Source organism: Arenicella sp. 4NH20-0111, assembly GCF_040366405.1.
Classification (GTDB): Bacteria; Pseudomonadota; Gammaproteobacteria; order Arenicellales; family Arenicellaceae; genus Arenicella.
This window is the reverse complement of sequence record NZ_BAABWF010000001.1, coordinates 692,057-807,399: the sequence shown is the minus strand read 5'-3', so window position 1 is coordinate 807,399 and position 115,343 is coordinate 692,057. Positions and strand designations below refer to the sequence as shown.

General features: G+C 45.6%; 107 protein-coding genes and 1 tRNA gene (1 of these 108 cut by a window edge). 55 read left to right on the top strand and 53 right to left on the bottom strand.

Going from position 1 to position 115,343, the window contains the following annotated elements:
- Positions 1-200: 200 nt before the first annotated feature.
- Positions 201-1,625 carry a sodium:solute symporter family transporter gene (locus ABWW54_RS03460; protein ID WP_353410141.1) on the bottom strand — a complete coding sequence of 475 codons (1,425 nt, stop codon included), beginning with the start codon at positions 1,623-1,625 and terminating at the stop codon, positions 201-203.
- Positions 1,626-1,687: 62 nt separating this feature from the next.
- On the opposite strand from ABWW54_RS03460, the gene ABWW54_RS03455 reads away from it, so the two are divergent.
- The 6 genes from ABWW54_RS03455 to ABWW54_RS03430 all read left to right on the top strand — a co-directional run bounded on the left by ABWW54_RS03455 (position 1,688) and on the right by ABWW54_RS03430 (position 6,390).
- Positions 1,688-2,497, top strand: coding sequence for an SDR family NAD(P)-dependent oxidoreductase (locus ABWW54_RS03455; protein WP_353410139.1), 810 nt, complete (start codon positions 1,688-1,690; stop codon positions 2,495-2,497).
- 91 nt (positions 2,498-2,588) lie between these two features.
- Entirely contained in the window at positions 2,589-3,224 is a 636-nt protein-coding gene (locus ABWW54_RS03450; protein WP_353410386.1) for a TetR/AcrR family transcriptional regulator, read from the top strand.
- A gap of 117 nt (positions 3,225-3,341) precedes the next feature.
- A complete protein-coding gene (locus tag ABWW54_RS03445) occupies positions 3,342-3,695 on the top strand; it encodes a hypothetical protein (RefSeq protein WP_353410137.1) in 354 nt (117 codons plus the stop codon).
- A 106-nt stretch (positions 3,696-3,801) separates the two neighbouring features.
- Positions 3,802-4,311 (top strand): DUF1993 family protein, encoded by a 510-nt coding sequence (locus ABWW54_RS03440; RefSeq protein WP_353410135.1) that lies wholly within the window; start codon positions 3,802-3,804, stop codon positions 4,309-4,311.
- Positions 4,312-4,406: 95 nt separating this feature from the next.
- Positions 4,407-5,324 carry a DUF4350 domain-containing protein gene (locus ABWW54_RS03435; RefSeq protein WP_353410134.1) on the top strand — a complete coding sequence of 306 codons (918 nt, stop codon included), beginning with the start codon at positions 4,407-4,409 and terminating at the stop codon, positions 5,322-5,324.
- A gap of 142 nt (positions 5,325-5,466) precedes the next feature.
- Positions 5,467-6,390: a dienelactone hydrolase family protein gene (locus tag ABWW54_RS03430; RefSeq protein WP_353410131.1), complete on the top strand. Its 924-nt coding sequence runs from the start codon at positions 5,467-5,469 to the stop codon at positions 6,388-6,390.
- Positions 6,391-6,414: 24 nt separating this feature from the next.
- Here the strand turns inward: ABWW54_RS03430 and ABWW54_RS03425 are convergent, their stop codons facing one another.
- Positions 6,415-8,121 (bottom strand): DUF3592 domain-containing protein, encoded by a 1,707-nt coding sequence (locus ABWW54_RS03425; RefSeq protein WP_353410128.1) that lies wholly within the window; start codon positions 8,119-8,121, stop codon positions 6,415-6,417.
- A gap of 161 nt (positions 8,122-8,282) precedes the next feature.
- Here ABWW54_RS03425 and ABWW54_RS03420 point away from each other — a divergent pair, with 161 nt between their 5' ends.
- The gene (locus tag ABWW54_RS03420) at positions 8,283-9,071 is read left to right on the top strand and encodes an SDR family oxidoreductase (protein WP_353410126.1); all 789 of its coding nucleotides are present in this window, start codon (positions 8,283-8,285) and stop codon (positions 9,069-9,071) included.
- 33 nt (positions 9,072-9,104) lie between these two features.
- Here ABWW54_RS03420 and ABWW54_RS03415 read toward each other — a convergent pair whose 3' ends face one another.
- The gene (locus tag ABWW54_RS03415; protein WP_353410124.1) at positions 9,105-9,635 is read right to left on the bottom strand and encodes a DUF4252 domain-containing protein; all 531 of its coding nucleotides are present in this window, start codon (positions 9,633-9,635) and stop codon (positions 9,105-9,107) included.
- 559 nt (positions 9,636-10,194) lie between these two features.
- The gene (locus tag ABWW54_RS03410; protein WP_353410122.1) at positions 10,195-10,545 is read right to left on the bottom strand and encodes a DUF4870 family protein; all 351 of its coding nucleotides are present in this window, start codon (positions 10,543-10,545) and stop codon (positions 10,195-10,197) included.
- 195 nt (positions 10,546-10,740) lie between these two features.
- Here ABWW54_RS03410 and ABWW54_RS03405 point away from each other — a divergent pair, with 195 nt between their 5' ends.
- Both ABWW54_RS03405 and ABWW54_RS03400 read left to right on the top strand, forming a co-directional pair.
- Entirely contained in the window at positions 10,741-11,286 is a 546-nt protein-coding gene (locus tag ABWW54_RS03405) for a SixA phosphatase family protein (protein ID WP_353410120.1), read from the top strand.
- Between the two features lie 29 nt (positions 11,287-11,315).
- Positions 11,316-11,813: a hypothetical protein gene (locus ABWW54_RS03400; RefSeq protein ID WP_353410118.1), complete on the top strand. Its 498-nt coding sequence runs from the start codon at positions 11,316-11,318 to the stop codon at positions 11,811-11,813.
- A gap of 93 nt (positions 11,814-11,906) precedes the next feature.
- Here the strand turns inward: ABWW54_RS03400 and ABWW54_RS03395 are convergent, their stop codons facing one another.
- On the bottom strand, positions 11,907-12,329 hold the full coding sequence (locus ABWW54_RS03395) for a hypothetical protein (protein ID WP_353410116.1): 423 nt from the start codon (positions 12,327-12,329) through the stop codon (positions 11,907-11,909).
- Positions 12,330-12,551: 222 nt separating this feature from the next.
- On the opposite strand from ABWW54_RS03395, the gene ABWW54_RS03390 reads away from it, so the two are divergent.
- A complete protein-coding gene (locus ABWW54_RS03390) occupies positions 12,552-14,510 on the top strand; it encodes a S9 family peptidase (RefSeq protein WP_353410114.1) in 1,959 nt (652 codons plus the stop codon).
- Positions 14,511-14,613: 103 nt separating this feature from the next.
- Here the strand turns inward: ABWW54_RS03390 and ABWW54_RS03385 are convergent, their stop codons facing one another.
- Positions 14,614-18,129, bottom strand: coding sequence for a hypothetical protein (locus ABWW54_RS03385; protein WP_353410112.1), 3,516 nt, complete (start codon positions 18,127-18,129; stop codon positions 14,614-14,616).
- Positions 18,130-18,311: 182 nt separating this feature from the next.
- Here ABWW54_RS03385 and ABWW54_RS03380 point away from each other — a divergent pair, with 182 nt between their 5' ends.
- Positions 18,312-18,884 carry a hypothetical protein gene (locus ABWW54_RS03380; protein ID WP_353410110.1) on the top strand — a complete coding sequence of 191 codons (573 nt, stop codon included), beginning with the start codon at positions 18,312-18,314 and terminating at the stop codon, positions 18,882-18,884.
- 106 nt (positions 18,885-18,990) lie between these two features.
- On the opposite strand, the gene ABWW54_RS03375 is transcribed toward ABWW54_RS03380, so the two are convergent.
- Positions 18,991-20,868, bottom strand: a complete 1,878-nt coding sequence (locus tag ABWW54_RS03375; RefSeq protein ID WP_353410108.1) for an alkaline phosphatase D family protein — start codon at positions 20,866-20,868, stop codon at positions 18,991-18,993.
- Between the two features lie 213 nt (positions 20,869-21,081).
- On the opposite strand from ABWW54_RS03375, the gene ABWW54_RS03370 reads away from it, so the two are divergent.
- The 4 genes from ABWW54_RS03370 to ABWW54_RS03355 are packed head-to-tail and all read left to right on the top strand — an operon-like array spanning position 21,082 to position 23,253.
- Positions 21,082-21,582, top strand: coding sequence for an RNA polymerase sigma factor (locus tag ABWW54_RS03370; RefSeq protein WP_353410106.1), 501 nt, complete (start codon positions 21,082-21,084; stop codon positions 21,580-21,582).
- A complete protein-coding gene (locus ABWW54_RS03365; RefSeq protein ID WP_353410104.1) occupies positions 21,579-22,127 on the top strand; it encodes a hypothetical protein in 549 nt (182 codons plus the stop codon). Before ABWW54_RS03370 ends, ABWW54_RS03365 begins: the two co-directional genes overlap by 4 nt.
- Before the next feature lie 33 nt (positions 22,128-22,160).
- Positions 22,161-22,688, top strand: a complete 528-nt coding sequence (locus ABWW54_RS03360; protein WP_353410102.1) for a DUF4252 domain-containing protein — start codon at positions 22,161-22,163, stop codon at positions 22,686-22,688.
- A gap of 16 nt (positions 22,689-22,704) precedes the next feature.
- Entirely contained in the window at positions 22,705-23,253 is a 549-nt protein-coding gene (locus tag ABWW54_RS03355; RefSeq protein ID WP_353410100.1) for a DUF4252 domain-containing protein, read from the top strand.
- A 39-nt stretch (positions 23,254-23,292) separates the two neighbouring features.
- Here the strand turns inward: ABWW54_RS03355 and ABWW54_RS03350 are convergent, their stop codons facing one another.
- Positions 23,293-24,369: a CNNM domain-containing protein gene (locus tag ABWW54_RS03350; protein WP_353410098.1), complete on the bottom strand. Its 1,077-nt coding sequence runs from the start codon at positions 24,367-24,369 to the stop codon at positions 23,293-23,295.
- 449 nt (positions 24,370-24,818) lie between these two features.
- On the opposite strand from ABWW54_RS03350, the gene ABWW54_RS03345 reads away from it, so the two are divergent.
- The 3 genes from ABWW54_RS03345 (at position 24,819) to rdgC (ending at position 29,085) form a co-directional block, all read left to right on the top strand.
- Positions 24,819-26,255 (top strand): energy transducer TonB, encoded by a 1,437-nt coding sequence (locus ABWW54_RS03345; RefSeq protein ID WP_353410096.1) that lies wholly within the window; start codon positions 24,819-24,821, stop codon positions 26,253-26,255.
- Positions 26,256-26,378: 123 nt separating this feature from the next.
- Positions 26,379-27,881 (top strand): choice-of-anchor Q domain-containing protein, encoded by a 1,503-nt coding sequence (locus ABWW54_RS03340; protein ID WP_353410094.1) that lies wholly within the window; start codon positions 26,379-26,381, stop codon positions 27,879-27,881.
- Between the two features lie 298 nt (positions 27,882-28,179).
- Positions 28,180-29,085, top strand: a complete 906-nt coding sequence (rdgC, locus tag ABWW54_RS03335; protein WP_353410092.1) for a recombination-associated protein RdgC — start codon at positions 28,180-28,182, stop codon at positions 29,083-29,085.
- An 83-nt stretch (positions 29,086-29,168) separates the two neighbouring features.
- Here rdgC and ABWW54_RS03330 read toward each other — a convergent pair whose 3' ends face one another.
- A complete protein-coding gene (locus ABWW54_RS03330) occupies positions 29,169-30,521 on the bottom strand; it encodes a M24 family metallopeptidase (protein WP_502907749.1) in 1,353 nt (450 codons plus the stop codon).
- A 214-nt stretch (positions 30,522-30,735) separates the two neighbouring features.
- Here ABWW54_RS03330 and ABWW54_RS03325 point away from each other — a divergent pair, with 214 nt between their 5' ends.
- From ABWW54_RS03325 to ABWW54_RS03305, 5 genes are all read left to right on the top strand, one after another.
- Complete coding sequence (locus ABWW54_RS03325; protein WP_353410090.1) at positions 30,736-31,848, top strand: serine hydrolase domain-containing protein; 1,113 nt, start codon at positions 30,736-30,738, stop codon at positions 31,846-31,848.
- 162 nt (positions 31,849-32,010) lie between these two features.
- Entirely contained in the window at positions 32,011-32,898 is an 888-nt protein-coding gene (locus tag ABWW54_RS03320) for an EamA family transporter (protein ID WP_353410088.1), read from the top strand.
- A 118-nt stretch (positions 32,899-33,016) separates the two neighbouring features.
- A complete protein-coding gene (locus ABWW54_RS03315; protein WP_353410085.1) occupies positions 33,017-34,918 on the top strand; it encodes an acetyl-CoA hydrolase/transferase C-terminal domain-containing protein in 1,902 nt (633 codons plus the stop codon).
- Between the two features lie 2 nt (positions 34,919-34,920).
- Positions 34,921-35,595 carry a glutathione S-transferase family protein gene (locus ABWW54_RS03310; RefSeq protein ID WP_353410083.1) on the top strand — a complete coding sequence of 225 codons (675 nt, stop codon included), beginning with the start codon at positions 34,921-34,923 and terminating at the stop codon, positions 35,593-35,595.
- A gap of 22 nt (positions 35,596-35,617) precedes the next feature.
- Positions 35,618-36,328 carry a cytochrome b/b6 domain-containing protein gene (locus tag ABWW54_RS03305; RefSeq protein WP_353410081.1) on the top strand — a complete coding sequence of 237 codons (711 nt, stop codon included), beginning with the start codon at positions 35,618-35,620 and terminating at the stop codon, positions 36,326-36,328.
- A 60-nt stretch (positions 36,329-36,388) separates the two neighbouring features.
- Here ABWW54_RS03305 and ABWW54_RS03300 read toward each other — a convergent pair whose 3' ends face one another.
- Positions 36,389-36,838: a c-type cytochrome gene (locus ABWW54_RS03300; RefSeq protein ID WP_353410079.1), complete on the bottom strand. Its 450-nt coding sequence runs from the start codon at positions 36,836-36,838 to the stop codon at positions 36,389-36,391.
- A 253-nt stretch (positions 36,839-37,091) separates the two neighbouring features.
- On the opposite strand from ABWW54_RS03300, the gene ABWW54_RS03295 reads away from it, so the two are divergent.
- The 3 genes from ABWW54_RS03295 to ABWW54_RS03285 all read left to right on the top strand — a co-directional run bounded on the left by ABWW54_RS03295 (position 37,092) and on the right by ABWW54_RS03285 (position 41,024).
- Entirely contained in the window at positions 37,092-38,996 is a 1,905-nt protein-coding gene (locus ABWW54_RS03295) for a LodA/GoxA family CTQ-dependent oxidase (RefSeq protein WP_353410077.1), read from the top strand.
- A gap of 11 nt (positions 38,997-39,007) precedes the next feature.
- The gene (locus ABWW54_RS03290) at positions 39,008-40,156 is read left to right on the top strand and encodes a tryptophan 7-halogenase (RefSeq protein WP_353410075.1); all 1,149 of its coding nucleotides are present in this window, start codon (positions 39,008-39,010) and stop codon (positions 40,154-40,156) included.
- Positions 40,157-40,343: 187 nt separating this feature from the next.
- On the top strand, positions 40,344-41,024 hold the full coding sequence (locus ABWW54_RS03285; RefSeq protein ID WP_353410073.1) for a spermidine synthase family protein: 681 nt from the start codon (positions 40,344-40,346) through the stop codon (positions 41,022-41,024).
- Positions 41,025-41,127: 103 nt separating this feature from the next.
- Here the strand turns inward: ABWW54_RS03285 and ABWW54_RS03280 are convergent, their stop codons facing one another.
- Genes ABWW54_RS03280 through ABWW54_RS03270 form a run of 3 tightly spaced genes read right to left on the bottom strand, consistent with a single transcriptional unit; the run spans position 41,128 to position 43,936 of the window.
- Positions 41,128-41,538: a hypothetical protein gene (locus tag ABWW54_RS03280; RefSeq protein ID WP_353410071.1), complete on the bottom strand. Its 411-nt coding sequence runs from the start codon at positions 41,536-41,538 to the stop codon at positions 41,128-41,130.
- An 11-nt stretch (positions 41,539-41,549) separates the two neighbouring features.
- On the bottom strand, positions 41,550-43,403 hold the full coding sequence (locus tag ABWW54_RS03275) for a radical SAM protein (RefSeq protein ID WP_353410069.1): 1,854 nt from the start codon (positions 43,401-43,403) through the stop codon (positions 41,550-41,552).
- The gene (locus tag ABWW54_RS03270; RefSeq protein WP_353410067.1) at positions 43,400-43,936 is read right to left on the bottom strand and encodes a hypothetical protein; all 537 of its coding nucleotides are present in this window, start codon (positions 43,934-43,936) and stop codon (positions 43,400-43,402) included. Before ABWW54_RS03270 ends, ABWW54_RS03275 begins: the two co-directional genes overlap by 4 nt.
- Before the next feature lie 289 nt (positions 43,937-44,225).
- On the opposite strand from ABWW54_RS03270, the gene ABWW54_RS03265 reads away from it, so the two are divergent.
- A complete protein-coding gene (locus ABWW54_RS03265) occupies positions 44,226-45,548 on the top strand; it encodes an aminotransferase class V-fold PLP-dependent enzyme (protein ID WP_353410065.1) in 1,323 nt (440 codons plus the stop codon).
- A gap of 97 nt (positions 45,549-45,645) precedes the next feature.
- Here ABWW54_RS03265 and ABWW54_RS03260 read toward each other — a convergent pair whose 3' ends face one another.
- The gene (locus tag ABWW54_RS03260) at positions 45,646-46,257 is read right to left on the bottom strand and encodes a glutathione S-transferase family protein (protein ID WP_353410063.1); all 612 of its coding nucleotides are present in this window, start codon (positions 46,255-46,257) and stop codon (positions 45,646-45,648) included.
- Positions 46,258-46,321: 64 nt separating this feature from the next.
- Positions 46,322-47,371: an NAD(P)H-dependent flavin oxidoreductase gene (locus tag ABWW54_RS03255; RefSeq protein ID WP_353410061.1), complete on the bottom strand. Its 1,050-nt coding sequence runs from the start codon at positions 47,369-47,371 to the stop codon at positions 46,322-46,324.
- 150 nt (positions 47,372-47,521) lie between these two features.
- Here ABWW54_RS03255 and ABWW54_RS03250 point away from each other — a divergent pair, with 150 nt between their 5' ends.
- The 3 genes from ABWW54_RS03250 to ABWW54_RS03240 all read left to right on the top strand — a co-directional run bounded on the left by ABWW54_RS03250 (position 47,522) and on the right by ABWW54_RS03240 (position 51,809).
- Entirely contained in the window at positions 47,522-47,866 is a 345-nt protein-coding gene (locus ABWW54_RS03250; protein WP_353410059.1) for a winged helix-turn-helix transcriptional regulator, read from the top strand.
- A 63-nt stretch (positions 47,867-47,929) separates the two neighbouring features.
- On the top strand, positions 47,930-50,467 hold the full coding sequence (locus tag ABWW54_RS03245; protein ID WP_353410057.1) for a cation:proton antiporter: 2,538 nt from the start codon (positions 47,930-47,932) through the stop codon (positions 50,465-50,467).
- A 79-nt stretch (positions 50,468-50,546) separates the two neighbouring features.
- Positions 50,547-51,809 (top strand): alpha/beta hydrolase family protein, encoded by a 1,263-nt coding sequence (locus ABWW54_RS03240; RefSeq protein WP_353410056.1) that lies wholly within the window; start codon positions 50,547-50,549, stop codon positions 51,807-51,809.
- Here ABWW54_RS03240 and ABWW54_RS03235 read toward each other — a convergent pair.
- From ABWW54_RS03235 to ABWW54_RS03220, 4 genes are all read right to left on the bottom strand, one after another.
- Entirely contained in the window at positions 51,721-52,971 is a 1,251-nt protein-coding gene (locus ABWW54_RS03235) for a HEAT repeat domain-containing protein (RefSeq protein WP_353410054.1), read from the bottom strand. The two genes, ABWW54_RS03240 and ABWW54_RS03235, sit on opposite strands and share 89 nt — an antisense overlap.
- 4 nt (positions 52,972-52,975) lie before the next feature.
- Positions 52,976-54,172 (bottom strand): HEAT repeat domain-containing protein, encoded by a 1,197-nt coding sequence (locus tag ABWW54_RS03230; protein WP_353410052.1) that lies wholly within the window; start codon positions 54,170-54,172, stop codon positions 52,976-52,978.
- A gap of 124 nt (positions 54,173-54,296) precedes the next feature.
- Positions 54,297-55,142 carry an anti-sigma factor gene (locus ABWW54_RS03225; RefSeq protein ID WP_353410050.1) on the bottom strand — a complete coding sequence of 282 codons (846 nt, stop codon included), beginning with the start codon at positions 55,140-55,142 and terminating at the stop codon, positions 54,297-54,299.
- Positions 55,126-55,698: an RNA polymerase sigma factor gene (locus ABWW54_RS03220; RefSeq protein WP_353410048.1), complete on the bottom strand. Its 573-nt coding sequence runs from the start codon at positions 55,696-55,698 to the stop codon at positions 55,126-55,128. Before ABWW54_RS03220 ends, ABWW54_RS03225 begins: the two co-directional genes overlap by 17 nt.
- A 169-nt stretch (positions 55,699-55,867) precedes the next feature.
- Between ABWW54_RS03220 and ABWW54_RS03215 the strand changes: the two genes are divergently transcribed.
- Together ABWW54_RS03215 and ABWW54_RS03210 are read left to right on the top strand one after the other, a co-directional pair.
- Positions 55,868-57,376, top strand: a complete 1,509-nt coding sequence (locus tag ABWW54_RS03215; protein WP_353410046.1) for a WS/DGAT/MGAT family O-acyltransferase — start codon at positions 55,868-55,870, stop codon at positions 57,374-57,376.
- Positions 57,377-57,476: 100 nt separating this feature from the next.
- Positions 57,477-58,196: an RluA family pseudouridine synthase gene (locus ABWW54_RS03210; RefSeq protein ID WP_353410044.1), complete on the top strand. Its 720-nt coding sequence runs from the start codon at positions 57,477-57,479 to the stop codon at positions 58,194-58,196.
- Between the two features lie 73 nt (positions 58,197-58,269).
- On the opposite strand, the gene ABWW54_RS03205 is transcribed toward ABWW54_RS03210, so the two are convergent.
- Positions 58,270-58,704: a tellurite resistance TerB family protein gene (locus ABWW54_RS03205; RefSeq protein WP_353410042.1), complete on the bottom strand. Its 435-nt coding sequence runs from the start codon at positions 58,702-58,704 to the stop codon at positions 58,270-58,272.
- A gap of 191 nt (positions 58,705-58,895) precedes the next feature.
- Between ABWW54_RS03205 and ABWW54_RS03200 the strand changes: the two genes are divergently transcribed.
- The 3 genes from ABWW54_RS03200 (at position 58,896) to ABWW54_RS03190 (ending at position 61,429) form a co-directional block, all read left to right on the top strand.
- Positions 58,896-59,408 carry a TIGR00645 family protein gene (locus ABWW54_RS03200; RefSeq protein ID WP_353410040.1) on the top strand — a complete coding sequence of 171 codons (513 nt, stop codon included), beginning with the start codon at positions 58,896-58,898 and terminating at the stop codon, positions 59,406-59,408.
- Between the two features lie 98 nt (positions 59,409-59,506).
- The gene (locus tag ABWW54_RS03195; RefSeq protein ID WP_353410038.1) at positions 59,507-60,241 is read left to right on the top strand and encodes an SDR family NAD(P)-dependent oxidoreductase; all 735 of its coding nucleotides are present in this window, start codon (positions 59,507-59,509) and stop codon (positions 60,239-60,241) included.
- 120 nt (positions 60,242-60,361) lie between these two features.
- A complete protein-coding gene (locus ABWW54_RS03190; RefSeq protein ID WP_353410036.1) occupies positions 60,362-61,429 on the top strand; it encodes an alpha/beta hydrolase in 1,068 nt (355 codons plus the stop codon).
- A 77-nt stretch (positions 61,430-61,506) separates the two neighbouring features.
- On the opposite strand, the gene ABWW54_RS03185 is transcribed toward ABWW54_RS03190, so the two are convergent.
- Together ABWW54_RS03185 and ABWW54_RS03180 are read right to left on the bottom strand one after the other, a co-directional pair.
- Positions 61,507-62,589, bottom strand: coding sequence for a glycoside hydrolase family 5 protein (locus ABWW54_RS03185; protein WP_353410034.1), 1,083 nt, complete (start codon positions 62,587-62,589; stop codon positions 61,507-61,509).
- A 222-nt stretch (positions 62,590-62,811) separates the two neighbouring features.
- A complete protein-coding gene (locus tag ABWW54_RS03180; protein WP_353410032.1) occupies positions 62,812-63,354 on the bottom strand; it encodes a RebB family R body protein in 543 nt (180 codons plus the stop codon).
- A gap of 340 nt (positions 63,355-63,694) precedes the next feature.
- Between ABWW54_RS03180 and ABWW54_RS03175 the strand changes: the two genes are divergently transcribed.
- From ABWW54_RS03175 to ABWW54_RS03160, 4 genes are all read left to right on the top strand, one after another.
- Entirely contained in the window at positions 63,695-64,450 is a 756-nt protein-coding gene (locus tag ABWW54_RS03175) for a HEAT repeat domain-containing protein (protein WP_353410030.1), read from the top strand.
- Positions 64,447-66,111, top strand: a complete 1,665-nt coding sequence (locus ABWW54_RS03170; RefSeq protein ID WP_353410028.1) for a tetratricopeptide repeat protein — start codon at positions 64,447-64,449, stop codon at positions 66,109-66,111. Before ABWW54_RS03175 ends, ABWW54_RS03170 begins: the two co-directional genes overlap by 4 nt.
- A 97-nt stretch (positions 66,112-66,208) precedes the next feature.
- Positions 66,209-67,417, top strand: a complete 1,209-nt coding sequence (locus tag ABWW54_RS03165) for a dipeptidase (protein ID WP_502907748.1) — start codon at positions 66,209-66,211, stop codon at positions 67,415-67,417.
- Positions 67,418-67,463: 46 nt separating this feature from the next.
- Positions 67,464-68,123: a DUF1294 domain-containing protein gene (locus ABWW54_RS03160; protein ID WP_353410026.1), complete on the top strand. Its 660-nt coding sequence runs from the start codon at positions 67,464-67,466 to the stop codon at positions 68,121-68,123.
- A gap of 5 nt (positions 68,124-68,128) precedes the next feature.
- Here ABWW54_RS03160 and ABWW54_RS03155 read toward each other — a convergent pair whose 3' ends face one another.
- Positions 68,129-68,653 carry an SRPBCC family protein gene (locus ABWW54_RS03155; RefSeq protein ID WP_353410024.1) on the bottom strand — a complete coding sequence of 175 codons (525 nt, stop codon included), beginning with the start codon at positions 68,651-68,653 and terminating at the stop codon, positions 68,129-68,131.
- A 153-nt stretch (positions 68,654-68,806) separates the two neighbouring features.
- Between ABWW54_RS03155 and ABWW54_RS03150 the strand changes: the two genes are divergently transcribed.
- Both ABWW54_RS03150 and ABWW54_RS03145 read left to right on the top strand, forming a co-directional pair.
- On the top strand, positions 68,807-69,862 hold the full coding sequence (locus ABWW54_RS03150) for a cytochrome-c peroxidase (RefSeq protein WP_353410022.1): 1,056 nt from the start codon (positions 68,807-68,809) through the stop codon (positions 69,860-69,862).
- Positions 69,859-71,991 carry a DAHL domain-containing protein gene (locus tag ABWW54_RS03145; protein ID WP_353410020.1) on the top strand — a complete coding sequence of 711 codons (2,133 nt, stop codon included), beginning with the start codon at positions 69,859-69,861 and terminating at the stop codon, positions 71,989-71,991. The genes ABWW54_RS03150 and ABWW54_RS03145 overlap by 4 nt, the downstream gene beginning before the upstream one ends.
- Before the next feature lie 70 nt (positions 71,992-72,061).
- On the opposite strand, the gene ABWW54_RS03140 is transcribed toward ABWW54_RS03145, so the two are convergent.
- The 3 genes from ABWW54_RS03140 to ABWW54_RS03130 form a co-directional block, all read right to left on the bottom strand.
- Positions 72,062-72,967 carry a sterol desaturase family protein gene (locus ABWW54_RS03140; RefSeq protein WP_353410018.1) on the bottom strand — a complete coding sequence of 302 codons (906 nt, stop codon included), beginning with the start codon at positions 72,965-72,967 and terminating at the stop codon, positions 72,062-72,064.
- A complete protein-coding gene (locus ABWW54_RS03135; RefSeq protein WP_353410016.1) occupies positions 72,960-73,508 on the bottom strand; it encodes a TetR/AcrR family transcriptional regulator in 549 nt (182 codons plus the stop codon). The genes ABWW54_RS03140 and ABWW54_RS03135 overlap by 8 nt, the downstream gene beginning before the upstream one ends.
- 76 nt (positions 73,509-73,584) lie before the next feature.
- Positions 73,585-74,223, bottom strand: coding sequence for a hypothetical protein (locus tag ABWW54_RS03130; protein WP_353410014.1), 639 nt, complete (start codon positions 74,221-74,223; stop codon positions 73,585-73,587).
- A gap of 340 nt (positions 74,224-74,563) precedes the next feature.
- Between ABWW54_RS03130 and ABWW54_RS03125 the strand changes: the two genes are divergently transcribed.
- Positions 74,564-74,640 (top strand) — tRNA-Met (locus ABWW54_RS03125).
- 160 nt (positions 74,641-74,800) lie between these two features.
- Here ABWW54_RS03125 and ABWW54_RS03120 read toward each other — a convergent pair.
- Complete coding sequence (locus ABWW54_RS03120) at positions 74,801-75,064, bottom strand: hypothetical protein (RefSeq protein WP_353410012.1); 264 nt, start codon at positions 75,062-75,064, stop codon at positions 74,801-74,803.
- Positions 75,065-75,475: 411 nt separating this feature from the next.
- Here ABWW54_RS03120 and ABWW54_RS03115 point away from each other — a divergent pair, with 411 nt between their 5' ends.
- The 3 genes from ABWW54_RS03115 to ABWW54_RS03105 all read left to right on the top strand — a co-directional run bounded on the left by ABWW54_RS03115 (position 75,476) and on the right by ABWW54_RS03105 (position 77,990).
- Positions 75,476-76,489 (top strand): winged helix-turn-helix domain-containing protein, encoded by a 1,014-nt coding sequence (locus ABWW54_RS03115; protein ID WP_353410010.1) that lies wholly within the window; start codon positions 75,476-75,478, stop codon positions 76,487-76,489.
- Between the two features lie 101 nt (positions 76,490-76,590).
- Positions 76,591-77,337 (top strand): DsbC family protein, encoded by a 747-nt coding sequence (locus tag ABWW54_RS03110; RefSeq protein WP_353410008.1) that lies wholly within the window; start codon positions 76,591-76,593, stop codon positions 77,335-77,337.
- 17 nt (positions 77,338-77,354) lie between these two features.
- Entirely contained in the window at positions 77,355-77,990 is a 636-nt protein-coding gene (locus tag ABWW54_RS03105) for a thiol:disulfide interchange protein DsbA/DsbL (RefSeq protein ID WP_353410006.1), read from the top strand.
- A gap of 50 nt (positions 77,991-78,040) precedes the next feature.
- On the opposite strand, the gene ABWW54_RS03100 is transcribed toward ABWW54_RS03105, so the two are convergent.
- The 3 genes from ABWW54_RS03100 to ABWW54_RS03090 all read right to left on the bottom strand — a co-directional run bounded on the left by ABWW54_RS03100 (position 78,041) and on the right by ABWW54_RS03090 (position 80,245).
- Entirely contained in the window at positions 78,041-78,760 is a 720-nt protein-coding gene (locus tag ABWW54_RS03100) for a class I SAM-dependent methyltransferase (RefSeq protein WP_353410004.1), read from the bottom strand.
- A gap of 2 nt (positions 78,761-78,762) precedes the next feature.
- Positions 78,763-79,461, bottom strand: coding sequence for an esterase/lipase family protein (locus ABWW54_RS03095; protein ID WP_353410002.1), 699 nt, complete (start codon positions 79,459-79,461; stop codon positions 78,763-78,765).
- 292 nt (positions 79,462-79,753) lie between these two features.
- Positions 79,754-80,245 (bottom strand): hypothetical protein, encoded by a 492-nt coding sequence (locus ABWW54_RS03090; RefSeq protein WP_353410000.1) that lies wholly within the window; start codon positions 80,243-80,245, stop codon positions 79,754-79,756.
- 317 nt (positions 80,246-80,562) lie between these two features.
- On the opposite strand from ABWW54_RS03090, the gene ABWW54_RS03085 reads away from it, so the two are divergent.
- Positions 80,563-81,939: a response regulator gene (locus tag ABWW54_RS03085; protein WP_353409998.1), complete on the top strand. Its 1,377-nt coding sequence runs from the start codon at positions 80,563-80,565 to the stop codon at positions 81,937-81,939.
- Between the two features lie 119 nt (positions 81,940-82,058).
- Positions 82,059-82,793 carry a CPBP family intramembrane glutamic endopeptidase gene (locus tag ABWW54_RS03080; protein ID WP_353409996.1) on the top strand — a complete coding sequence of 245 codons (735 nt, stop codon included), beginning with the start codon at positions 82,059-82,061 and terminating at the stop codon, positions 82,791-82,793.
- 169 nt (positions 82,794-82,962) lie between these two features.
- Here the strand turns inward: ABWW54_RS03080 and ABWW54_RS03075 are convergent, their stop codons facing one another.
- The 6 genes from ABWW54_RS03075 to ABWW54_RS03050 form a co-directional block, all read right to left on the bottom strand.
- On the bottom strand, positions 82,963-84,243 hold the full coding sequence (locus ABWW54_RS03075) for a metallophosphoesterase (protein ID WP_353409994.1): 1,281 nt from the start codon (positions 84,241-84,243) through the stop codon (positions 82,963-82,965).
- 4 nt (positions 84,244-84,247) lie between these two features.
- Positions 84,248-85,441 carry a cupin domain-containing protein gene (locus ABWW54_RS03070; RefSeq protein ID WP_353409992.1) on the bottom strand — a complete coding sequence of 398 codons (1,194 nt, stop codon included), beginning with the start codon at positions 85,439-85,441 and terminating at the stop codon, positions 84,248-84,250.
- Complete coding sequence (locus tag ABWW54_RS03065; protein ID WP_353409990.1) at positions 85,422-86,573, bottom strand: protein kinase domain-containing protein; 1,152 nt, start codon at positions 86,571-86,573, stop codon at positions 85,422-85,424. Before ABWW54_RS03065 ends, ABWW54_RS03070 begins: the two co-directional genes overlap by 20 nt.
- 2 nt (positions 86,574-86,575) lie before the next feature.
- Positions 86,576-89,044, bottom strand: a complete 2,469-nt coding sequence (locus ABWW54_RS03060; RefSeq protein ID WP_353409988.1) for an ABC transporter transmembrane domain-containing protein — start codon at positions 89,042-89,044, stop codon at positions 86,576-86,578.
- Positions 89,045-89,047: 3 nt separating this feature from the next.
- Positions 89,048-90,286, bottom strand: coding sequence for an HlyD family secretion protein (locus ABWW54_RS03055; RefSeq protein WP_353409986.1), 1,239 nt, complete (start codon positions 90,284-90,286; stop codon positions 89,048-89,050).
- A gap of 108 nt (positions 90,287-90,394) precedes the next feature.
- Entirely contained in the window at positions 90,395-90,553 is a 159-nt protein-coding gene (locus tag ABWW54_RS03050; RefSeq protein ID WP_353409984.1) for a hypothetical protein, read from the bottom strand.
- 546 nt (positions 90,554-91,099) lie between these two features.
- On the opposite strand from ABWW54_RS03050, the gene ABWW54_RS03045 reads away from it, so the two are divergent.
- A complete protein-coding gene (locus ABWW54_RS03045; RefSeq protein WP_353409982.1) occupies positions 91,100-91,555 on the top strand; it encodes a YaiI/YqxD family protein in 456 nt (151 codons plus the stop codon).
- Positions 91,556-91,570: 15 nt separating this feature from the next.
- On the opposite strand, the gene ABWW54_RS03040 is transcribed toward ABWW54_RS03045, so the two are convergent.
- Positions 91,571-92,215 carry a hypothetical protein gene (locus ABWW54_RS03040; protein WP_353409980.1) on the bottom strand — a complete coding sequence of 215 codons (645 nt, stop codon included), beginning with the start codon at positions 92,213-92,215 and terminating at the stop codon, positions 91,571-91,573.
- Positions 92,216-92,361: 146 nt separating this feature from the next.
- Here ABWW54_RS03040 and ABWW54_RS03035 point away from each other — a divergent pair, with 146 nt between their 5' ends.
- Positions 92,362-93,273 (top strand): bile acid:sodium symporter family protein, encoded by a 912-nt coding sequence (locus tag ABWW54_RS03035; RefSeq protein WP_353409978.1) that lies wholly within the window; start codon positions 92,362-92,364, stop codon positions 93,271-93,273.
- 176 nt (positions 93,274-93,449) lie between these two features.
- Positions 93,450-94,442, top strand: coding sequence for a YeiH family protein (locus ABWW54_RS03030; protein WP_353409976.1), 993 nt, complete (start codon positions 93,450-93,452; stop codon positions 94,440-94,442).
- A gap of 25 nt (positions 94,443-94,467) precedes the next feature.
- On the opposite strand, the gene ABWW54_RS03025 is transcribed toward ABWW54_RS03030, so the two are convergent.
- Positions 94,468-95,133, bottom strand: a complete 666-nt coding sequence (locus tag ABWW54_RS03025; RefSeq protein ID WP_353409974.1) for an SDR family oxidoreductase — start codon at positions 95,131-95,133, stop codon at positions 94,468-94,470.
- A gap of 33 nt (positions 95,134-95,166) precedes the next feature.
- Positions 95,167-96,357: a multidrug effflux MFS transporter gene (locus ABWW54_RS03020; RefSeq protein WP_353409972.1), complete on the bottom strand. Its 1,191-nt coding sequence runs from the start codon at positions 96,355-96,357 to the stop codon at positions 95,167-95,169.
- A 226-nt stretch (positions 96,358-96,583) separates the two neighbouring features.
- On the opposite strand from ABWW54_RS03020, the gene ABWW54_RS03015 reads away from it, so the two are divergent.
- Positions 96,584-97,066, top strand: a complete 483-nt coding sequence (locus tag ABWW54_RS03015; RefSeq protein WP_353409970.1) for a DUF4920 domain-containing protein — start codon at positions 96,584-96,586, stop codon at positions 97,064-97,066.
- Here ABWW54_RS03015 and ABWW54_RS03010 read toward each other — a convergent pair.
- Complete coding sequence (locus tag ABWW54_RS03010) at positions 97,063-97,983, bottom strand: M14 family metallopeptidase (protein ID WP_353409968.1); 921 nt, start codon at positions 97,981-97,983, stop codon at positions 97,063-97,065. The two genes, ABWW54_RS03015 and ABWW54_RS03010, sit on opposite strands and share 4 nt — an antisense overlap.
- 242 nt (positions 97,984-98,225) lie before the next feature.
- Between ABWW54_RS03010 and ABWW54_RS03005 the strand changes: the two genes are divergently transcribed.
- Complete coding sequence (locus tag ABWW54_RS03005; RefSeq protein WP_353409966.1) at positions 98,226-99,200, top strand: alpha/beta hydrolase; 975 nt, start codon at positions 98,226-98,228, stop codon at positions 99,198-99,200.
- Between the two features lie 46 nt (positions 99,201-99,246).
- Here ABWW54_RS03005 and ABWW54_RS03000 read toward each other — a convergent pair whose 3' ends face one another.
- From ABWW54_RS03000 to ABWW54_RS02980, 5 genes are all read right to left on the bottom strand, one after another.
- Positions 99,247-99,669: an MAPEG family protein gene (locus ABWW54_RS03000; RefSeq protein ID WP_353409964.1), complete on the bottom strand. Its 423-nt coding sequence runs from the start codon at positions 99,667-99,669 to the stop codon at positions 99,247-99,249.
- A gap of 73 nt (positions 99,670-99,742) precedes the next feature.
- Positions 99,743-100,114: a DUF1304 domain-containing protein gene (locus tag ABWW54_RS02995; protein WP_353409962.1), complete on the bottom strand. Its 372-nt coding sequence runs from the start codon at positions 100,112-100,114 to the stop codon at positions 99,743-99,745.
- Between the two features lie 139 nt (positions 100,115-100,253).
- A complete protein-coding gene (locus tag ABWW54_RS02990; protein WP_353409960.1) occupies positions 100,254-101,390 on the bottom strand; it encodes an epoxide hydrolase family protein in 1,137 nt (378 codons plus the stop codon).
- A gap of 71 nt (positions 101,391-101,461) precedes the next feature.
- The gene (locus tag ABWW54_RS02985) at positions 101,462-102,142 is read right to left on the bottom strand and encodes a crotonase/enoyl-CoA hydratase family protein (protein WP_353409958.1); all 681 of its coding nucleotides are present in this window, start codon (positions 102,140-102,142) and stop codon (positions 101,462-101,464) included.
- Positions 102,143-102,161: 19 nt separating this feature from the next.
- Positions 102,162-103,139: an NAD(P)H-dependent flavin oxidoreductase gene (locus tag ABWW54_RS02980; protein WP_353409956.1), complete on the bottom strand. Its 978-nt coding sequence runs from the start codon at positions 103,137-103,139 to the stop codon at positions 102,162-102,164.
- A gap of 311 nt (positions 103,140-103,450) precedes the next feature.
- Between ABWW54_RS02980 and ABWW54_RS02975 the strand changes: the two genes are divergently transcribed.
- Positions 103,451-105,436 (top strand): toll/interleukin-1 receptor domain-containing protein, encoded by a 1,986-nt coding sequence (locus ABWW54_RS02975; protein WP_353409954.1) that lies wholly within the window; start codon positions 103,451-103,453, stop codon positions 105,434-105,436.
- A gap of 30 nt (positions 105,437-105,466) precedes the next feature.
- Here the strand turns inward: ABWW54_RS02975 and ABWW54_RS02970 are convergent, their stop codons facing one another.
- Positions 105,467-106,807 carry an NAD(P)/FAD-dependent oxidoreductase gene (locus ABWW54_RS02970; protein ID WP_353409952.1) on the bottom strand — a complete coding sequence of 447 codons (1,341 nt, stop codon included), beginning with the start codon at positions 106,805-106,807 and terminating at the stop codon, positions 105,467-105,469.
- A gap of 200 nt (positions 106,808-107,007) precedes the next feature.
- On the opposite strand from ABWW54_RS02970, the gene ABWW54_RS02965 reads away from it, so the two are divergent.
- Positions 107,008-107,355, top strand: a complete 348-nt coding sequence (locus ABWW54_RS02965) for a DUF4870 family protein (protein WP_353409950.1) — start codon at positions 107,008-107,010, stop codon at positions 107,353-107,355.
- A gap of 104 nt (positions 107,356-107,459) precedes the next feature.
- Here ABWW54_RS02965 and ABWW54_RS02960 read toward each other — a convergent pair whose 3' ends face one another.
- From ABWW54_RS02960 to ABWW54_RS02930, 7 genes are all read right to left on the bottom strand, one after another.
- Entirely contained in the window at positions 107,460-108,389 is a 930-nt protein-coding gene (locus ABWW54_RS02960) for an acyl-CoA desaturase (protein ID WP_353409948.1), read from the bottom strand.
- Complete coding sequence (locus ABWW54_RS02955) at positions 108,379-109,296, bottom strand: NAD-dependent epimerase/dehydratase family protein (RefSeq protein WP_353409946.1); 918 nt, start codon at positions 109,294-109,296, stop codon at positions 108,379-108,381. The genes ABWW54_RS02960 and ABWW54_RS02955 overlap by 11 nt, the downstream gene beginning before the upstream one ends.
- Positions 109,297-109,570: 274 nt before the next feature.
- Positions 109,571-110,158 (bottom strand): outer membrane beta-barrel protein, encoded by a 588-nt coding sequence (locus ABWW54_RS02950; protein WP_353409944.1) that lies wholly within the window; start codon positions 110,156-110,158, stop codon positions 109,571-109,573.
- A 266-nt stretch (positions 110,159-110,424) separates the two neighbouring features.
- Positions 110,425-111,006 (bottom strand): thymidine kinase, encoded by a 582-nt coding sequence (locus ABWW54_RS02945; RefSeq protein ID WP_353409942.1) that lies wholly within the window; start codon positions 111,004-111,006, stop codon positions 110,425-110,427.
- Positions 111,007-111,987: a nucleoside hydrolase gene (locus tag ABWW54_RS02940; protein WP_353409940.1), complete on the bottom strand. Its 981-nt coding sequence runs from the start codon at positions 111,985-111,987 to the stop codon at positions 111,007-111,009. It abuts the gene before it with no gap.
- Positions 111,980-112,873: a ribokinase gene (locus tag ABWW54_RS02935; RefSeq protein ID WP_353409938.1), complete on the bottom strand. Its 894-nt coding sequence runs from the start codon at positions 112,871-112,873 to the stop codon at positions 111,980-111,982. The genes ABWW54_RS02940 and ABWW54_RS02935 overlap by 8 nt, the downstream gene beginning before the upstream one ends.
- Before the next feature lie 11 nt (positions 112,874-112,884).
- The gene (locus ABWW54_RS02930; protein ID WP_353409936.1) at positions 112,885-113,805 is read right to left on the bottom strand and encodes an isopenicillin N synthase family dioxygenase; all 921 of its coding nucleotides are present in this window, start codon (positions 113,803-113,805) and stop codon (positions 112,885-112,887) included.
- Between the two features lie 151 nt (positions 113,806-113,956).
- On the opposite strand from ABWW54_RS02930, the gene ABWW54_RS02925 reads away from it, so the two are divergent.
- Positions 113,957-115,343, top strand: the 5' portion of a protein-coding gene (locus ABWW54_RS02925; protein WP_353409933.1) for a TIR domain-containing protein. The gene runs 503 nt beyond the window's last position; only the first 1,387 of its 1,890 coding nucleotides appear in the window; the start codon lies at positions 113,957-113,959; the stop codon falls past the right edge of the window.

Here is a 115,343-nt window from a genome sequence, read left to right as displayed (position 1 = left end):
TTTTCAACGATCGTTGAAATTAGATTACTCAACAGTTGTTGAAATGTCAACATGAGTCACACTGTGTTTTTATCTAATTGTTTTTAAAGTGAAATTACCAAGCCTTTTTCTATCAAGGCAGTACGCACCCGGCCTGCGACAAAGAAAATCGACTCCTGATGAGACCTAAAATTACGTAGCGTAGACCGTCATCCGAGTTCTTAGCGCCGTACTCGTACACTCATTAGATACACGCCAATTAACGTCATGGAAACAAAGACAGCAATGGTGGCAGAGACCGCTGGATTAGCAACACCCCCCACCAAGTTGAGAATCAAATGCACTGTTAGGCCCAAAAAGGCCGCCAAAAACACCAACCCTTTTGGAATAGCGCCCTGATACAAGACACCAAACAAGATAGGCGCCGCTGACGCCGCGGCCAATCCATAAACGCCTTTTTGCGCAAACAGTCCGATCAACGCAGGCGGATTCCAAGCCAAGGCTAAGGCCACCAACCCAACCGCAACCAATAGCACCCTAGACCACATCAGCGCACTGGGCAACTTGCCTACAATCGGCGTCACAATATCGTTGATGACCATCGCTGATAGCGACACTAGAATGCCATCTAGAGTACTCATCCCCGCTGCCAGCAGCGTCAAAAAGATAAAGGTAAGAACGTATTGCCCAACCGCGCTGGACCCAAACTCAAACAGAAGGTATTCCCGCACCACAACGTCTTGTGATTCTATTTCCAACCCGGCAAAGCGAGCATAGAACCCGATAGCAAGCATTAAACTAAAACAAAACCCAACAACCACCGTAGTGGCAATAAACTTCTTAATGTCGTGTTCGCCGCGTAAGTACAGCACTTTGGTTAAAATATGCGGCTGCAACATGAGCGCGAAGGTAATTACGAATCCGCTGATAAATACGGCGAAGAAATTGTAATAGAGCCGACTGTCTGGATTAACCATCGCCGCGTAGTTTTCACCCACGGACGATAAAGCTTGTAGAAAACCACCATCGACGTACTTAAACCCCTGCACAAACAAGAAGACCGAGATAAATAGCATCATCACACCTTGAAGTGTGTTGGTGTAGGCGTGTGCGTAGGTGCCCCCCATTAGCACATAGGAAAACACGAACACCAGTATCACTAACAGAGACTGCTTTTGATCTAAAGGAAATAATCCCGTCATCAACAAGCTGCAACCCACTAAAATTAGCACCACGAAGGTGATCGACAACAAGTTGATGAATGCAAAGAAAAGACTGAGTTCACGGCTTTGGTAACGATGGTATATCCATTCAGGTATGGTCAACGCCTGATGTTGTTCACCCAGCTTTAGAAAACCTCGAGTAAGGACAATGAAGGCCGCCAATATGCCAAACGACGCTGAAATACCATAATGCAGAAAAGCCGATAAACCATCCACATACACAAACCCTGGGTTAATCACAAACGTTGCCGTGGATGCGATTGATGCGGCAAGCGTGAACCCAATTACGTATGGGCTCATGTCTTTATTACCAATCGCAAACCCCTTAATGTCTTGAGTCCGGCGCATCCCAACCCAAGATAGCCACAAAACTAGAATAGCGTAGGCGAACGTCACCGTGTACTTGAAAATTTCCGGCGTCATAGATCACTCCAAATAGATGCTCTTGCTGCGTAGGCCTGCACTATATTCAACATATGTTGAAAATGCAATCCGAGTTAGGCATCATCCGCAAAACACACAATACAAACACAGGATTGAGCTTCATCATGAATATAGAAAATAAAGTGGTCGTCGTTACCGGCGCCGCTCAAGGGCTGGGTTTTGCCATGGCAAAGAAACTCTCTGACATTGGCGCTAAAATCGCCATTATCGATCTAGATCAAGGCACCGCAACCGAGGCAGCGTCAAGGCTAGAAAATGCCATTGGTTACGGTGCCGACATAGCCGATGAAGATCAAGTTAACGCTGTATTTGAGAAAATTAGTCATGATTTTGGGCGCATTGACGTACTGGTCAATAACGCTGGCATCTTACAAGACGGCTTGATGGTTTCTCAACGAGAAGAAACAATCAAAAAGCTGCCCCTCACTCAATTCAAGTCAGTGTTGGATGTCAACTTAACCGGCACGTTTATTTGCGGGCAAGCCGCCGCAACTCATATGATCAACCAACACAGTGAGGGCGTCATCGTGAATGTATCCAGCATCAGTCGAGCAGGTAACTTTGGCCAATCAAGCTACAGTGCCAGCAAGGCGGCGGTGGTCGCGCTCACGACAACATGGGCTAAAGAGCTGGCTCCGTTTTCAATTCGATCAGCGGCAATCGCCCCTGGGTTTATTGAAACAGATATGACGGCAAAAATGCCATCTCGCGTTCTAGAGAAGATTACTCAAAAAATTCCGAGTAAACGTATGGGAAGCCCCGACGAAATCGCCTTGGGCCTAAAATTCATTCTGGAAAATGATTACTTTAATGGCCGAGTGCTGGAAATCGACGGTGGAATGCGTCTATAGATAATTCTTAGCTTTAAGCAAAATTGACGGTCCCAAGATGGATTCCTATAATGAAATTCAACTAGCCATCACAATCTTTGAGATAACGGGAATGTCGCAAAAAGCGAATAAAAGCGAACGAATACTAGATGCTGCCGAAGCGCTCTTTGCAGTGCATGGTTACGATGGCGTAACCATGCGCAAAATTGCCAGTGAAGCGAACGTAGACGTCGCCCTAGCCAACTACCACTTTGGTCGTAAAATGGACGTCTTCAATGCGGTCTTTGAGCGTCGTTCCGACAAGCTGAACAATGCCCGATTGGAAGCATTAAGGCGCTGCCAAGATCTAGCTGGACCAAGCGGCCCTAGTGTAGAAAAAATCATCGAAGCGTTTTTGCGCCCCCTCGAAATTGCTCAAGAAAACACTGATCCCGGCTGGAAAAACTATTTAGCCCTAATAGCCTACGTCAATAATTCCCCTGTTTGGGGTGAGAAAATGATGTCCTCATTGTTTGACGAACTCGTTCAAGAGTACATCGAAGCACTGAAAAAGGCGTTGCCCAATGCCAAAGATGAAGACATTTATTGGTGCTATCAAAACTTGTCTGGCGCGTTAACGCTCACGTTTGCACAAACCGGCCGGATCGATAAGTTGTCAAAGGGTAAGTGTCGCTCCGACGATTTCCACACGGCGTATGACAACATGATCCCCTTCATCGCGGCTGGGTTTAATAAGGTCTGCGGCTAAGCGGCTAATTTTTAGCTTTAGCCTCTCAAAGCGTGCTTGTCAGAGTGCCGTATGCTCACCTAACTTTTTACGCCCTCATGTATCTTTGGCACTGCTAGAGATACAAAGCTGATGGAAATGAAAAGATTGCAACTAGAGCACGTTGATCGATTGAGTCGAGGTAAACGTTCGGGAATAAACGCAGGGTCACGTTCAGTGGGTCATTATTTGCGTCCGTTCGAACGTGCGACATATCAAAGAGCCCTCTCTAAGGGCTACCTGGATATCACGGACAAGAACCGCGCTAATCTATGGCATGTATGGGAAAAGGCCTGCATCGCCCTTAATATCGATTTCTTAGTGCTGGTTAAGGACCCCATATCGAGCATGGGAACGATATATCGGTCTAATAAGGTCGAGGCTAACGTGGAGTTAACGCAAGCAAAACAATTAATCAAATCGATGGTAAAACAGTCGAACTACGCCAATTAGAGTGCCATAAACCTAAAATATTTTGCTTGGAAGTTCGCGAAATCGCCTTATTAAGCCAATACAACATTGTGAAAAATGCCACTCTCGGCATGTGAAGGAAACGACCATGACAATTGCAGTATCTGACGTATTTAGCGGCTTGATAACACAACAACTGGCAGCTCTAATATCCATATTGGGGAAAGCAAATGACTACGCCAAAGAAAACAATCTAACCGACAAAGACCTGTTAGCCACACGCTTGCACGAAGACATGCATCCTTTGTCTTGGCAAATACAAACCTCAGTCGAGTTAATACAACGAGGCATCAGTCGACTCACGAACCAAGAGCCAGTCAATCTCGTATTGGATGAGCCGAGTTTCGACAAACTTATCTTGAGAATTCAATCGATAAAAAATGAACTCAGCAACCTAAACTCAACCGCGCTGAACGAATCCGCCGATGTCGTGTTTGAAATACCCGTGGGCCCAGACGCCAGTTTGCCTTTGAAAGGCAAAGACTACGTGCTGAAATTTATGTTACCTAACGTGTACTTCCATTTAACCACCACGTACGATTTATTGAGAATGAAGGGCGTTCCCGTTGGCAAACGCGATTTTATGGGGCCATTCTGATACGGTAAACTCCACCATACAATTCTACGCCGTTGTTTACTATGAAAGTCGCGCCACGTTTCTTAGCAATTAGTTTACTTAGCACGCTTTGTCTCATGGCAAGCAGTGCGACGGCTTTTGCCGCTTCAGTGCTATACGTGCACGGTGACGTGGCTGGCGATGGAACAGTACCGTCGGGCAACCAACAACCCTTTGATCAAATGCTGCTGACAGACACTGGATCAAAAGGGTTGTCTGAGTTTGCGGACTTAGTTCGTTCACAAGCTCATACGATCAGTCAACGCTACGATCAACAAACCACCATCAATGATGGTTTTCTTAGCGGCGTGGATGTGTTGATTTTCGGTTTACATCAAAAACAATGGTCTGATGCCGAAAAAGAGAGCCTTCATAATTGGCTTAACGCCGGCGGCGGCATGCTCATCTACAGCGACTCAGCTTCAGGGGGAAGCTTTTCTTCCGTTGGCGCGCAAAACTCAGTCGGGCAAAGCGTAACAAACAACTTGATCGAGCGTTACGGAATGCAGGTAACGGTAGATCAAGCCAATGGGACCAAATCGTTTCGTTCTGGGCCTAACATCCCACATCCGTTAATGAACGACCGGCCTGAATTAGAAGGCGAGGGCGTATCGCCTATCGCGATTGATCCGAATTCTAATGCCATAGCATTGATCCCACACTCTAACAATCCAGATAACTTGGTCAGCGGCAACACAAACATACCCCACACCCAAAACATTACCATTGATAATCCACAGTACGCGGCGTTGGCATTAGCCACTGTAGGCAAGGGCCATGTTATTACCCTGTTTGACCGACAACCAATGTGGAATAGCGGGCCTGGTTCGAACATCGCAAAACGAGACAATCGCGAAATATTACGCCGAATCGTAAATTTTTTAGGACAAGATTCAACCACATCTCCAACCACACCCAACACACCTCGTTCATCAGGCGACCCATCCGCAACAGGCACGATCGGCGCTTTGATGCTGTTGTTAGACATACTCTAACTTCGACCTGTTAACACTTCCAACGATGCCGAAATAATTAGAAACGCGCTTAATTGCTATGATGTAATTCAACAATAGTCATTCGTAGTAGTACTATTACGGCTCTACCAGACTAAACGCTTGCTATCGAGGATCAGTTACCATGCCTACTCATTCTGTTACACGCACCCAAGAGACAGCTGCCACGCGCAACGAAACAGCTCGACCAATACCCAAAGAAGCCTTTGACTGGTATGACGAATACGCTCACGGAATGATAAATAGGCGCGAGTTCATGACTCGTCTTGGCACCTTAGGCTTAAGCATGGCGGTGTTAACATCCGCCTTATTGCCCGATTACGCTCAGGCCGAGCAAGTGTCGTTTAATGACCCTGCTATAAAAGCGTCTTTCCTTAACTTTGCTTCACCCAAAGGGCATGGGGAATGCCAAGGCTATTTCGTTACGCCACGCGAGCTTGATACAACAGCACCGGTGGTGCTAGTGGTTCACGAAAATCGCGGACTAAACCCCTACGTTAAAGACGTTGCCCGACGCTTGGCGAAAAAGGGGTTTATCGCGTTTGCTCCAGATGCGCTGTATCCATTAGGAGGCTATCCCGGTAACGACGATGAAGGGCGCTCGATGCAACGCGGTATGGAACGCGCAAAACTCGAAGAGGATTTTATTGCCGCCGCTAAATTCATTAAGGGCCATGAAAAGAGTTCTGGCAAACTCGGCGCGGTTGGCTTTTGTTTCGGCGGCTATATTGTGAACATGCTGGCGGCCTCAATGCCCGACGAACTTGACGCAGGAGTCCCATTTTACGGTTCACCGGCCGCTGAAGAACTTCGTGCGAAAGTGAAAGGCCCACTAATGCTTCAATTTGGTGACTTAGACAAGCGCGTGAATGCTACTTGGCCAGACTATGAAGCCACGTTAAAGCAAAATGAAGCAAGATACACAGCCCATTTTTATGAAGAGGCGATGCACGGGTTTCATAATGACTCCACGGGACGGTACGCACCAGAAAACGCCGAGCTCGCGTGGCGCAGAACCATAGAGTTTTTTAATCAAGAACTCAGTTAAGCGCAAACCTTGGGAGCCTAGATGCTAGAAGAGCTTTTCTACTAGCATTGCTTTGAGCGCTTCCACCGCTTCTTTTCCTTCAATGGATTCAGCCACCTTGTGTTTGCTGTCACTACTATGATTTTTCCTAACGTAGAGAGCGTAATATTCAGTACTTTTACTGCCGCTTTGCGTTGACGACGTGCGTTTAACAGTGAACTGACTCGGGTCATTAAGACTGATCTCTTTCGATGAAAAGACCACTCCTAACCAACTTCTGCGCACACGCACTTTACGCGCCTGAGTATCGAAATGCGCGTCTATTGCACTGCCTAAAGAAAACAGGCTCGCCAAAGCAATCAATGCACCGATCCCAATAAATAGATAACCCGGCCACCAATCTTGCCCCACGGTAAAAACACCCATGCCGACAAAAATACAACCGAAAACAATGCCCATAATGGAAGACACTATGGAGCGACCCGCCGCACTGATTACATCGATCCCATGACCAGACTCGTCGACGCTTATTTGCCTGAGTGCTGAATCACTCGCGGACTTTTGCGCCGCCAATTCTGCGTTATCCAAAAATGCTTGTGGCATAGATATCGCGGAAACTTGAGAACTTGGAAATTGGTCCAAAAACACTTCCCACGAGCGGCTAAATTTGCCTAAACCGTGCTCAGATAAATCGCCATCTATCGACAATTCCCATTCAATACTATCGCCATTGCTTCGCTCACTTGACGGCGCACAATCAGCGGGCACATCGAGCTTACAAGCTGCCTTTGTTCCCCCAGAAGATAAGCTAGTAAACACTGGAGCAAACTCCTTCCAAAGAATGTCTGTCTTTGAGTCATCACCCGACTTATAGTGACGCAAGCAACACAGCGTCGCATTGAATTGAGCTCTCTCATAAACGTGTTGATTTTGATGATTAGACGCTAACACAAACCAGGCCCCGAATTCACCGCCAACACCTGGTTCTGAAGGGTCCAGATAAAGAGGCGTTGGCCCGAAGCGACGATACGCCAGCAGTTGTTTAACCGCGGCCCACATTATTCCCACCCCGACTAAAACAAACACCAAAATTAGTAAAGCAGGGTAGTTATCGCGTTCCAGTTCTCTCGGCAGGATCATGCTAGCCATGATGGAGCCAACCCCGAAGAATATACCTCCGAGGACCAGTAAACCCAAACCACCGGTTTTCTCCTTACTAGCGATTCCCTTGCCCACGTCTAAAACCGGCCGTCGAACTGATGTTGGTTCATTCCGCCATGAAGCCCACGCGACCAGACCACCAATGCCACCAAACATAATTGCAAATACCGCGCCGAAGCCAATACTCGCCCAGCGCAAAGTTCGATCTAAAACCGCCTCGTGTGGCGCATCGGGGTTTACCCACGCCATGACGTTTTCATATCGTCGATCTTGATTTAAACGTGCGTATAAATCATGCCAATAATCACCAAAATTATCGCTGCCATTACTAAAGCTAATCCGTGTACTTGAGTAATCATAACCTTGATAGTAATAGTTATAGCGCCCGCGCACAGAGTAGGTCGTGGCATCTGAACCATGGTGATTCTTAAGTTCCAAATTTTCAATTGTGGCCGGCACCAAGTCCCAATCGGCACTGCTAACATACGTGATCACCGTCCGCAGTGCCGTGTTGTAGGCCACCGCCATACCAGCACAAAAGAACACCATGCCAAAGATAACGCCTACCCAGCTACGTTTTGAACTACTCATGTCATTCATACTAAACTATGTTTTTTCCTAGAGTAGACGCTTAAACGTTGCTTGTCTAATCCAGCTTTACTCACATATCAACGGTACAATTGCACCATTGGGTGAGCTAGACTTGAACGTCACACAATATTTATTTCGGTCGGACACACAAAGAGACATCTATGGACACATCTGCACTATTTTCACTTGAAGGAAAAACCGCCTTAGTTACTGGTGGTTCACGCGGCATCGGCAAGATGATCGCTGAAGGGTTTATTGCGCAAGGCGCTAAAGTCTATATATCATCAAGAAAAGCGGATGTGTGTAACGCCGTAGCCGAAGAACTCGGCCCCAATTGTTTTTCCCTGCCTCAAGATATAAGCTCGATTGAAGGTTGTCGAAATTTGGCCACCAACTTTGCCGGAGTGGAACCCAAACTAGATATATTGGTCAATAATGCTGGCGCCGCCTGGGGCATGCCATTTGAAGACTTCTCTGAAGCAGGTTGGGACAAGGTCATGGATCTAAACCTTAAGTCTCCATTCTTCTTGTTACAGGCTCTTCACAAATTGTTGGTGGCCAGTGGCAGTAAAGCTCAACCGGCTAAAGTGATTAACATAACCTCGATCGACGGCCAGCGCTTAAATCCGTGGGACACCTACAGTTACCATGCATCTAAATCAGCGCTTATCTATTTGACTAAACGACTTGCTGCACGCCTCGTGAGCGAGCATATAAATGTGACGTCTATTGCGCCAGGAGCGTTCCCATCGGAAATGAATCGTGCTGCTCGTGATCATGCTGACGAAGTATCGGCAGGCATCCCTTCTGGCCGAATAGGGGTTGCTGAAGACATGGCCGGCACGGCTATTTATTTGGCAAGCCGTGCCGGGGACTATGTGGTTGGGGACACCATCTCCGTGGATGGGGGCATTGTCAATGCATCGTTGGGACAAAATATTGACGCCTAGACTAGGCGCCAATATCAGTAACAGATAAGTTACTTAGTTAATATTGATATCAAGGGATTCTGTGACCTTGGCAATGTTGTCAGGGTCGATCTCACCCACGATATTAATAAACACCGCCTCACCGCCTTCTTTTTCTGGCGACACCACCATCACCACAACGCCATCGATTACCTTTCGAGTTGATTTACTGAACACTCGCACTTTCTGGTTGTCCTCATTGTTGTTAACGGTAATTAGTGTTTCCCAGTTGTCTTTTTTAAGTTGACGACCCACTCTGTCCACAGTTGAACTTGCCTTTTTAAGCTTGCCGTTCAGATTGTAGACGCGCACTTTAATTGACTCCAAATTTGCCAGAATATTAGCCACTTCTGGGTCCTCTGTCTTATCCGCAAACCCGCCGATCATTTTCATCAAGCTGGTGTTTAAATTTATTTCAACCTTAGGGTCACCGTAGTGATTGGTGAGATCTGCGAAGTCGATTTGCCCCTGTTTACTGGCATAGGCAGGCATGGTTAACAGTGCGACCGTAAAGCCAAATACTAAATACAATTTTAAGTTTTTCATTATGTCCTCGTTACGTTAAGTGAACCGCCATTTAAAATCTGCGATTGGTTGCTTGTTTACAGATTCATGCGGATTCAAGCTGGGTAGTAAAGCGCATTGCTTGGTCACCATTGCCAGAGGCTCAGTGCCTGAGGCTAAATACCTTCCATATCAATGACTTGATTTCCGACGATCAAGTTTCTGTCTTCAAATTGAACGCTACTAAAAATAGGTGCTCTATTAATGATTGTTCAATGAACTGACTTCAGAAATTAGCGCTTTGGTAAAGGTGTAATTTTGTTGCCGTTCATTAAGTAAAACGCGTGAGATGCACAAAGGTTACAAAAATAATGTATTTATCTTTAAACACGGTCAAACGGCGAAAGCAAAGCGTGCTCAAATATCGGCCTTGAGAACACCGAAAAGCACGTTACAAAAGGGAATGCATACGCACGAAACCAAAGAGAAAAATAGAAGACAAACGAACAGTGCCAGCAAGAACGCTGGCACAGAATAGAATAAATTCATAAGCAGGCTCCACACACAAAAAGGCAAGCCAGGCTGCAGAAAGTTGATGGTCTTATATCGGGTAGGGTTCGTCAGACAATACTTTAACCAACCCATCGACCACTCGATACAACACCCAAAGCCAGGCGACGCACCAAATAAGATAGCCAATTCCGATCGGCACCAAAAACGCACCAAGAATTGTCCAGAATAGGCTCCACCAGAACACTCTCGTAGCATTGACCAGGTGACTATGGTAAGTGGTTCCATAGGCGCCTTTCTTTTTAATCATCGCCCATATCGCACCAAACAGCAGTGGAATAGCGGTAAATAGGCCAATTGCTAGCAAAATGTAAGACAACAACGCATGCGCTTTGTATTCGTTGTTACCTGAGGAAGAAGTACTGGTCATTAATACACTCATTGAATGTCCCTCCGTAGAATTATCGTTGCAAGGCATCAATCAAAATTGATGCTCTTATAAGCTTAGATACATTCTTCCCGGTTTTGGATTCAAAAATTCGACAACAGAGTGTGGTTCTAAATTAGGCTTTAATGTCAAAAATCACGTAGTATCAATCAATATGTATTAAATTATACGCAAAGGAAGAACCTGACCATGACGACTTTTACACGTATTTTTGTACTGTTTCTTAGCGCTGTGGCGATGAGTATGTCGTACGCCGATACAACTACCGCTGACACGGAAAACAATGCTTCGCACACAGAAACGGTGCAGACTTTCTATTTAGTAAGGCACGCTGAAAAGCAAAGTGACGGTACGAAAAACCCACATTTGACAGAACAAGGACACCAACGTGCGAGGTATTTAGCGCAACATTTATCGCACGCGAATATCACCAGAATTTACTCGAGCGACTATCACCGCACCCAGGAAACAGCCAAACCTCTGGCCGACCTACTGGGCCTTGATGTAGAGTCATACGACCCAGGTCAGTTAGTAGAGTTTGCGAACACACTAAAAGAGAAAACAGGGCGAATACTCATTGTTGGCCACAGCAATACAACCCCAGATTTAACGAGTTTGTTGAGTGGGAAAGAAATAGACGCCATGAATGAAAGTGAATACGACAACTTATACCAAGTGGTTTCAGTAAACGGTGTGAACGAAGTAACTCGACTGAAAATCCAGCCTATCCAATAGCCACCCACGCGTAACCACGAGGAAAAACAATGAACACACCGTTTTTATCTAGTCAGAGTTTTCTAACAAACAAGAGAACGCTCTGGACGCTATTTGTCATAACACTCCTACTGACAGTGTCCTTTGGCGTGGTAATGCAAATTTGGGACTTTATGCTGATTGATGAAATGTTTAATGCAGACCAAATAAACAATCACATCATAAGCATGACAGTGGCGCAAAAACAGGCACACATTTGGACTACCGCCACGTTAGACGTGCTGTACCCCTTAGCCTATGGTGGCCTCTTCGCAGGAATTGCACTCAAAGCATTTGGTAAATCTGGGCTCTGGTTGGCACTGCCGAGCTTGCTCTGTATACCCGTTGATCTGACCGAAGGCTATGCGCAAGTGATGTTGTTAACAGGCAACGCTGAGTTCATGAGCCTAAAAACCATCACTACTCCGCTCAAGCTTGCGTTGTTTATCACTGGTTTGGCGATAGCCATTGTTGGACTGATCAAACTATATAAAGCCTCCAAAGCCTAGAACAAGCAAACAAAAAAGAGCAGCCCAATACTTAAAAGACTGCTCTATACCCACACTCTTGTTTAGCCAAAAGTGTTGGCAGAATGATGCGGACTACTCTTCGGTAATAATCACATCAACCCAGTCACAATCGTGACCAGTACCACTCTGATCCACAGACTTACAATGCCAGTCCTTTAGATACTCTTCTTCGCCCGTCAGGTACAAAGGCGTATTCACATCTATGGCCCTTCTGTAGGAAACCACCTTTAAGAAGCGCGGCGAATCGCCCTTGCTTTCTTCTTTGCTTGAGGTCGTAAGAGTACAGTCATGCCCTTTGCCACTGGAATCGACCGATTCACAGTGCCAGCCTGGCGTGGCTCCTTTTAAGATGAGATCCAGCGGTTTACCAGATTTATCAAACACCTGTTCGTATTCCAGCATTGCGATATTGGCTCGACTTTCGGCATGTAGGGATGTCATGCTAAAGACAGACGTGAATGAAAGTGTGAAAGCCATTGTTTTTAAAATACTCATAGTAAATCTCCATTTAAGTAGTAGGGTAATTTCGGTGGGCATGAACTGTGTAGATAGCACCCAGCCGAACTTAATTGCGGAAAATCCGCTCCATAATTTTGTATCTACAATTTATATAAACAGGCTTTCAAGGGAAAATAGGACACAAGAAACACGCTTTAGAAAAACTAACAATAGTCTGCTATGTTATGGGCACCCCACAACTCACGGAACTTGTTCATCATGAATCTAACGTTTATACCTATCTTATCGTGCGCTTGCTTTGCCCTACTAGCGGGCTGCGCGACGAACTCGGGAACGGGCTCGGACATTGTCAATGATCGAAACGCAAAGCCAGTACAAGAGATAACTATTCCCAAATACTCCGCGGAAGCCTTTTTCAAGAACACCAGTTACAGCATGGCGAGCTGGAAAGGCCGAGCATTTGCGAGTGACGGACAGAGCATCTTGCTGTCCTCCGACGAAACAGGTGTGTATAACGTTTACGCCATGCCAGTGAACGGTTCACAACCCACGGCACTTACTAACTCAACCACCAACGCCACGTTTGGGCTGTCTTACTTTCCGAATGACGGACGCTTATTATTCAGTCGAGACAACGGCGGCAATGAACTGTCTCATGTGTTCGTCCGTGAAGAGGACGGAAGCGCTAAAGACCTAACACCCGGTGACGCCGTTAAAGCAAGCTTCATGGGTTGGTCTGACGATGAAAAAACCTTCTGGGTACTCACTAACGAGCGGGATGCCAAATCGTTTGATGTCTACGCCTATTCAGCGGAAGACTATTCTCGTAAATTGATTTTTAAAAACCCTGGTTTTCAGGTGTCTGACGTAAGTCCCAATGGTCGATGGGTGGCCCTTGTTAAACCGAGAACGAGCGCCGATTCCGATATCTATTTGATTGACCTTGAAAGTGCCGATGCTCAACCAACACTCATTACCCAACATAAAGGTAATATTTCTTACGGCGTGTATGGCTTTACCAAAGACAACGCCCAGCTTGCGTATTCGACAGATGAGTATGGCGAGTTCGTGCAAGCTTGGACCTACGATTTGGCTACGGGGGCGAAAGCATTGCTGCAAAAAGCCGAGTGGGACGTGAGCTTCATCACCTTCTCGCCTAGTGGACGCTATCAAATGGTCGGCATTAATGACGACGCGCTGACCAAGGTCACGATGTACGACACGAAGACTGGTGAAAAGAAGTCTTTGTCCAGTTTACCAACGGGGAATCCTTCACAGTTTCGCTTTAATGAAGATGAAAGTGAGTTAGCGCTAAAGCTATTGAGTGACCGTTCGCCCTCCGATGTTTATGTACTTCAAATGGAGTCTCAAAAGTATAATCGCTTAACCACATCGCTCAACGCTGAAATTGATGAAAACAACCTAGTTGAGAGCTCAATAGTTCGCTATCCGAGTTTCGATGGCCTTGAGATCCCCAGTGTGTTCTATAAGCCCAAAGAAGCCAACACCAACAATAAAGTTCCTGCGTTAGTGTTGGTGCATGGCGGCCCTGGTGGCCAAAGCAGGCAAGGTTACAGCGCACTAATTCAACACCTAGTTAATCATGGCTATGCGGTATTAGCGGCTAATAATCGTGGCTCATCTGGCTATGGTAAAACGTTTTTCCATATGGACGACAAACGTCATGGCGAAGTGGACCTTCAAGACATCGTGTACGCCCGTAAATACTTAGAAACATTAGATTGGGTCGACAGCGACAAGATAGGCATCATGGGTGGGTCATACGGGGGCTATATGGTGGCCGCGGCACTCGCATTTGAGCCAGAGGTATTCGACGTTGGCGTTAATATCTTCGGCGTCACTAATTGGGAGCGAACGCTCACCAGCATCCCACCGTGGTGGGAAGCCTTTAAAGAAGCGCTGTACGACGAAATGGGTGATCCCGCGACTGATATAGAGCGTTTGCGTAAGATTTCTCCGCTGTTTCACGCCGACAATATTGTTAAACCATTATTGGTTGTTCAAGGGGCCAACGACCCCAGAGTTTTGCAGGCCGAAAGCGACGAACTTGTTGCGGCTGTAAAAGCAAACAAGGTACCTGTGGAATATGTATTGTTTCCCGATGAAGGCCACGGTTTCTTAAGAAAAGAGAACCGTATCACTGCATCTGAAGCCTATCTTAAGTTTCTGGATAAGTACTTACGAGGCGAGGACTAGCGCTGAGTCTCTATGAGCTAAAATAGCTGCCCTTACTGGCCCGCACGCCGTTTTCCCATTAGCAATGCGGGCCATTAAGGGCATAGACGCTTTTGCTTCTCAATCACTCCTTCTTAGCAGCTGTTGGCTTAATGTCGTATACTTCCTCGCCCGCCTCATTGATTGAAAACGTTTGGGTTTTTTCATCACTTAACAGCCAATCCTTTTTTGAATGATTGTTATACGGCTGAAGGGGCACTGGATCTGGGCAAGCTTGGCAATACTTAAGATGTGGCCAACTGCCGGGCGTGCTTGCGTAAACGCCTTGGACTAAGGCATCAAAATGCTCATCACTGATATCAGCCGCTGATTGAATTTTCCCATCATCAAAGTCTTCGCTTATTTCATCGCCAAACTTGTACGCTGACACCGTTGCTTCCGGCTCTTTCAGTTGCATCGGCGCCCTATACCCTGGTAAAAAATCTTCGTAGACTGAGCCAAGTATTGAAAGCGCGCCTTTGACCCAACCTTGCTTTAATGTGTGGCCTTTTTTCCTTTTCTTGAGTGCTTTTGAGCCCTCATGCGCTGCGCCACCCGCTTTAGCATCAAATTCTGGAAGGTATAATTGATCAGCCGTAAAACCAAAGGTAATGTCACTGAATACGTGTAATGGAAAGCACCGCCCTTTAAACGTAAAGCAAGGGTCACTGTTGCCGCAGGTTAAGGTGGGGCACTGCGCCGTCCCTTTCCAATCGCCATACTTCGACCAATAGTCGGTGTTACCGCCATTACGAAGCATGAACTGATTGCCATCAATTATTCCCTTTTCGTTATCAGGTACAAGCTTCATTCGTTTATGTATCCTGGCTAAGGACTCCATAAACGGCTTGGTAACATCGGGCCCACAATACCCAACCACATCTTCAGGCTTGGCAAGCAGAACTTTGGCAGCACTTTCCATCGTATCTCTCAACTCAATGCTTGCTGCTTCGAGTTCCCCCAATGCCTCATTTACATCCTGAAGCCGCTGTTGTCGCCTGGCATTATATTCTTCCAAGAACTTCTTTATCTCCGGGTCGTCTTTTATGTTCGGTTCAGATTTAACGTCTGGAGCTGGTGAATTGGGTTGCGGCGTGTAAGGAGACTGGTCGTACAAATCCTTAATAACCGAATGAAAAGCCAACGGGTCCTGTTCTAATGCTTGCGTGTGGTCGTTGTTTTTAATGATGATATGCGAAGATAACAACGAACGTTGATAGGCTGACAAATCGGCCAGTGCGAGCTCCCCCTGCAATACAATTTGGTCTATGAAAGTATCGTGATTCAAGACTTCATTTTCCAAATTGGCAATATCCGTACTCAAACCATTTTTAACTGTCGGGTCATTCGATCTTTCGCGGGTATCAATGAGGTCAGCTAATTGTTGACGCATGTCTTCCAAGTTCACTTCGATGGCGTACGCCTGAGCCAAATCTCGGCCTAATAGTACTTGATCAAAGATGCTTTTCAATTCATCCGAAGCCGCTTCGTTATACAACGCCGCCACGTCAACGTCCAATGCAGTGACAACGCCGTAATCAAGAAACTCACGGGCGCTTTGAAAAAACTCATCTTGTCTAATCGCATTTTGCAGAGCGGATTCAATTTGATTGGGTGAATGATGATCTGATATTTGTTCCACCCAATCGCTTCTCAATGAATCGAAGGCTTCTTGTTCCAGTCTCTCGAGCGATGCCAGATCGCCGGTCTCAAATATTGAGCGCAGCTGTTGATCCTCCGCTTCATACAAAAATGTGGCAATGTTTGTCGTCATGAGATCTGTAATAACATCATCAATTGGCTCGCTAGCATCAGAATTTATCGACGAATCAACTGGCTTAACCAGCAATGCGTCATCACATTCTGATTGTCTACTTGCCCGTGTATTGTCTACCGTTTCGGCTACCACGATCCCTTTAGGATTTACCGATAGCTCAAATACATACGGCACGGTGAGTACCGGATCCTTCTTTGGATCGGTGACGTGAATGACCAAATTCCACGTTTGGTTTCGAAGCATGGCGGGTGAAATTGGAAACAGAGTCCCCAAGGATCGCGCACCAGAAACAGCCGTGGTAAATCCTAGCTGTTCCCACAGTGGCGCTTCTGGTACTTCGCCAAAAATGGTTTCCTCGCCACGAGCAATTAGCTCACGCCAACTTTCGGTCCACCCACCTTCCTCATGCTTTACCAAGTCTCCATCAACAAACGTGTCTCTGGTCCAAGAAACGCTGAGCTTCCAATCTCGCCAAATCTCATACATAAAGATCCCGATAGGTGCCAAGCGCCAGCCGTTCGCATTTTGCAGGTATACGGTTTGAAACGTACCTTTTCCAGGGGCCTTTTTAATATCCGAGCTTATAAGCAAACCGTCCGGTGTGAAAACACCTCCTGTTCGAAGCTCGCGTTTTGGCTTCTTGCTCTTTAACTTAGTCTTATACTTCCTCTTCACCGGGTCTTTATAAGTAGTTGGGCCAGTCGCGCCATTGGAACCACCACCGCCTAAACCAGCCAGTTTTGCCAGCGCGCCTACGGCTGCGCCGGCTAACTTCTTTTTGGCTTTGTCTTTAAAGTTAGCCTTAGAACCTACTTCACTGTTTGGTCCAACGATGATCGACATGTTTGAGGCCGGCCTAGTGCAAACGTCAGGTAAACCTATCAGTAGATGATCATCCGTCGTGGAGATTTGTCGGTCTGTTTCAGGCTTGCAATATTTTTGCTCGCAAGCACTTAGCTCACTTAACAATTGTTCAAACAACTTCTTTAACGCAATAAGCTCAGCTTTAAGCTTAGCGACTTTGGCTTCCAGATTCGTATAATTTGTTTTATCCGGGTGTGTGTATTGCAAGAATTCCAACGTAACGGCATTACTTTTTTCTATCATCCTAGAGTACTCGAGCTGAGCCTCTAAGATTCGCAACTTCATGTGCGCTCGCACTATCCAACCAGGCACCGCATTAAGCTGCGTAATGATCGGCTTACACGGCAGACAATAACTTGTATATGGACCTTTCCATGCAACATCGTGTTGCGTCAAAATACTAGAAACATCTGGTTGCCAGGGTTGGTCTATCGAATCGCCACCTATCTTATTGTTCTTGATTTTGGGCTTCTTCGCTTTTCCACACGCCGTTAACTCACATTCAATGATCACACCACGCAAGTAGCTTGCTTGACGCTCCAGCGTTCGCACTAATCCTCTATGTAATTCTAACTGCGCATTCTGCAATTCAAACAGTTCTAGGTTAGCTCCAATAGCCTTACCTTCAAAATCAGAAATATCACCTTCCCCTGGCCAGAACGGGTCCTTTTTACCCTTGTTTCTGTTGTTCGCTACGCTGATCCAAAAGTTCACCCAATATCGACTATTCAATAATTGCTGCATGGTTTGGTTATATTGAGCAACCATCTGAGTGCATTTTTCACACTTTGCCTCTATGGGCTTCCATTGAACAATCTTAGAACGCGGGTGTTTCCCTACCCACCCCTTGTGATTAGGGTCACTCGTTGTTTTTGCGTATGCCGAATCTGCAGCTAAAGAACCAACTAACAACAATGAAACAATGCTAATCGATAGAACTAATCGCAATAGTCGCCGCATAACCCACATCCTTTTTATTGACCGTTGTCCAGTTATAGCAAATACAAGATTGCCTCCTCAAGCCGTCAGACGTAGAAAATTAGGAAAAATTGCTTGTTCTTAAGCCCAGTGCGAACCCGTCGTGCTTGTTTAATTTGCATTCGGTTTAACTGAGCAACAACTTATTGCAACCGTTACGCGGGATGATTCATCTAGTAATAACACTTATCTTTTCTAAGGCCACCAAAGCCATGCTAAGCCCATCAAAGACATTCACGACCTTATTGGCGTTCTCTCTACTGTCATTCAATGCAAACGCACGCGAGGTTGTTACTAGCGAACACGCATTTGAGCAGATGAAAACACTGGTTGGAACATGGAAGAAAGAAAACGATAAGAAGGGGAAATTTAGGGTGTCGTTTGAGCTAACCGCCAACAACACAGTTCTAGTTGAAACTTGGCTTCGTGGCAGTAAAAAACATTCCTTAACGGTATATCATCAAGATGGCGAGCGGCTTTTAGCCACACACTACTGCCCGCAAGGCAATCAGCCAAGACTGCGTTTAACTATGGGATCGAAATTAAATAAACTTTCGTTCAATTACTTAGATTCCACAAACCTAGCAAGTCTGAAAGACTCACATCAACATTCTTTGGAGTTTGAATTCTCTGAGCAACCCAATTCTATTCGGCGCGGCGAAAGCTACCTCAGTGGCGCTGGAGAAAATCACTCTGAAATGACCTTAGTGCGCTTACCGAATAAAACCGGCGACTGATATTATCGCAAGGCGAAATATCATCAATGCGCAGACCGGCAAGTTTTATTAAGCACGGCGAATAGGCCAACTGTCTACTTGTACGCCGGTTTATAGGAACCGAAGATTAAGTACTACTGACCAGTTTATTAGTGCCAGCTTTGACAGTGAATGTTGGGCCCTTATGCATTTTGTATTTCTGGGTCTTAACACTTGAAATAAAGTGAAAACGACTCTGTGCTTGTGTTCTTTCCAGTCTAACTTCCAACCAACCACGTTGCTCATTGTCGTGAAATACCAATTCTTGATTTCTCTCGATCATGCGATTAGCGGCTGTTTTATTGTCAGTGGTTGGGAGATAACTTTCCAGTCCAGGTGAGCTAATGCTCGGAGTCCCAAATTCCACTGCGACTGGTGTGTTTTCATTGTCGGGCGTTAGTTCAAACGCCCACGCATTGTGCGTATCACCAGCGAGGCTGATCACGTTGTTGGCGTTGTTTTTATAGCTGTTCAAAACCCGCTGTTTTGCTACGTTGTAGCCATCCCATGCATCCATGTTCAAAGGCAGGTCTAGCTTACCAAGCATAATCACGGCATCCATAAAGGCTTTATGCCCTTCATCACGAGGAGCTGCAATATCAGCTATGTTCGGCATGCATACTTGCCCCGTAAGAATTTGTTGCCCGATGATTTGCCAAGTGTGACCCGAATTTTTAGAGTCAATTAGTTGCTCGTTAAGCCAACTCTCTTGATCCTTCCCAAGCAGGTCTCTGTTTGGGTCCTCCAATTTCTCTAGCTTGATTCGGTTTGCGTCAGGCAAGTATTTTAAGCTCTTAGGCAATGCGCCGGGATCAATACTATTAAGACGAGCCCAATCGGTGATCGGCGTTGGTGGTTCGGTACTGAAATCGAATGGAAGTTTGAACGTTTTAATCTCCTTATGAGCCAGATTCGCCGCATAGTGACTGTCTTCAATTAGAGTTGGATTGGCTGAATCAGAAACATCAAATGAAACCGTTTTATCAATGATGTCGTGACGATAATTAACTGGCTCCTCGCGACCGATTAGTCTGGTGTCTAACATGATGAGTGCGGCCAAATCGCCAATGTCAAAACGACGATAAATCCGCAAAGGATCTGACCCTTGCTCCGGATCTCTGATCGGCATGTACTCTCGATAAGCTTTCAAAGCATTCATCTTGCGTTTCGCCCAGTCGCCTTCATCCTGTTGATGACCTTCGGCCCCCTCAATCCAAGCATCATTGGCAATTTCGTGATCATCCCACACGGCGATAAATGGCAGACTGGCGTGGACAGCTTGTAAATTCGTGTCGTTGCGGTAGCAACGGTAACGGGCACGGTAGTCATCAAGGCTAAGGATTTCATGCTTAGGCTCAATCAATCTATCATTGGCAATCAGGTCTGGATCTGAATACACGTCATCCTGATATTCGTAAATATAGTCTCCAAGATGCAAAACAAAATCTAGGTCGTCTCGACGAGCGATCTCGCCATAGACGTGAAAATAGCCATGGCCATAATTTGAACAAGAGACAACGGCAAACCGAGCTTCTTTGGCATCCGTTTCTGGCAGTGTTTTCGTTCGACCGATTGGGCTAATGTCGTCGCCATGCAAAAAACGATAGAAATACTTAGTTCCAGATTCCAGCCCTTGAGCATCCACCTTCGCACAAAAATCGTTATCGCTGCTTGTTGATGTCACTCCTTGATTCACGATGTTGCCAAAATCCTGATCTTTGGCTATTTGCCAAGTTACCTCATCGAAAGTCAAGCTTGCTTTGTTTTCACCTTTTAACTGAGGTGTCAGCCGAGTCCATAGGATGACTCGGTCGGATAAGGGATCGCCGCTTGCCACGCCTTCAGAAAATGACACCTTCGTATTGCCATATGATTTGGGTGTGACAGAACAGCCGCCCAACAAAACGCCACTCCCCACAAACTTTGCAACGCTGGTTAGGAAAAATCGACGATTGATATTGGGCATAATCCGTACCTGTTTTTTGTTCTGTTTTATTATGCAGCTTAAATCCTACAATCGTTAGACTATTTAGATGGATTTTTGTTTAGACGCACTCCAAATCAGCTTTCTCTATCAGCCCTCAATAAAAAAACCAAAATATTTTGTAACCTTTTCTCTCTTGGTGCGTTTTAATAATTGAACGGCAACAAAAATAACCAATTTAGGGCCACACTCTCGATGAAACGTTTGTTTCGAACAATGGTAGATCAGCACCAGCAACGTATTTACTCACAAGCATTTTATGTCTTGTCTGACAGATCCGACGCTGAAGATGCTACGCAAGAAGCTTTTGAGCGCCTGTGGTCGACCATGCACGACAAAGAATTTGATACAGAATCAGCAAAAGCCTGGTTGCTGCACGTCGTACGCAATATTTGTATTGATAAATTGCGTCGACGCAAGCCAACGACTGACACTGAGCTGGATGAGTTTGAGAACGAGGGTTCACACAGTCAACCCGTATCACAACTAATGAGTAAACAAGTAAGCAGTTGGCTAAGCACAGCAATAGAGAAACTAAAAGAGCCTTATCGCTCGCTGATCATTTTGGCCGACTTACAGCAACGCTCCATTAAAGACGTGGCGCGGTCGCTTGATTTAAATGAAAACCAAGCGAAGGTATACATACACCGCGGCCGAAAGCAATTGCGCGGCTTTTTGCAAGGTACCGAATTATGAAAGAGAACGAAGTAGATTATTTGAACAAGTTGTTTGCCTCATCATCGGATGTAACAGATGAGGCCGAAGTGGATTACCCCCTGGTCGATGTACCTGAAGGCCTAAGTGACAGGCTCTTAGGGCTTGCTGACTCAGACCCCAAGCCTGTTTCAGAACAACCAAGCCTTGCTAACGTCGACCCTTCTAAACTAGGACCAGACTCAAAATCAAACAACATTATCTGGGGCGTATTCAATAGCTGGACACGAGTTACCAGCATCGCCGCTAGCCTATTTGTAGCGGTTATGGGGTTTCAATTCCATCAACAGCAACAAACCATAAAACAACTAGAGCAAGCACAAGCTGACCTAGCGACCGCTCTTGAGTATTTAGGCGAAGCAAACCGCATCGCACGGTCTCAAGTAATCGATTCGCTTAACGACAATATGAAGAAAGCCGGTGTAGAACCTGCACTGAAAATTGGACGAAATGCCATGCAAGACGCATTAGAGCCCAACACCGAACAACCTGAACTTGATAAACAGACACAGCGCCACAGCCTATAAAGCACGCGACACCCTTTAATGAAAGAGGACCATATGAAAAATTTAAAACAATTACTGACACTGTGTTTTACAACACTGTTGTTATGTGCTCCGGCGTACGCTCTTGAGCGCGGGCAAATTGACTTTGCTGACTTATCGTCACATTACGGTGAACCTAAAGTGGAGATTAATCTCAGCGCCAGTCTAATGAGGTTAGTCGGTAGTTTTGCCGACAGTGAGGACCCTGAAGTCGGGAATATTCTCTCAAATTTGGAGTCCATTAAGGTTCGCGTATATAACCTTAATGGCAAAACAGATAAGGCCAATTCAACGGTTGATCGAGTGAGTGGCGAGTTGAGGGCAGATAACTGGGAAACGCTGGTTACCGTCAATGACAATGAAGAGAATCAAAAGGTTCGAATATTCAGCAAATCAACCAGTAACGTCATCGACGGAGTCGTGGTAATGGTGGTATCGCCAGAGAAAGAAGGTGGCGAAGCTGTCTTTATCAACATCGTAGGTGAAATAGACCCCGACAAAATCGGCAAAGTAGCTGAATCATTAGACATCGATATTAACTAATACGGAAATCAAGCCAATGAAAGCTCTAAAAATAGTATTAATCGTGGTTTCTTCGCTGCTATTGATTGGCGGTGCAGGGTACTTATACGCCTCCAGCGGCATTAAATCCAAACCCGGTTACGCGACCTTAGCAACTCCCAAAGGAAATTCAGTTAACGCACTACTATCCGTCAACGTTGGGCCCGGAGGAGTCAAACCTGCCCGCTGGCTCATAGATAAGGTTGTTGATAGCTCAAACCATGTTCCAGATGTGCCAGAGCGAATACTCAAAAGCGCACTGAAAGAATTGCAAGGTGTTCAACTACACGTTTATGACGTGGGGTCTAACCGAAAAGTGTTTGACAATGCCATTGCCGATTCCATGGCAAAATTAAAAGACAAGAGCTGGAAAACGCTTGCCACGGTTCGTGAAGACGACGTAAACATTGCCGTTTTACAGTTCGGCGAAGGAGCAATGATAGCAGGGCTATCGATCATGGCCAGCACTCCGGAAAAGGCGGTGTTTCTTAACTTAGTAGGGCCATTTGATACTGACGCCTTAGCTAATACGGCTCGCCATCTATAGAATCGAATTGTTCACTGTGAACCCTGATGACTATCGCTCTTAGTCACTGGGTTCTGGGTCAAGCACGCCAAGCGCTTTAGCCCGCTTTTCTCGATGCTTTTGGGCAAGGATTCGCATATCAGTTGCGGTATCGGTTTCGTCCATTATCTCCATGCCTAAGATGGTCTCGATAATGTCTTCCATGGTAACAATGCCCGCCATACCACCAAAATCATCCAGCACCACAGCCACGTGTTCGCGGCGGCTCATAAGCGTAGTGAATATTTCCGTAACAGGCAGTGTTTCACCCACCGCGACGATGTCCCTGCGCAGGTTACTAAGCGATTCTTCACCCCGGCCTTCGATCAGAGCCTCTGCGACGTCTATTTTCAGAATATAACCCGTTATTAGATCTTTGTTGCCTTGGCTAAATGTGGGTATTCTCGAAAACTGATTTTCTTTTCGTTGCTCGTAATACTTAACAATGGTTTGCTCTTCTGACGTCGCACTGACCACCGTTCGCGGAGTCATCACATCACGAACTTGTATGCTTTGAAACCGAATCATGCTGCCGATCATTTGAGACTCATCGGCATCAAACACACCATCTTGCTCGCCCATTTCGGTCATTGCCAAGAAGTCATTACGCGTGAGTATGGGTTGATCTGAGTCCTTTTTGAGCGATTTCGTTACCAACTGGCCCATCCACACAAGTGGCGCCAAAACAAGCATAAGAAAGCGCAGCGAGAACACGGTAAACTTAGCCAACCGTTGCCAATAAAGCGCACCGATTGTTTTGGGTACTATCTCCGATAGGATCAACACGGCTAAGGTCATGCCACCAGGCACCAACAAACGAGTGATGAATGGACTGCTGTCTGCCCATATTTTAGCGGCTTGTTCACCAACACCGATCGCACCCACCGTATGCGCTATCGTGTTAAGGGTCAAAATAGCCGCTAGTGGCCTGTCTATGTTTTCCTTAAACTCCTGTAAATAACGACCCGTCACAGTTCCTTTTTTATGTTGAATACGCGCGTAGGTAGGGGTAATGCTCAATAGCACTGCCTCCCATAACGAACACATAAAGGAGAAGAAAATAGCAAGAACAAAGAAAGTAATAAGTAAGGTATACATGAACGCTCAAACAAAGGGATTCCTCAAAAGAGAGTAAGCTAGTATACGTGAATTAACAATATCTCCCGCAATAAGCCTAAATAAATTAGTAGTGAGACTTTGTTCAGAATACGCAAAATAGAATATAGTCCTCCCGAAAGGCTCCGCCAGCACGACCAATTACACTCGAAAACGACACTCTCGAGTGCGGACACCTGCCAAACAAGTCTATCAGGGCCTCAGCGGAACAGTTATGCAGGCAAAAACTTTATGATCTTGAGCGCAAACGTATTCGAATATTAGGATACGAGCTGGTACAAGATCAGCGATAGCTAACCTCAATTCTTGCAATACAAGCTAGCGTCTATCTCTACGTAGTTCTATTCTTAAGCAATACGATAAACCTTGTATTAAGCACTTGACGATGCAAGCTTTTGACATCTCACAATTATTTGAACGCATAAAAACCTATGAGCACACTACGAAAAAAAACCATGTTATTTGACCGAACAATTTTTGTATCAATGGCGGCAGCTTTTCTATTTTGCTTTAGCAGTTTGGCGAGTGGCTCGTTTGATAGGGCAATGGAAATTTACTCCGACGGGAGATTCGAAGAAGCTCGATCCGCGTTTGAAACAATGGCCGCGATCGGAGACGCGGCATCTTTGTTCAATCTTGGAGTAATGTACTTTCGTGGCGAAGCAGTAGAACGTGATCCAGTGAAAGCTTATGTATTAATGAAAGTGGCAAACGAAGGAGTTAATGATGAATCTTTTACCAAAACAACCCAAGTCATTTTTTCAAAATTAGACGACACCCAGAAGAAGAAATCAGAAGAACTTTACCGCGAGTTCGCCTTAATTTATGGCGCAGAAAGCATAAAAAATAATATTTTCCCTGAGCTTTTAGATGATAAAGACTGTCCTCCAGACATTGAGCCATTAAAAAGAGGAACACCAAATTACCCAAGACGCGAGGTACAAAACGGGAGAATGGGGCTAGTAACCGCAGAATTTACGATTTCGCCTGAAGGATACCCTCGTGAGATTCATATTACTTCCGCCACTAGCGAAGCATTTTATAGAGCTACCTTAGCCGCACTAGACGACTATCTCTACCCACCAACACTCAACAAAAAGCCGAGGTCCGAGCGGCACACCACAATTTACCAACTGGACAGCACCATTTCCCAAGTTAGCACCGACAAACTCCTGGCCGAGCTCGACAACCTAAAAGCCAAATCAATAGACGGCAATATTTTGGCTCAATATAAGTATGCCCAGAGGCTAAACACCTATCGGCATTTCAATGACTATTTCAAAGAGCGGGATATTCAATATCGTGAGGCAAATGAGTGGTTTACTCAGTCTGCCGCGGCAGGTGTTGCTAATTCTCAGTTTGAAATAGGTCGAAATATGCTTGAAGGAAGGGGCTGCAAGGTTGATAAAAAAAACGGATTTAAATGGATAAAAGCCTCTGCGGTAGGTGGCTATTCGCCTGCTCAGCGTTTTCTTGCAAATTCTGAGATACATGATATTGCCATCTCCAATAATCGAGCCGAATCAATCATGAGTTGGTTACGTAATGCCGCTCAAGATAAGATTAGTGGATTTCCGTCAAAAGTGCTTCTGGCATGGGAACTGGTCACATCGCCAGAAAAGTCTCTATTGGATCCTGATGAAGCCCTTGCATTGATAGAGAATCCACCATATACCTTTAAAGACGATATTAGAATTATGGAAACCAACGCAGCTGCATACGCACTCAAAAACAATTACAAAAAAGCGATCAAGCTACAAAAAAAGGCTTTAAAGGCAGCTAAGAGGAAGGGATGGTCGATTCCCAAAATTACCAAGAGACTTGAACAATACGAAAAGAAACAAACGTACATCGGCTCATACTATTAGAAGAGCTCTGTCTTTCAACTCAAAAGCGTATTTTTCTATTCCATTCTGACTCTCGCACTCTTTTCTGAACACGAAAGTCATAAAGAATCGCTGATGATACAATCAATAGTTAGGAAGCTATGTATGGTAACCAACAATGACGCTATTCTTTCTGTGAAATTCATCCTACGAACCACAATTTTTCTCTTTATCCTTAGCGCCGCCGCGACAGCACAAACCGTTTACGTGGCCACAGACGGCAGCGACGCTTCGGGTGATGGATCTCAACAGTCACCGTGGGCGACCGTCAGCTTTGCGATTGACCAAGTAGACGATGGCACAACAATTGAAGTGGCGCCTGGCACTTACAATGGTCAGGTGCGCCTTGATCAACAATTTAACAGTGGCGTACTTATTCGATCAACTAAGCCATACCAAGCACGCCTTAGACATAATAACGGGGCTGCACTTATTTGTTTTACCTGTCAGGGCGTTACCGTGGACGGCTTCGATATCGCGCACAGCGCTGGAAACACCGGCGCTCTGGTAATACAAATTCAAACCTCTGATGCCAGACGGGTAGTGCTCCGTAATAACGTCATTCATGACAGCACCAACAACGACCTACTGAAAATCAATAACGGTACACGAGACATTACGGTCCAGGGCAATATGTTCTATAACCAATCGGGTACCGATGAACACATCGACATTAACAGTGTTGAAAACGTAAACATTCTGGACAATATTTTCTTTAATAGTGATTCGCAGAGCGTGACCAGCAGTTATGTCTTAGTAAAGGACAGCAACGGCGACAGCGATGGCATTGTTGGCTCACGTAACATTTCGATTCGCCGAAACATTTTTCTCAATTGGCAGGGCAACAGTGGCCAAGGGTTTGTGCGTATTGGTGAAGATGGCACCAGCAACTTTGAAGCGCAAAATGTGCTGATCGAAAATAACCTGATGCTTGGGAATTCCACTCGGATAATGCGCAGCGCACTCACGATACAAGGCTCAAATGACATTCGCTTTCAATTTAACACCGTTGTGGGCGATTTACCTTCAAGAAGTTTTGCGGCACGACTATTGGCCAGCGGCGCCAATCAAGCCAATAGAGACTTGGTTTTAAGAAACAACATTTGGTCGGACCCAACCGGCAGTATGGGAACCGAGGGCTTTTTCGGCGCTGATGTTTTTGACGCGCCCAGTGGCGACAATTCGTCCATCACCTTACAAAATAACCTTTACCACAACGGCAACAAGGCAATACCGGCTGATACTAATCAAGAAGTAAATCTAGCAGATGACAACAGCTCGATAAACGCCAACCCGTTACTGCCAATCTCAAACGACTTAACTCTACCAGTCTTCAATGGGGACTCTTTTGACGGGAATTTCAGCAGCATTCGCGCGGCCTTTATTGACCTAGCGAATCGATATGGACGACCAGCGAATGGCAGCCCAGCAATCAACGCTGCAATCAATACAGCGTCTCCCGCAGATGATTTACTGGGAGCCTCTAGGGATGCCAACCCTGATATTGGCGCAATTGAAGCTAACGCGTCAACTCCGCCTCCCACAACGTCTTCAGGCCCAAGAAAGAAGGCTGTGCTGAGCTGGTTGTTACTCCTATTATTCGAATAGTGTCAGCGAAATCGGCGACAAGCCTAGCTGGTATCAGCGTGCAAAAATCACCCATTTTCTTAGCCGTGCGGCCGCCATGTTTTTATCCTTCATTGTGCTAAAATGCGCGGCCTTTTTCAGTGGAACTCTCGACGATTTTAAGCAATACGACGCACACTAAATATGATGCCTCTGGCTGTCATTCAAATAATGGCTCACCAAAATCGTATTTTTAGTTTCACTGCAAATACTAACGAAACGACCTGCACTATTAACGAGTGCGGCACCAATCCGCCCATTAATCAGAGACAAATAATCTATGTGGTTCAAGAATCTACGAATCTATCAGCTAAGCGACCGGTTTGATCGCACTCCAGAAGCACTTAATGAAGCACTGGCTAAATTTGAATTTACACCTTGTGGCAGTGTGGAAGCTGAGAAGTATGGCTGGACCTCGCCACTAGGGCGCGATGGTAGCGAGTTTGTACACGCCGCCAATGGCTATATCATGGTGTGCGCTAAGCGCCAAGAAAAAATTCTACCAGCGTCAATAATCAAGGAAGTGCTCGACGAAAAAGTGTCCGAAATTTCGGACCGCGAAGGGAGATCAGTAGGGCGAGCTGAAAAGCAAAACCTAAAAGAAGAGATCATCTTTTCACTCATGCCAAAGGCATTTGTGAAATCTTCCTATGACTTCGCTTATATTGACCCTGAAAATCAACTTATTGTTGTCAATACAAGCTCAGCGAAACGAGCAGAAGCCCTGATTAGTGCCTTACGAGAAGCATTAGGGTCGCTCAAAGCGATACCGCTAACGCCACTAGCTTCTCCAAGAGACGTGCTCACTGGTTGGCTCACTGGCAATGAAATACCACAAGACATTGTGGTGGGTGAAGAATGCGAGCTGTCTTCGTTAGACGAAGGCCGCAGCATTAAATTCAAACATCAAGATTTGTGGATTGAAGAAGTCAATCGACATATCGATTCCGGTCTGCAAGTCGCAAAATTGGCAATTACATGGAAGGACAGTATCGAGTGCATCATCGACGATGAGTTTTGTATCAAACGGGTCAAGTACAGTAGCGACATTACCGAACAAGCGGATGATCACAACAATGATAGCGCCGCAGACCAGTTTGACGTTGAATTTTCAGTGATGACAATGGAACTGACACCATTCATTGATGCCCTGAACGCGGCTTTTGGTGGACTCGAAGAAAAGTAAGTTTAACAGACACAGCAGGTTAAGACGTGATTGGCAGAATGCTGTCAATCACGTCTTAAGCCTAGTAAGGCTCCCATTTAACGTTATCTAACCAATAAAAGCTCGGTTTGACGGCCATCGAAATACCACACTCCAGATTCATCAAAGTGGGCATCCTCTTCCAACATGATGCGAACCTCCTTGTTCCATGCATCTATCTTGATAGCGTTATTCAACTCAATCGCGTAACTTGTATTGAAATGTAAAGGGTGATCGCCAGAACCCGCTACTCCGCCTTGCGAATCCCACATACCAAGGGTCGTTCCAGCACCATGACCGTGATACCCAATTGGATGGGTGTAGATCGTGGGTTTGAGTCCAGCCTTTATGGCTTGCTCTCTGGACTCTTTTAACACTTGATTGCCGGTTTTGCCGTGTGCGAAATTTTTTGTGAGTATGTCCTGTACTCGATTTGCCTGACTCAGGGCGCCAGCTAGATAGCGTGGAGCGCTAGTTTCTCCGTCCTTTAAAACATAAGCATGTTGTTGAGTATCGGTATTGAGCCGCAAATATGAAATACCGAAATCCACGTGCAGCAAATCTCCTTTTTGAATTATCTGATCGCCGCTTCCATTGGTGAACGCGTCTTCGTGATCAAATTTAATATGATCACTGCGTTGAATGGATACCGAGGGGTGAAACCAAGTCGCTAAATTAAGTGCACGAACTTTCTCTCTAAACCACCACACAAGATCTTCTGTCGAAGTCTGACCCGGCACAATAACGCTAGCACTGAATCCCTGTGCAATTACTCTATGAGCTAACGATGTCATGCTCTTAAGCAACTCAACCTCTTCAGCTATTCTGGTTTCTAACCAACGGACAGCCAAACTTTCCGCAGAGACAATACGACTCGCAAACTTCTCAGGCAGTTCAGTGAGCAGCGTTTGCTTATCTGTCGCAGCAAGGCCGTCAGCCTGGGCCCAGACCCGAGACTGGTTGACGCCGATTGTTTTAGGGTCATACTTTTCTATCAGCTCCACCAATGCTTGCCACTGACTCGGTTGAGAACCTTTATCCCAAGCTCTTTGAAATGTACTACCAACATTATACGGTGCAATGGCCACGGCAATTACTGAGCTTTCTTGTCGAACAAACGCCAGCATTGTTGTTCTCCTCGCCGACATCCAAGAGGCAGGCAGAACGGTTTTAAGAACTGGGTCTTCATTATATTCACGGCTTATCAACAACCACATGTCAATGTTTGACTGTGCCATCATTTCTGGAAGAAGCTGATGTATACGCTTTTGGGTAATACTGTCGATGACTCGAGCGCGTTCTTTAAGTGGCAATATAGTATGGGGAACACTCGGATCTGCCAAGGCCGGGCCACTGGCAAAGAATAAGACCCAAAACATCATCATCACGTTTTTTCCGTTCAACACTGTGCGCGTCATTTCATTTAATCTCTGTTTACCACCGTTTCAGGACTCACACGCTATCAGACTCGAGCCTTGGGTGTCTAGGACTCCCCAAACCCCGCACGCCATGAAGCTCTTGGCCTCAGTGTACTTTTACATTATGGTCACTCATAAGATTAATGACTGTGCCGTCGCATCAAGGGTTCTTAGAATTATGTTAGTACGCCGTTTCTTATTTTTGTGCGTGGCCATGTTAGAAAGCTCTTGTGCGCTCGCGTCGCAAGACAGCCCATTCGAGAAAGCGCTCTCTGATTTAGGCAATAGTGATCAAATAGTGGGCCTAGCCGCTGCCGTGGTACGTGATGGCAAGGTGGCCATGGTTAAGACCTACGGTCATAGAGAAACCGGCAACGTGGATAAAGTTAACCCAGACACCATATTTCGCATTGCCTCTTTGTCTAAGGCCTTTGCGGCAGCAGTGGCAGTACAACTAGAACAGGAAGATAGATTGTCATTAAGTGATCCGGCCATTGCATCTAACCCTTCATTTCAATTAAAAGGCCACTCACAAGCAAGGTCAGCCTCGCTAGAGCACGTGCTGAGCCATCGTCTCTCCTTACCACCCTATGCGTACGACAACCTACTTGAAGCAAACATAGCCCCAGAAAAAATTCTCAGTGAGATGAGAAAGGTGCAACCAATCTGTGCAGTAGGCACCTGCTACGCCTATCAAAACGTTGGGTTTAATATGATCGCGTCAGCGATCGAAATTGCGGATAAGAAGTCCTACGCAGAGTCCGTGCAATCACGCATATTTACCCCGTTGAACATGGAAGGTGCCTCCTTTGGCAAGAACAACCTAATGAAAGGCGACAATTGGGCTCATTCTTATCGACGCCGACCAAACGAGCGCTGGTCCGCGGTGAATGTAAAAGAGCCATATTACGATGTACCCGCGGCCGGTGGCATCAACGCAAACGTTATTGATATGTCTAAATGGTTGCTTGCTCAAATGGGTCATCATCAAGAAGTACTGTCTCAAATTGCCTTGAACCGCTTACATACTCCTCAAGTCCCTACGGCGCGAGAATCAAGGCGAGTTAAGTTTATGCATCACGTAAACAACACTCATTATGGCTTAGGTTGGCGAATCTACGACTACGCCGGATCGAAGGTCATAAACCATTCTGGATCGGTTGAAGGTTACGGAGCACAAATAGCATTTTTACCGGAGAAGGGCGTTGGCCTAATTCTGCTCACCAACTCCAAAACCAGAGACTTTTGGCGCATTTTACCTAAATTTTTAGACCAAGAACTTGGTTTAGAGGACGACTTTTGTAAAACAGAAAATCAATTGTGCTAGGCTTTAACCGCAACTTTTAGGCAGGCGTTTTTTAGATATTTCGCAGCCTCAAAGCCATCCGTTTTAATGCCGCTTATGATCGTACACGCTACTTATTAGAAGCTTATACACAACTCTCACCTGGCTCGACAATCGAGCCTAGCCAATAAGTAGGAAGTATCTGTGTCTAATAGAGATATGTTAATCGCCCTGTACATCGTATTAATTTGGGGGATCAATTTTGTCGTGATCGCATGGGGTTTAGAAGGCATACCTCCGATGTTACTCGGTGGCCTTCGTTTTTTGATGGTGGCGAGCATCGGCTCGTTATTTTTTAAGCGCCCGAATATTCCGATTATATGGTGGGTCGCCTATGCAATTCCAATTAGTTTTCTGCAATTTGCATTTCTATTCAGCGCTATGGCCTACGGAATGCCGGCTGGGTTGGCGTCTCTTGCCTTACAAGCTCAAGCTCTGTTTACTTTGTTGTTTGCGTTTCTGATTTTAAAAGAAGCCATAAAGGGCTATCAGATCAGTGCCATTTTGGTTGCCACTTCTGGGTTGATATTGATTGCCTCAAGTCATGACACACATGCCATGACCGCTGCGGGTTTTGGGCTAACCTTAGCCGGTGCTGGTGCTTGGGCATTGGGCAATATCTGCAATCGTTCTATTAGTAATAGAGGGTACGATGCAAACGTAAACTTAATAATTTGGAGTGCCTGGATACCTCCCATTCCATTTTTCATCTGCAGTGTTTGGCTTGAGGGCTCAGATCAAATAATCAGCAGCCTAACTAATTTTGGCTGGCAATCATTCGCCTCCTTGGCTTACCTAGCGGTTATTGCAACCATAACAGGATACGGACTATGGAGTTATTTACTGTCGCGATACCCAGCCGCACAAATTGCCCCTCTCTCTTTAGGGGTGCCTGTGGTTGGGCTAACGTCAGCAGGCATATTACTCAACGAGTCAATTACTGGCATTCAATGGGCCGGCACCGCGTTGGTACTAACGGGGTTACTCGTGAACACCTTTGGTAATCGGTTTAGCCGAAGATCATCATTGTGACCTGCATAATTCTTAGCTATTCTCAGGATCCACTTTGTCCAAGCCAGTAAAGCTTATATATAATAACGTTTGAATTAACGACTCATTAGTCGGTCACCCACGAAGACGGAAAGCTAGATTGAACCCACAAGTAAGTCAGCGCTGGCAACAAGCAAGTGAATTAGCAGCCCATTTATTGGATACCCACAACGGACGACTTACCGTTGCCATGCCTTTGGGCCTTGGTAAGGCCAACCATTTAATCAACGCCCTCTACCAACAGGTTAAAGACAACTCATCAATGTCCTTAACCATCTTAACGGCACTGACGTTACAAACACCTCAACCAAAGCCCGGGCTCGCAAAGAACTTCTTTGCACCGATTGCTGACCGACTCTATGGAGACTACCCAGAGCTGCTCTATGCAAGAGACTTAATCTCTAAGAAGCTACCTAGCAATGTTACGGTGAGTGAATTCTTCTTACATGCTGGAGCCTATCTGAATAACACACATTCTCAAGCCAATTACATCAGCGCTAATTACTCGCACGTTAGCGGCTATTTAATAGATAAAAATGTGGATTTGATCATACAAATGGTGGCACGTGCGCCCGAGTCTACTAGCGACTTAAGTTTGTCCTGCAATCCTGACATCACTCTGGAACTGTTGGCGGCACGTACCGCTGGTGATACCAACTTCACTTTGGTAGCCGAGATCAACGACCAATTGCCGTTCATGCCAAACGATGCTCAGTTGCCAGAAGCTGAGTTTAGACACATATTAGAAGGCGACAGCGCCAACAGCGGCCTATTTAGTGTACCCAAAGCGTCCGTTGATTTAGCCACCTACGCAGCCGGGTTTCATGCATCGAGCCTAGTCAAAGATGGCGGCACATTGCAAATTGGTATTGGTTCGGCTGGCGATGCCGTCGCCTATGCACTGATCATGCGACATAAGGACAATGCTAACTACAAACGCATCATTGCGGCGCTAAACAACACCGACGATGTCGGCCAGCTAAGCCAGCTCCATTTAGAACCATTTGACGTCGGACTGTACGGCGTCAGTGAGATGCTCGTTGACGTGTTTTTGGATCTCATGGAAGCCGGCGTGGTTAAGAGAGAGGTCAATGGCACACTGATTCACGGCGGCTTCTTCTTAGGCCCCAAGTCAATGTATCAACGTATGCGCGATATGCCAGAAGATCTGCGTAAAAAAATTAATATGACGGCGATTGGATACATTAACGGCGCTCATATCGATTTTAATCGCAAACAGCAAAACCGGCGTCACGCTCGATTTATCAACAACGCAATGAAAGCCACAGTCCTAGGAGCCATCGTTTCGGACGGACTGGACAGTGGTAAGGTGGTCTCCGGGGTCGGTGGCCAATACGACTTTGTGCGGCAGTCCTTCGCATTAAAGAATGCTCGTTCAATTATCATGATTAAGGCGGTCCGAAGCCGTCGCGGCAAGGAAACCAGTAATGTCGTTTGGGAATACGGCCACACCACTATTCCACGGCATTTGCGAGACATAGTCATCAATGAGTATGGCATCGCTGACCTTAAAGGGGCTACGGATAAAGACGTGGTCGCCGAAATGCTGTCAATTACCGACAATCAGTTTCAAAGGGAATTGTTAGCGACCGCCAAGGCCAATGGAAAAATAAGTGGTGACTTCAAACTCAAGGCCGATTGCGCGCGTAATACCCAACAAGACCTACAACAAACCTTGCAACCGTTCAGGCAGTCCGACTTGTTACCTGACTACCCATTCGGCACTGACTTCGATGCCCTTGAGCAAAAATTGATTCCGATACTGCAACAGCTCAACGAGGCAAGCCGATCTAAGGTTGAGCTGTTTAAGTTAGTATTCAAAGGCCTCGGACAGAATAGAAACAGCTCGACATTAAAGGTTTTACAAAGACTAGGCTTTGAAAAACCGAGCTCCTTTCCAAGCAAACTCACCAGATTGGCTTTATTGGGCATATTGTCCGAACAGCCACAACCCAAAAACACGACCAACAATCAGGAATAGATATGCTTACGCTACACCATTTAGAATACTCTCAATCTTATCGGGTACTCTGGCTTCTTGAAGAGCTTGGCGCCGACTACGAACTTAAACTCTATGAACGTGACAAGGAAACACGCCTTGCCCCGGCTGACTACAAAGCCATTTCACCATTAGGTACTTCACCAGTCATTAGCGATGGGGCACTGAATCTAGCTGAAACAAGTGCGATTTTTGATTACATTTTGGATAAACATCCAGATTCCACATTACGACCGAATTCGGATTCGACAGCCAGAACCGACTATTTGTTTTGGTTCCACGCATCACAAGGCTCTTTGATGCCAATGATGTTAATGAGTATTGTGTTTCAAATGCTCGTGACACGAACACCAGCGTTGATTCGGCCGCTAATAAAGATGGTCCTAGGTAAAGCGTCAAGTGCTATGGTAAACCCCAGGGTCACATTGCTCTTAGACAAAGCCGAAGCCGATCTCGAAGCCACAGGCTGGTTCGCCGGAGACAGCATCACGGCCGCAGATATGATGCTGAGCTATCCCTTAGAATCGGCGTACACCAAGGGTTTGCTGAAGGGTAAGTACCCAAATTGCGAGGCGTGGGTAAAGCGCATAAAGGAAGTTCCCAGCTATCAGTCGGCGAAGGAAAAAGACGGTAGACCAAGCGCTATCTTTCAGTTGTAACGATCCTCCAGAAAAACGACTTGTGATCAAAAACAAAGTAAACACCCTGCTCGTTTGGGATTTACCCACAAGACTTTTCCATTGGGCGTTAGTTTGCTCGATTGTCTACGCTTGGGTGAGCGTCGAAATTCTAGAAGACATGGAGCAACACTTCTATGCGGGCTATAGCGTGCTTACCCTTATATTATTCAGGCTTATTTGGGGGCTTATCGGATCTAAATATTCAAGATTGAAACGCCTCTTTTTCCCATTATCCGAAACACTCAAATACGCAAAAGGCTTATTTTCTCGGAAAAGCACCGCAGCGAAAAACCAAGAACATTTGGGTCACAATCCTTTGGGAAGCCTATCGGTTATCGCAATACTAAGTATTCTCCTCATTCAGGCAACGCTAGGTATGTTCAGTACAGACGGTTATGTATTTGGGCCGTTAGCCGGATTGTTAAGCGCCGAAACACGAGATCAAATCACTCAGCTGCACTTGGATAATATTGTGCTTATCTACGCTATTCTAGGATTGCACGTGGCCGCCATTTTCTTTCATCAAGTTGTGAAAAAAGAAAATTTAACCCGCACCATGATCACCGGAAAAAAGGCGGGGGAATCTGCGCATCCAGAGACTCACAAGAGCCCCTGGCTTGCACTGGCAATTCTCATCCTATGCGCAGGGTTCGTTTATTGGCTTTCAACCGCATATCTTGATCTGATTCCACTGGATGACTTTGGCTATTAAATAGGAATCACGTTCAAGCTTTTTGCTTGCACCCTGCCATTGAGGATGCAAACAACGCAATTAATCTTTTACTTTGTATTCACGATGGCAAGACCCACAAGCCTTACTTCCAAATTTGCGTGGATCAAAGTCGGCCATAGCTTGAGACTCCAAAAGTCCTTCACTTAACGCTTTCAGGTTCGCGGCCTTATCGCTAAAACCGTCACTGTCTTGCCATATTTCCGGCTTGGCCTTACTGCCTTCTGGAATACTGTTTTCGATCGAGAAGCCTTCGTCGGTCATGGTCGAGAGATACACCAAATCCTTCGCATGCTGGGTAAATGCTGACTGATCATCTCGTCCTTTTGCTTGTGCTAATTGTCCAAGCTTCCACGCAAAGGTCTGAAACAAACTGGTACGAAATTTGTAAGCCCTCTCTTCGGGAGTGGGTTGTTTGGCTTGAGAAAGACCGGAGCTAAACAAAGCTAAAATTACGGCCATCACAGTTAATGAGCGAATGGGTGCACACATATCAACGTTCCTATCATTAAGGTTCAACTTTCGAGCCTCTCAAATTACCACAAACCGAAACTCAGTTGGAGCCCGTGGAACAACTATCGTTCGGGCAACCTTGTTACCTCACCCCTCCAAGCGGCATCGACTTACTCAACAAGTGTAATTGAGTGTAATCGACAGTGTGCAAAGATCATTGTAAAAATGACCGACCGTTGTTAGAACCGACATGACCTCTAACAATCAATCTACCCACTCAAGGAAATTTTTCATGAATGATAAAATTGTACGCGCCGCAATTCACCCTGCCATTGGAATTGCACGCGTTGGAAACGCAAAAACAGAATTCTACATAGGCCCGGAGGTCATTGACCCTGCTCCACAAGATCCTGGATTCTACCGTGATGATTCAGGAGCACTGAAACGCGAGGCCGCTCGGTTCAGAATCTATGGATACAATTCAGATGGCGACGTCGTCAAGGAGCTAACCTGTGATGAAGCGGACATTGAATGGCAAGTTCACTTAGCCAATCAAAAGGCTTCTTGGTACCAATTTCAATTGGCGCTCGATATTCCTGAGGCAAAAGCGGCGCCCGATACCGCACGTCGAAATGCCGATATTAAGGGCAGTGAACGCGCTAAACTTTTGATTGACGGTGGCCGAGTTTCCATTTCCGGCTCGAACCAATCAGGTCCCCAGTATCAATTTGATCAAGGGTCTTTTTTCGATAACAAAGTCTATTTAGGCGAACTGAAAACTCAGGACGACGGGCAATTGCTCGTTCTAGGCGGGCATGGAAAGTCATCATCAATCGATGGCAAGCCTGCGACAACGTTCGCCAACAATGATGGTTGGCATGATGACACCAGTGATGGTCCAGTAGTCGCTAAAGTCTGCATCGACGGCCGGGAACTTCCTGTAGACCCCGCTTGGGTTGTTGTAGCGCCGCCTAACTATGGCCCACTTCAAAAGTCCGTCAGAACCATGTTTGATTTAATCACTGACGTACACACAAAGTCTGGTTTACTGGCAAAGCCTTCAACGGTTTCTTTCACTAAGGACATCATGCCTCTTTTCATTCGCATGAGTAATCTTGAGTGGGTAAACAAAGGGTACGCAGCGCAGTTTGGTTGGGAGGGCCCTCTGTATTTCAAATCCAAAGAGTTAATGACTAAACTATCAAGCCAGTCTGTGTTGCACAAAGAACTTCGACAACAAATGGCCAATATGTTTCGTGAATTTAAGCGAGACGGAAAAGCGCCCCAACCTTGGCCATGGCTCTATGGCGACGCCATGAATGTACCACCGGCCGACACTCCGAGGCAACACGCCTCCGTCACAGACACCCAACTGGCGTCGCTTCAACGATGGGCCGAAGGTCACTTCATGAACGACTACGACCCAAATGCAGAACCACCTCGACATCTAGAGGACGTGCCATTGGCTGATCAACCTAGCACGCTTGATCGAGCTGCCCTGGAATTTTGTTTGGCTGATGCCTTTCATCCTGGCTGCGAAATGACATGGCCCATGAGACACTCAAGCATGTACATGGGTGAATACCGGTTACGACATCGACCTGCTCATGAAGCACCAACAAGTTACGGTTCCTTACTTACCCCCGAGGTAGCGGTCTCAGAACAAGGTCCTTTGTACGCGCAAGCTCCAGGTGATATAACCCGTTGGATGGCCGTACCATGGCAAACAGACACAGCGAGCTGCAAGTACGGGTACTACGCTGGCTACGGTCCAAAGTACGACCCCTATTTACCCACATTTTGGCCTGCCCGTGTACCCAATCAAGTATTGACTGAAAAGGACTATGACATCGTCATGAACCAGTCCGAATCAACGGAAAGACGCATAGCGGCCTTTAACCAACGTGACGACTGGTTTCGAACGTTAGGAAATGGCAGCTACGTAGAGCAAATCAACAACATGATTCATCACTTCGACGAAATGGGAATCGTTGAAACTCGTGATGGCCCTACAGACGAACTATTTCCAAACTCATTGCAGGTAGAACACCGAAATCTGACCGCACCCACAACCAACAGAGGCCTTTCGCTCAGTAATGAAGCTGACACAGGTTCTTCTCTCGAGAAGCGGGATCCATTGGCTGAGGATGACCTGAGTGGAATTGAAAAATTTAAGCGATTTCCTCACGGACTATAATGCGATCGGCAATGCCATCGACCGACTCCATTACTGAGGCGCTACAAACCAGTACGTTGGAATACGATGTGGTCATTGTAGGTGGGGGTATGGCTGGTTCAGCCCTCGCTTCCTCTTTGGCTTCGCGGTACCGGGTCTTGGTGTTGGAGAAAGCTGAAGAAGCTTTGTCGAAAGATCGAGTTGGCGAATCATTGCCCGCCGCCGCTCTAAGATCATTAGAAGCGCTCGGATTGGGTAAGGCTCTTGAGCAGTCATCGCACACTGATTATCAAGGAGTCGTCTCGATTTGGGGCCATTCTAAGCCGTTTAGAAAAGATTTTTTTGACAGTTTAGATGGTACCGGTCTGCACTTAGATCGAGGGTCGTTGAATTCAGCCATCACCCAAATAGCGATCGATAATGGCGTTAACTTCTTCTACAACGTTCGAGTAAAGTCGCTAGAAAGTAGTCACACTGGCTGGTCCATCGGCGTAGAGCACCCGAACGGCCTGAATAAGTTTAGCGCTGAGTTTTTGGTTGATGCTTCTGGCCGCTCGCACGTGGTTGCTCGTAAGCTTGGCGGAAAACACGTTAGCGAAGATCGGGCCATCGCGATTCACACTGTATGTGAACAAACAGAGGCCCTTACCGCCATGCCGCGCAGCTATATTGGCACAACAATGATCGAAGCGGTTGAACATGGTTGGTGGTACCGAGCGCCTTTGCCCAACGGGAAATGCGTACTTTCATTTCACACTGACAGCGACCTCCCCATAACGTCAATCATGCGCAAACCAAATCACTGGTCAAACGCTCTAAGGTCGACACAACTGATTTCCGCTGGCGTAACTCTACCGAAAGCCCCAGACTTGAACCTGACCATTTGCGCAGCTAACAGTAGTTTTTCTCAGCAGAGCGCTGGTCAAAACTGGCTGGCCATAGGCGATGCCGCCCTCGCATTTGATCCATTGTCCTCTCAAGGTATGTTCAACGCGCTAACAACCGCTCTATTAGCAAAGCAATCTATTATCCAAACCTTATCCGGCGCCCCACACGCCACCAAAACCTATGCTCAAAAGCTACGCGACGTAAGTGATGCCTACCGGCATAATTTAATCGAATTCTACCGCACAGAGCAGCGATGGTCAGAAAGTGTGTTTTGGAAACGACGCAGCGCATAGACAAAAATATTCGTCCGATAGCCACCTATATTGTTTAGATCACAACCGCCATTCGCGTTTTACAATAAAGCTGGTAAAGTGCTTACCTAGCATCGCAATGCATACTAATAATACGATTAACTTCTTTGGCTCTTTTAGGCCGTATTTAGAATTTTATTCAGCACCTAACTCGCAACGCATTATTAACATGATCCCAACTATAGTATTAGGCACAACCCCCATTCCCAACGACGGTGGGGAGTTAAAGCTAACCCAGCGGGATAACGAATTCTCAATTTCGCTGATTGGGGTAAATGGCGATTTGATGTCGAGCCGAATGTATTCATCCGAAGTGGCGCTTGCTGAACTTGGCTGCGCGCACCTTCAAGAAGTTGAAGAGTCCAGGGTCTTGGTCGGAGGATTGGGCATGGGCTTCACATTAGCTGCCGCATTAAACGCCACGTCAAAGAGCGCTGAAGTCACTGTGGCCGAACTGGTACCAGGCGTCGTCGAATGGAATAAGGGGCCCTTAGGAGAATGCGCTGGCAGGCCTCTTAACGACCCAAGAACACGGGTATATTTAGGTGACGTGGCAGAATTATTTTTACCACAGCAACCCCAATACGACGCCATTTTGCTTGACGTAGATAACGGACCAGAAGCGTTCACTCATGACGACAATGGCGAACTCTATTCCATGGCCAGTCTTCATTCAATACGAGAAAGACTGCGTCCAAACGGCGTACTTGGAGTCTGGTCGGCCTGGCACGATCCACGCTTCACTAAACGACTTAAAAAGGCCGGCTTCGCCGCAAGCTTCCAAACAGTAAGAGCACACAAAGGAAAGGGCAGTAAACACACCATCTATTTGGCTAAAATGAAAACGTAAGGTAAAAAAACTCAGACATTGACACGCAATTAGTTTATCAACGTCGAGAAAGGCACTTTTGCCAACCAAACATTGCCGACCCCGCCATTGAGTTCTTTCTGCCTCAACCGTTGTTATTGTTGTTGTTATTATTATTGTTATTGTTGTTGTTATTTGACCACTCGACTTCAACACCAAAATCACTTTCACGTGTACCCAACACCACGACTCTTCCGTGTTTTAAATACTTTACGCGGTTAATATAGGATATTTTTTTCCCAGTAAATCGCATCGCAATATCCTCAAGCCCTGAATTCAAGCGAAAGTCGCTCGATTTACCATTTTTTGTATGGCAGTGGATGAACGGATAAGAGTAGACCACAAACGTTGATCTAGATGGGTTTTCTAATAAAAAATTGGCTATTTTTTCCGTTACTTGTGCGGCTTCTGTTAGTTCTACTTCAGCTACCTTAAGCAATTGCCTTGCACCAGACACGATGGATTGAATACCTTGAACACCAATAAATCCCAACATTTATAACCTCCTCATTTACACCAAAAAAATTCGATATTCTGAAATGGCAAGTTGATTGCTTGAATATGATAGAACGCATTCTTTTGTTGTTTTTTATAGTGATAATCTCTCAGCGAATTCGTCGTCACAAATAGATTATTAGCCACATCGTTCAAAAATTGACTTTCAATCAACGTTAAAAAAGGCATTAAATCCATCTTTAGCCATTGATCCCCCTTATCTGAAGATTCCAATTGATTGTAGTAAACTTGTTGATTAAGCAAGTGCTCCTGCTTTTCTCTTTGTTCATCACCGTAAACTACTTTCGTGTCTCTCAATAGCTGAATGTAAAGCGCATTGGTGGTTATGTCGATACAGTTCGCTTTAAAAATACTCTTACGAATATGCAGCGAAATCGAATCATCCTTATCAATAAAATGCTGTGAGCGATTAACTTTCAGTATTTGAGAACTCAAAAATTCGCAGTCGTCATTGATCTCAATAACGAAATTACGGTCAGAATAGAGGTCCTTCAAAATCTCATCATTATCAATCAAACGGCCCAACGCGTTCGTTTCATCGTAAAAGTCAGATGATAAGTTCATCGCGTCCTTGGGAAGCGAATTAGCTGGCTTCACTCGCTCTATCGAACTCGGGTGTATTTCAGCAAGATAGTTATTTAAATTGAGCGCTTTTTCTCCTTCACTCGCCGGTTTGTATTGCTGAGGATATTCCTTATATATTTCTTTTTGCAATGAGCAGGTATATGACTTTTTAGCGCCTTGTTCCTCTTTTACATAGGCACAGCCTGTATTGCATATTTTAAGATAGTCACAATTTAGACAGTCTGTGTGAAGCTCGTTTTTCTGATGAACAGATCGAATATTGTGCTTACCGTTTTGCAGTATCTCTTGAGCAGGAACGTTAAAAATATTGCCATAGTAAAATCGTTTTGCCCCTTGTCCTCTTACGCAAGAATAGACATCTCCGTTGCTTTGCAATAAGAAAAACCGATCACCACAATTTACCGCGCTAGTACAATAACTTGGCGTAAATTCATCAAACCAATTTCGTTTGAAGCCCCATTCTAATTCAGTTCCTACAAATGCCTTCTTCATGGTTCTATAAAAATCGACTTGTAACGTATCCTCCACCGACTCGGTATCCATACCTTGTGTATCTTTGAATTTAATATCGTTTAACGTCGACTCAAACCCGAACATAAAGTTAAAGTTATTCATGTCGAAGTGAAGTTCGTTGTGAATAGTCCAAATATCTTCGATCAGTCTATCTGTGTGATTGAAATGTTCGTTAAACAAGGTAGCGGATAACTTTTTGCTGTGAGGGTATTCAGCCAATAACGCTATGTTCTTTTTAATCTTCGATAATGTCGATTTATTGGTTTTAGTCGTCCTGTATTTTTCATGCAAAAATAGTGGTAAATCAACACTGCCGCTAATGGAAACGTGATGCGCTCTGAACATCTCTTCGTATTTATCAAAATTGTATAAATTGGTTTTTATATGCGGAGTTTGTTTACGAAATCCGTTAGCCATCAACTGATCATAATTGCTTAGATAATGATTCGAAATAATATCGAACAGAGCCGACATGGTTTGTCCAGGTATGGCCGTTACCTCGCCACCATGCAAGGACAAGTTAAACGGCAAAATATTATCATCGGCAAAGTATTTTAGTGCGTACTCCAGGGTCTCAACCGCTCTCTCAGCATCTTCTTTTAAGGACTTGGTATCAGTTTGTTTACCTAAATAGCAGTATTGACATCCCAGGTTGCAATATATGGTGGGCACATACAGTAAATGAATGAATTTACTGGGTAGTGCAATACCTATGTCTAACTCAGCGTGCGCTTTAACGTTACTCATGAGAACACCGCTCGCTTATAATGTTTAAGTCGGCTCACGTTGCGAACGGCCAGCGTCATGGTTTTATTTTCGCGGAGAGCACTGTCTATGATCTTGGTGATAACTTTATAAAACTTTTCCTGTTTATTCTTTTTGATTTTCCATTCCTTGTTGGCATTACTTAGAAATTTATTGGCATGTAAATGTACGACCGACCCATCTATATGCTTAAGCGTAAACAACAACTTTGCTTCATCAACCAATATCAATTCAACATTTTCATACAAGATGGCTTTTGTGTCGTACACAAAGTACTTAGATGACACGATGATTCCTGGTCCTTTCCCAGCAATGAAAAAATAGAGAAAGACCATGCAGGCCATGGCGCCGAAAAAGTAAGGGATTGGGGTATTGCTTTGAGAGCAAAGATAGATGATTACGCCTAATATTGCAGTGCTAAGTACCACACCAAAAGGACTGTTGAATAAACCATCAAAAGCGAATCGCGGTGAACTGGCGCCAGCGTATTTATAGGTAGCTAATTTACCTCTCAAGTTTATTCGACGTCACTAGTATGAATCAACATCGCCAAATTATAGTGTGAAAAGCACCCAAACGGAACCAGGTATCCATTGCCGTTTTAATTCAATATGAAACTAATGAGTATTATTTGAGAGCCGATTCCCCCACATATCAACTCTCATTATCATTGATGTATTTATCAGTGTATTTCCTTACGTTTGTTTACCCAAAGAATTCGCGATTCCTAGACACTTTGTCTTTACGAATAAATAATAATGGTCTATTGTCCAATAAATCAATGGCATGTCAGAGGGAAATAGTATGTTGAGACGCGATTTTCTTAGCGTAGGTGGATTGGCAATGGGGGCAGGCTTATCGGCTACCAGTTCCGGTGCCAAAAGTAGTGTCAACGCTTCTGAATCAGCAAAAGGCGCTAGTTCAATAATAAACCCGGGAGACTGGAAAGCCTTGCGAGACCTTTTCCCTTTGACTCGAAACTACGTCCAGCTATCGACCTTTTTGTTGGCGTCACACCCCAAACCAGTGTCGGACGCAATCGAGAAGCATCGAAGAGCATTGGATGAAAACCCCGCCGACTACTGGCATCATCATTTTGAAACGATTGATGGTGATATTTCCGCCGCCGCGGCTAACTACATGGGCGGAGCGGGCTCTCAAATTGCATTAACTGATAGCACGACCATGGGACTTGCCCTAGTTTACAGTGGTTTAAAGTTACAGCCTGGTCAGGAAATCCTGCAAACCACTCATGACCATTACTCCACGGATTTATCTTTGGCTCAGCGCGCTAAGCGCACGGGAGCCACAGTACGACAAATATCCCTTTACGAAAACCCTGCCACCGTGAGCAAAAAGTCATTGGTGAAAAATCTAATCAACGGCATCAATAATAAAACAGCCGCCATTGCTGTCACGTGGGTGCATTCGTCCACTGGCGTAAAGTTACCTATACGGGCCATGGCAAATGCAATCAGAGACGTTAATGCTGGGCGCAATAGTGAAAATCAAATTCTGTTTTGTGTGGATGGTGTCCACGGATTTGGAATCGAAGATCAAGACATCAGTCAATTAGGCTGCGATTTCTTTATTGCAGGTACTCACAAGTGGATTTTTGGCCCAAGAGGAACTGGTCTAATATGGGGCAATGAGAAAGCGTGGTCTCGATCAGAAGCGGTGATACCCAGCTTTAGCCGTTCTTACGATGTTTGGCTTGGTGAAGCGACTCAAGCGCAAGTTCCAATCGGCGAACACATGTCGCCTGGAGGATTTCATTCTTTTGAGCACCGTTGGGCCTTGCCCGAAGCGTTTAATTTACACATGGCGCTCGGTAAAGAAAATGTTCAGAAACGAATCCATCAGTTAAACACGCAAACCAAAGAAGGGCTAGCGAAAATGGCTGGCGTTACTCTCCACACACCCATGTCAAACCAGCTATCTTCCGGCTTAGTGTGTTTTGATGTTGAGGGTGTCTTACCGCAAACAGTGGTAAAACAGATGCACGATAAAGGGGTGATTATGAGTAATACACCATACCGCAACAGCCATGCCAGATTTGCACCGAGTCTATTGAACAATGAACACGAAATCGAATTCGCGCTTTCTCAAATCAAGGCGTTAACCTGATTCCCCACACTCCCAAGGGCTTATAGGATTCTAAGCCCACTCAAGCTATGCCCGTTTTTGAATGGGTATAGCCTGAGTATTTTGCTTGGGGTACTTCTTAGAGAGAATACTCGATTCCTTCTTTTTTATACGCGGCAATAAACTCTGGTAATTCTCGAACTCGACCAATAAGTTCTTTCGTATTATCACCAATCTGTATTTGTTGATTGGGAAAATAATTCCCCCAACTAGCGTAAATAGCGATTAAATAGTCGATGATCGTAGCGGAATCTCCAACAACAAAACGTTGACTAGCCAGCCGTTCATCGATAATCGACCAAGTCTTCGAGACGAGGTCCGCCAAATTTTGTATGACTTCATTAAGCTCCGGATCGTGTTCCATTACTTTGCTCATGGTGAAGATCTTTGAGTAGGCCGGGTGTAATGTCGCGTAGTTAAACATCAACCAACGCAAAAATTCAGCTTTTTGTGAAGGCTCTCCTGCTAAAGACCGGCTGTTATGCTTTTCCAGTACGTACAACGCAATGGCTGCACCCTCGGTAATGATCAACCCGTCATCATCAAGAGCAGGCACCTGCCCAGTTGGAGAAATCGTTTTGTATTCGGGCAATTGTGCAGGATTGATTATCTCGAACTCTTCCCCAAGGTGGGTTAGCAATGCGTTTATGCCGGTCGAACAGGTACCCGGCAGTGAGTAAAGTTTATACATCGTATTAGTCTCGTTTAGGTTATAGGTTTTGGGTTATGGATTCTGGGTAATCCATGGCAGTCATTCAGAAATCCACGACAAGGGATTCGAGAAGATCCATGGCTTTTGAGTGATGCAGTAGCGGAGCATTTTGCCCCGCATAGTGGGCTGCAAAACCGGCACTGCCCTGCTCGATTGCCGCCTCTTTAATGGGGGCGGCAAAATAGCTTTGGATTGGAAATGGCAGAGGCAGATCTGGAGCATTGTTAATCTCACGAATAAAATCGTTTTCGATAAAGCGCGCTAGTCGCCCTGTGTAAGCACGGCTTAACACCGTTTGATGTGCTCGATTCTTACGTAAAACCCGTTTGTGTAAATCAGAGGTCCCTGATTCTTGGCAAGCCAAAAATGCCGTACCAATTTGCACTCCTTGGGCTCCAAGCGACATCGCGGCCCGCACACCTCGTACATCGGCTATTCCACCCGCGGCAATGATCGGCGCACTAATTCGATCAGCAACTTGAGGAATCAATGCCATTCCTCCCATCAAACAGTTTTCAGGCTCTTGCAAGAACGACACTCGATGACCACCGGCTTCAAATCCAGAGGCAACAATAATGTCCACCCCAGCTTCCTCTAGCATCAGCGCCTCTTTTAGTGTGGTGGCTGTTCCCATCGTAATGATGTTTTTACGTCGACACTCAGCTAACGCCGCCGCACTCGGCACCCCAAAAACAAAACTAATCGCGGGGGGGGCTGCACTGATTGCCGCTTGCAATTGCTCGTCAAAGTCCTCCGAAAGGAATTCTTTATATGGCGGGGCGGGAACACCTAAACGTGCATAAATCGGCTCAAAGCGTTTTGCGTACTCGGCGTATTTAGAGCGGCTCAATGCACTAATATAATGATCATTATTTGATACCCACAGATTGATTGAAAAAGCACCACTGGTGGCGGCATTCAACTCCTTCACTAACACCTCTATCCGTTCCGGCGATAAGTGATGAGCTCCGAACGAACCCAGCCCACCAAAATTTGAAACCGTTTTCACCAATTCGATACTGGAAAGTCCCCCTCCAAATGGCCCTTGCACTATTGGGTATTTCAAATCCAGAGTAGAAGTAAACTTGTTCATATAATTACTAAATTTGGTTACGTTTCGCGCACTCTATAACAGCCGAGTTACTTTTGTATACTTAATACCCACTGTATACTGAATTCTCCGATTTCCATTTGGTAAGCAGGTTACCAACAAGAAACCAACACTAATCGAAAGGTGACTTACGTGATCCCACGAAGAAAAAACAAAGTGACTCCTCCGCCCGAAAACTGCCCCTTAGGAGAGTGTCTGAGTATTATTGGTGGGGCATGGACACCCAACATCATTTGGTTCCTAAGCGAACAACCGCGACGTTTTTCTGAGTTGAAACACGACTTACAAGGCGTCTCATCAAAGATGTTGACCCAACGACTAAAAATGCTAGCCGCGGAAGGTGTGGTTCATCGACAAGTGATGGACACGTCTCCGCCAACTGTTGAATATTCATTGACCGAATTAGGAAAAGAATTGAAGCCGGCGGTAGAGGCAATTGTCGAAGTGGGTAAAAAGTTAAAAACATTGGCACGTTGAGCAAGAAAATCAAAATCGAGGACAACTGCTATACTCACTGAACGACAATAAAAGGGGATGCCTGTGAGCAACGATTCTGCTTCAATAGATCAAGCCGTTGAAATAGCCCAAACCACCGATCACGCTACTATGCTCATGGTCTTAGGTACAAGCGGGCTGCTTGCGCTGGCTGTGCTCGTTGTGCCTCTGGCTGCACGTCTCAAAATACCATTTACCGTCATGCTTGCTGCAATTGGTGTCTTGATAGGATTTGGGTCCAACGTAATCTTAACCATTCCATGGCTCGGCTTCTTACATGAATTCGTCCATGCACTAAACTCGCTTGAGATCACATCAGAAGCCGTCTTTTTTGTATTCCTCCCAGCACTTGTATTCGAATCCGCACTGGCCATTGACGTCCGACGCCTATTTGACGACATTTCCTCAATCTTAATGTTGGCAATCCTAGGGTTGTTAATTTCAACGGCGGTGATTGGACTCACCATGTCCCATTTAACCCATATACCACTACTGGCCTGCCTACTACTGGGTGCTATCGTTTCAGCCACTGACCCCGTTGCCGTCGTGGCAATTTTCAAAGACCTGGGCGCGCCACAACGATTGGCTATTCTAGTGGAGGGGGAAAGCCTGTTTAATGACGCTACTGCCATCGTGGTTTTCACCATTATCTCGGCCATGCTTCTGGGGCAGTCCGATCCAACGCTTTTGAGTGGTATCGCGTCATTTTTGAAGGTCTTCTTTGGAGGCATTGCCGTTGGGTACATTACAGCCCGACTCAGCTGCTTTCTGTTAATGCACATCGGTGATTCCAACCTACCCAAAATCACTCTCACGATATCCTTGGCCTACTTGTCTTTCATCGTGGCCGAGCACAACCTGCATGTGTCTGGAGTCATGGCCGTGGTCACCGCAGCATTAGTACTCGGGTCACGAGGGAGGAGCATCATCACGCAAAGCGCATGGCATGGGTTAGAGGAAGTTTGGGAGCAGGTAGGATTCATTGCCAATTCCGTTATATTCATACTTGTAGGTCTGAAAGTGCCATCCATAATGGCGGCGATGAATGGCCAACAACTGATGTGGTTAGTCGTGCTTTTGTTTACCGGCTTTTCAGCCCGTTTTGCCATTATATTTGGACTTGTTCCGTTAATGAGCCGATTGGGTTGGTCAACCCAAGTCAGCACGGGATACCGAGCTGTGATGTTTTGGGGTGGTTTACGCGGAGCGGTCTCATTAGCGCTGGCCTTGGCCGTGATAGAGAACGATGGCTTCGCGCCCGAAATTCAAGAGTTTGTGGGTGTGATGGTAACGGGCTTTGTGCTATTTACCTTAGCCATCAATGCAACCACTGTCCCCTTGGTAATGCGAGCTTTTGGCTTGGCTAAATTAGGTCCCGCCGATACCGCCATTCGTGATAGAGCATTCTCCAAAGCCATGAGTAACGTCAGTGAGCGCGTCAAGGGAACAGCTCGCGCAATGCACGTGGGTGAAGAACAAACAAACCAAGTGATTCAACCTTACCTAACACTGATAGAAGCAAGTTCAACCCGGGTCAGACCCGATGAGCTTAGCGACCAAGACTGGCTTCTAATCGGGTTACGCATGGTTTGTCTGAATGAAAATAAAGCCTATGCCAAAATGCTAGACCGTGGAGAAATCTCACCCGACACGGCAAGACACCTATTTCGCCAAGCGGCCGATGCGCGAGACAGCATTAAGCACGGCGGCCTGTCCGCGTATTTGGATGACTATCGTAAAAAGTTAGGATTTCACTGGCACACGAAATTCGCAATGTTTATTCAGCGCACGACTGGAAACAGTGGCTTATTAGCCAAAAATTTAACCAGCCGTTTCCAAGTTTTAGAAGCTCAATGCACCGTGCTACACCAACTCAAAGAAGACCTTAAAACACAGATGTCTGAAATGATAGGCGAAGAAGCCTCGGATGAACTGCAAAAAATACTAGAACGCCGAGATTTAGAAACCGAACAATCTCTGAAGGTTCTACAGGTGTGCTATCCAGACTACGCCAAAGACCTGAAAAAAAGAGTATTACAGCAAACAGCGATGCGCCTAGAACTAGGTCAATATCAGGACATGATGGCAAATTCCTTGATCAGCAAAGAGGTCGCCGGTGAATTAAAGCAAGACATGGCCGACCGATATCAAGAACTGCAACAAAACCTAAGCCTTGATCTTGGTCTCGACGCAACCACCTTGGTTTCAAAAATGCATTTTTTCGAATCCTTAGATAAAGGTTCTCAACACGATATCGCCAAACTTCTGAAACCGAGGCTCGCCTTGCCTGGTGAGGTTATTTTTGAAAAAGGTAGCCCGCCTGACGCCATGTATTTTATCTCCACAGGCGCAATCAGAATAGAATTAGACAAACAAACCGTCATTATCGGAAGCGGAGACTTTTTCGGAGAAATGGCTTTGCTCAACCAACAGCCTCGAATCGCAAGCGTTATTTCTGACGGATTTAGCGAACTCCTCGTTCTGCACACCAAAGATTTCAGCGAGATGATCAGTAAAGACGATCAACTCAAACAACAAATTGAAGGAATCGCTCAACGTCGGGCCATAGAAAACCAAGATTGAGTGAGTCCCGTTACGCTATTCAAGCCCCAAACAATAACGTTGTCAGCCGTACGTTGGGTGAACATGCTAAAGTTGGTGTATGAAAATAATAAAAACGTTCACCAAATTGCTGTTTTGGGCTTGCGTCCTTGCCAGCCTGTTACTACTTAGTCTTTGGCTTCTTCACCCACCCACAGATCTAATCAATACCAGCAAATCGAAAGAGTGGCTTGAGCAAGGGGACTTTGACGTTGAGAAAGAGCGCTTAACGATCATTGACACTGATCGCGAAACGCCAGCCATGGGCGGGTTCAAAGGCGATCGTAAACGAACGTTAAAAGGCAACATTTGGTTTCCCAAAGGTCAATCAGGTGACCTCCCTTTAATTGTGTACAGCCATGGGTTTGGCGGCCAAAACAACGAAAGCCGCCACATTGCTAACTATTTGGCTCGAAACGGCTACGTGGTTGCGTCCGTTAACTTTCCATTGAGCACAATGCGATCTCCTGCGGATGTTCCTCAACTTCTAGATGTAGCAAACCAACCGGGGGATGTAAGCGCCGTCATCAGTCATGTTTTACAGCTTAACCAAGATTCGAACAGCGCACTGTTTCAGCGTATCGATGAATCGTCTATTGGCGCCATGGGTTTGTCTTTAGGTGGTCTAACAACCGCATTAGTCTCATATCATCCTAAACTTAAAGATAGCCGCATTAAAGCCTCTGTCATGATGGCGCCTCCATTGGAAGCGTTTAACAATCAATTTTTCGAGAGCAACCCCGACCTAAACTCATTGCTTATTTCAGGCTCAATGGACCGAGTCGTTCCTGAGCAAAAAAATGCCACTAATGTGATGAAACGTCACGCGCGCGGGTGGTTTATCAGTATCGATAAGGGCACGCATTTGGGGTTCGCCAACATTGGAAATCCCTTGCGATGGATGGACAACCCAGATGACTTGGGTTGCCTGTTTATGGATATGATGTTGTCCAAGCTCGAACTGCCCGAACGCTGGAATGCGGCACTGCCTGATAGCGACGATGTTTTACGAGATATCAAGGCGGGTACGCCGTGCCCGACGATAGACGGTAAATCACTTAATGGTCTAAGGCAGCAATGGCTAACACGCATTTCAATTGGCTCATTTTTTGATCTGCATTTACGCGAGGGGCCACGAGCTAAAAAAGCGAGTGAGTTTCTACTAAACTCTTTAGCCTCAGAGAACCAAGAAATTACGTTGACGACACCACGCAAAAAGAAGACGAGCAACTCAGTTAATGAGTTGCCGTCAAAATCCCTTCAAGAAAATCCAGCGCTAAAGGGTCTTCTGATTGACCCAACCAAAATAGCGCTTCTTTTTTGACCGAAGCCGTAAATGGCCCATCAATCAAGTCTCTGAGTGCTGTTGTAGACACACTTGGCCTAACTTGAGATATCGAAAACACCGCCTTTTTCTTTACTGCCTCCGGGCTATTGCTTCCGACTATTTCCATTAGCGTAGGCACGGGGTTTCGACGATGATTTTGCGACAACCAAAATATCGCTTCTTTTTGAGTCTCTTGGTTAAACGCGTTTTTAGCTAGGCCGGTTAGCTTCGCCCAACTCTCATCGCTGCCAATTTGGGCCAACGAAAGTACGGCCTTGCCGCGCACCAACTCACTTTGATTGTTATCTATAATATGGTTTATCGCTGACATTGCCATTGAAGGATAGTGTTGCGCCAACCAGAATATCGCTTCCGACTGAATTTGGTCACTACGTCCAAACTTTGCTAATTGTTCTAGCTTTATGGGCGACCTTTGATCGCTATTAAGGCTTAAAGCAAACACCGCTTTAGCCACCGTTTTACGCTCCTGATCTGTTTCTATGTAGCGTAAAAGCGAATCATAGCCCGCGGCATTTCGAGCTTCTCCTAACCAAAATATAGCCTGGTACTTTCGCTTTTCATTATTGCCTTCAGCGTACCTATTAAGCAATGCATGTGCTTCGTGGCCTTGGTGCAATGCGATTGCGGCCAATGCCGAATGTTCAAGACCGTTGAGTTCAGAACCACGTTCAGTCATGTTATCTAAGTACATCAGACTTTGTTGCGACGATACTCCAGCCAACGTAACAACCTTACTTCTACCAACGTTTACTTCACACTCGCCGCCAGCGAAAAAAAGATCCACTGGCCGGCCCTTATCTACCTGAAAATAGATATCCAAGGTCTTAGAGTCCCCTAATTCGCCCAACGTTGAGGACCAACTGTTTGTTCTGTCTTCTAAGGTACAAACAGGCTGGTCGTTGGTAATCAGGCAACATGGCATACCATTGTTGGGCTCCATTCTTACTTGATACTTAAACCATTGCGCGCCAATATCGGAAATCGAGTTTTCGGTTTTGACAACCCTTTGCTTAATACTCAGTTGAAAGTCATCACTCGATGCCCCTTCAGCGAGCGCTGCGCTAAATACTGAAAGTATGAGTGGGAATATCAACATCATACTCTTGCTGAGGCGGCAGTAAAATTGTGAGGTCTTCATGTTATTAGCCTTCCTCCGTTAGAATATTCTCGAAGAATTCAAGAGCCTCATCTGACCCCATTATTGAGAGCTTTTGCAATGCCTCGCGCTTTAGTTCAGGATCTTTTTCGGCTTTAACTATCTGCGTAAGCGCCTTTGCGTTCGACTGGATGAATAGAGCATGCAAAACTGCTTTACGAATCTCTCCGTCATTGTTTTCCTTATAGATCGCTACCAACTTCTTACTGGTCTCAGCATCGCCAGTAATACCCATTTTTTGCACCGCATTGACCAGCAATGACTGATCCTTCTCGGTATTAATGATTTTAACTAACGCTTGGCTTCCACCACCTATCGCTAAGCCATGCAATATGTCTTCTCGATAATCGCTGAACTCAGGACTACGATACATCTCAAGCAGTACTTCGGGTTTTGACATCACGCCGATCAAATGAATCGCTTTCTTTTTAAGTGTTGGAGAAGACTCACTCTTGGCCAAGGCGATAATCGGTTCCCCCTGGCCTGCAACCATGTAACTGTGCAAGATCTTCGCTTTCATAGCATCATTGTCAGTGGCCCGATAAACCTTAGTTAACACACTCAATGATTCGACAGAACCTGAGATTCCGAGCACATTGATTGCTTCCTTCTGTAGATCGCTGTTAGCGCTGTCCTGAGCTAACGATGCGATTAACTCAAAGGCCTGCGGATCATCTATTTGGCTAAGCACAAAGAGCGCACGATGTTTAATTTTGATTGAACTATTACCGGCCAGCAGTCGCTGCAAAATTCCTATTGATCTTTCAGATGGCGAATTCATTAGGGAATTCAAGGCATAGAGTTTCATCTCCTCGTCGTCAATATTAAGACTCTGACCAGTTTGATCCTTAATTTCGATTTTTAGTGCATCCGCGTCATCCAACCAACGGCTGTCGGGGTGACTGCTTGCCAGCGTGGAAATACTGGCTAACGCCGCCTTAGTTTGTCCATTTTTATACTGCGAATAGGCCAGCCAATACAACGCCATGTCTTGCTTTTCCTTGCCGGCGCTGACTAATTCAGCGAACGTGTTTTGAGCTGCCTGAAATTCCTTGTTATCTAACTGAACCTGACCTTTTTCATACAGGCTGTTATTGGCCAACGAAATTTGACCTGCTAGGCAGATCGCAATAGCAATCGCTACCGACTTTCTTCGGTGTGGTTTCCGTTGATATGTTTCCATTACGTTACCCTCATATTTGGAGCCTTGGGACTCCGGTTATCTTTGCTTACTTACACTCTTTGACGTTGAGTTTTTCAAATGGTTTTCTTTTTGATCCAATCAATAAAACACTAAGCACCAAACCCTAGATAAGCTCTCGATTTATCTTGTTGTCCACCACCTTCAATTTGAATAGAAGGTCTCTGTCTGCCAATCGACGTTGTAAGCTTTGCCAGTCTGCGACATCACCACTCGTGTGATTAATCTCTAATAACGTAGACTCCATTTGCTGTAAAACAGACACTAACATCGCGTCATTTTTTTGTTCGGCCATGCGACGATACAAACGATTAAAGCTGATTAGATCCTCAATCATTTGCCTACGAGGCTCTATGTCTTGAGCGATACTCTCCCCCCCATTACTCACCAGTGTCAGCAGTCGCTGCCCTGATTCGATGTGAGCGCTAACGTTGGTTAACAACACTCTACGACCCAGCTCTTGACCAGAACGAGGTCCTTGTTGATCAACTTCCTGCTTATCAATCGTGACAATAGGCATGCTAACCGGGTCGGCTGACCATCGGCCTAGATAAAAGATGCCAATCAAGGCAAGGACTGTGAAAGCGAAAGCAGATTTGATATTTTGCCCACGTGGAATTGCAAACCAGTCTGACAACCGCTGGCTGACTCTTGAGAAAACGCTTAGATCAGCTTCCGGCTCTACTGTAACGATCGACCTAAGTCGTTCTTGCTTATCGCACTCAGCAACATTAACCGCCGCCATTATCCGATCATTTAGGCCACTGCTGGGTGCTGGAACATCGAATTCTAAGCTTGGTCCTAGAGCCTCCTTTAAAGCTTCATACTGAGCTCGCAATGCTCTTGATGGTGCGGTAGAACGAGCCAAAACCTCATTTAGCTGATTTGCCTGATCAGCGCTCAACTCGCCATAGAAAAGTAAAATAAGATCTTCTTCAGTCCACTGTTTCATATTCGCCCACCTTGTGTTCCAACGAGTTCAACGTTTTACGAAGTCGCTGCACCGCTCTAAATATTCGGCTCTTCACCGTACTCGGATTGAGCTTCAACATCTCGCTGATTTCACCAATACTTCGTTCTTCGTAGTGCCTTAATACAAACGCAACCCTGACATCGTCATTCAATTGATTGATTGCGTGTTCTGTAACCCCACCAATGTCACTGATCCACGCTGCTTTTTCCGGACCATTTGATTCAGGCGTTGAAAGTTGATCAAAGTCATAATCTGAGCACTGGCTGTGTTTCGCGTTTCTACGCAGCATGTCCAGCGCGACATTGACGGTCACCGAATACAGCCAAGTGCTGAATGTTGACTGTTGATTAAACGTATCTATCTTCAAATGGACTTTAAGAAAAGCTTCTTGCACGCAATCCTCTGCTTGCTCTTTATGCTTGAGTATTCGATAGGCAGCCGCAAACATCTTGCCGCTATTTAGTTCGACAAGCCGTTGAAAAGCATACATATCTCCGGCTTTTACCAGATTAATGAGTTCGATTTCAGTCTGCATATAACAAGTAAGACGGCGCTATTTGAAAATGGTTTTCTTTTTCTCACGTTTTTTTCTGAGACCATGGGCATTAATAGCCAGTCGGTCTAAGGCCTACCCATTGATGCAGGTTTGAGTATACTGGTTGCTCAGTGGATTCAGATACATCGACAGTAGGGTTGCTTCAAGCATGAAAAAACTAAGTATGATGGACACGGGGTTTTTACTCGCTGAGACTCGAGAAACACCCATGCACGTCGGTGGTATTAACCTGTTTACGTTACCGCCTGGCGCAGATGAACAGGAGTTTTTGCACAATTTGGCAGACACCCTTAGATCAGACCATGACCTTCAATCGCCCTTTGGTGACCGACTGAGAATGGGGCGCTTGAAATTAGCGGGCCCGCTGCATTGGGAAAAGGAAAAGACGTTGGATTTGGAATATCACATTCGTCATTCCGCACTTCCTAAGCCTGGCCGTTACAGAGAACTGTTTTCATTGGCTTCACGTTTGCATGGCACATTACTCGATCGAAACCGTCCGTTATGGGAAATGCACTTAATCGAAGGCTTGCAAAACCGCCAATTCGCCACGTACTCCAAATTCCATCACGCAGCGGTAGACGGCGCGCGCTCTATGCATCTAACGCAAAGCATGTACTCTTATGACCGCGATGCTCGCAGCCAAGGTTCGGCTTTTTCAATAGAGGCACAACGCAAATATCGCGCCCAATTAGAAAGCATACGTTCACAAGGCATGAACGACCAAGAGATTCGTAATGTGGCTGAATCGTTGCAAGAATTCCTAAACAGTAGCACCCACTTATTCGGCTCAATCAAACGTTTAATTGGCGGCTGGATGGGCAAGGGCGGTGCGTTGGCCCTGCCTTGGCAAAATGTACCACGCAGCTCTATCAATACTCACGTGGATGGTGCTCGCAGATTTGTCGCACAATCATGGTCTTTTCAACGAATTCGCGCCGCTGGAAAGGCTCTTGATGGCACCTTCAATGACGCTGTTTTGGCCATGTGTGCGGGTGGATTGCGTTTGTACATGCAAAATCACAGTGAGCTACCCGAAAAGTCGCTGAAGGCAATGGTGCCTGTTTCATTGCGTCAAAAAGGTGATATTGACTCTTCCAACGCAGTCGGTGCCATCGTCGCTGACCTTGCAACGGATATCGCTGATCCCATACAACGCTTTACCAAAATTCAAGATTCAATGATCGCTGGAAAAGCCCTTTTCAAAGGATTAAAGCCCAAAGAAGCAGCCCTAATGCTCCAGCTTTTACAAAGCCCAGGACTATTATTAATGCCCCTTGGGTTAATGAGCAAATTGCCCCCCTTTAACACCATTATTTCCAATGTTCCCGGCCCTCGTCAGACAATGTACTGGGACGGCGCTCGCTTAGATGGCATTTACCCTGCCTCTATCGTCACCGAAGGAGTCGCGTTAAATATAACGCTGGTTTCTTATGATGAAAACGTAGATTTTGGCATTACAGCGTGCCGCCGCTCTATGCCACAGGTGCAGAGACTAATTGATTATATGGACCAATCTTTGATGGAACTCGAGCAAGCCACAGGGCTGAGCGTTAAGACTGAGCAAGACGACGTTAAGTCGACTTCAAAAAGACCCAAAAAGGCCCGTAAATCGACCAAGAATGGCCGCAAAAAGATAGTGAAAAATGACCTATAAAGTAGTGTTTTACAGCCGTTAGTCTGCCTTAGCTACAATACGTTTCTTTATTCATTGAGCTCTTTTCCTTCGAACCTCTTGGTTACCACGCATCATCGATATGACTCATGATAGTGACACTAAAAATCGTATGATCGACTCATTTGTGGTTGCTCCTTGTCATGAAGAAATTGACATTATCTACGAGGATTCTGACCTAATAATAGTCAATAAACCTTCAGGGTTGCTGAGTTTGTCAGGTAAGAACCCCCTAAATAAAGATTCTGTTCATTTTCGCTTAGTTCAACAATACCCCATGGCAACGATGGTACACCGATTGGACTATGGCACCTCCGGTATTATGGTTTTGGCGCTAAACAAACGTACAAACGCCCATTTAACTAAGCAATTTCAGGCGCGATCTGTCACCAAAACTTACGAGGCGATACTTCTTGGCAAATTAAAACCCCAGCAAGGATGCATTAATGCGCCAATAGCAAAGGCTGAATTTCCCTTCCAAAAAGTATGTTTAAGTACAGGCAAGCCAGCCCAAAGTAACTATCAGGTTATTGAATATCTTAAGACCACGCACGCTAATGTGAACACAACGCGTGTACTGTATTCACCGACTACTGGGCGCACGCACCAACTTCGAATTCACAGTCGTGAAATCGGTCATCCGATCATAGGATGCGATTTATACGGTTTAACGCTCAATGGCATAAACAGCACGTCAATGGCAGAACGACTGATGCTGCATGCTAAGAGCATCGAGTTTGAACACCCGATAAATGGCGACCGAGTGATCTTCAACGGCGATAAACCAGACTCCATGCCGTAAGTTAGTGTTTCCTATAAAAAACACATAGGTTTAACCGGCCATCTATCAAATTGACTATTCAATAAACTTGGGTTCACAAACCCAAATGAGTTTCCGCCTTTTCTTGGCTTCTGGCCTGATCCATTCGACTTAAACCCAATTGCGAAGCGATGGTTTCAATTAGACCGGTTTCTTTTGCATCGATCTTATCGTCTGCAAACGCAATTATCCAAAGGTATTCTAATAGCTTCGCCCTATCCTGAGCACTCCACTGATCTCGAACAGCGACCAAAATATCTTCAGTGCTCTCGCCTTTCTTATCAATTCGATCAGCAAGTTTAAACACCTCTTCTAATTCAACTTGAGTCAAGGAAAAATCTTTTCTTAAAATCTCGCTCATATGCATCAACTCGAGCATCTTCGCCTCGCCATCACTTCTGACAAATCGAAACAAGATAATCGCAATTTTTAGCGTGTTTTTGCGCTGAGAAGATTGATCTAAGATCGTGGATTCAATATCTGGTGGCATATTGTCTCGATTACGTTGGGGGAGATTAAAATTCTAAGCCAAGATGGGCCCAATGTCCTAGCAGTGTACTGCAGAAGAAATATGAATTGGCGAAATTATATTTAGATAACTAAAACTTACTCAAAGGTAATGCCGAACTCAAATTCTATTGATAGAATCTCCTTGCTTTGAGAATACTGTAAACACTTATCATGGAAAAACTGATTGAAGGCTTAATGTATCGAGCGCGCTGGTTGCTGGCGCCCATTTACTTAGGCCTTAGCATTGCCATATTGGCGTTAGGCGTCAAATTCTTTTTCGAACTCGCTCACCTAATGACCGACATCATCGTCATGTCCGAAGCAGACATGATCCTAGTAGTCCTGAGTTTAGTTGATTTGGCCATGGTTGGCGGCCTACTGCTCATGGTGATGATGAGTGGTTATGAAAATTTTGTCTCCCAGCTTGATATCGCCGAAGACGAAGAAAAATTAAGTTGGTTGGGCAAGATGGACACGTCTTCGCTAAAAGCGAAGATAGCGGCGAGCATCGTGGCAATCTCTTCCATTCACCTACTCAAGAAATTTATGGAAGCCGAAACCGTCGATAATGACAAACTACTTTGGTATGTGATCATTCACCTGACGTTTGTCGTATCGGCTTTTGCAATGGGTTTTCTCGATACACTGTCGATGCGGGCAAGCCAAAACAACAGAGCAGACTAAAGAACAAATCTTAAGACATTAAGGTTTGTTACGGCAGGCAACGTCTGAAAAATCAAACCTGAGCATCCACGATGAGTTCTAATACAAGGTCATAAACTATGAAGGTTGTTATTGTTGGTGCCACATCGGGTATCGGACGAGCCCTAGCAAGCGTTTTTTCAGAAAATGGACACGAGGTTGGTATAACAGGGCGACGCAGAGAACTTCTCGATTCTTTAAAAGCGGAACTACCAACCCGATGCTACACCGCTCAATTCGATCTGAGTAGCGTTGAAGACTCAATCGTCGCATTTAACACGCTGGCGGCTGAGATGGGCGCAATTGATATCGTAATAATCAATTCTGGAGTAGGGACCACCAACATTGAATTCCCCCTCCAGGACGATCTCGACACCATTTCCGTCAACGTGACAGGCTTTACCACCATTGCCAACATGGCCTATCACTATTTCTGCCAACTCGGCAAAGGGCATATTGTTGGCATGTCTTCAGTAGCCGCGGTTCGAGGCGGACCATTTGCCTCCTATAATGCCTCTAAGGCTTTCGTATCTTCTTACTTAGAAGGTTTAGCGTGCCGCCGTGAATCCAGACAGGGAGATATTTTTATCACCGACATCAGACCCGGCTTTGTCGATACAGCCATGGCAAAAGGCGACGACCTATTTTGGGTTGCCTCACCAACCAAAGCAGCCCATCAAATCTATCTGGGCATCGTCCGAAAACAACGAATAGTTTACATTACCAGACGATGGCGATGGCTAGCTTACCTTATAAAGGCACTGCCATTTTCTCTGTACCGCTTCTTAGTCGGCAGAGGCGCTGAGAAACAATAACTCCGCAATACAGTTTGGTTTATAAAAAGACTCTCAGTTAGGTTCATTCCGATCGGAACGGTCGAACAAACCTGATTGTAGGTTGAGTATTGCTCTTTGTTTCTAACCATGGAGTTTACTATGACTATTCGATTATTGATCGCGGCCACTCTTTACCTGCTATCACCGCTAATCTTTGCAAACACACAATTCAATTCAACCGATTGGACAATTGAAAAATTTTCCCTTAATTCAACCATCCTATCCGACAACAAGACAGACCTAGACACTCATCGAGAAGTTATGGTTTGGCTGCCACCAAGCTATAAGCTGGGAGACCGCCGATACCCAGTTATTCATTATCTGCATAACGCAAATTGGAGCAATAGGCAGATGGCAGAGGAAGAACGGATTCAAGACACATTCGCCAGGGCAGTTGAGCGGGGATTAATTCAAGATTTCATCTTTGTGGTTGGCGATTACACAACGACACACGGAGCAGGAACCTTTTTTGGGAATAATTCAGTCGCAGGCCGTTGGCACGAGCACATTGTTAAAGAGCTGGTACCTGAAATTGACGCACGTTACCGGACGCTGAAAAATAAGAATTCAAGAGCCATCAGTGGTGATTTTTTTGGAGGACATGGCGCGTTAAGCATAGCAATGAACCACCCCGAGGTATTTTCCAGTGTCTACGCATTGCACCCCGTGGGTACCGGAACCGGGGATCGCCTCACTGGGAATTACGCCGACTGGGAACTCCTCAATAGCGCTAAGTCCTACGCTGATGTTCAAGGTACGAGTGGATACAACGATGCTTTTTTGATGATGGCTCAATCATTTGCGCCTAACCTAAATAAACCGCCATTTTACGTTGACTGGATTACTGAACCTCAGGGAGATCAATTAGTCACAAACACACAACATCTCAAAAACCTTAGAAACAACTTTTCTCTCACACGGGTGGTTGAATCTCATATAGACAACTTAAAGTCATTGAAAGCAATCGGCTTTGATTGGGGCAGATACGACGCAAACGAAGCTCACATACTCGGTTGTAGACAACTTACCCGGCAATTAACCAGCCTTGGCATCAAGCATATTGCTGAAGAGTTTAATGGTGGGCCATGGTCGGAAAAATGGGTGCCGAACGGGCGAGTTGAAAACGATATGTTGCCTTTTTTTCAACGCAACTTAAATTTTAGATAACTGGTTTAACGTCATCATTGATGGTCTCCTTCAAACGCCAGTATTTACACGCTAGCGTTTGAAAGCAATGAATAGAATCAGTCCTTGGTCAATGCATGATGAGTTGCCGTGCCTTCACCATCAACGCCGCGCACGGCAAAATCAGACTTGTAATCCCACACTGACCACCCAAAACCATGCTCTTTGCAGAGCCGTCGAACCAAGGACGCCCATCGTGCTTTAGATTCATCATCAGCGTGGTTAATAACGCCAAACTCAGATAGCAGAACCTTAACATCGTTCTTCCGTGCCCACGCTGACAACGCTTGAAAATCCTCAATCACTTTTTCTTCGCTAATTTCCGTGTGCTCGGCAGTTAATGCGTAGTGCCCTTCAGGGAAATACTCTTGCAAATCACCGAGTCGATCAGGGAATGAAACCGATTTATCATATAAGCGACCAAAATCAGTCCAAGATGCTTTTTGGTGCGTAAACAGCATGGGGTGATAATAGTGAAAGGTATAATGAACGTTCTGGTCATCCTCAAATACATGCACATCTTCAGCCGTAGAAAACTGCCCCCACAGATTCGAAGAAACGTACAGCACTCTCTCTGTATCAACCTCACGTATCGCCGAAACCAAAGCTCTGTTCATTCTATTTACGTCTTCATTTTTTGGCGCAACCGCTTCGTTTAACAATTCGAACCTAAGGTGACCGCCTTCGCCTTTATAAAACTCGGCCAGTTGACGCCAAAAGTCAGCCGCGCTTTGCATCAAATGGGGGTCTTTCCAAAGCAAGTTATCTTCAGCTTCGTTCAAAAATGCATTCCCAGGTAGATAGTGCATATCAAATATGACTCCTAACTCATTTTCCTTCGCCCAGCTCAAAGCCAGTGAAAACGGCTGTAGCATTTCGGTAATTAATTGGCCCTGTGTATTAAATAATATTCGACCATCAACAGGTATACGTAAATGGTCATAGCCCTCTGACGCTATCCATTTTGCGTCTGATGCATCAAACTTATCCTTCGATGCGTATTTCCCCTCAGCATGCTGGGCCATCCAATGAGATACATTGACACCGTGCTCAAAACCCACGTCGGCGCGAGCGAAACCAGAAGAAAAAAAGAAGAGAAAAGTAAGGAGTACTTTGAAGATTAGTACGTTTGAATGAGGCATGCGAAGGCTCCGCGTCAAAAGGTTTAACATGAATAAGTCAACCTCCTCTACAAGTCTTCCTCCACACGCCTAACTATACCCTGTTTTCGTAATTACTAACATCGTCGTGGTCTATATTCGCTCATAAACTCGGCGGCGTGACACGGTGAAACTCGCCAAGGTTTACCAAGCGAGCTTGCTACCGATTTAATAAGATCAAGACTAAGCTAGGCTTTTTATAGGCTAAGATTTTTTCGAACGAGGAGAACTTTTCTTGCTAGCCGAATCAGAAATTCGCTCACTCTCATTAAGGCCTGTGGCTGCTGGGACGACCGAATACAGGCTTTGAATACCTTGAGTTAAGACGGCCTGAGAAAGAATATTTACTTGTTGTTGTGAAACAACCGCATTCTCAAACGCCATTGACAATGCATGGGAAGCCGATAATTCTAAGGAACCCTCTGCGAGCTCTGTACTTTTTTCAGTCACCATTGCCAGCTGTTCCTTAGCCGACTTTTCAGCTTCATCATTGGCTATCTTCGCCTTGGCTTTAGCGTCATCAGCCTCAAGTTTCAGGGTCTTAGAATCGTGAGACCCGGAAGATAACTGATTGGCTTTTTCAACCAACTCTATCATTGAGTTCATGATGTCTTCCGCCAACTGCGCTGTGGCGTGTAAGCGACGAAATTGCACTTCATCCAACATCTGCAGTGACGCAGCCACTGACTTCGAAATTGCTTGAACATCGCTTGGAAAGCTTGATTTTGGTACACTGGATTGACTCATTAATAGATCTCCGAAAGTAACTCGTTTATAAGGATTGATTGGCAATATCTAGGAGGTATCACGCCTGTTTGCGCACCTGGCTGCGGCTCAGTCGTCGTGTTCTGCTGCTGACTCACAAGGAATCACCTGTAATGAAAATGATCCATTGCCGAGATGAGCATTAAATCGAAACTGACTCCTTGCATCCATTACAAGCTATTACAAATAGACAGAATCACCTCGCTGAGTCAGTCGCACTAAAACGCCATTAGACCAAACTGACTTTTAGCAGCCTCCGCTTAAGTCTTATAGAGTTTATCTATATACTCGTGCTCAAGGGTAACCAGTTGAGGGAACTAGTGTGAGCTCAAGAGAAAAATTACTGTCTGTGATCTTGGCATTAGCTGTAGCGGGATGGTGGGTTTACGAGCCAGCTAAAACGGGAGCTGACGCACTCAACGGCCCAAGTGAACTTCGTTCAATGGCACAGGCCAAGGTGGCACCTGAAAAAATGGAGCTTGACCCAGATACACAATCTCGAAATAAAAACGCCATCGACGCGCTTTTGGCACTTGATCGTATCCCTGTTGAAGATATTGAGCACTTTGGATACAGCGCAATACCCATACTGACGGAGTTATATCGAGAATCCGCCGACACCCGTAAGAAATCTAGGATTGCCCATGTCTTCTGGCGCCTGGGTTGGCAAAGCACCGAAATTGAAGACGCGTTAATGGATGATTTGGATGCAAAAGACCCGTACTTAAAGGTTCAAGTCCAATGGGGGATTGCCAAGAGCACTCAAAGTAATAAAGTAATCGAAAAACTCCTCCACAATCTTGAGAACGACCCAAGCCCATTTGTCCGTGATAAAGCCGCATGCGCACTTGCTTCTGACTTTGTGCACATTTCACCTGAACAACGCCTAAACATCATCAGTGGTTTGATCGGAGGACTGAGCAATGAAATAAAGCAGGTCCGATCCTCGTCTATTTTAGCCTTGAAAATTCACACCGGCCAGACCAAAGGTTTTGTCGCAGCCGACACACTGAGCAACAGAAACAAGTCAATTGAAAGGTGGAACCTTTGGCTAACCGAGTATGAACAAAACTTATGAAGCTCAAGATTTTCGCCGCGTTCGTCTTTGGGTTAGCCCTAACGGGTTTTAAAACAGGTGAATTTGGCACTGTAGATATTTTCTACAACTTTGAAACCACAGACATTGCTAGCGGCCCAGATACATTTGAACTGTTTGAACGCACAAGCTCAGACGTATCTCTGAGCTCTGAATACGCATTCCGTGGTGCTTACTCCTTACATATTCGAGACCGCCTCAGCAACGGATCATTTCCTGAGTTTCAAGGTTATTTTCCACGGGTCGATGGAGGCATTGTAGAGATCGGATTTGCTCTAATGACTCCAGCCCCTGAAGAACCGTTTAACGTGGCCATGGCGGGTGACGGACATTTTAATTTGTCGAAAGACGGCTTGGGATTCTGGCTCATCAACGACGCAGGCACACTCCGTCATCTTTCAGACAGTATTCCAAAACGACTTTTCACATTAACCGCTTATCAATGGTACTGGTTTGAAATTTCACTGGATATCACTAAAGGGGAGTATTCGCTTCGAATAAATGATGAGTTTGGACTTACTTTGATTGACTTAAAAGATCAAAAAAACCCTATCAATGCAAAAAATTCAAGTGTCAATAAATACTCTTTCATTGGAGACATTGAAGACCAAGGAAACGCAAACCTATACATCGATAATTTTGCACTGCGAACTGACTACGCTGACTCACCAAAGCCACTATTAGCGCCAGGGCGAAGAGCGTTATTTATTGATAAGTGGAACGACTATCACAAGACAATAGAGAACCTCGATTTTTGTTTACCTGCAAAGGTGCCCTATGATTTTTTAGATATCTACAATACCGACGGATTTGATGAACTCAAAAGTAATTTGGAAGTATTTCAGTCTTTGCTTTCATCACCAACACCAGACTATTTAGCCAGTTTTCGTCATGAATCAACGCTTCTAACCGGCATAGCAAAATGGGCAGATGGGTGCCGTCTACTCAGAGAGGACGACTACTCAAATGCGATAAAGCAACTTGAAGACGCGCGAGACTTCATAGGAAATACCCCAGCAACACAATTGAGCTTAGCGATCGCTTATGCGAATAATGCTCAGCATTACGCCGCACAAGCAACAATCTCTTTAGGGCAATCTCACTGGCCTAACGATACGCGTTGGTTAATTGCCTCGGCGGCAACCGGATTCATATTTAATCGAATCGATAACAGCGAAAACGCCCTCAGCTCAGTGGCTAACTCGATTGAGTTGGACCAATCCAGCAGTCAATCTCTGATGCGTGATCTTGGTTGGTTGCGTAATCCAGCAGCAGCAAAACTCAGATCGGAGCTCACATGGAGCCCTAAAGCTGAGGGGCTTATCATTGCAGAACAATACTATTTCTCATTGCTCTGGCAAAAACGATACACGGAAGCTGAAACCTATGCGCAGGAGATCATTGAGTTGTTGGCTGACTTTGAAATTCGTTCCGAGCTTTGGATCGAACGTGCGGGGGATGCGGCTTTACTATCATTGAACTTAGAGCGAGCGGAACGTAAATACTTGTCCGCACTAAGATATCAGAAAGAAAGAATCAGCGTTCTCCAAAAGTTAGCCGATGTTTACTTTTTGGATAACAGGGCAGACGAAGAGCGTCGAGTTCGCGAATCCATTTACGGTGCTCTGAATTACGAGCGATAAGGATCCACGGCGTATCTCTAAAACCAGCATTGCCTTAGGCTACCCTACCTTGTTATTGTATTTTTCATTCAGCTAATAAAATGAAAAGGTAATCGCAGTGCAAAAATTTTTAATACGATCGCTCTTGTGTACGTCGATTATTTCGGGCTGTATTAGCAGCCATGCTTCCGAAAACCCCGTCACTGTCTCACCTAAAGCAAGAGATCTTGCAAGGACTTCAATTATCATCGACGGTCATGTCGACGTGCCTTATCGGATATACGATAACTGGGTAGATGTCAGTCAACGAACAACGGAGGGCGACTTTGACTACCCTAGAGCTATTGCTGGGGGCCTAAACGCGCCGTTTATGTCAATCTATGTTCCAGCAAGCCTTGATGGAAGCGATGCGTCAACTTTACGTGCGCATCACCTCATTGATCATGTTGAAGCTATTGTCGGTCGTTCACCCGATAAATTTGCGATCGCAACATCACCTGCTGAAGTAACAGCTCAATTTAAAAAGGGGTTGCTCTCGTTGCCATTGGGCATGGAGAATGGCGCTCCTATTCAAGGCGACCTACAAAACCTTCAAGCCTTTTACGATCGCGGCATCAGATACATCACGCTCACGCACTCAAAAAGCAACCTGATTTCTGACTCTTCATACGACGAAAATCGCCAATGGGGCGGTCTCAGCGCGTTTGGCAAAGACGTTATAAAAGAAATGAATCGACTTGGAATAATGGTCGATGTATCACATGTTTCTGACGATGCGTTTTATGACACTATCAAGGAAAGCCGAGCACCGGTCATAGCATCACATTCATCTCTGCGTAAGTTTACACCTGGGTTTGAACGGAATATGGACGACTCAATGCTCAAAGCACTGGCCAAAAATGGCGGAGTGATTATGATCAACTTTGGGTCTACCTTTGTGGATCCCGTTGCGCGAAAATGGTCTGATGAACGGTCATCAAAGCTTAAGGAAGTTGAAACCAAATATGGCGAGAATTCTAACGAAGCGGCCGAATTCAAACGCGATTATAGAAAACACACGCCGTTTCCCTACGCAAATTTAGATCACGTCATTGAGCACATTGATTATGCGGTTAATCTTATCGGCATCAATCATGTGGGCCTAGGATCTGACTACGATGGCGTGGGAGATTCGTTGCCAATAAACCTAAAAGATGTATCAACCTACCCGAACTTAATTCAAGGTCTAATGGATAAAGGCTACTCCGACTCTGACATTAAAAAAATTCTGGGTGATAACCTACTCAGAGTTTGGATGCACGTAGAGCGCTTAGCGCAAAACGACTAGTCATTGGATCATTTGCGCAGAGAATAATGCTGTCAAGGAGAGCACATTGCTAAGAAAGGGAAAAATATTTCTTTGGAATTCAGAAAAAGCCTATGGCTTTATCGAACCCATCAAAGGCGGCAAGGTGATCTTTGCGCACGTGACCTCTTTTGGTCAGCGACACCCAGCCCCCAAGGTGGGGGAACACGTTAAATACAAGCTTGGTAAAGACCCAAAAGGGCGACCCCGAGCGCTCGACATCCAATACATTGATAGAAAACCTAAAAAGAGCAGCTCACCAGCTTCTCCAAAAAGATGGTTTGGCGGCTTGCTCGTCTTGCCTATTTACCTGAGTTGGATTTTAATTAACCACCAAAGCAAAACAGGTTTATTGTTGCTCATTGGCTGGCAGCTATTACTCAGTTTAGTAACACACAGTGCCTATCAAAAGGATAAAGTAGCAGCGCAATCTAATGATTGGCGCGTGTCCGAAAACACACTGCATTTTTTAAGCCTGATCGGCGGTTGGCCTGGTGCGATAATCGCCCAACAGTCACTAAGGCACAAAACTAAAAAATTATCGTTTAGAATCACCTTTTGGATTACGGTACTTCTAAGCCTATCCTGCGCTGTGTTTATAAATTCAAATCTTACATTCGATGAACTTCCTTCACTGCTCAATCTGGGAGGAGTACGCTCTGACATACAATGGAGCGATCCGCAATAATGTACTTAACGATCAGCGCTGTGCTTTTCAGATTCCGCGAGTCGTTGAATGGCTTGCTCTTTGACAAAATCAACCGCCTTGGCAATATCACCTAAATTAGAATGAGGGGTTCCATTGCAAACTTCGTCGAATCGAATGGTTGTTCCGGAACCCGTGGCGGACAATGAGATGGTCCAAACGGTATTCACTCCGAGTGCTTGCAAGGGGCCAAATGGCGCATTTAGCCTCAGTGTTTTGTTCTTATTCACCAGCACAACTTGTCCGTGCAATACACTGTTCCCCTGCCAATCTTCTCTCCACAATCCACCAGCTTGAGCATCAAAAGAGATGTTTTCGGAATCACCAGAATAAGTGTGATCCGAATGCCACCAACTCGAAGGGGTTATTAACTTCTTCCACACTGCCTCGGGTGGGAGCTCACTATAGGCCTCATGCTTAAGAACATAATGCGATTGGGATGAAGACTGAATATCCGCATGGCTCACTTGGTTTAGACAAAGTGCAATGAGCAGCATCGCTGTCTTTCTCATAAATATTTCTCCTCTAAATTGTGCCTACCGCTTAAAATTAGGGCGTGCTGAAACGTCTGGTATCGGCCTTATTATCTGTTTTGTCCCCACTAGAAGCCAACATACTCTATAATTCCCCCCATTATTAGACATATGGTATGTAAGGAGACTCGTGTGAAATTCGTTCTTTCTCTCATTGTTGTTGCAGTTGCCGCCTTAGTATTAGCCACTTCGTTTTTCCCGGAAGAACCCGACGTTGAATTAGAACTAACTTCAACACAAACGATCGAGAAGCCTGAAAAGGAATACACCGGGCCTATCATACCCATCTCAGACAACGTAAAGCTAGATCAGGCTAAAGTTGCCCTCGGAGCACTGCTGTTCAGCGACCCAATTTTATCTAATGACAGCTCTGTTTCTTGCGCTACCTGCCATAGGTTAGACCTAGGCGGCAGTAACGGGCTCCCTATGTCAGTTGGTATTTCTGGCGGAATACAGCAAATTAACGTTCCTACTGTGTTCAATTCCGGCCTGAATTTTGTTCAGTTTTGGGATGGCCGCGTTAAAACCTTAGAAGAACAAGTTACCGGTCCAATCGAAAACCCGTTGGAAATGGGCTCGAACTGGCCTGAGGTAATTGCTCGCATAAAAGCGCACGCGGACTATCCCGCTAAATTTGCCGCGTCTTACCCTGATGGAATAAACGAAGTCTCAATCAGCCACGCAATCGCTGAATTTGAGCGTTCTCTGATCACCCCTAACTCTGCATTTGATAGGCATCTTAAGGGCGAACCCAATGCGTTGTCCAAAGATCAACTGGCAGGCTATCAACTGTTTAAAGAATTAGGGTGTGTCAGATGCCATCAAGGGCAAGGCGTAGGTGGAAACATGTTCCAAAGAATGGGCGCAAAGAAAGACTACTTCGCGAACAGAGACGACCTGAATGTGCATGACATGGGTCGCTTTAACGTCACTGGTGATGAATTTGATCGACATCGTTTTAAGGTTCCAAGCCTGCGCAATGTGGCATTAACGGCACCGTACTTTCACGATGGAAGCGCAGCAACACTAGAAGATGCAGTTCAAACTATGGTCAACTATCAATTAGGGCGCCGCCTTCAACCCGAAGAAGAACGGTTGCTGGTCAGCTTCTTGAATAGCCTCACAGGCGAATACAACGGCACAAAATTGTCCCTAGGATCCTTCGATCAAAGCGGTAAAAAACTATGAGCAACAAAACCGAGTATTTACTTGGATACGCCGTAATCTTGATTGGCCTAATTTTGATAGGTTTCTTCTTTTGGAAGTCTCAGGCCATAGACGATACGCGTGAACATCAACGTTACGTCGAGAGCATTCGCTATTTACAAGCCAGCGACGCCATACTTGACCAACATCTGCTTCGATTGCGCAATGGCACTGTGACCAGTGTAGACCGAGTCAATCAAGAACTGGCGTCGATCAATCGTCTGAATGCCATTATTGCCAGACCACCTGAGTACATCTCAGAGAAAGGCCAAGCCATATTGAACGACATCCTAGCCAATTATCATGAAGTGATGGACAGGAAAAAACTGTTGATCGAGCGTTTCATGGCGGAAAACGCGAATTTAAAGACGTCCATTGTCTATTACCCGATTTTAAGTCAAGAATTAATCGATAGCCTGAACGAATTTGAACAAGGCAAACCAATCACAAAACGCATACAGGCTCTCTTGCGCGATGTATTGCTCTTTAACCTAAACACAAACCCCGCGCTCGGCCTTTCCATTAAGAATCAGATCGTAAGATTGGATGCTGCCGGGCAAAGCTACCTATCTGGGAGCAATGAATCGAGTACTAATCCAATCAGCGGCATAGAAGACCTAAGCCTTCAAGGTCAAACGATTCTGCGTGTTAAACCTGGCGTTGACTCTCTGATTGAAGAACTAATGTCGATTCCGGTGACCGTTGAACTGTCGAGTTTTGCAGATGAATACCACCGATGGTATAGCTTTGCGTTAGAGAGCGCTAAATTTTACCGTCTTTGCCTCTACTTAATGATCATCCTAACGGTTGTGCTGATCTCTTGGTTGATCATCAGACACCTGAATCTCCGCATTAAAAAGGCTACCCAATCAATCGAAGAACAACGGGATCAATTGGTTGTGCAGCTGGCTGAGCGCCGTGCACTGTCTGAAGTGGCATTGGCAGTGAGCAGCGTCGGTGACGTGGACCAAATTTTGGATACTATCCTCGATAAAAGTCGAGACGTGGTCAACGTTGAAGCAAGTTCGATACTGCTGTTAGACAAAGAGAAAAATAACCTCTATTTTCACTCTGTTCAGGGCAGTGTCTCGAACGAACTTAAGGGACAACGAATAGAGCTTGGTCAAGGTCTTGTCGGTCACGTGGCTAAAACCGGCTCGACTGAGGTGGTTACCGACCCATACAACGACCCGCGGTTTAACAAGGAGATTGACTCTGCGACTGGCTTCACCACACGCTCAATACTCACCACACCGCTGGTTAATAAGGAAGAGATTATTGGCGTGCTGCAGTTGGTTAACCGTCAAGACGTTGAGCACTTTGATGACAACGACGTTTCCCTAATTGAGTCTTTTGCGGTACAGGCTGGTGTAGCGATCGAAAATTCTCGCTTATATTCCGACGTCAGCAATTACGCCAACGACCTGAAAGTGTCGCTGGATAATGAAAGACGCCTGCGGGTTCAGAAACAAAAATTAGGGGCTTACATCCCCAAGCAGGTGGTCGACGAGATTTCCCACAGTCGAGAAGAAAAAATTGCCTTAGGCGGGAAGGTGGTCCGAGCCACCATACTTTTCTCGGATATCGTTGGATTCACTCGATTATCCGAACGCTTGGAGCCTGAAAAGGTGGTTGATTTTTTAAACCTCTATATGACCGCCATGTCGAACATAATTGAAGAAGAGGGCGGTATTGTCGACAAGTTTATCGGTGATGGCATCATGGCTGTCTTCACGGATAATGACGCGGAGCAGGCCATGGCGGCGGTTCGTGCTGGTCTGCGAATGCAAGAAACGGTTCACAAGGACCGCGAAACGTGGGGCGACATAGACCCTGATCTTGCGGCTGTAGAAATCAGAATTGGTATCAACTCAGGGCGAGTGATTTCAGGCAATGTGGGTTCAGAACAAAGGATGGACTACACCGTGATTGGCGACAACGTAAACGTGGCCGCTCGAATTGAACAAGCGTGCGAACCCGGTGGCGTACTCGTCAGTTTATCAACCTATGAAGACATCAAACTGCGCGTAAAGGCGACTGAGATGGAACCGATCAAGGTCAAAAATCGAGATCAAGCGGTACTAACCTACTCGGTCACTTCTGAAGTGTGAAATTGAAAAACAATAGCCCTTTGTAAAGGGCTATTGCTATGCACACTACGAACCAAATGCATCAGCTTGGTTAAGATTTCGATTCATCATCGGCCGTTAGCCCGAGCTGACCGAGATCTGTCTTAGGCTGCCACTCCGGTCTTGCAAAGAACCTCATAAAAACCTCTTTAGCGCTATCGGAACGCGCTATATCTTTAAAGAACTGAGGAAATTCTGAGAACCAGACCCTAAGCGGATTCACGCTATCAAAGGTCTTATCTAAGCCATACCTAGGCGTGTCAATTTCAGCTTGGTAGGTACCAAAAATCCTATCCCAAATAATTAGAATACCGCCAAAATTTTTATCAAGATAGAGTGAGTCACTCCCGTGATGCACCCGATGATTAGACGGCGTATTGATCCATGATTCTAAGACACCAAGGCGATCAATCAACTCAGTGTGGATCCACGTTTGGTAGGCCAGAACAACTAGCGAGCCAAAAACAATCAGTTCCGGAGGAAATCCAATCAACACCATGGGTAGCAAGGCAAGCATCGACCATACTCCCTCAAAGGCACCAAAGCGCACGCCAGTCGTGATATTCATGTATCTAGAAGAATGATGAACCGCATGGCTAATCCATAGCACACGCACCACATGCGCCAACCTATGCTCCCAGTAATAGAGAAAGTCGGCCACAATAATCGCCCCTATAACTGATCCCCAACTGAGACTGAACGACCAGAATATAAACGTTGATTGTATTGCTAGGTAGAGATAGTAAGCGGCTGATAAGACAAACACTTCAACCAATAAAAACGGTATTTGAGTTGAGACATTCGCCAGCATATCGGCAACACCTCTCCACTTGAATGTGCCGGTAAACAAAGACTTCAGAATCTCTATAACGAGAATCGCGCAGCCAAATAGAAAGAAGACATCATCAATATCCGTTCCCAAGTCAGAAACAAATTTGCTTGCTAGTTCGCTACTCACTGCCGACTCCATTCATAAACGTGCCCCAGGCAAGCTCTGAGGCTTGAAGGGTCGTTAATTGCTCGGTTCGCACCATCTCCCATGCGGCGTACAGTAAGGCATCAAAAGTTTCACAGATCCAAGGAGACGGAAGCGCGCTATTGAGCCCGCCTTCTTTTTTTGCAAGATCTATAACACTTTTCATTTCTTCAAGCTGGCGTTGGCTTTCCTTCTGAATATCAGAGCTTCCATCAAAGATTTGATTGGTTAAAAACCACTGACGATCTGCTAAGGGAACTAAAGCAAACATCATTAGTCTTAAAGCATCCGTATAACTACTTGCTCCACTGGCAGCCTGCTCAGCGATTTCATCCATTTCAGTCAACGCAATCTTCCCCAACTCAATGACTAGATCTTCACGACCCGAGAAGTGTCGATGCAACGTCACTCTACCCACACCAGCATACTTCGCAATTTCAGCCAGACTTGCTCGAGGATTCTCCTTGAACAAGTGAAATGCAGCCTCAATGATGGCTTCTTTGGAACTTAACCGTATATTCATGAAACAATTATGTTTCATTGGATACATTATTGTCAATACATTTATCAACTACCGGTTTGTTTAACAAATGATGTTTTCATAGCTCGAGCCAAATCGAGTCCATTAGGTTTTCATCTAGCGCCTTGCCTGGTGCGCATTCCTTGCTGAAATAGGGGTGCTTTTTGTATAGCCTTTTATAGTAATCGACGGCATTCCGCCTAGCGATGTCATCATCGACCCCAAGTTGCCTTCCAAGTAAATGATTTCGTTGTATCGCCTGACAGTCCGTTTTACGTTCATTCAATTCACCTCGAATGTGCATCACTTCGTGGGTGAATACATGCATACTGAACAATGCACGATCTGAAGGTTCTGACGGATCGTCAATGTAATCCATAAAATTCTTACACCATCCATGGTGAAAAATGATTTCTCCGGTTTCCACATACGCCGTTCCTGCTCGGCTAATATCAAACGGATCGAAAATAGAATCAAACACTGAGGTACAACTCACCGTCACGCCCTCTCTTTGAGAGAAAGTAGATGCGTGCATTGACAATGAATTTTCAAGCTGCCAGAACTTAAACGGTGTTCTAGCACAAACCAGTGCCAAACATGCGATGACAATCAGATAACCAATATCGAAAGAGTCGTAATGCTTGAATGGCTTATCTGATTTGACCAAATCATAGATAAAGAGAAAAACGAAAAATGCAGTCAGCCCAGTCAGAATCATAATCAGCGATTATTCTAATAAGAAGCACTCAAAATCAATAGAACCAGCAGCGTGCCACACAGATCAACACAATTCTACTTGCGCACAAAGATAATTACCGTATTACGATCGTAGAGTTACCGCTGTAGAACAGGCTGGCAATACGGTTAGATTACTCATCCTTGGTGCCTTAAGATAAAAAGACTGTCCGCCTTATAGCGGCGATACATTGGTAAACTTTAGGCAAAGTTACCAATACCAACGCTCCCCGTATTAGCCAATTTAGTCATTGAGCAAAACTAATTGAAAAAACAGTTGCTATTGTTCGCGTTTTTCTCCATATTACGCGTCCACTTGATGTTGCGGGGTGGAGCAGTCTGGCAGCTCGTCGGGCTCATAACCCGAAGGTCGTAGGTTCAAATCCTGCCCCCGCTACCAAGTGATTTCCCAGCAATAGGACGGGAATGGTGGATTTAGTCGATCGATAATTAACTGCTCAGTTATCCTTAACGTCTATGTCAAATTAACCTAGTTGGTTTAACGGAACATCAATGAAGGTGCTAGTAAGCCGGGCAAAGGTGACCCGCGCAGTACCGACTTACTTTTTGTCATCAAGCTTGATGTACGCATCTAAACCACAGTTTTCCAACTTCTGCTGTAGCCGAATCAACTGCTTCAAAGAAGCGCTGCTTTTTATCTTTTTACGCTCTCCGCACAACAGTCTTTCCCGAACCTGATCGGTGGTTCGACTGGTTACAATGGCTAACTGCGCTAACGCGTTTTCTTGATCAACATCTTCTGACTCAATCAACTGACCTCTCGAGTAAAGAACATGTTTAGGCTCTTTATTAAATGGTTTCATATTAAGTTGCATGTCTCCCCTACCGTACGTGTAAATCTATGAGGATTTAGCATACCAGTGCAAAAAACGCTGTCTATTAGCCGTTTTACGTCTGGGTGCAGCAAAATACGTCATTACCACTGACAAAGAATGGTATTCACATAAGCAATTGTAATTAAACGGTTATTTTCAATATTTCCACAATCAGGGCAAGCCAACGACGCACCTTAAAAGCATCGAATACAGTGAATATTGACAACAATCGTCAACGATTTATGCACTTAATACCGAGTGTTCAATTTCCCGCCAGAACATTTAGTAACGCCACCTGTTGCAGATTCAGCGCCTGCTATCCAAATTTTAAGACTTAGAACGCGTACCACACTGTATGTTAAGATTTTTGTATAAAGAGCTATTTGCGAGAAACTTCAAATGTCCTTATTCAAGTTTGACCAATTTGTGTTTGACTCATCAAACCATCGCTTAACGAAGCAAGGATTAGCGGTCCCCTTGCGGCCGAAAGCATCTCAATTATTGGCACTGTTACTCGAAAACAGCGACCGAGTCGTGTCTAAGTCAGAGATATTTTTGTCTATCTGGCATTCTGAATACGCTCGCGACCACTTACTTTTTCAATTGATTAGCGAGTTACGTAAAGCCCCATTCAGCAGTGAATTCGTTAGAACCATCCCTAACAAAGGATATCAATGGAATGTAAAAACCAAGATTATTGAGAACAAGAGTTGGTTAAATATAGCCGCCAGTCTATTCATCGCCACCATGTGCCTAACCTCCTTCCTGTTGATTTCTTCTGGTGATAAAGCAGCTCTCAAACTCACGCAACTGCCCGCTCATTCTGCGTTTTCTAAGGGCGTAATTGCTATGCACACAGGCAACCCTGAAGATGCTGAACAATGGTTTCGTTTTGCGCTAAATGAAAACCCAGAGTCAATCGAGTCTTCTCTGTTTCTTGCTGAGACTTTGTTCCACCAAAACAAAATGCAAGAATCGCTCTCAACACTTCATAGGCTGCTAAATACGCCCAATTTAGCTGAATACAATATGATGACCGCGACGGATTTACTCAGCCGAATACATCAACGACAGGGTAAATTCAAAGACGCATTACGTTACGCGCATCAATCAAACCAAACCAACGTCATAGCACAATGTTCAGTGGACGCCGTTGAAAATCGAATCGAGTTTTTGGAACGTATTATTGAATCGCCTAGCGATATGGACGAGCAGGAGCTTTTATCAACATTCGACCCTTTCAATAAAACTGAGCATCACTCCAGTGCACCAGAGAATGAAGTCGACTCCAAGTTCAGAAGTAACTGTCAGCAATTGCTTAATAATGTCGATGATACTTCATATTGCGCGCCTGAGGACAACCAAGATGTTTATGTGAAAACCCAATCTTTCAATGATGTTGAGTTATCATAAACCACTAATAATTAACGGAATTTAGAAACTTATAGACGGTTTCTCTTCCATCGATAAGACCTTTGGCGTCACACTGTTTACCTACATTGAGGTAAACGATCATGAAATCAAAAATTCTATTGACGCTGTTAGGGGTATGCTTGGCGGTTAGCCAGATGAACGCTCGGGCAAGTCAACAAATTGCAGACAACGAACTTAAGAACAAATTACAGTCACTTTTTAAAGACATTCCCATCGAGGTAACTGATTATAATTCTGACCTGAAACAGGTTATCGTAGGGTCCAATCATTTTTTTGCTTCGAATAATGGTCGGTATTTGTTTGCCGGCTCCGTCATTGATACCCAGAGCAAAACTGATTTATCAGAGGTGCGTGATGCTAAGATTCGAAAAGACATTCTTGAACAACAACCAAGCGAACTGTTTACTACGTACCCCAGTAAAATCAAACAGGCGCATCAGATAACAATATTTACCGATATCGATTGCCCCTATTGTCGAAAGCTTCACGCCAGTGTGAATGAACTTAATCAACAAGGCATTTCGGTGCGGTACGTTATGATTCCTCGACAAGGGAAGGGTTCACCGTCGTATTCAAAAACATTAAGCGCTTTGTGTTCAAACGACGGTGCCATGAGCATAGACCAGGCAATGAGAGGAAAAGTGTTGCCGACCTTAACCTGTCAATCCAAACAGCTTGCGGGTCAGTTAAACCTCGCGAAGCGTCTAAAAGTACGTTCCACGCCAACGATTGTCATGCCAAACGGTGATCTGCAAATTGGGCTTCGAACCACGAAAGAAATATTTGAACTTCTGAAAACCTCAGGCACAACCAACATAGGAGCCTAACTTTAGGCTAAAAACGCATGTTAATTTCTACCAAAAACACCTTAATCTTTGCTTTTGCTGCGCTCATTGCGGCAAGTCAAAATTCATTCTCTCAAAGTTTTTCTGAGGGAACGCATTATTCAATAATCGAGAAGCCAAGCTCAACGTCTAAAGACAAAAAGACAGACTCTCCCTCTGTCGTTGAGTATTTCTCATTCAGCTGCCCCGGCTGCTACGCGGTTGAACCAAGTATGAAAGCATTGATAAAAAGGCAACCCGCCGCCAACGTAAAACGTATTCATATGCCTTTTGGAGGGCAGAAGGCTAAGTATTCGCAAAAGGTGTTTGTAGCCATGACTATGCTTAAGGCCAATGAGCATAAAGACGCAATTTTTAGTCGCATACACGTCAACCGCAACCTCTTCAATTCAGATAAAGAGATCGTCGATTTCTTCACCGACTTGGGCTACGAGAAAACAGAAGTAGAGCAAACCGTCAACTCCTTTGCGTCTGACTCGATGATCAGAAAAATGAATAAAGCGGCCGCCGCACAAAAAATCGTATCCGTGCCCACAATCATCGTTAATGGTAAGTATCAGATTAACGTCAGGGCGCTCGCTAACGCCAACACGCTTACCTTACTGGTAAACCACTTGCACGGTTTAGACGGCTAGTAGCCTGAGTTAACGCCAGTAGAGAATAGGACGTGCTTTGAGTGGTGAGCTTAACGCTCACCATTCTTTGAGAAACTGGTTAGGAATGACGGTAGAACCCGAAAATCCAACCCGTTATGCACAAACTGCTGCTTAACAAAATATTTTCCCAGCACATCGAGAAAAGCGGGTTCAGTAAAGCCAGCTTGATTCCATTTAAACAAAGGGTAAAGCTTCAACACACCATCCGGTTTAAGGACTCTATCGAACTCATTAAAAATATCAGCCAAAAGCCGCTCATCCTCTATCCAAACAAACAATAGATAGCTGCATAGAACTTCGTCAACACTTTGATCATCAAAAGGCAAGCTTTGTGCCGTTGCGGGCAATGCTTTTTTAAGTCCAGCGGCATTCGTATTAAAGCTCCCAGAACTGCCCACCAGCTTGGCTAACGCGCGTTCTTTAAACCCAAAGCTGGGTGTGGTTTTCAGAACAGGGTCCACTCCATAAAATTCAATTTCGGCTCGATGGCACGCTTGAAACATAGAATCTTGCGCGTAAGGTGTATAACCACAACCAACGTCGACAACGCGCCGATTTTTCAGTGAGGCCAACAATGCCTCCTCCACCATTCCCTGATAGAAAACGCGCCTATAAAAACCAAACGAACGCGAGGTGTGGAGCATGGATACTCCCTTGTTTTCAATAGAACGTACTTGTCGATACATCATCGAAAATGACGTATTAACTAACGATTCGATCGCCGATTCTTTAAGGCTTGAACGCGCCACTGTCAGGGTCGAGAGAGCTGTTGGGCCAATATCTTAAAAACCTCTGCTGAGATACCCAAACCAAGATGCGTGGCATTCACTTCCAGATGTTCCGTTTGAGAGTTAACGCTATCGATACTCGCTTGCCAACCCACGACGCCGTCGCTCCGAGAGTAGATTGCCGTTAATGGAACTGAGATCGGGCGTTTTTCACGCTGCTCTACCTTTGCCTCTATTGAGTTTAACTGAACTTGGCTAGCTCGATAGAAACGACCAAAGGTGGTGTATTTAGGCCCTCCGACGACGGGGCTACCGAGAGTAATAATCTGTTTTATCAACTGTGGTTTGTTTCTGGCCAGCTCTCTTGCGATCACCCCACCCAGACTCCACCCTACAATGGATATAGGCTGTAGTCCGCCTAACTCGTACTTTTGCTCTAGAACCACACTGGCATTTGATATTGACTCTTGCAGATTCCCCACGTTTCTTCCCAGCCCCCATCCGAAGCTTGAATAGCCCAACCAGTTTAGATAACCACGTAACACAATCGTAGAGAGATCGTCAGCACCTAAACCAGGTATTACCAACACCGGAATACCATCTACTTTCGGCTGCTTAGAAAGGGTAGGGGCAGACAGCGCGAGCCGAGCTAGCTCAAGCGGTGTTAGAAATTCTTTTGCAACGTCAATAAACGAAGGTTTGGTAATCGTCTCTTTAGACATAAAGCTCCTAATTACGAGAATTGTCTGCGAACACTTGCTTGTGCAGAGTTGTAAAGAGTTGCGCGAAATCACAGAGTCGCCTTCTCAATAAGCCCAGCTTACTTCAAATCCTCACCAGACTGTTAACCAAACCACGTCTTTTTCAGGCGCTCTCAAGCACTCTTAAGTGAATACACTGCTCTGTCGATATTTTTTACTTTGCGTTAAGCACCAAGACACAAGGCACTTCTCAACCATAGAGACGGCTTTAGAAGCAGACTTAACAAGGTGGCGTATCAGCCCTTGGTTGGAATCACGACTCCGTTTCGGTGCTGGCAGCGTATCGATCTAACACCTTTTGAAACTCAGGTGGAAATTCTGGCTCAACTTCTGGGTCTATGGCTTTAAAGCCAGAGATCGGCTGGTTAGCATCAGCAATGCTCGTTGATCCACTATCTCCGCGTGTTTCCACACGACTTTTTTCCAACTTAGAGGACAGCGCCTGGACTCGCTTTTCCAGCTTTCCATTCTTGCGGTTCAACTTGATCAGCATTAACTGCAAATTTTTAGTTTGCTGATCTCGTTCTGAGTCGACGGCATCGGATACGTCGATTGTGTTTTCAGAGATCGATTGCTCGAGTTCGTGGTACTTTCTTGTCCACCTTCGATTGTTCTTTGCTAGCCGATGAATCTGTTTTTCTTTCCTGTCGAGTTCATTCTGCTTCTTCTTTAAATCAGCAGTAAGCTCTTTGCACAAGGATTCCAGCTCTCTTCTGTTTGCGCCAGTCAATGATTCCAAAAACATAAATACCCCTACCTAACAACCCCGTTTTGACATGAAGCTAGTTCATCGTCGATTTTTATCTCTCTCAAAAAGCTACTGGCCCACCCATTAAACAAACATAACAGATCTTTGATCCTTTCTAAATTATGAAATGACCAATAACAACAAAGTGTCACGCACGTGACCACGATTCAAAAAGGGCGGAATTGTTCACCAGAGTTCACACTTAATGTTTGCTCCGCCTAAAATTAACAAATGGCCAGCTGCGCTTGATCCAATAAAGCGATTCTGTAATATTGCTCTGGGCTTGGGTAAAAACCTTAAACAACAAGAGCATTATGCCGCCCAAAAGAGCCCTAATCGTAGACGACTCACGTACTGCGCAGTTTAAGCTTTCCAGAACGTTGGAAAACTACAACCTGATAATCGACACCAGCTTGTCCGCCGAGGATGCTCTGGGTTATCTGTCCTATCAACTCCCCGATGTCATTTTCATGGATCATTCGATGAAGGGAATGAATGGCTTGGATGCGGTCAAAATTATTAAATCCAACTCGTCCACAGCGACAATCCCCGTCATTATGTACACGGCTCAATCCGGCGAGCTTTATCTGAGCCAAGCAAGAGCCATGGGTGCCATAGACGTATTATCGAAGGACGTCATGACAGACCTAGACATCCAAAGAGTCATGTCTAACCTAAAGATTGGACTAAAGGTGGAAAAAGCGGCAACACAAAGCCCCAGCAAAACCCAGAGCCCTATATCTAAAGATCAGGAATCCAACACAAACCCATCAGAATCATCTCGATGGGCAGATAGGATGCAATTACGTGATCAAATGACAAAGTCATTAGAGATTCAACAAAGCCAATTTCGCCGAGAACTCCAAGACAACACCAAATTACTGGTCACGCGATTCACGCGTGAAATAAATAGCCTAAGAAATGAACTAGCACAGCAGCGAAAACTAAATCAAGAGTTGCATACTCAGACTCAACAAGTTCATCAAGAGCCGCCAAAAAACGCACAACGGAAAATATGGTTAAGTGCCGCGTTTACCTTAATCGGTTTGTTGTTTTTGGCAATGTTACTCCATAAAGAATCCAGTAGAAATGGATTAGCAATGAAGTCGGTCAATGAATCGTTAAACCAACTTGTTAGCGAACAACAAAGAGCGTTTAAGTACCACGTATCAAGACAATCACGCGCCAGCCTCGACCTAAATTCAGAACAGTCAAAAAACGTATTATCGGCTCTGGTTTGGGCGGTCAATCAACAGGGCGAATTTCACTACAACGAGAAAGCGCTCGACCAAGACAAACTGACCGTAATAAACGAAATGCTAGAGCACTTAAGTGTCCTCAATTTCAGTGGTACTTTAACGCTGAACATTCATAACGGTGACTTTTGCGTGCGCATTAACGACGACGGCCAATTCTCCCTACCGGATCAATCCATTCCAGCCACCAGCTGTCGATTCATTAGCAATACTGTCTTCAATTTTGATCAAGCCTCACAAACCTCAATCGAATTTGAAAATCAATTACGAAGCTCGCCAATGATAGAAAGCGGCCAACTTAACGTGGTTATCAAAGCTTACGGTCTCACCAAGCCCGTAAACCGATACCCAACAATTTCAGACGGCATCTCCTCAAGCAAGTGGAACGAAGTTGCACAGGCCAATAATAGGGTAGAGATTGAACTAAGCGAATAAGCCCTTAATTCGGCTCTGACCCCTTTTTGCCTTTTTTCTTTCCTACGCACTGTCATTTGATCTTCATTTGAACAAGCCGGATTTACTCTAAATGAAAAGAGCACTGAGAGATAAAGGGCATGACCGTTATTCAAAAACCACCAACAACCATACCAAAGAGGGGCGATGAAACTCAAAAGAACAAGTTAGACTATTCCGCGCTCACCGACCTAGCGTGCGTGTTGTTAACGCTCGTAACGATTAAACAGCTGTTACTTCCATACAGCATACTCCTTGCAGGACCTGCGTCCACACTAAGCGCGATGATCGTAAGTACATGGTTGCTCAAGTACAGAGGCACGTCGTGGTCAGATCTTGGCTTAAGAAAACCTAAAAGTACGGTAAAAACACTTGCTTTGAGCGTTTTGGTATTTTTTACCATCGCCGTAGTTGCGAATGCAGCCAGTTGGCTTAGCGACCCTTTTCTAGAGGACGTCGGAACCAGCGGTCGCTTTGATTTCATCCGTGGCAATCTATTGGCCTACCTAGGTATGCTCGTACTCATATGGACTCATGGCTCTGTCTTCGAAGAGTTGCTCTTTCGTGCATTTTTAATTACCCGCGCAGCTGTGTTCTTGGGCGGAGGATTCAAGTCAGAGATCCTGGCTATCTTATTTGCATCAACCTTCTTTGGATATCGTCACTATTACTATCAAGGACTTAAAGGGGCCTTTATTACGGGCACAATAGGCTTAGCTTTATCGTTATTGTACTTGTGGTTTGGCAAAAAAAATATATGGCCCCTCATTATTGGACATGGAGTGGTAAATACGATTAGCCAAACAACTAGATTTTTAGGTCTAAAGGGTGACTGAATCATAGACATCGCCGTCCGAGGGCAACGCATTAGACCAGCCCTCTTGCGTTCTTACGTGGTTTAATTATTAACCACCAAACTCGGCGCTGAGATTACAGTCGACAAGCGCCTTAATTCGGCTCTGACCCCTTTTCTTTCACACCAACTGTCCGCGCAACCGATTCGTTCTAAAACTTGGTAAGTGCGCTGCGTATGGCGGTGGTAAACACGCCGACAAAGGCTTTCCAGTCAGAACCTGCCTTAAGTTCAAACGGTCTTATTGCCATATTCGTGTCATGAAATGGGCGCTTGATCACGCCACTGCGTTTGACGGTTGGATTGCCGTCGATAATCTGAAGATATTCATCCGTTTTGTCTGCCGTTTCAATTGCGTACAAACCCGTTCTTAGCTGCGTTGAAATGGAATCAACCTTGGTATGACCCACCACCAATTGATCAACGTTGTATTGCCTCAACGTGGCGTCAATGTGCGCCTGACTGGCCTTGGGGTAGGCTGAGGTTGCATAGAAGTAGCCTCTGTATTGAGTAAATGACCTGAGCCCAAACAGGGTCTCTTCGCTAAAATCGGAGGCTTGCAACGCCGTTCTGTGTAGTTCATTCCATCGGTCAATACTTAGGTTCTGATCCAGTGCCTGTTGACTGATGCCGCCGTGGACGAACAAGGATTTGTTCAGAATTAGAGCAATCGGCTTAGAACGCAGCCACGCTCCCAGAACGCTGTTTTCGGAGTAGGCTGATTGATACGGCATCAGTTGTTCGGTGGCCCAGAGGTGTTCGGTTTCTACCTTTGATAATTGACCTTGCAACACGTATTGTTCGTGATTGCCGAGCAATAAATGGAGTGCCCCCCCAGCTCTAGCGGCCTGTATCTCGAGTTCGTAGAGTTTCCATAACAAATCAAAAACTCTACGACCTCGATCAACAGAATCCCCCAGGATTACGAGTTGCCCTTCGCCAAGGGCCCAGTTTCCATGAGCGTCTAACACACCCACGCTTTGTCCCCATTCAAGAAAGTAGTCGAGATTTCCTTCAAGGTCACTGATGACGAGTGTGTTGGACGAAGCTGGAGCTTGCTTTACTGGCTCTGGGTTCACTTGCCAGTAGTAACGACGATTAACATCGCCACAATCAAGCGAAATTTTTGTGTCCGAAATTTCCTGACGTTGTTTTTTCGCGCCGCAATACCAAGACACCCGATACGCACCGTCTGAAGTGTGTTCCACAATTGGCCCTTGAATGGATCGAATGTTCGGCCGGTTCGCTTGAATCGCGAGGTCCGCCCTCCACGCGATGCTTTGGGAACCAATGGGGATGTAAATTCGGTGATAGACACCCCCTTCGGTTAACTCAACCGTGGCGTGTGACATGGCCTTAAGGAACCAGCCAAACGCAACTGCCAACAGACCAATCAGGGCGTAAACCATCTTTTTCCTCAACGGGCGATTCATCAATTTAGTGAACCTCTAAGAACCCTTCGTGCACCAAGCGTTGCGCCAATATTTGTCTGCTGCGTAAATCAAGACCGGGAATTTGATCCACACTAAAGGCGTCACCACGCTCAAAGAACGACAGTGACGGTTTCATTTCCTTGGGGAAATGCACAGATTTACCGTCAAACAGCAACGATACAAAACTCTCGTTCTCGAATAGTTTCCACACCATATGCGGCTTTACCTTGCACCCGGTTTCCTGCTCTATGGCGCTGGATTCGACAACGCTCTTGAGCTGAGTATCTAGAATAGGGTAGCGCTCCAAGATGTATTTCTTGTACAGCTTTTCTCGGTACTTTCCTAAGTCAGCCGTTTTCATAACATCGACCAAGGCGTCGCGAAGGGTGCCTTCGTCAAAATCACCTTTGGGCAGAATCCCATTTCTTAAGCTGACGTTTTCCTTACACACGTTGTTGACGACTTCTCTTAATAAATCTTTAACCGTCAGGGGACGCAGCCCCATGGTGACGTGCAAACTCGCTTGGTCTTGCGCACTTGCCTGATGAACAAACCCTCTGGGTATGTAGGCGATATCCCCTTCTTCCATCAAAAATGACGTGATGTGATTCGCTTGGTCGCCGGTCTTTGGTGAATACTTTTGATTTTCGGTAGGCAACGGAACAGGGTTATCATAGATTTCCCATTTCTTTGTGCCGTGCACCTGCATCACTAATACACAATGAGTGTCCCAATGGGCTTTAAACCCAGTCGCTTTTGCGGGGGTGAGGTACACATTTGTCCTTAAATCGATGTGTAATTCGTTTTCGAGGTTGCGTATCAATTTTGCCAATGGCAAATGATTGCGGTCTAAGTTTTCAAAAATGATGGTTGAACCGTTTTCAAACTCTTTCAATACAACATTGCCGTTGGCCTTGTTTTTTTTAGAAAATTCATGAAACGCCTTCTTTTCTCCGTTGTTGAAAATTCGCATGTCAGGCGCACGGAATATCCTCGACGCAAAAACCTCATTGAGCGTTTCTAAGTTCAATACACTCTTGTAATAATTTGCGTTGCGTCGTTTGATAATGAACGGCTTTTGCTCCCAATAGTCATCAAAAAACTGGGTTGCTGTAAGGGGGCGCAAAATGTTCTTTAAGGTGTAATCACTCACGACGCCTTTATCAGATGTCGTGTCGTCAAGCTGACTGAATAGCATGAGAGGTCTCCTTTTTATTAAGTTTTAAGAATTGGTTTGAAACGGCTTGTAAGTCAGTAGGCCGTTGAGATGGGTCTTTGTGCATCATTTGCACAATAAGCGCCAAGGCTTGCTCAGGTATTAATTCCTTCTCTGGTGTCGTGTCTGGCAGGTGAAAGTCACCCGCTATGATCGCCGCATGCAGTTCACGGTAGGTCTTCCCTCTGAATGGCAAGGTTCCGGTGAGAACGTAAGCAATCACGATGGCTATCTGGTAACACTCCCCCGCGGCTGTTGCGCCTTTTTCACAAACATGGGTCCAACTTTCAGAGGCACGCTCAGGCGGTGCAAAATGCGGTGTGGCCCCGCTACTGGGGCGGTATTGCTCACCTTCAAGTACGGCACACCCGAAATCAATGACCGTTATTGTGCGGTCCGCTGAGCACATAAAGTTTCCCAGATGAATATCGCCGTGCAGCACACCGGCTTCATGCATCGAGCTCACCAAACGGGTCAACTGAACAGCCATTGACATGCGATCTTGCAGAGAAATCGATGACGTTTTAATAAATTTATCCAGCCGTTGCCCATCGACCAGCCCCATTGAGAGATACGCCGGGGCTCGATCACGAAACTCCAATGGTTTAACCACGCCATCGATGTATTTCAATCGACACAGTGCCCGAAATTCGTTCTGTAGATCGCTGACAATTCTGTTTCGAACTGATTCACTAACCAAGCGCTCCTTGATGTTTTTTACAACGAATTGACGTGATGAGTCCGCAACCAGTGACACGGTATCAAACCGCTTATCCTTGAATGTCTTTAAGTGCCTAAACCCGAGCGCTTTGATCGACTGTTCAACACTTTCCTGATTGCGCTCTATTGGGGTTAACAACAGCGTTGCCGTGATCTGACGCGCGAATTTCTGCAACCGTACCCGTGTTGATTCATTCAGTTCAATTGCCTCATTCTTGCAATAACGCTCGATTGCGTCATCGGTGGAAGAGGGGGTCGAAAATTGTTCGACAAACTTCATGATTGCCGTATTGATAGCAAACCTGGCTTTACTTGGTCCTCGGCTGACGGTGGCTATAATGCCAGCACCTTCGGCTCGAAATTCTATCGATTCTCTTTTTATATACAGTTGCATTATTAGCTTGCCTCCTCGCAAAAAGCGTGTGATTCACCTTGATCCTCGGTATCCGATGTCACTCGGCCTTCAGCCATGGTTATCACTCGACTTACGTTTAAATTATCGATCGGTTCATGCGACGTGAAAATCAGTGTGCGATTCTCAAAGCCATTGAAGTACCGACATATTTTTTCCTTTGATTCCCTATCCACGCCTCTGAATATTTCGTCGAAAATCAACACACTGGCATCACTGACTATTGCTCTTAGCAACAAGATTTTTCGCCGTTGCCCGGCTGATAGATTGCTGCCTCCGTCGCTGATCATCGCGTCTACGTGTAGCTGACTTGGGCATATAAAATCATCAGCGCCTATTTTTTTCGCTATCGAATAGATATCAAAATCACGCGACTCACGGCCTAAATAGATATTGAAATTGAGCGTGTTGTTAAAAATTTTGTCTTCAGGGCGTGTCAGTAATACGCTCTTGCCAGCATCCGCATCTGAGAGGGTTGTTTCTTGCGCATCAATGAGCTGAATTGCGTATGGCTCAGTCGGTTTTAGGGATCCCCCCATCAAACTCAGAAGGGTGGACTTACCACAGCCATTTGCACCATCAATGAAGACAGTTTGCCCTTGAGTGAAGGTCAGAGAATCCACGTCTAAGCAAAATTTCTGGTTGGGAAACTGATAATTTAGTTCTTGTATTTGTATGGTTTTTACGTCTTTCCGCTTTCCTACCTTGGGCGTTGAAATTGCATCATTGGTGCAAAAATCGAAGAAGCGCTCGACCACCACTATGCTTTCTTGAAGCATTAACTGAGCACTTAATAACGTTCTCATGGCACCAAAGGTTATTTCGGCCAGGCCAATCACGGCAAGCACTTGCCCTAAAGACAGTAAGTTATCGTTGATCAGTAACCTTCCCGCGACCATAACCATGGCGATTGAGCCCACCACGCTGATAAACCTGGGGCAATAAGAAAGAAAGAACCCCGTAAACCTAGCTTTTTGCTGCACGCGCAGATAGTTATCAGTAATAACGGCATCTTCATCGAGAAAATACGTTTCCGACTGACAACGTCGAATGATGGAATGACCTTCTACTTTGTCTAACAACGTGTTGAGTAGCTTTCCTTTTTCTGTGAACAAGCTCGATTCAAGGTTGCGAACCACCGACGAGGCGTATTTAAAGACAATGAGGTAGAGCACACCGATTCCGGCTACGATCATCGCTAGAGTGGAGTTATAGAAAAACAACATGCCGATTGAGAAAACAACAATCACGGAGCTCAAAAGCACATCGTTTATAAATTTCGACACCAGCTGTTTGACCTTAAGAATGTCGTTTACCCTCTGGGCAAGGTCGCCTTTACTGTAGGTTCTCAAATACTCTTCGCTTGAAAATAGAAGCTGCCGGCTGAAGGTCTGATAAAAGTATTTATCCAGTATTTGATCCAGAAATATTTGGCTCGCTGCCTTCATCACGTTCAGAAAGAACTCGCCAAACCGAAACACAAACAAAACAAACGCAAAAGAATAGAGAGTCAGTATGTGCCGTTTAGGGAATATTTCATCGATGAGAATTTGATTGGCGTAGACTGCGACGTACGTCATGAGCGCCGCGAAGAACCCGACCATCATGAAACTCGACAACAGCCAGGATGATTTTTTAGAGCGGAATATGATCGAAAAGAGGCGAAGTATCACCGACTCGTGCTTCTTGTCTTCTACCACTCCGTCAGGCTGAATGTAATTCTCAAGATCAACCTGGAGTAATATCGGTGTCTTGATATTAGCCGTATCGTTGATGTACCTGAGTTTTCGAAAGTGCGACGGCAGCACCTTCTTTTCATCAGACTCGATCAAAGAGCTTAAAAACTCTTTTTGGTCTGTGTCACTGCTGAATCCATAACGTTTTTCAAACCAATCGAAATAGCCTAGTTTGTTGTACATCTCGATACAGTCCGACTTGAGAGTCAAATCAATCTCGAGAGAGTATTCGCCTAAGCGCTCGACAATGTACTGCTTGGTATGAGCAATGAGAATGTCTTCATTTACCTTCGACGTTGAAAAAGAGAGCTCTTCTTCGAGCTTGTCTAGGGCCACATTAGTAAATTCCCCATTCGCGGGGTCCATTACCAACGCGTGGTTTTTGTATATGGACTTAATTAGAATGAAATGCTTGCGTTTACCCCTTTGCACCATGGCAATCAACGGGGTTCGGTCTTTGAGTTGCGCCAATGGCTCTGACTTCGTCCCAAGCGCAATGTATTCACAATCAAAGCCGTTGGTAAGGAGATGGCTCTTCACACTTTGAAACGACACGCCTTCCTCGTCGAGCGCTAACGTCTGTTTTATGTGATTTCTGTTTATGTTTATTTTCTTCAGGTTATAGAGTGTTTTTATAACACTGACCGAGCAATCATTGGTGTTTCTTTGTTTGTCCCCAAGATTACTGCACACTATTTTTTCAACAAATGCGTTCATGATCTATGCCTGCCTCTCTAAGTTAAATTTCTTAAGCAGATAGTCCAGAAGGCTGATCGTCCCGATATCGATATTTGCTTTGAGGCTAAAGCCTCTTTTGAGTGTGTAGTAATCTTTTGGAGTCTCTAAGATTTCAACGTCTGCAATGTACGCAGGCTTCTTGAGTAACTCCGACGTCACTTTTTCCGGAGAAATGGCAATGACCTTTCCAGTCACCACGCCGTGTTTGAAATGATTCCATGCCCAAATTTCCAGGTTCACGTTTTGTTGTACTTTAGCGTCTTTAAATTGTTCGTCAGTAAGCGCAAGCTGGGCTTTAAGCTTGGGTTCTACGATGGGCGAAATCATCAAAATTACTTCATCCTTATTGATGAAATTTGATTTGTTTACGTTATCCGATATGTGCGCAACCGTGCCTTCAATGGGCGCTTTGATCGAATACTTTGATAACTCATTTGCTAGATTCTCATACGCCAACTGCTCTTCCTTTATTCGTTGCTCGGCTGTATTTATTTCTGAATCAATTTCATTTAATTCAAACTTCGAAGAGACGATTTTTTCTCTAATATTGGATAGCTCAATGGACGCATCGATGTCTTTTAGTGCATTCAATATTGGTTGTTCACTGAGTTTTTGTTCCAGTGACTGCAGCTCACCGATCGTACTGTTAGTGGAACGCATGATCTCCAGTTTTCGAAGTTCTGAAATGCTGTTGTTACCCGCATCCACCAACGAGCGACTTAGTTTCTTTGCGGTATTTACCGCTTTCGCAGATAACGCTTTCTGCTGATCCAACAACTTTTTTTGTGACCCTTGTTGGGCCGCTATCAACACATTTTTCTGCGACTTTTGAGTATGGATATCGTTGAGTAACTCGATGTTTTCATCCAACAGAACACGCTGTAATCTCAAGGTTTTTATCTGGAATGTCAGCTTTTCGATACCCAGCTTCTTCATCTGCAGCGCTCTTTGAGTATCTTGATCGTCAAATTCAATCAACAGATCGCCTCTTTTGACACGCTGATTTACATAGGTGCTGTTTTTCTTAACCAAAAATTGACGTTCTGCGCGGAGTGTTTGCGGACCGACATCACTTGAGATCACCCCGCTGACCTGCTCAATTTGCTCTGTGACTGGCACAAAGTTAAGTATCGCAATGACAATAAACGGAGACAAAATAATACTGAGACCAACAAATATAGGCAGTCTATCGGCTATTTTACGCTTTGCTAATCGGGCCATGTTGTGTCACCAAGTGAGTGGTTCGACATAAAAATAGAGCCTAAAACTACAGGGTAGGGTCTGCGTAGTTTTAGGCTCTTCTAAGTCAAGTAATTTCTACGCTGGGAATTACTTGATGTTATGGGCGCTGGTTAGCGTCCAAAACTCGAACCACTCATTTTGATCATCATTAGCTGCTGCGCCAGCCTTGTCATCTACTTCCGTGATGATGTCCATGTTCTCGATTGATAGCTCTTCTACTTTCTTATCTTGGTCTAATTTGTTCATTGTGAACCTCATTTATAGGATTGTTTTTAATTAAATTGTTTTTGCCAGTAACACTGTGGTGTGCTTGACCGACGAAAGCCAGTTTAGAGATTCGGCAGCAAATAACTTGATGAGCAAGTAATTTAAATTTAATAACTATCTAATTTTGAAAATGACGGTTAGGACAAACACGTAATGAGAAAGTAATGAAAATTTAACTTATTTAAAACAATGAGTTATCATAATATTGACTGGACCTTATTGCGCTTAAACAGGTTTTTAATGGTGTTCGTTCGATGCGGTTTGAACAATATTTGAAGATTCAAATAGCCAATGTCTTTTCAAAATTACGCGCTTTTTGATGTCCTTGGGTCGGAAGATGCTGCTAGCTCGAACGCAACCTTTTGCTATTATCTTGCTCAAGTTTGATACCATTAGTCGATCGATTTTCATCCACAGACGTAAGCCCGACCGCCGTTACCATTAATCTGACTTGGACTATTCAAGTACCAAGCAAAACGGGGCTGTCAGGCAAACCTCAATGACGCATTAGGAATATTGAATATTATGAAAATTTGGGTGGACGCCGACGCATGCCCTGTTGTCATTAAAGACATACTTTTTCGCGCAGCGGAACGAACCAAAACCAAACTAACCTTGGTTGCCAATCAGGCCATATCTCACCCCGAATCGGAGTACATTAACTCGATTCAAGTTGGGCGCGGGTTTGACCTTGCCGACAACGAAATTGTCAGGTTGATGAATCAAGGTGATTTGATCATCACGTCGGATATTCCGCTGGCCGCTGAGGCATTAGAAAAGGGAGGCGATGCGTTAACGCCCAGAGGCGAGCGATTTAGCCTAAATAGTATTCAAGCAAAGTTAACCATGCGAGACTTTATGGACACGCTGAGAGGCAGCGGCGAACATTCGGGTGGTCCGGCACCTTTAAATTCGACCGACAGGCGCACTTTTGCTAATGAATTGGATCGCTGGTTGGCTAAAAATCGAAAGATAAATTGATGCGAATCGCTATTGTCAGTCGCCGCTGGAGCTTGAACAGTGTATTCGTGACACTTCCAGCCAATTGTCTCCGTCCTGAGACCACTCTTTCTTCCACTCAAATTTGCCTGTTGTCATGTCAAAGAAGGTGATCCTATTGAGATTACCTCGCGCATCTCGGCCATCTTGTAACATGACTATTTTATCTTGTGTAGAGAGCGCCGTATACGTACCAGGCTTAGCCGAGCCTGGCGTTAACCACGTTAAAACCCAATTTTCTTCTTTAGGGTTATAGACGCGTAAATTAATACCCCGAACTCTAAGACTCTCATCCGCTATGGCTTCACTTTTTGGTGGAGAGGTGTAGTTATCTTGCAATCCCCACCCATCAAAGGCCCATCGGAAATCCCAGTCAGAGCTTGGCCCTGCTATCCATCGGGTACCGTCTCGACTTAGACTTTCTGAGTCACACCTCCATTGCCCAACTATTTGCCCCCAATGCATCAATTGGGCGGGAGCACCATTTGCTATGCTCCCCGGTGTAAAACCACCGTATTCAGCTTTCATCGCGAGAGGATTGTGGTCTGCCGTTTGGCTCTCTTTAGAATTAGCATGACTTGTAAACGTGGCCACAGCTAATGTAAATATTAGAAATCCAGTACACACCTTTCTGATAATCATCGTGGTTTCACCCTTTTTGAACTATGAGTATTTTGTACGGCCGCTATAAATCATACAATCATTGACGCATTTGGTCTGCGACTTATTGCGGGCCAGTGCGACCAATAATCAACAGCTTACCAAAAACTGATACACAGCGAGTTTGTATGACCAAACGTTTGACTCTTCTATTTCCAATACTAGCCGTGTTCATATCCTTATTAGCCTGGAAACACCCTGCTTGGTTCAATGGGTTTGCTGACCTTATTATTCCCTTGCTCATGCTAATCATGTTTGCGATGGGCTTAACTCTGACTTTAGAAGACTTTAAGCGAGTGCTGGATCATAAGTCAGCGGTTGTGATTGGATTAGTCTTACAGTTTACGATTATGCCTCTGAGCGCCTACGTTCTATCAATGGCATTCACACTGCCAACGGAACTACTGGTAGGAATGGTGCTCGTTGGCAGCGCGTCCGGCGGAACGGCTTCAAATGTCATTTGTTTTCTGGCGAAGGCAAACGTTGCTTTATCAATCACCATGACGTTAATGTCCACACTGGTAGCGGTGATCCTGCTACCGGTGCTGAGTTGGTTATACCTTGATGCCGTTGTATCCATTCCCCTAGTCGGCCTGTTTTACTCTGTGTTAAAGATTGTATTGTTACCACTGACCTTAGGGCTACTCTTAAATTTCTTATTCTCTGCATCGATCAATCGCATCTCATTCATGTTGCCGCCAATCACCACAGGCGCAATCATCCTTGTCATCGCCATTATCGTATCGTTAAATCAGCCCAAGCTGGCTTCGATCAGTTTGCTACTCTCTATTTCAGTTGTACTACACAACGTTATTGGCCTAACTTCAGGCTACTTTTTAGCCAAAGCCTTGGGGCAGAGCGAAACCAATAGCCGAACGATAGCGATTGAAGTTGGCATGCAAAATTCTGGGTTAGCGGTCGCCTTAGCATTGAAATACTTTTCACCTTTAGCCGCCTTGCCAGGTGCTCTTTTCAGTATCTGGCATAACATTACTGGATCAGTCTTAGCCGCATATTGGCGTGAGCGCCAAACCAACTAGCCATCGAGATGCCGTTTGCATCCATTTTTCCTTACTAAATTGCGATCTTTTTCGTTAAGCGCGTAGATGGAAAGAACCGCTCCTTATAACTACACATTATAAACTTATAACCTTATACTATTAAAACTGGTTTCTGAGGCTCAAAATGAGCTCGAATTCGTAATTAAGGTATATTGATGAATATTAAGTCTCGCATCGACAATCTGTCTCCGGGCGTTGGCGTGGTTGCTATTACCGGTTTGGCGGCTTTGTTCTTGAGCGAACATTACAACACCCCCGTAATGTTACTGGCCTTGTTACTTGGGATAGCCGTTTCCTTCCTCTATGAAGAAACTCGTTGCCGCGAAGGCATTGATTTTGCCTCTGGCCACCTATTACGAATCGGCGTGGCGTTGATTGGTCTTCGTATCGCGGTTTCTGACTTGGTGGATCTCGGTTGGCAAACAGGCTTACTCATAGCCGCTGCGGTAGCATCAACTATTATCTTTGGCATTCTCCTATGTCGTGCATTGGGCATGCCGCGTCACTTTGGCGCGCTTACTGGCGGCGCCGTTGGCATTTGTGGCGCGTCGGCGGCCTTGGCTATTTCATCTGTATTGCCAGACAGTGATCATAAGGAACGCGACACCTTGCTAACCGTCATTGGAGTGACTTTGTTGTCCACCATCGCCATGGTGCTCTATCCAATCATTGCCTCAACTCTAGACCTAAATACCGCTGAAACCAGTTTGTTTCTTGGTGGCACCATTCATGATGTTGCTCAAGTGGTTGGCGCAGGGTATTCGGTCTCCTCCGAAACTGGCGATTTGGCAACGCTGACCAAACTGGTTCGTGTTAGCTTTCTAGTCCCGGTTGTCATGATATTTGTCTTGGTGCTTTGCCGAAAGAAAAATGGCACGGTCCGACCCGGAGCAACCATGCTCCCGTGGTTTCTCGTTGTGTTCATTGCACTGATGATTTTGAACAGCGTAATCACGATTCCCAGCACCATAACTGAGTCAGCAAGTTCATTCTCTCGATTCGCCTTAATCATGGCCATCGCAGGCATTGGAATGAAGAGTAACTTAAGACAATTACTGGAAGTGGGTATCAAGCCAATTTTAGTATTGGTAATTGAAACCGCTTGGATTGCTTGCTTATTTCTTGGCTATATCTGCTTCATGAACTGATCGAAGCAGATAAACAGTAAAGCCACTACCAAGGCAGCAGCTCCCCATTTGAATGCCAAAAGGTGCCGCTGTTCTGTAAATTGAGCGCCTCAATACGGTCGGCTATCCTTTGTGCAGCCTGATCAGGTGTGATATCACCCACACCACCAATCATCTCGGTTCCAACCAGACCCGGATGAATAATGCCAACGGCAACGCCTTTCGAGCGCAAATCGTGGGCCAAAGAAACAGAGGCTATATTCAATGCAGACTTTGACATCCGATAGCCATATCTCCCGCCACTGGTATTGTCTTCAACCGAGCCCATACGGCTGGTAATCATGACCAATTTTGCTGACGCGGAAAAATGCTCCATCAAGACTTCTGACACTCTTAAGGGACCAAGCGCATTCACTTCAAATTGAGATAACACCGATTTGTAATCAATGGCGCCTAGGGGCTCGTTCCTCAATATGCCTGCATTATTAATCACCAAATCAACATCACGTTGGCCTAGCGCCTTAGTGATCTGGGAAAGCGTCGAAGCATCAGCCACATCCACACCCGATATCGTGACAATGCCTGGCTTTGATAACTCAGCGCTAGGCTTACGACAACAGGCAAAGACACTCCAGCCCAAATCGGCGTAGTGCTTGGCTAAACTCAGACCTATGCCGCGGTTGGCGCCGGTAATAACAACATTTTTTTTCATTGAATTAATCCACCGAAGTTAATATTTACCACTCTAAACATGAGCCACCTGCACATCTTGGCGATTCGCATAGCGCACCAACATAAGCGCAATGGTGGCTAAAATAAGTGGCCCAGCCGTCACGGGCATCACCGTACCATTGTACAATTGACCAATCGTTGTCCCGAGCGTAATCGACATAAACGAGGACGTCGAACCGATCACCGCCGACGCAATGCCCGCCAAATGCCCCATCGGTTCCATTGCCATTGCATTCAAGTTCCCAAAGATCATTCCAAAACTGCCAAATAAGGTGGCGGCGTACAGCAGGAACATCCAAAGAGTGACATCGACAAAAACCTGTATGCCGAGAAATAGGGCTGACGAAACGATAATCATCATTAAGGCTCTCGAGGCAATATAGTGCATTCCTAGTGCCTCAACAAATCGAGAGTTCACCATGGAAGAAATGCCGAGTAGAAGGGCTAGCAACCCAAAGTACACTGAAAAAAGTTTTCCCGCGCCCAGTTGCACTTGGATGATCTGTTGGCACGAATTGATGTAACCAATCAAACACCCAAAAACCATGCCCATCGCAATCATAATACTGGTGGTTCTTCGATTGCTTAGCACCTCTTTAAAACCGGCGGCTAAACGAGAAGCTTTAAACGGAATGCGTTTCTCCTTGGGCAGCGACTCCTCTAAACGAACGTACACCCAGGCTAAAATTGCGAAGGCATACGCGATGTACATGATAAAGATAACGCGCCAATCAGCGATCAATAATATGCCTTGGCCAACAGCCGGCGCTAACGCTGGCACCATGATAAAGATCATCATGACTAACGACATTATCTTAGCCATTTCACGCCCTTTATAGCTGTCGCGCACTAGGGATATTGCGGCAATATTGGGGCCCGCCACGCCCAGCCCTTGCACCCATCGCCCAAATAAAAGCATTTCGATGCTATTGGCGAAATAGCACACAATGGTGCCGACAAAATAGATTCCCAATGCGACGTACAAAACAGGTTTGCGACCAAATGCATCAGATAATGGACCACACACGAGCTGCCCCATCGCCAACCCCAAAAACAGCAAGCTAACCACCAATTGTATTTGATTAGGATCTGCTACGCTCAGTTCGCTGCTAATCATGCCGAATGCAGGCAAGAGCGCATCAATAGAGAGCGCTACGATTGACATGAGGATTGCTACGAACGCGGTGAATTCTTTTACTGACATAAGGGATTTTTGGTGGATGTACGACGGAGGCCTTTGCTGCGTTAATAAAAATCTAGCTCAAGCTGGCTATGACCAGAACCAGACCAAGTGAAGGCCCAAGCATTATAACGAGCTTACTCACATTTAGGTTACTTTTACTCTGACACGCTGATTAAACCAGTCAGGTTTTAGCGCACCTGAACATGATAAACTCATCCATTCACTAAATGTAGGCTAGGCGTTCCTCATGCAGATACAGAATATATTGTTGTTAACATTGCTAATCACTTTCAACGGTCTAACTCAAGCGGATACTATCCGATTGTCAGACCCAGTAGCCAGCGACGAAACCAGCGAAACGTTTGGAGCCCTACAAGAAGATTCCATTAAATCTGTCTCGTTAAAAGAACTCTTAGCGTCACCGTCGAGTTATCTTAATGACCCTTTTGCGATTACCACCCAAGTTGCAAAAGTATGCAAAAAGAAAGGGTGTTTTTTGATTGCTCAGGAAGACTCTCACGTGATCAGAGTGGCGTTTAAAGACTATGGTTTTTTTGTCCCTACTGACATTGATAATAAAACCGTTACCATTGTCGGCAACCTAATTGCGACAGAACGAACCAAAAAACAAGCTAAGCACTTCAGTGGCGACATTGGAGAAAACGACGCTCTTAAACCTGGCCTCGTTTATGAAATCGTGGCTACTTCGGTTCGAGTTCCGCGCAGTTAAGAATGTTCAAGCGCAAAATCCAAGCCACTGGTGATTGCTGCAACTTGCGCCAGAATACAATTCTCATCGTCAACGAGAGGGCTATCGGGGTAAACCTCAGTGGTGGTATTAAATAGCGCTTCGGTAAACCCGGTACATAAACCCAACTCCTTCGTTGCGTAATTAATCACTCCGAGCTGGGATGTTAGCTCTCCTATAATTCGCCCCCCGCTGTCGCTTGGAGCAATGTGCGTGATCTGAGACACTGATTGAATAATCTTTTCTTGGAACGCATCGCAAGGGTTTAAGGTATCTCCTACCAAGTAAAAACCATCGGGTATTTCCCAAAACTCATGAAAAACATTATCTCGTGCAGATAAGGCCGGCCTAAATTCTGAGTTATCTGTGTCTGTTGTCTCATGCAAATCTATGTGCACCATTAACTCTACTTGCAACGAGGCTACAAATGACATTAGCGCGCCGGACTCTTCGGCAGGGCTGTTCTCGATAAATGATCGGTTTGGGTCAGTGGCTGAAGGGTTCCAGCGGTTAACCGTTTCGTACGCCCACGGGCTCACACAGGGCACAACGACTATATTGAAGTCATCACCATAGCGAACGGCCTCTGTCTGCAAAAATCTCACGGCTCCATGAACACCACTCGTCTCATAACCATGTACGCCGCCGGTTACTAACACCGTCGGTTTTACTGAGGAAAAATGTTTGCTTTTGACTGCGCATAAAGGATAACGAAGTGAATCGTAACTTAAAGCCGAATATTGCACGACCTCAAAAATAGTCGCCGTAGACTCCAATTCGCTCAAAACGTCATCTTTGTATGAACGTTTAATTGTTTGCTCGGACAACCATAACTGCCTCTCCTCGGGCCCCCATTTCTGTCCTCGTTTTCCAATGTGATAGGGCTGCTCGCTATTCATACTCAACACTTTTAGCCAAGATTAAAATTAGAATCATAGTTGATTGTAAGCGTAATGATAACCACCGCTAAGAATTTTTAATTGATGATCAATAAGATGCAGAAAGAGGCATTTTTTGAGTCCCTATAAACCAAAGAATTGTGCTATTGCCTAATACAGGCGCGGTTTTACAACAATGAGTTACATAAATAATGCGTCAATTATCATACAATAAGAACAACTCAATTCATCAGGTAATACTCATGCAAACTAATTTAGTCAAAGCGGTGTCGTTGCTTTTAGCTTTGATCTGCTCATCCACACAAGTTAGCGTTGCAAGTGACGTCGTGAACCTTACCTTAGCCAACGTTGATGGCCACCTCAAACACGCCGAAAGCCAGTTTCCGGACATTGTTAACGGCACCGAGAAACACATTCGGTGGCATCACCAAAACAAACGAAAAGAAAGCTATTCGATCGTTTATATACATGGCTTTTCAGCATCGGGAAAGGAAGTCAGCCCAATGATTGAATTGCTTGCAGATAAGCTGCAAGCAAACTTGTACTACAGCCGACTGCAAGGCCACGGTCGTTCTTCAGTTGATGCCATGGGTGAAGCGGATCTAAAAAACTGGAAACAAGAAGCCTTAGACGCACTGAATATAGGCAAACTGATTGGAGACAAGACCATACTCATTGGCACATCCACGGGGGGCACGTTAATCACGTGGTTAAATGCTCAAAAACAGGCGGCCGGAGTTCATGCAACGATCATGATATCGCCAAACTTCGCGGTTAAAAATCGCTTAGCAGGGCTCATGCAGTGGTCTTGGCTACGTTGGATAATAAAGAAGACTCAGGGCGAGTACCGCTCATTTCAACCGCTCAATGACTATCATGCAACCTATTGGACCACTCGCTATCCAGTGGATGCATTATTACCAATGCTTGATTTGGTGGAAGAGGTGGCAGAGCTAGACAAATCCGTCATTACCACTCCACAACTGGCGATCTATTCACCAAATGATCAAATCGTGGACGTGGAAAAGACCGCTGAAGCCATGCAAGCGATGACCAATGCTCACCGAGTCACAAAGCACTACACCGACACGACCGATCCAGTTCAGCACCTATTAGCTGGAATGGTATCGACAGAGAAACAGAATAGCGGGTTTGCTGATCTAATCATCGAGTTTGTAACAGACCTGACAATGAAGGCGTCAGAGTCAACACAGTAAAAGCCAGCCCGTAATTTACAACCACTTGTATCAATATGACAGGAGTTTAAAAAAGCGTCACTGCCAAGTACACAGTCATTGAGGTCAATACCAACCAAGAGGCCACAAAAAGATAGAAACGTATCAGCACGATATCAAACAAAGCTTGTGTTAAGGAGTGAGCCGCTCTGATTGCGACGTAACCCCACGCCAAGGACACTAGAAGCAAATCTACATGTCCTGACAAAGCACTGCAAAAGCAGACGGCGTAAAACACGACTGGTTGCTCAAATAAGTGATTGTAATTGTTCGACACTCGATTTACATCGTGGGGTAAATAGTCGCGCAGCTTTCGAGTATCTTGCCCTTTTTGCGGGTGAATTTTTAGCCTCATCATGGCGGGTATTCTGGTAAAAAACATCCAAAATGCCATTATTGATGTCAACACGGCCATCGCCATCACGGGCTTTAAAATCTCTACTGTATCCATCACTGTCACTCGCTTATATTAAAAACTAACTGCGCAAAATCTTGCGATTAAACGGCGTATGATTACGCTAACACTATCGCTTTAGATACCCATCACGTGATAAATAAACCGCAACAAAGGCTAAAATGGCTGGCACAGACTGCGTAAAAAAGATGGTTGGTTTTGCAGTAAACGCTCCAAAAATACCCGCCACGACGACACAACCCAAAAAGAAGTAAATCACGTCGATCTTTTTAGAAAACAAACCCCAAATGAGGCCGGCTGATAAAAAACCATTGTACAAACCTTGGTTCATCGCTAAGACCATCGAGTCCTTTGATTGCTGAACGGTCATGCTGAATATTTTTCTACCGATTTCATGATCCCAATAGAACATTTCCAACACTAAAAACCCCAAATGTAGAAGCGCAACCAGCAGTACTAATACGATACCAACTATTTTCATAAGCCACCTGTGTGATGATTCAATTCTACCAGCCCTGTCAGACGTGCATCAGAGTTTGTAGAACGATAAAATTAGAAACCAATGTAAACCATATTCTTGTATTAGAGAAGGGCACCAGTGACATGAGCAAGAGGTACCTCTACAGTGAGAAGGTTCTCAAGCCTGACCGCACCTCGTCAACAAAGATCTCTGGTTGCTCCATAGCAGCGAAGTGACCACCACGCTCCCGTTGATTCCAATAGTGAATGTTTTTAAACCGTTGCTCGGCCCAGCGGCGAGATGGTTGTATAAGCTCGTGAGGAAAGATACTACACGCGGTAGGAACATGAACTGGCGCAATACTGGGTTTAACAAAACTGTGCCAATACAGACGTGCGGAAGAGGCCGCGCTGTTTGTAAACCAATACCACGAAACATTGTCCAACAACTTATCGCGACCATAAATCGACACAAAGTCTGCGCTGGACCATTCACCGAATTTTTCGACAATCCAAGCCATTTGCCCCACTGGAGAGTCTGCCAAACCATACCCAAGGGTCTGCGGCCTGGTCCCTTGTATTGCCGCGTAACCAACACCGGATTGTTGATAGCGCGCAAACAGGGCCAAACTTCGCCGCTCCTCTTCACTCAAACTCTCCATAATGCCTGTTTCTGGTGGCCCAACAACGACAAGATTAAGATGAATTCCAGCACAATGTCCTAAATTCTGCTCTCCGATTAAGGCGGTCACCATTCCGCCCCAATCTCCACCTTGAGCTAGGTATCTTGAATAGCCTAGCTCAACCATCAACGTATCCCACGCAGATGCGATGCGTTCTACATGCCACCCCGCCACATCAGGTTTTTCAGAATACCCATAGCCGGGCAACGAAGGAATAACCAAATGAAACGCATCTTCAGCACTACCTCCATGCGCAACGGGGTTTGTTAACGGCCCGATGACGTCTAAAAACTCAATAACTGAACCTGGCCAACCATGGGTCATTAACAACGGTTTAGCTTTAGGTTCAGGAGACCTTACATGCAAAAAATGAATATCGAGGCCGTCAATATTAAGCAAAAACTGCGGATGAGCATTGACCTTCGATTCACACCGCCGCCAGTCGTACTCATCTCGCCAATACTCAGTTAACTCAGAGATCAGCTGCAAAGGAATCCCTTGACTCCAATCGTCGACTGTTTCTTTTTCCGGCAGACGCGCTTTTGCTAATCGCTCTTTAAGATCGATAATCTCATGATCTGTCACCGTTACCGAAAAATCCTTACGTTCTGCCATTAAATCCACCCGCTAACATCACTGAAAAGTAAAAAGCCCGTTGCGCATTAAATGCGCAACGGGTTTAAGAATTAGCCGTGCTTCACGCCTAGTTTTTCTAACTCGGACTTCATTTCTGCCAGCGGTTTTGCTCTAAGCATTACTTTATTATCACCGTACTGACGGGTCGGCAACTGCATGAGTTGAGTGGCGCCCATTTGCGCGGTTGCATCCAATTTATCGGCTTCCACAACCATATCCAAAAATCCGGCGTGTACGGCTTTATCCGGCGAACACATCTGCGACTGCAAGGCCGCTGATGTGTAAAATTGACGGTTCAGTTGAGCCCTCAGAATAGTCACCAACAGAGGCGTAAATGGCATTCCACCTGCCGTTTCGGGAAGGCCGATTTTATAGTCTTGTTTTGCGCCAATTCTGTTATCACAACACAGAAGAATAAACGCTCCCATTCCAATCGCATGCCCATTACATGCGGCCAACAAAGGCAAGGGGTGTGAGTAAAGATGGTAAAGTAAGTTAAAGCCTGCCGTCACCATTTCGACCTGTGCCTGACCACTGCTCTTAACAACAGATAAGTCAAAGCCTGCACTAAACTTATCGCCAGCACCTCTCACAATCGTTGCCTTTGCATTATCTTTTGCCTCGGTCAACGCATCTATAAATTCATTCGCCACTTGCTTGCTGATGACGTTTGCTTTGCCATCATTAAGTTCTATGTTCGCAATGTCATTTTCAATATTCAGTGAAACCACAATATTCTCCTATTTACCACTAAGCCTGTAACATGCCGCTCAGGCGATCATTAATTATTTCTTGTGCCTCTTGCATGATGCGACTCACCAAGTCATCACAACTTGGAACGTCGTTAATCAGCCCAGCAACCATTCCGCAAGACCAGGCACCAATTTCCATTTCACCTTCTTGCATAATACGAGGGTAAACGCCGGCCACTTCCTCAAGTATATCCTCAAACTGCAGATCGTCTCCTTTCTCTTTTTCAGTCGCGAGAATGCGTTCTACGGCCTCATTGTTTAGCACTCTCTCGGTATTCCTCAAGGGGCGCATTACCAGTCGGGTATCAAGTTCAGTGGCTTGCAAAATAGCCTGCTTAACGTTGTCATGAACTGGCGCTTCCTTGGTTGCAATGAAACGCGTGCCCATATTCATACCTTGAGCACCCATGGCAATGGACGCCACTAATGAACGCCCGTCAGCCATCCCACCGGATGAGACAAAGGGGATTTCTAGCTCATCTGCCGCTCTAGGTAATAAAATCATATTCGGGATATCATCTTCACCTGGATGACCACCACATTCGAACCCATCGACGGACACCGCATCACAACCAATACTTTGAGCCTTCAGAGCATGCCGTACTGACGTGCATTTATGAATAACCTTTACTCCGGCCTCCTTCAAATAGGGCATCACTTCCACTGGATTGCGTCCGGCGGTTTCCACCACGGTGACACCGCCTTCAATAATAGCCTTAACATAGCCAGGATAATCTGGTGCGTTCACCGTGGGCAAAAAGGTAAGGTTGACCGCAAACGGCTTATCCGTCATGTCTTTGCATCGCGCTATTTCATTGGCTAGGTCTTTAGGCGTGCGCTGAGTTAAACCTGTAATAGTGCCTAATCCACCGGCATTAGATACCGCTGCCGCCAACTCAGCTAGACCAACGTAATGCATGCCTCCTTGAATGATAGGGTGCTCGATGTCGAATAATTCTGTAATTGCTGTTTTCATGGGTACTTCTCAAAGTCATTGAAGATTTCTGGCGCTACCAGAATCAAAATATAATGGTGTTATATTTGTCATTGTAGACTAATTTGATTGCCACTGGATTGACATAAAACATGCAATTATTGACTCTTTGTACAATAAAGCCAAAGCCCACACCTGCGACACAGTGAGAATTAAGGCGGAATACCCCCCACATGAGGTATTGCCAAGCAAGCCTGTGTCGTGGCAACCTCTTGGATAGAAAAGAAAGACTAATCGAGCTAATTTCAACGGCAAAGACCGCCATTGAAATCTGAAACTTCTATAGGTGGTCAATGGCATACGACGTATTTATTTCGCACTCGTCTAAGGATAAGACAATCGCTGACGCGGTCACTGCATCGCTTGAGCAAGCAAAAATTCGATGCTGGATTGCGCCCAGAGATATTAGACCTGGTGATTCCTGGGGTGGTGCGATTGTAGAAGCAATAGAATCTTGCCGCGTTATGGTCGTGGTTTTTTCAGCTCAATCCAATTCCTCCAAGCAAGTCATGCGAGAGGTTGAACGCGCGGTTCAGCACGACATTGTGGTTGTTCCGTACCGCATCGAAGACGTACAACCAACTCGTGATATGGAATACTTTCTAAGCTCCACACATTGGCTAGACGCTGTTTCACCAGAACTGGATGCTCACCTTCAGGAACTTAAGGCGACCGTCAGTTCCATACTGGGGAACCCGAAGTCGGCTGAGATCAAAAGTTCTCCCACCCTTAAGTCTAACGCCGGACAGCAGCCAAACGTTAAGCCGTCCGCAAAACCAACAGGAAGTCCTTCACCGTCGAAGCTGCCCATTCTACTAACCGGTCTTGCCCTTGTGTTTGTATTGGGTTTTATATCTTTCAGCGTTCTTACTCCTAATAATGATGGTGGTGACGACCCAACACAAAGCGTCGTCTCAGATCGGCCAGAAAAGCTCTCGGCGCGATCCGAAGGAGACATCAAACTTTTGGCCCCGGATTCAGTTCAAGCTGGCGCAACGGTTTCTGTCTCATGGAAAGGCGATGTCGCGGCAAAAGACTATATCGTCATCACCCCCAGTGATGCGGCTGATCACCTTAAACCTAGCCGTAAATCAATCGGGACCCTTTCCTCAATTGAGCATAAAGTGAGCAGCCACCCAGGAAAATATCAAATCCGTTTTTTTGATGCTGCGAAAAACACCATCATTGCGCGCAAACCACTGACCATCACCACCCCAAGCATCAGCTTAGAAGCTCCGGCCAAAGGAAAGGCTGGCTCGTCTATTTCCGTCGCATGGGTAGGACCAAATAAGCGCGGGGACTATTTAGCCATCTCAACGCCCGAATCGCCAAGTAAAACGTATGTTAATTACGCCTACATTGCCAAAGGAAGCCCAACTAATATCCGCTTACCCGACACCGAAGGCAAGTATGAGCTGAGGTATGTGTCTGGCGACGGAAAGAGCATTTGGTTTACAACCCCCATTGAAGTTGATGCAGTTGACGTATCCATCACCAAACTCGAGCCCCAAGTCGCCGGCGCTGAGGTTCTTGTTTCATGGTCTGGACCAGCAAACAAAGGCGACTACCTTACCGTGGCAGAAGACACACAAAGCCCCAAAGAGTATTTTAGTTATCGGTACGTAAAAGCTGGGGAAGCAACAAAATTGAGGCTCCCAGCTAAAGCGGGGATCTATCAAATACGGTATATCTCTGGACAAAACAAAACGATTTGGGCCAACGCGCCAGTCGAAATTCAAATGCCAACCATCTCAATAACTGCTCCTAAAGCCACTATTGCAGGAACGCTGTTGAAACTAAAGTGGGAAGGCCCCGCTAATCGTGGCGACTACATTTCCATCGCCGAATCGGAGACCCAAGGCAAAAGTTATTTAACGTATCGATACCTTAAGGCTAATACGCAGGCAGAATTAAAGGCACCGCAAGCTCCTGGCGAATACGTGATTAGATACGTCAGCGGCGCAGATAATAGTGTCTGGTATGAATCACCTATCAGCGTTACGGGTAGGTCCGAATCGCTGTCGGCCCCTGACACAGCGATCGTTGCAAAGCCGCTCAAGGTCAGTTGGGAGAACAAGGGACAGCAAGGAGAATACGTCGGCATCTACCCAAAAGACGCTGCCGATGATGGTGCGTATCAAGCTTTCGCTTACACCAACAATAAGGTAACAACAAATCTAAAGGCCCCAAAAGAAGCCGGCGACTATGAAATACGCTATATGTCTGGCAACAAGAAAATAGTATGGGCTAGGAAGCTTGTGACCGTGACCGCGCAATAGATCAAACCACCGACTCGGATTAACCCAGCGTTAGTCGTCGCTTGATCTTTTGAACCCTAAATGAGCAATGTCAGGGGGAAAGAACATGGCCCAATTCCACTCCAAAAAAAGCCTGACTTTGCGCGCCACAGTGGGAACCTTAAGAAGATAGACGCCGCGCCACATCATGAAACCAATGATGCCGCTGAACTGCATTCCGAAAATTTGCGCAACGGCCTTATTGTGACCAATCGACGCCAACATACCCAAGGGTTTATAACTGAACTCGATGGTAGGTTTATGATTAATATTAGCGACGATGTTCTTTGCCAAGACTTTCGCTTGTTGGTTGGCAAACTGGGCGGTTGGTGGACATGGCCCTGCCGACTGACGGTTTGGAACCAACGCGCAATCTCCCATCGCCCAAAGTCCAGAAAAAGCATCAATAGACATATCTGGCCTCGTGACTAACTTACCGCGCTCGCTTGGCAATAAAGTCGTTTTAATAAAGGCATTAGGCGTCGTGCCGATAGTACAAATTATTGTTGCTCCGTGAATGACTTTTCCACTCTTTAATATGACCTGCTCTTTTTCGAGTCTCTCGGCTCGCTCGTTAAGCATTACCTTGATATTTCGTTTAGTGAAATTGTCCAGAGTCTTAGCTGACAATTTTGCTGGCAGTTCGGGAAGAATTCTATCGGTCCCATGGATCAGCGTCACGGTACAGTCCTCAATATCCACATTTTTATAGTAACGCTGAGCTGACCTTAGAAAGTCCTCCAGCTCACCCGCTGTCTCTACACCGCTAAATCCTCCCCCTAAAATCACAAAAGAAGTCAATTCTCTGCGTCTAGCATCGTCAGGATGAATCGTTGCTTGCTCCAACCTTTCGATCACTTGATTTCGAATGTGCAACGCATCGCCCACCGTTTTCAATGGTAACGTATGTTCGCGTAAACCGGGCAACATATCCATGTTGGCTTGCACCCCTGAAGCATGCACTAACTGATCGAACTTTAATGAGCCTTGTTGATCATTATGATAATGGATCACCCCGGCTTGATAATCGATGCTGTCTACCGTCACCATTCTGATTCGAGTCCGTTTTAGCATTAAACGGACGGGCGCCTGTACGTGTCCAGGCAGAATTGATGCACCAATCACTTCCGGTAGCAAAGGGTTATAGGTGATGAAATTTGTTTTGCTAAGTAGATAAATCTCCCATTCCTTGGGCATCGTTTTTTCCAAACGCTTGGCTAAGGCAACGCCTGCAAAGCCACCGCCAATGATCACTAAATTTTTAGCCGCATTGGGTATTTTGCCGGCCTGACCCTCACGCTCGATAACACCTTGCGTTGCACAATTTACTGCTCCTTGACCCTGACTCATCATACCGCCTTCGGCTGTTGCATTTATCGTTATAGTCTATAGACCCAGCCACACCGCAATCGCTTACTATACCTGAGATAATCGCCTGAACTACTCTACGCTTATCAAGGAAACGCTGAATAGTTCATCTTGAATTCATCACGTTTGCCCTCATATTCTTTTAAAGCACAAAGTGATGTGCGAGCCACTTTCAAGGAGAACACATGAACACCACGCTCAATGAAAACGTTACCCACAGCGGCGACAGCAAGACTCACGCTTCAATATCGTACATCCTAATGGCGATTGGACTATTCACCGCCATCCCATTGTTCATTGGTGCCGTTTGGGCCATGTTCACTCGCAGTAGTTCGCGCGGCACGATTTACTACAGTCATTACACTAACGCCATCAGAACGTTTTGGTGGTCTGTATTTTGGACCGTCGTCGGTTGCCTGCTAATTTGGGCTGTCATTGGTATTGCTATTCTTGGTGTCACTTGGCTTTGGGTTCTTTACAGAACCATTTTTGGATTAGCCAAGATCATGAACGACGAGCCCTACGAACTGTAAGTGCTATCTCGTTAGCCAAAACTCAACATTGATTTTCTCTACAGATAAGACACTAAGTTTGATGTGTATATTCAAAGGAGAAAACCGCGGTTACAAAAAGCGACTCAATCCGAAATAGGGTTCGGTGTATACCATTCTAGTTCCGGCCTTAACGTTACTAGGTCTGGTACACATAAGTCGCTGACTAAGCCTGCTTTTTCCAACAGCTTTAGCACTTCCCAGCCTGGATCCCATTGACCCTTAAACAGACCTAGTTTCGCTGAATAGGGGAAAGCGTGATGGTTATTGTGCCAGCATTCCCCCATGGTTAATAAGGATGTCCAGGGAATATCATGACCTTGTACGGCAACATTTTTCACATGCCAATGACGATGCCCTTTATTGTGAGCCAAATAGCCAATTAACCAATGACCAACAACGCCCACCGATACTCTGGAGCAAATACCCCAACACACCCACCCCCAACCACCCAGCACGTAAAACAGAGCAGCCCATGGGAGTTGCTGCAGCATCCAGGTGCGCTCGATCCAACGTACCCAAGGATCGTTAAGAATGTCATTCTCAATACTGATCAGCGGTGGGTTACTAAGCTTAATATTGCAAAGGAGCTGCCAATACAGGTCTTTCATCCAACCGCCATCATGGCAAAGAAAGGGATGGCAGCAAGCTTGTCGTTGCGCCCAGTCTCGTAAATCGTGAGTGGTCAGCATCCCAATTGGGCCCGCCAGTCCAACCAAGGTTCCCAGGTGCAGAAACATCAGCTCCATCCACCTTGGACAACGATAACTTCGGTGAATAAATCGACGATGCATCCCCAGAGAGTGCCCAAAACACAGTGTGATCAACGTAGTGATCACAAACAGAACGACCGCTCCCACGGAGACCGTGAGCGCGCTGCCTAGCGTGCCTATCAGCAACATTGGCACAAGCCACAAAAATGCAGAAAAGCTAAACATAACCTCTCCGTGCTCAGCATCCCCATTGGCCAGATCTTCAAATTCAATTCTGGGATTGATGTAATTGCTATGCAACATAAGCACCTCCCCAGCCTAACTTTCCGTTAACGCTTTCCACGCCAAGCTCTCTCGGTTTAGTCCCAATCAGATCCGTAAGGCGGTTAATATTTGGTACATTATCAAACTTAAGGAGCTCATAATGACCGAAAGACAATGGCGTTAAATGCAAGCAATCACAGACGTGTGCGAACAATCTGGCGATCCATGCCGGGATTCTAAACGTCGCCACGGGCGGCTTTCCTCGAAGTAACGCTAAATATTCGAACGTGGTTAATCGATCACGCCCACCTAGCTCAACGATCCGATCGCCGCCTAAAATGTCTTTGTTTTCGCTTAATACGGCGATCGCCATTGCGAGATCCAAGACGTGAATAGGCGCCAACACGCCGCGCGCATTACTGGGCAGAAAGTGGAAAGGCCATTTTGCAACTCGTCGAAACCACTTGGCTCCGTAGCCACCCTGTCCATCTATTAAAGAAGGGCGAACAATAATAAAGTCTCCCCCTGCCTTCTTAATCGCGGTTTCACCCAACCTCTTACTGGTCAAGAACCTACTTTGAAAAGTATTGTGTAGGCCAAGCACCGAGACGTGAATAAACCGAATATGATGTTTCGCACAGGCGTTTGCTAACTGTTCGACAAAACGGTGGTGAATAAGGTCATACGTTTCTCCCCATCGCTCTCTAAGAATCCCCACCGCATTAATCACCACGTCAAAGCGTGACAATTGCTTAACTATGGCAGCCTGATTTGCTTGAAGGTGGAACGGCACTTTCAACGTCTCCCCATCTTGCCCAGCGTAGCGGCTTCCTACCACCACTCGATGCCCTCGATTGCGCAAGGTATCAACGACATGTCGGCCAATAAAGCCTCGACCTCCCAATACCAAAATCACCTTATTACTTTGCTTTACGTCACGTTTCATACACTGCCTCCATCGAAGTTGGGGTCAGCATATGACGTAATCGTCAGCAATGACTTCTCACGTTATACTTCAGAGATAAAAAATAATTATTTCGTTTTAAATCAACAATTTATAAATTTTCTTATTTATAAAAGTGTAACTTTCCAGTTAAAAAGGCGATCTAATAGAAAAGTCAGATGCAACTGATTACATCTGACTTTAGCGGCTACTGCCGTTGTGTGAAGATTACAGCACGTTATCTCTAATCCTTGATAACGGTTGAATGCAAAGAGCGTTAAAAGTGGTATCGAATTCCCGCACTGGTAATGTCAACCACATCCAAATCATCATAGCGGATTTGAAGACTCAAATGATCGGTGAAACGATAATCCAATGACGCCCCAACAAAGGCCGTGGTTTCATCTTCTAATTCTAGGTTAAATCCCAGGGAGGTGACTTCCACATTAGCGTTAACGCCACCAACTCGACCGGAAACTGAGAATGCTTCGCTTAAAGGTGCTGATAAAACGAGCCCAGCATACGCCAGATCTAATGTGGCCGTCGCGGGCACACTTAAACCCGCCACCGAAAAGTCGGCTTCGTATTCGCCAAGATCTAAGTAACCCGCTTCGACGCCTATGAAGCTGTTGAAGTTATAACCCGCGTTTACTCCAAGAACGGTGTCTGAGTCTTCGGTAACACGGCAACTTACTGGAAATCCACCAATCAATCGATTGTCGTCTATCAGTTCATCGCACGCTTCATTAAGTTCTGAAAAATTAGATTGTCCACCGGTAACGCCTATGAAAAAATCGCCAGCCAAAACAGACGAACTGTTGGCAAGTAACGCACCCAGAGTTAATGTTTTAAGTATGGTATTCATCGCTTTCTCTTAATAATTATGGTTAGGTAGCAAGGCTAATTAGTGGGTCTGAATCCCTCAATTTTATTATTGCTGGCCAGTTCAAAGATCGATACGCAGGCGCATCGAAAGGATTCCACTCAACGCCTTATCGAGAGTATAAGACAAAATGTTATTTTGATAGAAATCATTACATCCATGACACCCTCGATAAAAATCCACCTGAAATAGGCATGGCACAGTCGTTGTGCTCTTAATTCAAGTGCAGCCACCAGCGTAAGCCTACTTTATGGTTCCGAATAAACCTGTTTGAAATGTCGGCGACACAATGAGACATAGCGATCATTTCCGCCTATTTCGATTTGTGTACCTTCTTGAATAGCCTGTCCCTGCTCATCCACCCTCACCACCATATTGGCTTTCGAGCCACAATGACAGATTGTTTTCAATTCATGCAGCTCATCAGCCCACGCCAATAACCATTGGCTTCCAGGAAACAGCTCTCCTTGAAAATCCGTCCTAATGCCATAGCAAAGGACAGGTATCTTCAACTGATCACAGACTTCGGTGAGCTGCCAAACTTGATCTTTTGTTAAGAACTGCGATTCATCCACCAAAACACAATCAATCGCTTTTTCGGCATGTCGAGTAATGACGTGTTGAAACAAATTTATGTCGCCATCGAACAAATCCGCTTCCTGCTCTAGACCAATTCTCGAGGCGACTTTTCCAACCTCAAACCGATCATCAAACGCCGCGGTCAATAACAACGTATGCATCCCGCGCTCTCGGTAGTTAAAACTCGACTGCAGCAGCGTCGTGGACTTACCCGCATTCATGGTCGAATAATAAAAGTAGAGTTTCGCCATTTAGTTAGAACAGGAGTTGTTAGCTGTATTAGTGAGGGTATCTAAGAACAAACTGAGCACCGCTTGGTCATCTACCTTCATCGCGAAGCTAACCTTAGGGCGGTCTTCCCAAAAGCGCAACAAGTAGGGTTCGCTCCCTCTATCCACTATCAGCTGCCCTTGAGCCATTCCATCCGTCACTACCCGTGCAACGCCACTGTTGGTAACAAAGAGTTCGGGGTTAACTGCGAAAACTACCGCACTGGCATCATGCATGGCGCACGCACGCTCAGAACTCAATGGCTCTGATAGCGCGCTATAAAAATCAACGTAAAACCGGCTGCTTCGCCACAGAAAATCACCCACCGAACCGCCGTGTTGTTTTATCCTCTCAAACATCGAATCTGTTAACGCGGTTTTCATTGTCACGTCCAAACCAATGATCGTAAGCGGCCAATCTTGCCCGCACACCAAGTCCGCGGCATGAGGATCATTCACAAAATTGGCTTCAGCAACGGGGCTCACATTTCCCGGTGCGGTGACCGTTCCGCCCATCACTACAAGCTTTTTCACTCTCCGCGGTAGATCTGGATCTAATTGAAGTGCCGTGGCAATATTAGTCAACGGCCCAATTGCAACCAAGGTCAACTCACCCTCATGCTCCTTGGCACTGCGAACAATATACTCAGCGGCAGATTCCGAAATAGGGCGGCTGGCGGACGGCTCTATGTCAGCGTTACCTAGGCCATCCTTCCCATGCACGAAATCCGGAGCAGGAAAACGATCTATCGCCAATGGCTGCTCAGCCCCTCTGGCCACAGGTAGGTCAGGGTATCCGAATTGCGCTAACAGCGACAATGCGTTCTGAGTCGTCACTTCGATACTGGCATTACCAAAAACGGTCGTCAAACCCAATAGATCTATACCCGGATGAGCAAGCGCAAACGCGATAGCCTGAGCGTCGTCGATGCCTGGGTCTGTGTCGATAATTAACTTATCCATGTATAAATTCAGTCACTCTCTCAATGTTAGGTATCGCGTTGATTGCGCCACGTTCAGTCACCGCCAACGCCGCGGCGGAACTTGCTATTTCCAGAGCAGACATATCGTCTAATCCAGACACTAAGCTTTGTAAAAAGTATCCAACAAACGTATCGCCCGCTCCGGTTGTATCAATCACGTCAACGGAAGTCGATGGGAATTCTACTACATTACCCCCGTTTACCAATATCGAACCTTTCGCACCCAATGTCATCACCACTCGAGTGGCAGGTAAGCGTGTAACGAAAAACGAAATACTGTCATTGATATTACGGCTACCAGTCAACGCCTGTGCTTCCAGTTCATTGACAATCAATGTATCAAGCTGCTCTAAGTTCAGACTGGCGACGTCTTGGCTCATGGGCGCTGGGTTAAATGCGACTTTTATCTTATTAGTAAGTGCTGCATTGATGGCCAGTTCACTGTTGTTGCACTCGTTTTGAAGCAATAGGTATTCAACATCATCCGTTTCTTCCATGGCTTTTTCCAAGCTCTTAATGTCTACAGATTGATTAGCGCCACCGTGCAACAAAATGGCATTTTCACCGTCACTATCCACCTGAATAATCGCGTGACCGCTGGCGTCGTCAACCTCATCAATAAAGTCGACCAGCACACCGGCGTTTACCAATACATCCCTTGCCCATCGATCCAAGGTGGATAGTTGCCCCACATGAACTACGTGTCCTCCGGATCTGGCAATAGCCACTGACTGGTTTGCGCCTTTCCCGCCCAATCCTTTGGTAAAAGACTCAGCATGCAACGTCTCTCCTGGTCTTACAAAATGCGGCGTTCGGTAAACATAATCGATGTTTATGGAACCGTAATTAATGATCTTCTTAGTCATGGTTCTTAGTATTATTTAAAGCCAATCTCTCGTAACCGTTGCTGATGGTAGTCTCCCGCGCTTAAGTCTGGGTATTGTTTAGGATTGTTAACATCACAACACTGGGGCAAACAAGCTAACGACATAGCAGGGTCGGGATGAACAAAGAAAGGCACAGAATAGCGGCTCTGCCTTCCTCGTGCGCCTTTTGGGTTCACTACACGATGTGTGGTGGACGGCAATTTTCCATTAGTAAGGCGCTGCATCATATCGCCCAAATTACAAATAATGGTTCCCTCTATCATCGTGATAGGCACCCATTGCCCTCGTCTACTTAAGACCTCTAATCCTTCTTGTTCAGAACCAACTAACAACGTTATCAAATTGATGTCTTCGTGCGCCGCGGCTCTTACGTTAGGCGCTTGTGGGTCGGTAATTGGGGGGTAATGCAGTACACGCAACAGCGCTTCTCCGGATGCGATTTTTTCGGAGAAGAATTCACTGTCTAATCCTAGGTACATGGCCATTGCACGCAACACCTTAACCGAGAGCGTATCCAGCTCTTGATGCAATCGTTTAAACGAGGAAACAAACCCAGGATGATCGGGCCAAACATTACCTTCTAACCCGTGTTCATCGGCGTTATCACGACCTAGGTGATAGAACTCCTTCAGATCACTGTACTTTGAGCCTTTCGCCGTTTCAGTACCCAGTGGAACGTAACCTCTGGCCCAGCTTTTTTTCTGCTGATATTGACGCTTCTCGGACATTGGCAAATTGAAAAACCATTCAGCCGAATCCATCGCCTTTAAGATTACACTCTGTTCAATCTCATGACCTGTAATACCAACAAAGCCCCATTCTTGAAAGGCTGCGCCAAACTCAGTGACGAATTCTGGCGTATCTAAATCGAGTTTTGAAATATTGATGGTTGGTACGGTCACGCTGCTCATAGAAAACACCCGTGTAGGTGGCTATCGTCTCTAAATTATCAAACTATACGCCTTTGCTTTTTTATCTCCAACAGTTAATCTGCATGGTAAGATCAGGTGGGGTCAAAAAAGGCATAAATCGCGACAATCGATTTTGATAAGGTAATCAGGAATGGGGCACGACGTTTTTATTTCACATGCAGCGGCCGATAAGGTAATCGCCGATGATATGGTAATAGCACTCGAACAAGGTGGCGTGCACTGCTGGGTAGCCCCCAGAGACATAAGACCCGGGGATACCTGGGGAGGCTCCATTGTTAAGGCGATCGAGAGCTCGACCATTATGGTGGTTATTTTTTCTGAAAGTTCCAACAAGTCTAGACAGGTATTACGAGAAGTAGAACGCGCGGTGCAAAAAGACGTGGTGGTGTTGCCGTTTCGTCTTGATGAGGTTGAGCCCACCGGAGACATGGAATACTTCTTAAGCGCCACGCATTGGCTCGAGGCACTGGGACAGGATATCCAAGTTCACTATCAACACCTGTTAAGAACCACACTATCGATCCTCCAACGTGAAGCGGCCGCACCTCAAAACTCGATTGATTCAAAAAGAACCTCCGTTGATCAGGTGCCAGCGCCACAACCGCCTTTGAAGAAGGTCAACGACAGTGACGAAATACCCGCCAATAAGCAAAAACCACTGTTTGCCGAAGCGCCGTCAGTGGACATTAGTTCTGGGCCGAGCACGGAGTCGTTTCCTGCCGGAGCCGCCGCTTTGCTTAACCCTGGTTCAGAAGATCAAGCGCACTCAACGAGCAGCGAACACCCTGATAAGCGCACTGACCACAAAGACCCACCGATTACCCATCGCCGTTCTTCGAATGCGGAAAAACAAAGCCCTAAGTTTGATTTTTCAAACGACTTAGAAACCCACTCTGAAATTGAGTTAGCAAATGAGCTTGATGCTGCACACGCTGGACTGGACTTAGAAAAACCGGCTCCACTAGAGATGACCGATCAGACGGCAATGTCAGAGAATACAGAGGAAACCCCTGACAAACCTTATTCACATTCAGACCATGAAGCCCCAGACTTAATTCTTGATCAGTCCTATTCACGACTGGAAGTGAATAACACCAAAAGGACACCAAAGTGGCCATTCGCGGCCGTGTTACTTATCGCTGCAAGCATGGGAGGTTGGTTCTATTTTGATCTACCCTCAAAACTCATCCAGCCCAGTACACCCAACAAAGTGGCGGAGATATCCAACTCTGAACCAAATCCCGTCGTCACGAAACCAACAACGCTTCAAACCACGGATTCAGTTACAGACACTCCCTCTGCTGAAAGCCTTAATCGTCCGCCTGCTTCAGCACAAATGAGCACTGAGCAAACGGACGAGTTGGAAAAATTAAAACAACAGGAATTAGCCGAACAACAGGCAAGAGAAAAACAGGAAAGTGAGCGACGCGCCAAAGAATTAGCGTTCAATCAACTGCAAGAACGAGCAACGGCGGGTAATCAAAACGCTCAACTGACTCTGGCCAAGATGTACGAAA

Excerpts from the sequence above, each read along its gene's own strand:
- ABWW54_RS03460 (WP_353410141.1), bottom strand. The coding sequence starts at position 1,625 with ATGACGCCGGAAATTTTCAAGTACACGGTGACGTTCGCCTACGCTATT.
- ABWW54_RS03455 (WP_353410139.1), top strand. The coding sequence starts at position 1,688 with ATGCAATCCGAGTTAGGCATCATCCGCAAAACACACAATACAAACACA.
- ABWW54_RS03450 (WP_353410386.1), top strand. The coding sequence starts at position 2,589 with ATGTCGCAAAAAGCGAATAAAAGCGAACGAATACTAGATGCTGCCGAA.
- ABWW54_RS03445 (WP_353410137.1), top strand. The coding sequence starts at position 3,342 with ATGAAAAGATTGCAACTAGAGCACGTTGATCGATTGAGTCGAGGTAAA.
- ABWW54_RS03440 (WP_353410135.1), top strand. The coding sequence starts at position 3,802 with ATGACAATTGCAGTATCTGACGTATTTAGCGGCTTGATAACACAACAA.
- ABWW54_RS03435 (WP_353410134.1), top strand. The coding sequence starts at position 4,407 with ATGGCAAGCAGTGCGACGGCTTTTGCCGCTTCAGTGCTATACGTGCAC.
- ABWW54_RS03430 (WP_353410131.1), top strand. The coding sequence starts at position 5,467 with ATGCCTACTCATTCTGTTACACGCACCCAAGAGACAGCTGCCACGCGC.
- ABWW54_RS03425 (WP_353410128.1), bottom strand. The coding sequence starts at position 8,121 with ATGAGTAGTTCAAAACGTAGCTGGGTAGGCGTTATCTTTGGCATGGTG.
- ABWW54_RS03420 (WP_353410126.1), top strand. The coding sequence starts at position 8,283 with ATGGACACATCTGCACTATTTTCACTTGAAGGAAAAACCGCCTTAGTT.
- ABWW54_RS03415 (WP_353410124.1), bottom strand. The coding sequence starts at position 9,635 with ATGAAAAACTTAAAATTGTATTTAGTATTTGGCTTTACGGTCGCACTG.
- ABWW54_RS03410 (WP_353410122.1), bottom strand. The coding sequence starts at position 10,545 with ATGAGTGTATTAATGACCAGTACTTCTTCCTCAGGTAACAACGAATAC.
- ABWW54_RS03405 (WP_353410120.1), top strand. The coding sequence starts at position 10,741 with ATGACGACTTTTACACGTATTTTTGTACTGTTTCTTAGCGCTGTGGCG.
- ABWW54_RS03400 (WP_353410118.1), top strand. The coding sequence starts at position 11,316 with ATGAACACACCGTTTTTATCTAGTCAGAGTTTTCTAACAAACAAGAGA.
- ABWW54_RS03395 (WP_353410116.1), bottom strand. The coding sequence starts at position 12,329 with ATGAGTATTTTAAAAACAATGGCTTTCACACTTTCATTCACGTCTGTC.
- ABWW54_RS03390 (WP_353410114.1), top strand. The coding sequence starts at position 12,552 with ATGAATCTAACGTTTATACCTATCTTATCGTGCGCTTGCTTTGCCCTA.
- ABWW54_RS03385 (WP_353410112.1), bottom strand. The coding sequence starts at position 18,129 with ATGCGGCGACTATTGCGATTAGTTCTATCGATTAGCATTGTTTCATTG.
- ABWW54_RS03380 (WP_353410110.1), top strand. The coding sequence starts at position 18,312 with ATGATTCATCTAGTAATAACACTTATCTTTTCTAAGGCCACCAAAGCC.
- ABWW54_RS03375 (WP_353410108.1), bottom strand. The coding sequence starts at position 20,868 with ATGCCCAATATCAATCGTCGATTTTTCCTAACCAGCGTTGCAAAGTTT.
- ABWW54_RS03370 (WP_353410106.1), top strand. The coding sequence starts at position 21,082 with ATGAAACGTTTGTTTCGAACAATGGTAGATCAGCACCAGCAACGTATT.
- ABWW54_RS03365 (WP_353410104.1), top strand. The coding sequence starts at position 21,579 with ATGAAAGAGAACGAAGTAGATTATTTGAACAAGTTGTTTGCCTCATCA.
- ABWW54_RS03360 (WP_353410102.1), top strand. The coding sequence starts at position 22,161 with ATGAAAAATTTAAAACAATTACTGACACTGTGTTTTACAACACTGTTG.
- ABWW54_RS03355 (WP_353410100.1), top strand. The coding sequence starts at position 22,705 with ATGAAAGCTCTAAAAATAGTATTAATCGTGGTTTCTTCGCTGCTATTG.
- ABWW54_RS03350 (WP_353410098.1), bottom strand. The coding sequence starts at position 24,369 with ATGTATACCTTACTTATTACTTTCTTTGTTCTTGCTATTTTCTTCTCC.
- ABWW54_RS03345 (WP_353410096.1), top strand. The coding sequence starts at position 24,819 with ATGAGCACACTACGAAAAAAAACCATGTTATTTGACCGAACAATTTTT.
- ABWW54_RS03340 (WP_353410094.1), top strand. The coding sequence starts at position 26,379 with ATGGTAACCAACAATGACGCTATTCTTTCTGTGAAATTCATCCTACGA.
- rdgC (WP_353410092.1), top strand. The coding sequence starts at position 28,180 with ATGTGGTTCAAGAATCTACGAATCTATCAGCTAAGCGACCGGTTTGAT.
- ABWW54_RS03330 (WP_502907749.1), bottom strand. The coding sequence starts at position 30,521 with ATGACGCGCACAGTGTTGAACGGAAAAAACGTGATGATGATGTTTTGG.
- ABWW54_RS03325 (WP_353410090.1), top strand. The coding sequence starts at position 30,736 with ATGTTAGAAAGCTCTTGTGCGCTCGCGTCGCAAGACAGCCCATTCGAG.
- ABWW54_RS03310 (WP_353410083.1), top strand. The coding sequence starts at position 34,921 with ATGCTTACGCTACACCATTTAGAATACTCTCAATCTTATCGGGTACTC.
- ABWW54_RS03300 (WP_353410079.1), bottom strand. The coding sequence starts at position 36,838 with ATGTGTGCACCCATTCGCTCATTAACTGTGATGGCCGTAATTTTAGCT.
- ABWW54_RS03295 (WP_353410077.1), top strand. The coding sequence starts at position 37,092 with ATGAATGATAAAATTGTACGCGCCGCAATTCACCCTGCCATTGGAATT.
- ABWW54_RS03290 (WP_353410075.1), top strand. The coding sequence starts at position 39,008 with ATGCCATCGACCGACTCCATTACTGAGGCGCTACAAACCAGTACGTTG.
- ABWW54_RS03285 (WP_353410073.1), top strand. The coding sequence starts at position 40,344 with ATGATCCCAACTATAGTATTAGGCACAACCCCCATTCCCAACGACGGT.
- ABWW54_RS03280 (WP_353410071.1), bottom strand. The coding sequence starts at position 41,538 with ATGTTGGGATTTATTGGTGTTCAAGGTATTCAATCCATCGTGTCTGGT.
- ABWW54_RS03275 (WP_353410069.1), bottom strand. The coding sequence starts at position 43,403 with ATGAGTAACGTTAAAGCGCACGCTGAGTTAGACATAGGTATTGCACTA.
- ABWW54_RS03265 (WP_353410065.1), top strand. The coding sequence starts at position 44,226 with ATGTTGAGACGCGATTTTCTTAGCGTAGGTGGATTGGCAATGGGGGCA.
- ABWW54_RS03260 (WP_353410063.1), bottom strand. The coding sequence starts at position 46,257 with ATGTATAAACTTTACTCACTGCCGGGTACCTGTTCGACCGGCATAAAC.
- ABWW54_RS03255 (WP_353410061.1), bottom strand. The coding sequence starts at position 47,371 with ATGAACAAGTTTACTTCTACTCTGGATTTGAAATACCCAATAGTGCAA.
- ABWW54_RS03240 (WP_353410056.1), top strand. The coding sequence starts at position 50,547 with ATGAAAATAATAAAAACGTTCACCAAATTGCTGTTTTGGGCTTGCGTC.
- ABWW54_RS03235 (WP_353410054.1), bottom strand. The coding sequence starts at position 52,971 with ATGAAGACCTCACAATTTTACTGCCGCCTCAGCAAGAGTATGATGTTG.
- ABWW54_RS03230 (WP_353410052.1), bottom strand. The coding sequence starts at position 54,172 with ATGGAAACATATCAACGGAAACCACACCGAAGAAAGTCGGTAGCGATT.
- ABWW54_RS03225 (WP_353410050.1), bottom strand. The coding sequence starts at position 55,142 with ATGAAACAGTGGACTGAAGAAGATCTTATTTTACTTTTCTATGGCGAG.
- ABWW54_RS03220 (WP_353410048.1), bottom strand. The coding sequence starts at position 55,698 with ATGCAGACTGAAATCGAACTCATTAATCTGGTAAAAGCCGGAGATATG.
- ABWW54_RS03215 (WP_353410046.1), top strand. The coding sequence starts at position 55,868 with ATGAAAAAACTAAGTATGATGGACACGGGGTTTTTACTCGCTGAGACT.
- ABWW54_RS03210 (WP_353410044.1), top strand. The coding sequence starts at position 57,477 with ATGACTCATGATAGTGACACTAAAAATCGTATGATCGACTCATTTGTG.
- ABWW54_RS03205 (WP_353410042.1), bottom strand. The coding sequence starts at position 58,704 with ATGCCACCAGATATTGAATCCACGATCTTAGATCAATCTTCTCAGCGC.
- ABWW54_RS03200 (WP_353410040.1), top strand. The coding sequence starts at position 58,896 with ATGGAAAAACTGATTGAAGGCTTAATGTATCGAGCGCGCTGGTTGCTG.
- ABWW54_RS03195 (WP_353410038.1), top strand. The coding sequence starts at position 59,507 with ATGAAGGTTGTTATTGTTGGTGCCACATCGGGTATCGGACGAGCCCTA.
- ABWW54_RS03190 (WP_353410036.1), top strand. The coding sequence starts at position 60,362 with ATGACTATTCGATTATTGATCGCGGCCACTCTTTACCTGCTATCACCG.
- ABWW54_RS03185 (WP_353410034.1), bottom strand. The coding sequence starts at position 62,589 with ATGCCTCATTCAAACGTACTAATCTTCAAAGTACTCCTTACTTTTCTC.
- ABWW54_RS03180 (WP_353410032.1), bottom strand. The coding sequence starts at position 63,354 with ATGAGTCAATCCAGTGTACCAAAATCAAGCTTTCCAAGCGATGTTCAA.
- ABWW54_RS03170 (WP_353410028.1), top strand. The coding sequence starts at position 64,447 with ATGAAGCTCAAGATTTTCGCCGCGTTCGTCTTTGGGTTAGCCCTAACG.
- ABWW54_RS03155 (WP_353410024.1), bottom strand. The coding sequence starts at position 68,653 with ATGAGAAAGACAGCGATGCTGCTCATTGCACTTTGTCTAAACCAAGTG.
- ABWW54_RS03145 (WP_353410020.1), top strand. The coding sequence starts at position 69,859 with ATGAGCAACAAAACCGAGTATTTACTTGGATACGCCGTAATCTTGATT.
- ABWW54_RS03135 (WP_353410016.1), bottom strand. The coding sequence starts at position 73,508 with ATGAATATACGGTTAAGTTCCAAAGAAGCCATCATTGAGGCTGCATTT.
- ABWW54_RS03130 (WP_353410014.1), bottom strand. The coding sequence starts at position 74,223 with ATGATTCTGACTGGGCTGACTGCATTTTTCGTTTTTCTCTTTATCTAT.
- ABWW54_RS03120 (WP_353410012.1), bottom strand. The coding sequence starts at position 75,064 with ATGAAACCATTTAATAAAGAGCCTAAACATGTTCTTTACTCGAGAGGT.
- ABWW54_RS03115 (WP_353410010.1), top strand. The coding sequence starts at position 75,476 with ATGTCCTTATTCAAGTTTGACCAATTTGTGTTTGACTCATCAAACCAT.
- ABWW54_RS03110 (WP_353410008.1), top strand. The coding sequence starts at position 76,591 with ATGAAATCAAAAATTCTATTGACGCTGTTAGGGGTATGCTTGGCGGTT.
- ABWW54_RS03105 (WP_353410006.1), top strand. The coding sequence starts at position 77,355 with ATGTTAATTTCTACCAAAAACACCTTAATCTTTGCTTTTGCTGCGCTC.
- ABWW54_RS03095 (WP_353410002.1), bottom strand. The coding sequence starts at position 79,461 with ATGTCTAAAGAGACGATTACCAAACCTTCGTTTATTGACGTTGCAAAA.
- ABWW54_RS03090 (WP_353410000.1), bottom strand. The coding sequence starts at position 80,245 with ATGTTTTTGGAATCATTGACTGGCGCAAACAGAAGAGAGCTGGAATCC.
- ABWW54_RS03085 (WP_353409998.1), top strand. The coding sequence starts at position 80,563 with ATGCCGCCCAAAAGAGCCCTAATCGTAGACGACTCACGTACTGCGCAG.
- ABWW54_RS03080 (WP_353409996.1), top strand. The coding sequence starts at position 82,059 with ATGACCGTTATTCAAAAACCACCAACAACCATACCAAAGAGGGGCGAT.
- ABWW54_RS03075 (WP_353409994.1), bottom strand. The coding sequence starts at position 84,243 with ATGAATCGCCCGTTGAGGAAAAAGATGGTTTACGCCCTGATTGGTCTG.
- ABWW54_RS03070 (WP_353409992.1), bottom strand. The coding sequence starts at position 85,441 with ATGCTATTCAGTCAGCTTGACGACACGACATCTGATAAAGGCGTCGTG.
- ABWW54_RS03065 (WP_353409990.1), bottom strand. The coding sequence starts at position 86,573 with ATGCAACTGTATATAAAAAGAGAATCGATAGAATTTCGAGCCGAAGGT.
- ABWW54_RS03060 (WP_353409988.1), bottom strand. The coding sequence starts at position 89,044 with ATGAACGCATTTGTTGAAAAAATAGTGTGCAGTAATCTTGGGGACAAA.
- ABWW54_RS03055 (WP_353409986.1), bottom strand. The coding sequence starts at position 90,286 with ATGGCCCGATTAGCAAAGCGTAAAATAGCCGATAGACTGCCTATATTT.
- ABWW54_RS03050 (WP_353409984.1), bottom strand. The coding sequence starts at position 90,553 with ATGAACAAATTAGACCAAGATAAGAAAGTAGAAGAGCTATCAATCGAG.
- ABWW54_RS03045 (WP_353409982.1), top strand. The coding sequence starts at position 91,100 with ATGAAAATTTGGGTGGACGCCGACGCATGCCCTGTTGTCATTAAAGAC.
- ABWW54_RS03040 (WP_353409980.1), bottom strand. The coding sequence starts at position 92,215 with ATGATTATCAGAAAGGTGTGTACTGGATTTCTAATATTTACATTAGCT.
- ABWW54_RS03035 (WP_353409978.1), top strand. The coding sequence starts at position 92,362 with ATGACCAAACGTTTGACTCTTCTATTTCCAATACTAGCCGTGTTCATA.
- ABWW54_RS03030 (WP_353409976.1), top strand. The coding sequence starts at position 93,450 with ATGAATATTAAGTCTCGCATCGACAATCTGTCTCCGGGCGTTGGCGTG.
- ABWW54_RS03025 (WP_353409974.1), bottom strand. The coding sequence starts at position 95,133 with ATGAAAAAAAATGTTGTTATTACCGGCGCCAACCGCGGCATAGGTCTG.
- ABWW54_RS03020 (WP_353409972.1), bottom strand. The coding sequence starts at position 96,357 with ATGTCAGTAAAAGAATTCACCGCGTTCGTAGCAATCCTCATGTCAATC.
- ABWW54_RS03015 (WP_353409970.1), top strand. The coding sequence starts at position 96,584 with ATGCAGATACAGAATATATTGTTGTTAACATTGCTAATCACTTTCAAC.
- ABWW54_RS03010 (WP_353409968.1), bottom strand. The coding sequence starts at position 97,983 with ATGAATAGCGAGCAGCCCTATCACATTGGAAAACGAGGACAGAAATGG.
- ABWW54_RS03005 (WP_353409966.1), top strand. The coding sequence starts at position 98,226 with ATGCAAACTAATTTAGTCAAAGCGGTGTCGTTGCTTTTAGCTTTGATC.
- ABWW54_RS03000 (WP_353409964.1), bottom strand. The coding sequence starts at position 99,669 with ATGGATACAGTAGAGATTTTAAAGCCCGTGATGGCGATGGCCGTGTTG.
- ABWW54_RS02995 (WP_353409962.1), bottom strand. The coding sequence starts at position 100,114 with ATGAAAATAGTTGGTATCGTATTAGTACTGCTGGTTGCGCTTCTACAT.
- ABWW54_RS02990 (WP_353409960.1), bottom strand. The coding sequence starts at position 101,390 with ATGGCAGAACGTAAGGATTTTTCGGTAACGGTGACAGATCATGAGATT.
- ABWW54_RS02980 (WP_353409956.1), bottom strand. The coding sequence starts at position 103,139 with ATGAAAACAGCAATTACAGAATTATTCGACATCGAGCACCCTATCATT.
- ABWW54_RS02975 (WP_353409954.1), top strand. The coding sequence starts at position 103,451 with ATGGCATACGACGTATTTATTTCGCACTCGTCTAAGGATAAGACAATC.
- ABWW54_RS02970 (WP_353409952.1), bottom strand. The coding sequence starts at position 106,807 with ATGATGAGTCAGGGTCAAGGAGCAGTAAATTGTGCAACGCAAGGTGTT.
- ABWW54_RS02965 (WP_353409950.1), top strand. The coding sequence starts at position 107,008 with ATGAACACCACGCTCAATGAAAACGTTACCCACAGCGGCGACAGCAAG.
- ABWW54_RS02960 (WP_353409948.1), bottom strand. The coding sequence starts at position 108,389 with ATGTTGCATAGCAATTACATCAATCCCAGAATTGAATTTGAAGATCTG.
- ABWW54_RS02955 (WP_353409946.1), bottom strand. The coding sequence starts at position 109,296 with ATGAAACGTGACGTAAAGCAAAGTAATAAGGTGATTTTGGTATTGGGA.
- ABWW54_RS02950 (WP_353409944.1), bottom strand. The coding sequence starts at position 110,158 with ATGAATACCATACTTAAAACATTAACTCTGGGTGCGTTACTTGCCAAC.
- ABWW54_RS02945 (WP_353409942.1), bottom strand. The coding sequence starts at position 111,006 with ATGGCGAAACTCTACTTTTATTATTCGACCATGAATGCGGGTAAGTCC.
- ABWW54_RS02940 (WP_353409940.1), bottom strand. The coding sequence starts at position 111,987 with ATGGATAAGTTAATTATCGACACAGACCCAGGCATCGACGACGCTCAG.
- ABWW54_RS02935 (WP_353409938.1), bottom strand. The coding sequence starts at position 112,873 with ATGACTAAGAAGATCATTAATTACGGTTCCATAAACATCGATTATGTT.
- ABWW54_RS02930 (WP_353409936.1), bottom strand. The coding sequence starts at position 113,805 with ATGAGCAGCGTGACCGTACCAACCATCAATATTTCAAAACTCGATTTA.